Source organism: Acuticoccus sp. MNP-M23 (genome assembly GCF_031195445.1).
Lineage (GTDB): Bacteria > Pseudomonadota > Alphaproteobacteria > Rhizobiales > Amorphaceae > Acuticoccus.
Genome location: NZ_CP133480.1, coordinates 3,016,039 through 3,129,883, shown reverse-complemented (window position 1 = coordinate 3,129,883; position 113,845 = coordinate 3,016,039). Strand labels below are relative to the sequence as shown.

107 protein-coding genes (2 of these 107 running past the window's edge) are annotated in these 113,845 nt (G+C 66.1%); 42 read left to right on the top strand and 65 right to left on the bottom strand.

Annotated elements, in window-relative coordinates:
- Positions 1-578 carry the 5' portion of a ribonuclease HII gene (locus tag RDV64_RS14500; RefSeq protein WP_309195633.1) on the bottom strand. 28 nt of this gene lie to the left of the window's left edge, so only the first 578 of its 606 coding nucleotides appear in the window; the start codon lies at positions 576-578; its stop codon lies beyond the left edge, outside the window.
- Between the two features lie 250 nt (positions 579-828).
- On the opposite strand from RDV64_RS14500, the gene RDV64_RS14495 reads away from it, so the two are divergent.
- Positions 829-1,725, top strand: a complete 897-nt coding sequence (locus tag RDV64_RS14495) for a hypothetical protein (RefSeq protein WP_309195632.1) — start codon at positions 829-831, stop codon at positions 1,723-1,725.
- A 39-nt stretch (positions 1,726-1,764) separates the two neighbouring features.
- On the opposite strand, the gene RDV64_RS14490 is transcribed toward RDV64_RS14495, so the two are convergent.
- From RDV64_RS14490 to RDV64_RS14480, 3 genes are read right to left on the bottom strand one after another with little or no spacing between them, the layout of a single operon-like run.
- Positions 1,765-2,214: a DNA polymerase III subunit chi gene (locus RDV64_RS14490; protein ID WP_309195631.1), complete on the bottom strand. Its 450-nt coding sequence runs from the start codon at positions 2,212-2,214 to the stop codon at positions 1,765-1,767.
- 7 nt (positions 2,215-2,221) lie between these two features.
- Complete coding sequence (locus RDV64_RS14485; RefSeq protein WP_309195630.1) at positions 2,222-2,833, bottom strand: glutathione S-transferase family protein; 612 nt, start codon at positions 2,831-2,833, stop codon at positions 2,222-2,224.
- An 8-nt stretch (positions 2,834-2,841) separates the two neighbouring features.
- Positions 2,842-4,371 (bottom strand): leucyl aminopeptidase, encoded by a 1,530-nt coding sequence (locus RDV64_RS14480; RefSeq protein ID WP_309195629.1) that lies wholly within the window; start codon positions 4,369-4,371, stop codon positions 2,842-2,844.
- On the opposite strand from RDV64_RS14480, the gene lptF reads away from it, so the two are divergent.
- The 5 genes from lptF (at position 4,370) to rsmA (ending at position 11,124) form a co-directional block, all read left to right on the top strand.
- Complete coding sequence (gene lptF / locus RDV64_RS14475; protein WP_309195628.1) at positions 4,370-5,755, top strand: LPS export ABC transporter permease LptF; 1,386 nt, start codon at positions 4,370-4,372, stop codon at positions 5,753-5,755. The genes RDV64_RS14480 and lptF overlap by 2 nt on opposite strands.
- Positions 5,752-6,855 carry an LPS export ABC transporter permease LptG gene (gene lptG, locus RDV64_RS14470; RefSeq protein WP_309195627.1) on the top strand — a complete coding sequence of 368 codons (1,104 nt, stop codon included), beginning with the start codon at positions 5,752-5,754 and terminating at the stop codon, positions 6,853-6,855. Before lptF ends, lptG begins: the two co-directional genes overlap by 4 nt.
- Positions 6,852-9,197 carry an LPS assembly protein LptD gene (locus RDV64_RS14465; protein ID WP_309195626.1) on the top strand — a complete coding sequence of 782 codons (2,346 nt, stop codon included), beginning with the start codon at positions 6,852-6,854 and terminating at the stop codon, positions 9,195-9,197. Before lptG ends, RDV64_RS14465 begins: the two co-directional genes overlap by 4 nt.
- 107 nt (positions 9,198-9,304) lie before the next feature.
- Positions 9,305-10,219: a peptidylprolyl isomerase gene (locus RDV64_RS14460; RefSeq protein ID WP_309195625.1), complete on the top strand. Its 915-nt coding sequence runs from the start codon at positions 9,305-9,307 to the stop codon at positions 10,217-10,219.
- A gap of 8 nt (positions 10,220-10,227) precedes the next feature.
- Positions 10,228-11,124: a 16S rRNA (adenine(1518)-N(6)/adenine(1519)-N(6))-dimethyltransferase RsmA gene (gene rsmA, locus RDV64_RS14455; RefSeq protein ID WP_309195624.1), complete on the top strand. Its 897-nt coding sequence runs from the start codon at positions 10,228-10,230 to the stop codon at positions 11,122-11,124.
- On the opposite strand, the gene gmk is transcribed toward rsmA, so the two are convergent.
- From gmk to fabD, 7 genes are all read right to left on the bottom strand, one after another.
- Positions 11,108-11,740 (bottom strand): guanylate kinase, encoded by a 633-nt coding sequence (gene gmk, locus RDV64_RS14450; RefSeq protein WP_309195623.1) that lies wholly within the window; start codon positions 11,738-11,740, stop codon positions 11,108-11,110. The two genes, rsmA and gmk, sit on opposite strands and share 17 nt — an antisense overlap.
- On the bottom strand, positions 11,737-12,612 hold the full coding sequence (locus RDV64_RS14445; RefSeq protein WP_309195622.1) for a YicC/YloC family endoribonuclease: 876 nt from the start codon (positions 12,610-12,612) through the stop codon (positions 11,737-11,739). Before RDV64_RS14445 ends, gmk begins: the two co-directional genes overlap by 4 nt.
- A 1-nt stretch (position 12,613) precedes the next feature.
- A complete protein-coding gene (mltG, locus tag RDV64_RS14440; protein WP_309195621.1) occupies positions 12,614-13,816 on the bottom strand; it encodes an endolytic transglycosylase MltG in 1,203 nt (400 codons plus the stop codon).
- A gap of 31 nt (positions 13,817-13,847) precedes the next feature.
- Entirely contained in the window at positions 13,848-15,104 is a 1,257-nt protein-coding gene (gene fabF, locus RDV64_RS14435; protein ID WP_309195620.1) for a beta-ketoacyl-ACP synthase II, read from the bottom strand.
- 48 nt (positions 15,105-15,152) lie between these two features.
- Positions 15,153-15,392 (bottom strand): acyl carrier protein, encoded by a 240-nt coding sequence (locus RDV64_RS14430; RefSeq protein ID WP_309195619.1) that lies wholly within the window; start codon positions 15,390-15,392, stop codon positions 15,153-15,155.
- Positions 15,393-15,567: 175 nt separating this feature from the next.
- On the bottom strand, positions 15,568-16,299 hold the full coding sequence (gene fabG / locus RDV64_RS14425) for a 3-oxoacyl-[acyl-carrier-protein] reductase (protein ID WP_309195618.1): 732 nt from the start codon (positions 16,297-16,299) through the stop codon (positions 15,568-15,570).
- Positions 16,300-17,241, bottom strand: coding sequence for an ACP S-malonyltransferase (gene fabD, locus RDV64_RS14420; protein ID WP_309195617.1), 942 nt, complete (start codon positions 17,239-17,241; stop codon positions 16,300-16,302).
- Positions 17,242-17,578: 337 nt separating this feature from the next.
- Here fabD and rpsF point away from each other — a divergent pair, with 337 nt between their 5' ends.
- From rpsF to RDV64_RS14360, 12 genes are all read left to right on the top strand, one after another.
- Complete coding sequence (gene rpsF, locus RDV64_RS14415; protein WP_309195616.1) at positions 17,579-18,046, top strand: 30S ribosomal protein S6; 468 nt, start codon at positions 17,579-17,581, stop codon at positions 18,044-18,046.
- Entirely contained in the window at positions 18,046-18,294 is a 249-nt protein-coding gene (gene rpsR, locus RDV64_RS14410) for a 30S ribosomal protein S18 (RefSeq protein WP_309195615.1), read from the top strand. The genes rpsF and rpsR overlap by 1 nt, the downstream gene beginning before the upstream one ends.
- Before the next feature lie 132 nt (positions 18,295-18,426).
- Positions 18,427-19,029, top strand: coding sequence for a 50S ribosomal protein L9 (gene rplI, locus RDV64_RS14405; RefSeq protein ID WP_309195614.1), 603 nt, complete (start codon positions 18,427-18,429; stop codon positions 19,027-19,029).
- Positions 19,030-19,236: 207 nt separating this feature from the next.
- Entirely contained in the window at positions 19,237-20,445 is a 1,209-nt protein-coding gene (locus tag RDV64_RS14400) for a cyclopropane-fatty-acyl-phospholipid synthase family protein (protein WP_309195613.1), read from the top strand.
- Positions 20,442-21,257 carry a methyltransferase domain-containing protein gene (locus RDV64_RS14395; protein ID WP_309195612.1) on the top strand — a complete coding sequence of 272 codons (816 nt, stop codon included), beginning with the start codon at positions 20,442-20,444 and terminating at the stop codon, positions 21,255-21,257. The genes RDV64_RS14400 and RDV64_RS14395 overlap by 4 nt, the downstream gene beginning before the upstream one ends.
- A gap of 65 nt (positions 21,258-21,322) precedes the next feature.
- Positions 21,323-22,063: an ion transporter gene (locus RDV64_RS14390; protein WP_309195611.1), complete on the top strand. Its 741-nt coding sequence runs from the start codon at positions 21,323-21,325 to the stop codon at positions 22,061-22,063.
- A gap of 125 nt (positions 22,064-22,188) precedes the next feature.
- A complete protein-coding gene (locus RDV64_RS14385) occupies positions 22,189-23,655 on the top strand; it encodes a replicative DNA helicase (protein ID WP_309195610.1) in 1,467 nt (488 codons plus the stop codon).
- Between the two features lie 60 nt (positions 23,656-23,715).
- Complete coding sequence (gene alr / locus RDV64_RS14380) at positions 23,716-24,792, top strand: alanine racemase (RefSeq protein ID WP_309195609.1); 1,077 nt, start codon at positions 23,716-23,718, stop codon at positions 24,790-24,792.
- Positions 24,793-24,817: 25 nt separating this feature from the next.
- Positions 24,818-26,230, top strand: coding sequence for a DNA repair protein RadA (radA, locus tag RDV64_RS14375; RefSeq protein WP_309195608.1), 1,413 nt, complete (start codon positions 24,818-24,820; stop codon positions 26,228-26,230).
- Positions 26,230-26,928 carry a CvpA family protein gene (locus RDV64_RS14370; protein WP_309195607.1) on the top strand — a complete coding sequence of 233 codons (699 nt, stop codon included), beginning with the start codon at positions 26,230-26,232 and terminating at the stop codon, positions 26,926-26,928. The genes radA and RDV64_RS14370 overlap by 1 nt, the downstream gene beginning before the upstream one ends.
- Positions 26,925-28,388 (top strand): amidophosphoribosyltransferase, encoded by a 1,464-nt coding sequence (gene purF, locus RDV64_RS14365; protein ID WP_375143832.1) that lies wholly within the window; start codon positions 26,925-26,927, stop codon positions 28,386-28,388. The genes RDV64_RS14370 and purF overlap by 4 nt, the downstream gene beginning before the upstream one ends.
- Positions 28,385-29,116, top strand: a complete 732-nt coding sequence (locus RDV64_RS14360) for an SDR family NAD(P)-dependent oxidoreductase (protein WP_309195606.1) — start codon at positions 28,385-28,387, stop codon at positions 29,114-29,116. Before purF ends, RDV64_RS14360 begins: the two co-directional genes overlap by 4 nt.
- A 62-nt stretch (positions 29,117-29,178) precedes the next feature.
- Here RDV64_RS14360 and der read toward each other — a convergent pair whose 3' ends face one another.
- From der to RDV64_RS14340, 4 genes are all read right to left on the bottom strand, one after another.
- Positions 29,179-30,537: a ribosome biogenesis GTPase Der gene (der, locus tag RDV64_RS14355; RefSeq protein ID WP_309195605.1), complete on the bottom strand. Its 1,359-nt coding sequence runs from the start codon at positions 30,535-30,537 to the stop codon at positions 29,179-29,181.
- 22 nt (positions 30,538-30,559) lie between these two features.
- A complete protein-coding gene (locus RDV64_RS14350) occupies positions 30,560-31,879 on the bottom strand; it encodes a PQQ-binding-like beta-propeller repeat protein (protein ID WP_309195604.1) in 1,320 nt (439 codons plus the stop codon).
- Positions 31,879-32,574: a tetratricopeptide repeat protein gene (locus RDV64_RS14345; protein WP_309195603.1), complete on the bottom strand. Its 696-nt coding sequence runs from the start codon at positions 32,572-32,574 to the stop codon at positions 31,879-31,881. The genes RDV64_RS14350 and RDV64_RS14345 overlap by 1 nt, the downstream gene beginning before the upstream one ends.
- 72 nt (positions 32,575-32,646) lie before the next feature.
- Entirely contained in the window at positions 32,647-33,234 is a 588-nt protein-coding gene (locus RDV64_RS14340) for an NnrU family protein (protein WP_309195602.1), read from the bottom strand.
- A 132-nt stretch (positions 33,235-33,366) separates the two neighbouring features.
- Here RDV64_RS14340 and RDV64_RS14335 point away from each other — a divergent pair, with 132 nt between their 5' ends.
- Positions 33,367-33,792, top strand: a complete 426-nt coding sequence (locus tag RDV64_RS14335) for a L,D-transpeptidase (RefSeq protein ID WP_309195601.1) — start codon at positions 33,367-33,369, stop codon at positions 33,790-33,792.
- Positions 33,793-33,805: 13 nt separating this feature from the next.
- Here the strand turns inward: RDV64_RS14335 and RDV64_RS14330 are convergent, their stop codons facing one another.
- The 4 genes from RDV64_RS14330 to ureC all read right to left on the bottom strand — a co-directional run bounded on the left by RDV64_RS14330 (position 33,806) and on the right by ureC (position 38,777).
- Positions 33,806-34,549, bottom strand: a complete 744-nt coding sequence (locus RDV64_RS14330) for an SDR family NAD(P)-dependent oxidoreductase (RefSeq protein WP_309195600.1) — start codon at positions 34,547-34,549, stop codon at positions 33,806-33,808.
- A gap of 162 nt (positions 34,550-34,711) precedes the next feature.
- The gene (locus RDV64_RS14325; RefSeq protein WP_309195599.1) at positions 34,712-36,412 is read right to left on the bottom strand and encodes a caspase family protein; all 1,701 of its coding nucleotides are present in this window, start codon (positions 36,410-36,412) and stop codon (positions 34,712-34,714) included.
- 252 nt (positions 36,413-36,664) lie between these two features.
- Complete coding sequence (locus tag RDV64_RS14320) at positions 36,665-37,069, bottom strand: RidA family protein (RefSeq protein WP_309195598.1); 405 nt, start codon at positions 37,067-37,069, stop codon at positions 36,665-36,667.
- A gap of 10 nt (positions 37,070-37,079) precedes the next feature.
- On the bottom strand, positions 37,080-38,777 hold the full coding sequence (ureC, locus tag RDV64_RS14315) for an urease subunit alpha (RefSeq protein WP_309195597.1): 1,698 nt from the start codon (positions 38,775-38,777) through the stop codon (positions 37,080-37,082).
- 127 nt (positions 38,778-38,904) lie between these two features.
- Here ureC and RDV64_RS14310 point away from each other — a divergent pair, with 127 nt between their 5' ends.
- Positions 38,905-39,054 carry a hypothetical protein gene (locus RDV64_RS14310; RefSeq protein WP_309195596.1) on the top strand — a complete coding sequence of 50 codons (150 nt, stop codon included), beginning with the start codon at positions 38,905-38,907 and terminating at the stop codon, positions 39,052-39,054.
- A gap of 351 nt (positions 39,055-39,405) precedes the next feature.
- Here RDV64_RS14310 and RDV64_RS14305 read toward each other — a convergent pair whose 3' ends face one another.
- From RDV64_RS14305 to def, 7 genes are all read right to left on the bottom strand, one after another.
- Complete coding sequence (locus tag RDV64_RS14305; protein ID WP_309195595.1) at positions 39,406-40,227, bottom strand: cyclase family protein; 822 nt, start codon at positions 40,225-40,227, stop codon at positions 39,406-39,408.
- 90 nt (positions 40,228-40,317) lie between these two features.
- Complete coding sequence (locus RDV64_RS14300) at positions 40,318-40,626, bottom strand: urease subunit beta (RefSeq protein WP_309195594.1); 309 nt, start codon at positions 40,624-40,626, stop codon at positions 40,318-40,320.
- A gap of 66 nt (positions 40,627-40,692) precedes the next feature.
- The gene (locus RDV64_RS14295) at positions 40,693-41,223 is read right to left on the bottom strand and encodes an adenine phosphoribosyltransferase (RefSeq protein ID WP_309195593.1); all 531 of its coding nucleotides are present in this window, start codon (positions 41,221-41,223) and stop codon (positions 40,693-40,695) included.
- 7 nt (positions 41,224-41,230) lie between these two features.
- On the bottom strand, positions 41,231-42,106 hold the full coding sequence (locus RDV64_RS14290; protein WP_309195592.1) for an S-methyl-5'-thioadenosine phosphorylase: 876 nt from the start codon (positions 42,104-42,106) through the stop codon (positions 41,231-41,233).
- Complete coding sequence (gene truA, locus RDV64_RS14285) at positions 42,103-42,840, bottom strand: tRNA pseudouridine(38-40) synthase TruA (protein ID WP_309195591.1); 738 nt, start codon at positions 42,838-42,840, stop codon at positions 42,103-42,105. Before truA ends, RDV64_RS14290 begins: the two co-directional genes overlap by 4 nt.
- Positions 42,841-42,843: 3 nt before the next feature.
- Entirely contained in the window at positions 42,844-43,782 is a 939-nt protein-coding gene (gene fmt, locus RDV64_RS14280; RefSeq protein ID WP_309195590.1) for a methionyl-tRNA formyltransferase, read from the bottom strand.
- Positions 43,779-44,291 carry a peptide deformylase gene (gene def / locus RDV64_RS14275; RefSeq protein ID WP_309195589.1) on the bottom strand — a complete coding sequence of 171 codons (513 nt, stop codon included), beginning with the start codon at positions 44,289-44,291 and terminating at the stop codon, positions 43,779-43,781. Before def ends, fmt begins: the two co-directional genes overlap by 4 nt.
- A gap of 99 nt (positions 44,292-44,390) precedes the next feature.
- Between def and RDV64_RS14270 the strand changes: the two genes are divergently transcribed.
- The 3 genes from RDV64_RS14270 (at position 44,391) to RDV64_RS14260 (ending at position 47,865) form a co-directional block, all read left to right on the top strand.
- Entirely contained in the window at positions 44,391-45,332 is a 942-nt protein-coding gene (locus RDV64_RS14270; protein ID WP_309195588.1) for a glyoxylate/hydroxypyruvate reductase A, read from the top strand.
- A 9-nt stretch (positions 45,333-45,341) separates the two neighbouring features.
- On the top strand, positions 45,342-46,757 hold the full coding sequence (gene hydA / locus RDV64_RS14265) for a dihydropyrimidinase (protein ID WP_309195587.1): 1,416 nt from the start codon (positions 45,342-45,344) through the stop codon (positions 46,755-46,757).
- 61 nt (positions 46,758-46,818) lie between these two features.
- Positions 46,819-47,865: a hypothetical protein gene (locus tag RDV64_RS14260; RefSeq protein WP_309195586.1), complete on the top strand. Its 1,047-nt coding sequence runs from the start codon at positions 46,819-46,821 to the stop codon at positions 47,863-47,865.
- A 32-nt stretch (positions 47,866-47,897) separates the two neighbouring features.
- On the opposite strand, the gene RDV64_RS14255 is transcribed toward RDV64_RS14260, so the two are convergent.
- The 7 genes from RDV64_RS14255 to RDV64_RS14225 form a co-directional block, all read right to left on the bottom strand.
- A complete protein-coding gene (locus RDV64_RS14255; RefSeq protein WP_309195585.1) occupies positions 47,898-48,776 on the bottom strand; it encodes a hypothetical protein in 879 nt (292 codons plus the stop codon).
- A gap of 113 nt (positions 48,777-48,889) precedes the next feature.
- Positions 48,890-49,402 (bottom strand): class I SAM-dependent methyltransferase, encoded by a 513-nt coding sequence (locus RDV64_RS14250; RefSeq protein ID WP_309195584.1) that lies wholly within the window; start codon positions 49,400-49,402, stop codon positions 48,890-48,892.
- 9 nt (positions 49,403-49,411) lie between these two features.
- Positions 49,412-49,924, bottom strand: a complete 513-nt coding sequence (locus RDV64_RS14245) for a class I SAM-dependent methyltransferase (RefSeq protein WP_309195583.1) — start codon at positions 49,922-49,924, stop codon at positions 49,412-49,414.
- A 5-nt stretch (positions 49,925-49,929) separates the two neighbouring features.
- Positions 49,930-50,310, bottom strand: a complete 381-nt coding sequence (locus RDV64_RS14240) for a PH domain-containing protein (RefSeq protein ID WP_309195582.1) — start codon at positions 50,308-50,310, stop codon at positions 49,930-49,932.
- A gap of 37 nt (positions 50,311-50,347) precedes the next feature.
- Positions 50,348-50,689 (bottom strand): PH domain-containing protein, encoded by a 342-nt coding sequence (locus tag RDV64_RS14235; protein WP_309195581.1) that lies wholly within the window; start codon positions 50,687-50,689, stop codon positions 50,348-50,350.
- Positions 50,690-50,912: 223 nt separating this feature from the next.
- Positions 50,913-51,176, bottom strand: a complete 264-nt coding sequence (locus tag RDV64_RS14230) for a hypothetical protein (protein ID WP_309195580.1) — start codon at positions 51,174-51,176, stop codon at positions 50,913-50,915.
- Between the two features lie 166 nt (positions 51,177-51,342).
- The gene (locus RDV64_RS14225) at positions 51,343-52,293 is read right to left on the bottom strand and encodes a YihY/virulence factor BrkB family protein (protein WP_309195579.1); all 951 of its coding nucleotides are present in this window, start codon (positions 52,291-52,293) and stop codon (positions 51,343-51,345) included.
- Positions 52,294-52,628: 335 nt separating this feature from the next.
- On the opposite strand from RDV64_RS14225, the gene RDV64_RS14220 reads away from it, so the two are divergent.
- Positions 52,629-53,480 (top strand): sugar phosphate isomerase/epimerase family protein, encoded by an 852-nt coding sequence (locus tag RDV64_RS14220; RefSeq protein WP_309195578.1) that lies wholly within the window; start codon positions 52,629-52,631, stop codon positions 53,478-53,480.
- A gap of 34 nt (positions 53,481-53,514) precedes the next feature.
- Here RDV64_RS14220 and RDV64_RS14215 read toward each other — a convergent pair whose 3' ends face one another.
- The 4 genes from RDV64_RS14215 to RDV64_RS14200 form a co-directional block, all read right to left on the bottom strand.
- A complete protein-coding gene (locus RDV64_RS14215) occupies positions 53,515-55,644 on the bottom strand; it encodes an EAL domain-containing protein (RefSeq protein WP_309195577.1) in 2,130 nt (709 codons plus the stop codon).
- Between the two features lie 148 nt (positions 55,645-55,792).
- Positions 55,793-56,107, bottom strand: a complete 315-nt coding sequence (locus RDV64_RS14210; RefSeq protein ID WP_309195576.1) for a hypothetical protein — start codon at positions 56,105-56,107, stop codon at positions 55,793-55,795.
- A 10-nt stretch (positions 56,108-56,117) separates the two neighbouring features.
- Positions 56,118-56,771: a L,D-transpeptidase gene (locus RDV64_RS14205; protein WP_375143831.1), complete on the bottom strand. Its 654-nt coding sequence runs from the start codon at positions 56,769-56,771 to the stop codon at positions 56,118-56,120.
- Entirely contained in the window at positions 56,768-57,757 is a 990-nt protein-coding gene (locus tag RDV64_RS14200; RefSeq protein ID WP_309195574.1) for a glycine betaine ABC transporter substrate-binding protein, read from the bottom strand. The genes RDV64_RS14205 and RDV64_RS14200 overlap by 4 nt, the downstream gene beginning before the upstream one ends.
- Before the next feature lie 174 nt (positions 57,758-57,931).
- Between RDV64_RS14200 and RDV64_RS14195 the strand changes: the two genes are divergently transcribed.
- The 3 genes from RDV64_RS14195 (at position 57,932) to RDV64_RS14185 (ending at position 62,191) form a co-directional block, all read left to right on the top strand.
- Positions 57,932-59,176, top strand: a complete 1,245-nt coding sequence (locus RDV64_RS14195) for a putative DNA modification/repair radical SAM protein (protein ID WP_309195573.1) — start codon at positions 57,932-57,934, stop codon at positions 59,174-59,176.
- On the top strand, positions 59,173-60,648 hold the full coding sequence (locus RDV64_RS14190; RefSeq protein WP_309195572.1) for a UdgX family uracil-DNA binding protein: 1,476 nt from the start codon (positions 59,173-59,175) through the stop codon (positions 60,646-60,648). Before RDV64_RS14195 ends, RDV64_RS14190 begins: the two co-directional genes overlap by 4 nt.
- A gap of 211 nt (positions 60,649-60,859) precedes the next feature.
- A complete protein-coding gene (locus RDV64_RS14185; RefSeq protein WP_309195571.1) occupies positions 60,860-62,191 on the top strand; it encodes a DUF2865 domain-containing protein in 1,332 nt (443 codons plus the stop codon).
- Between the two features lie 86 nt (positions 62,192-62,277).
- Here RDV64_RS14185 and gltX (RDV64_RS14180) read toward each other — a convergent pair whose 3' ends face one another.
- Together gltX (RDV64_RS14180) and RDV64_RS14175 are read right to left on the bottom strand one after the other, a co-directional pair.
- Complete coding sequence (gene gltX / locus RDV64_RS14180) at positions 62,278-63,642, bottom strand: glutamate--tRNA ligase (RefSeq protein WP_309195570.1); 1,365 nt, start codon at positions 63,640-63,642, stop codon at positions 62,278-62,280.
- On the bottom strand, positions 63,642-65,291 hold the full coding sequence (locus RDV64_RS14175; RefSeq protein WP_309195569.1) for an NAD+ synthase: 1,650 nt from the start codon (positions 65,289-65,291) through the stop codon (positions 63,642-63,644). The genes gltX (RDV64_RS14180) and RDV64_RS14175 overlap by 1 nt, the downstream gene beginning before the upstream one ends.
- 265 nt (positions 65,292-65,556) lie before the next feature.
- Here RDV64_RS14175 and RDV64_RS14170 point away from each other — a divergent pair, with 265 nt between their 5' ends.
- Positions 65,557-65,754 (top strand): hypothetical protein, encoded by a 198-nt coding sequence (locus tag RDV64_RS14170; RefSeq protein ID WP_309195568.1) that lies wholly within the window; start codon positions 65,557-65,559, stop codon positions 65,752-65,754.
- Positions 65,755-65,772: 18 nt separating this feature from the next.
- Here RDV64_RS14170 and RDV64_RS14165 read toward each other — a convergent pair whose 3' ends face one another.
- From RDV64_RS14165 to RDV64_RS14150, 4 genes are all read right to left on the bottom strand, one after another.
- A complete protein-coding gene (locus RDV64_RS14165) occupies positions 65,773-67,149 on the bottom strand; it encodes a class II 3-deoxy-7-phosphoheptulonate synthase (RefSeq protein ID WP_309195567.1) in 1,377 nt (458 codons plus the stop codon).
- Between the two features lie 88 nt (positions 67,150-67,237).
- The gene (locus RDV64_RS14160) at positions 67,238-67,810 is read right to left on the bottom strand and encodes a hypothetical protein (protein WP_309195566.1); all 573 of its coding nucleotides are present in this window, start codon (positions 67,808-67,810) and stop codon (positions 67,238-67,240) included.
- Positions 67,807-69,195: a glutathione-disulfide reductase gene (gor, locus tag RDV64_RS14155; protein ID WP_309195565.1), complete on the bottom strand. Its 1,389-nt coding sequence runs from the start codon at positions 69,193-69,195 to the stop codon at positions 67,807-67,809. Before gor ends, RDV64_RS14160 begins: the two co-directional genes overlap by 4 nt.
- A 39-nt stretch (positions 69,196-69,234) precedes the next feature.
- Complete coding sequence (locus RDV64_RS14150) at positions 69,235-69,765, bottom strand: DUF2059 domain-containing protein (RefSeq protein WP_309195564.1); 531 nt, start codon at positions 69,763-69,765, stop codon at positions 69,235-69,237.
- Positions 69,766-69,908: 143 nt separating this feature from the next.
- Here RDV64_RS14150 and RDV64_RS14145 point away from each other — a divergent pair, with 143 nt between their 5' ends.
- Positions 69,909-70,580, top strand: coding sequence for an HAD-IA family hydrolase (locus RDV64_RS14145; protein WP_309195563.1), 672 nt, complete (start codon positions 69,909-69,911; stop codon positions 70,578-70,580).
- On the opposite strand, the gene RDV64_RS14140 is transcribed toward RDV64_RS14145, so the two are convergent.
- Genes RDV64_RS14140 through RDV64_RS14125 form a run of 4 tightly spaced genes read right to left on the bottom strand, consistent with a single transcriptional unit; the run spans position 70,577 to position 75,178 of the window.
- Positions 70,577-73,201, bottom strand: a complete 2,625-nt coding sequence (locus RDV64_RS14140) for a sensor histidine kinase (RefSeq protein WP_309195562.1) — start codon at positions 73,199-73,201, stop codon at positions 70,577-70,579. The genes RDV64_RS14145 and RDV64_RS14140 overlap by 4 nt on opposite strands.
- Positions 73,201-73,422: a hypothetical protein gene (locus tag RDV64_RS14135; protein WP_309195561.1), complete on the bottom strand. Its 222-nt coding sequence runs from the start codon at positions 73,420-73,422 to the stop codon at positions 73,201-73,203. The genes RDV64_RS14140 and RDV64_RS14135 overlap by 1 nt, the downstream gene beginning before the upstream one ends.
- A complete protein-coding gene (locus tag RDV64_RS14130; protein ID WP_309195560.1) occupies positions 73,419-73,787 on the bottom strand; it encodes a response regulator transcription factor in 369 nt (122 codons plus the stop codon). The genes RDV64_RS14135 and RDV64_RS14130 overlap by 4 nt, the downstream gene beginning before the upstream one ends.
- Positions 73,784-75,178: a short-chain fatty acyl-CoA regulator family protein gene (locus RDV64_RS14125; protein ID WP_309195559.1), complete on the bottom strand. Its 1,395-nt coding sequence runs from the start codon at positions 75,176-75,178 to the stop codon at positions 73,784-73,786. Before RDV64_RS14125 ends, RDV64_RS14130 begins: the two co-directional genes overlap by 4 nt.
- A gap of 199 nt (positions 75,179-75,377) precedes the next feature.
- Here RDV64_RS14125 and RDV64_RS14120 point away from each other — a divergent pair, with 199 nt between their 5' ends.
- From RDV64_RS14120 to RDV64_RS14090, 7 genes are all read left to right on the top strand, one after another.
- Positions 75,378-76,736 carry an ABC transporter substrate-binding protein gene (locus RDV64_RS14120; RefSeq protein WP_309195558.1) on the top strand — a complete coding sequence of 453 codons (1,359 nt, stop codon included), beginning with the start codon at positions 75,378-75,380 and terminating at the stop codon, positions 76,734-76,736.
- A 167-nt stretch (positions 76,737-76,903) separates the two neighbouring features.
- The gene (locus RDV64_RS14115; RefSeq protein WP_309195557.1) at positions 76,904-77,920 is read left to right on the top strand and encodes a branched-chain amino acid ABC transporter permease; all 1,017 of its coding nucleotides are present in this window, start codon (positions 76,904-76,906) and stop codon (positions 77,918-77,920) included.
- 106 nt (positions 77,921-78,026) lie between these two features.
- On the top strand, positions 78,027-79,139 hold the full coding sequence (locus tag RDV64_RS14110; protein ID WP_375143830.1) for a branched-chain amino acid ABC transporter permease: 1,113 nt from the start codon (positions 78,027-78,029) through the stop codon (positions 79,137-79,139).
- 3 nt (positions 79,140-79,142) lie between these two features.
- On the top strand, positions 79,143-79,904 hold the full coding sequence (locus tag RDV64_RS14105; protein ID WP_309195556.1) for an ABC transporter ATP-binding protein: 762 nt from the start codon (positions 79,143-79,145) through the stop codon (positions 79,902-79,904).
- Positions 79,904-80,656, top strand: coding sequence for an ABC transporter ATP-binding protein (locus RDV64_RS14100; protein WP_309195555.1), 753 nt, complete (start codon positions 79,904-79,906; stop codon positions 80,654-80,656). Before RDV64_RS14105 ends, RDV64_RS14100 begins: the two co-directional genes overlap by 1 nt.
- 158 nt (positions 80,657-80,814) lie before the next feature.
- Positions 80,815-81,903 (top strand): hypothetical protein, encoded by a 1,089-nt coding sequence (locus RDV64_RS14095; protein WP_309195554.1) that lies wholly within the window; start codon positions 80,815-80,817, stop codon positions 81,901-81,903.
- A 12-nt stretch (positions 81,904-81,915) separates the two neighbouring features.
- Positions 81,916-82,971 carry a dipeptidase gene (locus RDV64_RS14090; protein WP_309195553.1) on the top strand — a complete coding sequence of 352 codons (1,056 nt, stop codon included), beginning with the start codon at positions 81,916-81,918 and terminating at the stop codon, positions 82,969-82,971.
- Between the two features lie 57 nt (positions 82,972-83,028).
- Here the strand turns inward: RDV64_RS14090 and RDV64_RS14085 are convergent, their stop codons facing one another.
- The 4 genes from RDV64_RS14085 to RDV64_RS14070 all read right to left on the bottom strand — a co-directional run bounded on the left by RDV64_RS14085 (position 83,029) and on the right by RDV64_RS14070 (position 90,168).
- Positions 83,029-83,607 carry an ABC-type transport auxiliary lipoprotein family protein gene (locus RDV64_RS14085; protein ID WP_309195552.1) on the bottom strand — a complete coding sequence of 193 codons (579 nt, stop codon included), beginning with the start codon at positions 83,605-83,607 and terminating at the stop codon, positions 83,029-83,031.
- Between the two features lie 5 nt (positions 83,608-83,612).
- Positions 83,613-88,139: an MlaD family protein gene (locus RDV64_RS14080; protein ID WP_309195551.1), complete on the bottom strand. Its 4,527-nt coding sequence runs from the start codon at positions 88,137-88,139 to the stop codon at positions 83,613-83,615.
- A gap of 68 nt (positions 88,140-88,207) precedes the next feature.
- Positions 88,208-89,026, bottom strand: a complete 819-nt coding sequence (locus RDV64_RS14075; protein WP_309195550.1) for an ABC transporter ATP-binding protein — start codon at positions 89,024-89,026, stop codon at positions 88,208-88,210.
- Positions 89,023-90,168: an ABC transporter permease gene (locus RDV64_RS14070; RefSeq protein WP_309195549.1), complete on the bottom strand. Its 1,146-nt coding sequence runs from the start codon at positions 90,166-90,168 to the stop codon at positions 89,023-89,025. Before RDV64_RS14070 ends, RDV64_RS14075 begins: the two co-directional genes overlap by 4 nt.
- 231 nt (positions 90,169-90,399) lie before the next feature.
- Between RDV64_RS14070 and dgcN the strand changes: the two genes are divergently transcribed.
- The 4 genes from dgcN to RDV64_RS14050 all read left to right on the top strand — a co-directional run bounded on the left by dgcN (position 90,400) and on the right by RDV64_RS14050 (position 96,065).
- Positions 90,400-91,410, top strand: a complete 1,011-nt coding sequence (gene dgcN / locus RDV64_RS14065) for an N-acetyltransferase DgcN (protein ID WP_309195548.1) — start codon at positions 90,400-90,402, stop codon at positions 91,408-91,410.
- On the top strand, positions 91,407-92,384 hold the full coding sequence (dgcA, locus tag RDV64_RS14060; RefSeq protein WP_309195547.1) for an N-acetyl-D-Glu racemase DgcA: 978 nt from the start codon (positions 91,407-91,409) through the stop codon (positions 92,382-92,384). The genes dgcN and dgcA overlap by 4 nt, the downstream gene beginning before the upstream one ends.
- A 64-nt stretch (positions 92,385-92,448) precedes the next feature.
- Positions 92,449-94,536, top strand: a complete 2,088-nt coding sequence (locus RDV64_RS14055) for a 3-hydroxyacyl-CoA dehydrogenase NAD-binding domain-containing protein (RefSeq protein ID WP_309195546.1) — start codon at positions 92,449-92,451, stop codon at positions 94,534-94,536.
- 95 nt (positions 94,537-94,631) lie between these two features.
- Positions 94,632-96,065, top strand: a complete 1,434-nt coding sequence (locus RDV64_RS14050) for a calcium-binding protein (protein WP_309195545.1) — start codon at positions 94,632-94,634, stop codon at positions 96,063-96,065.
- Between the two features lie 13 nt (positions 96,066-96,078).
- Here RDV64_RS14050 and RDV64_RS14045 read toward each other — a convergent pair whose 3' ends face one another.
- The 7 genes from RDV64_RS14045 to gltA all read right to left on the bottom strand — a co-directional run bounded on the left by RDV64_RS14045 (position 96,079) and on the right by gltA (position 102,908).
- Positions 96,079-97,107, bottom strand: coding sequence for a phosphotransferase family protein (locus RDV64_RS14045; protein ID WP_309195544.1), 1,029 nt, complete (start codon positions 97,105-97,107; stop codon positions 96,079-96,081).
- A complete protein-coding gene (locus tag RDV64_RS14040) occupies positions 97,104-97,322 on the bottom strand; it encodes a hypothetical protein (RefSeq protein WP_309195543.1) in 219 nt (72 codons plus the stop codon). The genes RDV64_RS14045 and RDV64_RS14040 overlap by 4 nt, the downstream gene beginning before the upstream one ends.
- Positions 97,322-98,524 carry an acetyl-CoA C-acyltransferase gene (locus RDV64_RS14035; RefSeq protein WP_309195542.1) on the bottom strand — a complete coding sequence of 401 codons (1,203 nt, stop codon included), beginning with the start codon at positions 98,522-98,524 and terminating at the stop codon, positions 97,322-97,324. The genes RDV64_RS14040 and RDV64_RS14035 overlap by 1 nt, the downstream gene beginning before the upstream one ends.
- Positions 98,524-98,973, bottom strand: coding sequence for a MaoC family dehydratase (locus tag RDV64_RS14030; RefSeq protein WP_309195541.1), 450 nt, complete (start codon positions 98,971-98,973; stop codon positions 98,524-98,526). Before RDV64_RS14030 ends, RDV64_RS14035 begins: the two co-directional genes overlap by 1 nt.
- On the bottom strand, positions 98,970-99,785 hold the full coding sequence (locus RDV64_RS14025) for an SDR family oxidoreductase (RefSeq protein ID WP_309195540.1): 816 nt from the start codon (positions 99,783-99,785) through the stop codon (positions 98,970-98,972). Before RDV64_RS14025 ends, RDV64_RS14030 begins: the two co-directional genes overlap by 4 nt.
- Before the next feature lie 3 nt (positions 99,786-99,788).
- Positions 99,789-101,411: a long-chain fatty acid--CoA ligase gene (locus RDV64_RS14020; protein ID WP_309195539.1), complete on the bottom strand. Its 1,623-nt coding sequence runs from the start codon at positions 101,409-101,411 to the stop codon at positions 99,789-99,791.
- A gap of 198 nt (positions 101,412-101,609) precedes the next feature.
- Complete coding sequence (gltA, locus tag RDV64_RS14015) at positions 101,610-102,908, bottom strand: citrate synthase (RefSeq protein WP_375143829.1); 1,299 nt, start codon at positions 102,906-102,908, stop codon at positions 101,610-101,612.
- A 205-nt stretch (positions 102,909-103,113) separates the two neighbouring features.
- Here gltA and RDV64_RS14010 point away from each other — a divergent pair, with 205 nt between their 5' ends.
- A complete protein-coding gene (locus RDV64_RS14010) occupies positions 103,114-104,352 on the top strand; it encodes an MFS transporter (protein ID WP_309195537.1) in 1,239 nt (412 codons plus the stop codon).
- Here the strand turns inward: RDV64_RS14010 and gltX (RDV64_RS14005) are convergent.
- Complete coding sequence (gene gltX, locus RDV64_RS14005; protein WP_309195536.1) at positions 104,340-105,767, bottom strand: glutamate--tRNA ligase; 1,428 nt, start codon at positions 105,765-105,767, stop codon at positions 104,340-104,342. The genes RDV64_RS14010 and gltX (RDV64_RS14005) overlap by 13 nt on opposite strands.
- 97 nt (positions 105,768-105,864) lie before the next feature.
- Here gltX (RDV64_RS14005) and RDV64_RS14000 point away from each other — a divergent pair, with 97 nt between their 5' ends.
- Positions 105,865-107,937 carry a ComEC/Rec2 family competence protein gene (locus RDV64_RS14000; protein WP_309195535.1) on the top strand — a complete coding sequence of 691 codons (2,073 nt, stop codon included), beginning with the start codon at positions 105,865-105,867 and terminating at the stop codon, positions 107,935-107,937.
- Positions 107,938-107,940: 3 nt separating this feature from the next.
- On the opposite strand, the gene lpxB is transcribed toward RDV64_RS14000, so the two are convergent.
- From lpxB to bamA, 6 genes are all read right to left on the bottom strand, one after another.
- Entirely contained in the window at positions 107,941-109,074 is a 1,134-nt protein-coding gene (lpxB, locus tag RDV64_RS13995) for a lipid-A-disaccharide synthase (RefSeq protein ID WP_309195534.1), read from the bottom strand.
- Entirely contained in the window at positions 109,071-109,946 is an 876-nt protein-coding gene (locus RDV64_RS13990; RefSeq protein WP_309195533.1) for a UDP-2,3-diacylglucosamine diphosphatase LpxI domain-containing protein, read from the bottom strand. The genes lpxB and RDV64_RS13990 overlap by 4 nt, the downstream gene beginning before the upstream one ends.
- Positions 109,939-110,772, bottom strand: coding sequence for an acyl-ACP--UDP-N-acetylglucosamine O-acyltransferase (lpxA, locus tag RDV64_RS13985; RefSeq protein ID WP_309195532.1), 834 nt, complete (start codon positions 110,770-110,772; stop codon positions 109,939-109,941). Before lpxA ends, RDV64_RS13990 begins: the two co-directional genes overlap by 8 nt.
- A gap of 2 nt (positions 110,773-110,774) precedes the next feature.
- Positions 110,775-111,227: a 3-hydroxyacyl-ACP dehydratase FabZ gene (gene fabZ / locus RDV64_RS13980; RefSeq protein WP_309195531.1), complete on the bottom strand. Its 453-nt coding sequence runs from the start codon at positions 111,225-111,227 to the stop codon at positions 110,775-110,777.
- A gap of 78 nt (positions 111,228-111,305) precedes the next feature.
- Positions 111,306-112,355 (bottom strand): UDP-3-O-(3-hydroxymyristoyl)glucosamine N-acyltransferase, encoded by a 1,050-nt coding sequence (gene lpxD, locus RDV64_RS13975; RefSeq protein ID WP_309195530.1) that lies wholly within the window; start codon positions 112,353-112,355, stop codon positions 111,306-111,308.
- A 78-nt stretch (positions 112,356-112,433) separates the two neighbouring features.
- Positions 112,434-113,845, bottom strand: the 3' portion of a protein-coding gene (gene bamA / locus RDV64_RS13970; RefSeq protein ID WP_309195529.1) for an outer membrane protein assembly factor BamA. The gene runs 883 nt beyond the window's last position; only the last 1,412 of its 2,295 coding nucleotides appear in the window; the start codon falls outside the window, past its right edge — the gene reads right to left on this strand; the stop codon is at positions 112,434-112,436.

The window sequence follows — 113,845 nt, the reverse complement described above, 5'->3', positions numbered from 1 at the left end:
AGCGCTGCGCGGATGGGCGCAAAACCCCGGCGGTGGTGGATGGAGGGGCCGAGCCGGTCGAGCGCTTCGCGGTGACGCGCCGTGCCGTAGCCCTTGTGCGCCTCGAAGCCGTAGCCGGGACACGCCCTCGCCAGCCGCACCATCAGCCGGTCCCGCGTCACCTTGGCCACGATGGAGGCCGCGGCAATGGAGGCAGACCGCCCGTCGCCGCCCACCAGGGCCCGTGCCTTCACCGGGCAGCCGGGCGGCAGCGCGTTGCCGTCGATGAGGGCAAGGGTCGGCCGGAGCGCCAGCCCGCCAATCGCCAGCGTCATGCCATGAAGCGTGGCGCCGCGGATATTCATCGCTTCGATCCGATCGCAGCCCACAGTGGCAACGGCCACCCAGGAGGACGCCATGATCTCGCCGAACAGAACCTCGCGCCGGTGTGCGCTCAACTTCTTGGAATCGTCGAGCCCATGAATGGGGGATGCGCGGTCGAGGATCACGGCGGCCACCACAACGGGCCCCGCCCACGGCCCGCGCCCCGCCTCATCGACACCGCAGACGATCTGCCGGTAACGCGATGGCCGCTCCATCAGTCTTTCTCCCAGCGCCGCAGCCTGTCCGATTTTACCAGGCCCTGATCGGCCATCTGCCGGCAAATTTGAAGTCGCCAGATGAATTCTCCCCGCAAGTCGCCCCCCGTTCGCGTTCAGGCTGTGCAAAAGGCCGCTAAGGCTTTGCGTTAAACGCCGGACAACTGTCCAATCTCCCGGACGCTGGAATTGATGACTTTTGATTCGTTGCACTTCCGGCCGTGGAAGCCGCTCTCAGATGGGGATGCGCATGCTGAACAGACCGTACGATCGCAACTATCAGGGTGCAGCGCTCATGGGTGAACCCGAAGCATGGGCCCCCTATCCCCACCCGAACGCGCCGCGGGACCCCGGCGCGGAGATCCGCGAGTCGCGCGCTGCACCATGGCGCCAGACCTACGTGGAAGAGCGCCTCAGCGCAGCCGAATATCAGCCTGCCCCGCCACGCCCGGCCTATGCGGCGCCGCGTTATGCGCCGCGTCAGGGCGAGCCTGCCAGCTATGGCGATTTTCACGAGCTTGCCCGCGCCATCGAAGACCGACGCTATCGCAACCGCGCCGTTCAACCCGCATCGCCGGGCCGCGAACGGCCGCCGGAGCAGCCGCGCTATGCCGCGCCCGCTGAACCGGCAGGGTGGCCGGGCCGCGCGCCACGCTATGAGGCCGAGCCGCTGGACGCCCGGCGCGTTCCGGCGCCGGAGCGGCCCCGGCCATATTACGAGGCGCGTGTGCCGGCCGAGACAGGTCGCCCCACTTTGCGGCGCACCGCCACATGGACCGAGGCCGTGCGCGCCGAGCCGGCAGCCGAGGCCCCGCCCCCCCGCGCCGAAACGCCGGCACCCGAACAACGCAGCAAGCAGGACGCGGAAATCATCGCGGCGTTGCAGCTGACCATTCAGGCCCTGGAGGCGCGGATTGCGCGGCTGGAAGCGCGGCCGCTGAGCCGCTTCGAGCGCGCGCGTGAAAAGGCCGAGGCGACCAGCGCCGTTATCGCCGCTGCGCTGCCACCGGAGCCGCAGCCGCAGCTGAGCCGTTCAGAGCGGCTGCGTGAAGCGGCCCGTGCCAAGACACAGGAAGCTCAGGCCGCCCGTGCGCATGCCGAGCCGCACCATCAGCGCGAACCCTCTCCCCGCCGCCTTTGGGCCTGAGCGCCGCTTGAGGGGCAGATCGGCGCGGCAGCTGCCGCGTCAGGCTTTCTTGGTCCAGCCGCCCGCAAGGGTCTGCTGCCAGTAGGTGCAATCGTGGCCCGCGGCCTTCAGCGGCTTCCAGTGCTGGCGCGCACGCGCAATGGCCGCTTCATCGTCCGACGAGAACAGCAAGATCACGCGGGCATAGTCCGCCACCGCCTCCGGCTCGGCGCCGCCCGCCAGAAAGCGCACCGCTGCGCCGTTGGGGTTGGTCCGGCCCGTCGTCAGCCAGACAGGCTGCTGCTCGCCCGAATCCTCGCGCTCACTGGCGTGGGGCAGAAAGCTGTCCTCGCGGAAGACCCAGAGGTGACGGTCCAGCGTTTCAAGGCGCGCAGCGTCCGGCAGTTCGACCACTGCCTTCCAGCCGCGCGCGAGCGTCTTCTCCAGGAGCACGGGGAGAACATCCTCGAGCTCCTGATGCTCAAGGTGATAGAACATCACCTCGGCCATGGCAGGCTCAGCCGGGCATGGTTGCGGCGAAGGACGGGCGCGCGAACAGCGGCTCCGCCCACGCCACCAGCGCCGGGTACTTGCCGCGCCAGTCGACAATCCCGTCAAAGCGGAAGTCGAGATAGCCGAGCGTTGCGCCGAGCGCGATGGCGGCGATGGTGAGCCGGCCCTCGGTGGTCGGCGGCGTCTTGGCGAAGTGGGCAAGGCCGGCGTCGATCTTGTCCAGCTGATCGTCGACCCAGGGCTGCCAGCGCTTTTCTTCGGGGCGGACGGCCAGCTCGTAACGGCAGCCAACCGCGCAGTCGGCCATCCCCTTGGCGAGCATGTAGTCCGACAGGACCTGCCAGTGTTCCGGTGCGTTCTGCGCAAACAGGTGCGTGTCGCCAACGCGGGCGGCAAGATACTGCGCAATCAACCCGGATTCGCCGAGAACGACGCCCTCTTCGGTGACCAGCGCCGGGATCTTCCGCAGCGGGAAGGTCGCCTGATAGTCCTTGTTGGCGGTGGTCGGGGCGACCTTGGTCGCGATGATCTCGATGTCCTCGTGGAGGCCCAGCTCATAGGCAACGAGTTCGACTGTCCGTCCGAAGGGGGACGCGCCTGCGGTGTAAAGTTTCATGCCTGTGCTCACGCTGCGGGGCCGCGGGGGGTCTTGTCGGCGCCGTCTTCGTGGAAGTCGGCGATGAAGCGGTCGAGAAGGCGCACGCCGAAGCCGGAGGCGAACGTGCGGCTGATCTCGTTGGCGGGCGCACCGAAGCCGGTGCCCGCAATGTCGAGGTGGACCCAGAGCGAGTCCTTGGCAAAGCGCTTCAGGAACTGCGCGGCGGTAACGGAGCCGGCCCAGCGCCCGCCGGTGTTCTTCATGTCGGCGAATTTCGAGTCGATCAGCCCGTCATAGTCCTTCGACAGCGGCATCCGCCAGACGAGATCGCCCGTGGCCTTGCCCGCATCGGACAGCTGCGCGGCCACCGTATCGTCGTCGGTGTACATGCCGGCGTTGAAGTGGCCGAGAGCGACGATCACGGCGCCGGTCAGCGTCGCAAGGTCGATGACCACCTTGGGCTCATACGTCTCGATGGTGTGGGTAAGGAGATCGGCCAGCACCAGACGCCCTTCGGCGTCGGTGTTGATGATCTCGATGGTCTGCCCCGACTTCGATTTCACGATGTCGCCCGGCCGCTGGGCCTTGCCGTCCGGCATGTTTTCCACGAGGCCGATCACGCCGACGGCATTGACCCTGGCGTTGCGGGCCGCCAGCGCATGCATGGTGCCGATCACGGCAGCCGCGCCGCCCATGTCGCCCTTCATGTCTTCCATCCCGCCGGCCGGCTTGATGGAGATGCCGCCGGTGTCGAACACGACGCCCTTGCCCACCAGCGCAACGGGCTTCACTTCCGCCGGGCCCTTCATCCATTCCATGATGGCAACGCGGGCGGGCCGCTCCGAGCCCTGCGCCACGCCGAGAAGAGCGCGCATTTCAAGGCGTTCCAGCTCTGCGGGCTCCAGGATCGTCACCGTCACGCCAAGGTCGCGCAGCGCCTCGGCCTTGTCCGCAAACTCCACCGGGCCCAGCACGTTGGGGGGCTCGTTGACCAGCTCGCGCGCCAGGATGACGCCGGCGCCAATGGCCGAAACGCGCTCCCACGCCTTGCCGGCCGCGTCGCTGTCGCCGCCGCTGATGATGATCTTGCGGGCCGCCGGAGCCGGGTCCTCGGCCTTCTTGCTCTTGTAGGTGTCGAAGCTGTAGCTGCGCAGCGTCATGCCGAGCGCAATCTCGGCGGCTTCGGCGGCACCCAGCGCGCCAGCGGGCGTTTCGGCCAGCACCGTCACGTCGCTGTTGGGGCCGGAGGGCAGCGCGCCGATCACCGATCCGCCGAGCTTGGACCAGTCCGCTTCGGTCAGCTTTGCCGGATCGCCGAGGCCGACGACCAGAAGTCCGGTGGCCTCGATGCCACGGGGCATCGCAATCAGCATGGTGCCAAAACGCTTGCCCTTGAACCCTTGCGCTTCTGCCGCGGCCTTCACCAGCCCGTCGGTTGCGGCGTCGACCCGCATGGCGGCGTCACCGAGCGCCAGATCTTCGGCGGCGAACACGACGAGCGTCCCCCCGGCTGGCAGGGTTTCGGGCGCAAATGTGATCACGGGAAGCTGAGGCATGGAGGGTCCTTTCACGGCGTCTTTGGGACGTATCCGCTTTGACGCATGGGGACAACTCCATATCGGTGCGTCCTTCAGGACACGCCGGCAACATCTTGGCAAGGATTTGTTCACCCAAAACCGAAGCGATTCTTCAACCCTGACAGGCGTTGGTGTAGGCCAGTATGAGGGGCGCTGCAGCTTTGTGCAGGGCCTCCCCTGTTGTGGCGAGAGGTCCATGCCGCTGCTAAATTGGTATATGTGTCGGCGGATCTTGACGCTGTTTCCAGCCTGCCTGCTGGTGCTGACGTTGATCATCTGGTCCACCCAAGCCCTTCAGCGGCTCGACCTTGTGACGTCCAAGGGGCAGACGTTCGCCGTCTTCTTCGAGCTGACCATGCTGGCCGTCCCCTATCTCGCCACGCTCCTTGCGCCGATCGCGTTCGTCATCGCCATGGTCGCGGTCTATGACGGGCTCAACCGCGACAGCGAGCTGGTGGTGATGGGCGCGTCCGGCGCCGGCCGCTTCCGCCTTCTGACGCCTGCCCTCTTTGCCGCCGGCGCGTGCGCACTGCTGGTGGCCGTCGGCGTCGTCCATGTGGCGCCCGCAGGCCTTGCCAAAGCCCGCGTCATGCTGACCGACGTTCGCGCCGACGTGGTGACCTCCATCGTCCAGCCCGGCCGCTTCATCGAGATCGAGGACGGGCTTACCGTCCACATCCGCGACCGGCTGGCCGACGGTTCGCTGGAAGGGCTTCTCCTGTCGGACAGCCGCTCTGCCGACGTTTCGCTCACCTACCTTGCGGAGACCGGCCGCGTCGTCGAGGCGGCGGAAAACACCCTTCTGGTGATGACCAACGGCAGCCTCCAGCGCCTTGAGCGGCCGGAAAACGAACTCTCCGTCGTCGCGTTCGACGCCTACGCATTCGACCTGACGGACCTTTCCGGCGGTCCGGTGACCACCGCGCTGCGCCCGTCGGAGCGGACGCTGGTGGAGCTTCTGACGCCCGACCCCGACGACACCTACCGCGCCGAGCGCGAGGCGCGTTTCAAGACCGAACTTCTGGACCGGCTGGCGCAGCCGCTGGCGCCGTTCGTCTACGCCCTCATCGTTTTCCTGTTTGTGGGCGACCCACGGATGCACCGGCAGAGCCGGATGGCGGGGATCATCGCCGCGGGCCTCGGCGTTGCGGCCGTCCGCTCCGCCACATACGGCACGCTGCTCGCCGCAGACGGGTCACCCGCGCTGGCGCCCCTGGTGTTCGTGGTGCTGGCCGCTGCCGCCGCCATTGCCCTCACGCTGATTGCGACCGACCGCACGATCACCCTCCACGAGCGGCTGTGGAATGCTGTTGCGAGCCGCCTTGCGGCGCTGTGGGCGCGGCCTGCGGGAGCGCGGGCATGATGCGCGTTGCCCCCGGCTTCACCCTGTCGCGCTATCTGGCGCTCATCTTCCTGCGCTGGATCGTCGGCTTCTTTCTGCTCGGCAGCGCGATCATCTTTCTGGCCGATGCGGTGGAGCTCATCCGCCGCTCGGTCGACCGGGAAAGCTTTTCGGCCGCCGACGCGGTGCTCGCCTCCTTCTACAAGACCCCCTCCCTCACCGAGGAGTTCCTGCCCTTTGCCGTCCTGTTCGGCGCCATTGCCGCCTTTCTGGCGCTCAACAGGCGGCTGGAGCTTGCGGTGATGCGCGCGGCCGGCGTTTCTGTGTGGCAGTTCATCATGCCGGGCCTGGTTGTGGTCATGCTGCTTGGCGTGGCCGCCACCACCCTTTACAACCCGCTCTCCGCTGCAGCGCGCGAGCGCTCCGAGGTCCTGAGTGCCCGCGTTCTGGGCAAGGAGACACGAATGCTGACTGGTGGCACCCGCTCGGTCTGGTTCCGCCAGGAAGGCCCCTCCGGCGGCTCCATCATGCACGCCTCGGCCGCCAGCTCGGATGGCCTCACCCTTTACCGTGTGGAAGTTCACCTGTTCGACCTTGAAAACCGCTTCGCCGGCCGCATCGAGGCCGACACCGCAACGCTCGGAAACGGTGAGTGGACACTGTACCGCGTCACCCAATACGACCGGAACGGGGCGCGCTCCGACCTCACCTCCGCACGGGTGGAAACCAAACTCACCCCAGTGGAAGTGCGCGAGGCGGTTGCACGGCCCGACGCCATTTCGTTCTGGCAGCTCCCCAACGCGGTAGAGCTTGCCCGGCGCGCGGGCCTGCCCACCCATCGCTTTGCGCTTCAGCAGCAGGTGTTGCTGGCACGGCCGCTCCTGTTGGCGGCGATGGTTCTGATTGCGGCCTCGGTCTCGCTCCGCCTTGTCCGCCTTGGCGGCATGGCCCGCGCGGTGACGGGCGGCGTCATTGCCGGCTTCGTTCTTTATATTGCCTCTGCCGTCGCATCCGACCTTGGCGAGGCGGGTGCCGTGGGCCCCGTCTACGCCGCGTGGCTGCCCGGCCTTGCCGCTGCGCTGATTGGCGCCACGACCCTCCTTTATACGGAGGACGGATGATGCGCGGCCCCCTGTCCAGACTGCTCCTCGCCTCCGTCGCGACCATCGGCCTTGCGTCCGCCCTGCCGGTCGTCGCACACGCCCAGCTCATCCCGCAGATCGGCGAAGGGGACACCGACGCCAAGCTGCTGCTCGAAGCCGACTCGCTCCACTACGACACCCGGACAGGCAGCGCGGCGGCCGTCGGCGCCGTGTTCATCGCCTACCAGGGCTACCAGCTCTTCGCGAGCGAGGTGACCTATGACCGGAGCACCAACACGCTGGTGGCGCGCCGTGGCGTTCGTCTGGAGGAGCCCGGCGGCAACGTCGTCATCGCCCGTGAAGTCGAGCTTTCGGACGATTTCCGCGACGGTTTCCTGACCGGACTGCGCGCAGACACGATCTACCGCACCCGCCTTGCCGCCAACCGTGCCGAGCGGACCGGCGGCGACGTGACCGTGTTCGAGGAAGCCGGCTACACCGCGTGCTACTCGTGCCGCCGCCGCCCGGATGCGCCCCCCACCTGGGCCATCAAGGCGCGCCGCATCATCGCCGACGAGAAAGAAAGAAGCCTCCGTTTCGAGGATCCGTCGTTCGAGTTCTTCGGCGCCAATATCGGCCCGCTGCCGAGCTTCAGCATTCCGGACCCGTCCGTCCGCCGCAAATCGGGCTTCCTGATGCCGACGGCGGTCTACAACAACCGGCTCGGCATGGGCGTGCGCAGCTCCTACTTCCAGACGTGGGGTCCCTCGCGGGATGTTACCTACGGCCTCACCGGGCTGACCCGGCAAGGCGCGCTGGGCGATATCACCTACCGGCAGGCCACTTCCACCGGCGCCTTCCAGATTTCGGCCGCCGGGATCTACCAGCTTTCGCCGGACGCGTTCGACGGCACCAGCGGCGATCGCGACTTCCGCGGCTCGCTGACCACCGTCGGCAACTTCTACATCAACCCCCGCTGGCAGTATGGCTGGGAATCGACGATCACCACCGACCGACGCTTCCTGAACGATTACGACCTCACCACCAGCGACAATCTGACCGAACCGACCACGCTTTACCTCAAGGGTCTCGGCAAGCGGAACTCGTTCGAGGCAAGGCTGTGGGCCTTCCGCATCCTGCAGGACGACTATGTGTCGACCCGCGTTCTCAACCCGCCGCCCCCCTTCTCGGGCGTCGGGCAGCGGCTTCAGGGCAAGCAGGCCTACGTCCACCCGGCCATCGACTATGAGGGCGTCTATGACGGTGCGGTGCTGGGCGGCGAACTGTCCTATGGCTTCAACACCACGTCGCTGAGCCGGCAGGAAACCGATGCGTTCGGCGCCTTCAGCAACGGCGTGCTGGTCCCCCGCTTCCGCGGCGTGGAGGGCACGTTTGCGCGCCAGAGCGCGGAAGTCGCGTGGCGCAAGCAGATCATCGCCCCGCTCGGCCAGGTCATCACCCCGTTCGCCGGCGCGCGGGCGGACCTGTTCTACCTCAACAACCGCGACCCCAACGTATCCCAGCTGGCGGATGATGAATTCCGGCTGCGGGCAATGCCCTGGGTCGGCGTGAACTACCGATACCCCTGGCTGATCTCGGCCGGCTGGGGCACGCAGACCATCGAGCCGGTGGCCGAATTGATCGCCAGCCCCAACGAGGGCAGCATCGGCCAGCTTCAGAACGATGATGCGCAAAGCCTGGTGTTTGACGACACCACCCTGTTCGGCCCCAGCAAGTTCTCCGGCTACGACCGTGTCGAGGGCGGCGTGCGCGCCAATGTGGGCCTGCGCTACACCCTGCAGACCTATGCGGGCGGCTTCCTGTCCGCCACCGTTGGCCAGTCCTATCACCTTGCCGGCCGCAACTCCTTTGCAGTGCCCGACATTCTGGACTCCACCGGCGAGTCCGGCCTCAACACCGACACGTCCGATTTCGTGGCCGACCTGACGCTCAACACCGCCCGTGGCTTCACCCTGTCCGCCAATGCGCGGTTCGACGACGAGACCCTGTCGGTGGAACGCGCCGAACTTGCGGCGGCCGGACAGGCCGGGCCCCTGTCGACGCGGGTGGTCTACGCCTTCCTCAACCGCCAGCCGGACCTTGGCTATATCGACCCGCGCGAGGAGATCCACAGCTCCGCATCGCTGCGCGTGTTCGACCGGGTCCGCCTGTTCGGGATGGTCCGCTACGACATGCAGGACAACGACATCATCCGCAACGGCGCCGGCGTTGCCTATGACGACGACGCCCTTTCAGTGTCCCTCGCCTATTCCGAAGACCGCGGCGGTCTTGCCACCGAGCCCGTGGACCGAACGGTGTTTCTGCGGCTCGGATTGCGCACCATCGGCAATACCTCCGTGTCACCGGGACTTGATAACTGACCGCCGACAACGCTACAGCCAAGGGGCTCGCTGCGTTCTAGACTGACGCAGCGGACGTTGTTCTTTTGGTTCCAAAGCTGGTTATGGCTTTAAACAAGGCGGTCATCATGGCGCGTATCAGCCTCGTTCTCGCTATCCTTTTCGCGATGCTGGCGACGGCGGCAATGCCTGCTGCCGCGCAAACGCGGATTGTTGCCGTGGTCAACGGCAGCCCCATCACCAACTACGCGGTGGCCCAGCGGCAAAAGCTCCTCCGCCTCACCGGCCAGCCCGGCGGCAGCAAGGCCGCCCTCGATGAGCTGATCAACGAAGCGATCCAGAACGACGCCGTCGAGAAGGCCCGTCTGAAGGTGACTGACGCTGATGTGAACGCCGCCATCGCCAACATCGCCAAGAACGCGAAAATCTCCAGCGCCCAGCTCAACGCCGCGTTCAAGCAGTCCGGCGTGTCCATGTCGACGCTGCAGGACCGCATCCGTGCCCAGGTGGGTTTCAGCCGTCTCGTCCGCGCCCGCTTCAAGGCACTGGCCACGGTGACCGAGCAGGACCTCGTCGCCGCGCTGCTGAAGGACGACACCAAGGAAAAATCCATCGACAGCAACCGCTATGACCTGACCCAGATCACGATCGCATTGCCGGATGATCCGTCCGACCAGCGGATCCGCCAGGCGACCGCCAGAGCCAACGATCTGCGCAAGCGCTTCACGTCGTGCCGCGAAGGCGTCAGCATGGCGAAAAAGACCCGCAACGTGGTCGTGCGGGACTTCGGCGCACGGATGGATGTGGACTTTCCGCCCGCAGTGCAGGAGCTTCTGGCAGCCACCCCGGTGGGCAAGCTGACCGAACCTTTCCCGCAGCCGCGCGGGATGGTGATGCTTGCGGTGTGCGACAAGAAGGTCGTCAAATCCACCAATGCCGCCATGAAAAAGCTGGAGCCGGACATGACGGCGGCCCGCGGCGATGCCTTCTCCAAACAATACCTGCGCCAGCTCCGGCGCGATGCCGTGATCGAAATCCGCTAGGCCGGTCGGTGTCCGACCCTTCGCTGGCCGCGCTGCGTGCGCGGATCGACGCCTTGCCGCCGCTGCGCGAGGTGCTGGCGGCAACCGGCTTCACCGCCAAGAAGTCGCTCGGCCAGCATTTCATTCTGGACCGCAACCTTACGGACAAGATTGCAGCATCCGCGCGGGCGCCCGGCGCCGACCCGGATGCACCGCTGTCGGGCCAGACGGTTGTGGAGATCGGCCCCGGGCCGGGCGGTCTCACCCGCTCGCTGGTGCGCGCCGGTGCCAGCGTCATTGCCGTGGAAAAGGACAGGCGCGCCGCTGAGGCCCTCGCCCCGCTGGTCGAGGCTGCCGGCGGGAAGCTTACCCTTGTCATCGGCGACGCGCTGGGCGTGGACTGGACGGCTCTTGCACCGCAGGGCGCTGCCATCTGCGCGAACCTACCCTACAATGTGGCAACGCCGCTGATTGCGGGCTGGCTGACAGGCCCGTGGCCGGCGTGGTGGTCGTCGGCCACCGTCATGGTCCAGCGCGAGGTGGCGGACCGGATCGTTGCGGACACCGGCGCTGATGCCTACGGCCGCCTTGCCGTGCTCACGGGCGCCCGCGCGTTCGCAACGTCACTCTTCGATGTTTCTCCCGCGTCCTTCGTGCCGCCGCCAAAGGTCTGGTCCAGCGTGGTGCGGTTCGACCCGAAACCGGATGCCGGGGATGTACCGGTGAAGGTTCTGGAAAAGGTGACTGCGGCGGCCTTCGGCCAGCGGCGCAAGATGCTGCGCTCCAGCCTGAAGAGCCTGGGCGATGCGCATACGCTGCTGGAGACGGCCGGCATTCCGGCCAACGAGCGCGCAGAGCGGGTTTCGGTGGCGGACTTCGTGTCGCTCGCCAGGCTCGTCCAGGCCCGCGCTACAGAGCGTTGCTGATGTCCGAGACGAACCCGTCAAGCTCGGTCAGGCGGCGGCGGCGCAGGCGCTCGGCCGCCAGGACCGCCGTCACACCGGCCAGCGCCGTCCCCAGATCCTCGTTGACCACCACATAATCGTAATCGCTGTAGTGGGTCAGCTCCTCGCGCGCATTGTCGAGGCGGCGGCGGATGGTCGCCTCGTCATCCTCGGCCCGGCGCACGAGGCGGCTTTGCAGCTCGGCACCCGATGGCGGCAAGATGAAGATGGAGACCAGATCATCAGCCATCGCGGCGCGCATCTGGTCGGCGCCCTGCCAGTCGATGTCGAACAACACGTCCCGGCCCTCGGACAGCGCCTGCTCCACCGGATCGCGCGGTGTGGCGTACTTGTTGCCGTGCACCTCGGCCCATTCCAGAAGCTCGCCCCGCTCGCGCATCCGCTCGAATTCGGCGTCTGACACGAAATCGTAGTGGATGCCCTGCACTTCGCTGGGGCGGCGCTTGCGGGTGGTGACGGACACCGACAGCGAAAGGCCGTGGTCCTGATCCAGAAGGAGGCGCGACAGGGTGCTTTTGCCCGCACCGGAGGGTGAGGACAGCACCACAAGGACGCCGCGTCGGTTGATTGCAGTCATTCGAGGTTCTGCACCTGCTCACGCAACTGCTCCACCACCGCTTTCAGCTCCAGGCCGAGCGCGGTGATGGCATGATGCGGCGCCTTTGCGCAGATTGTGTTGGTTTCGCGGTTGAGTTCCTGGGACAGGAAATCGAGCTTGCGGCCGACGGCACCGCCTTCGGCCAGCAATGCCCGCGCCGCCGCAATGTGGGCGGCAAGGCGGTCCAGCTCCTCGCGAACGTCGGCGCGGGTGGCAAGGAGCGCGGCCTCCTGATGCAGCCGCTCATCGGAAAGCGCCCTGGCGCCGGACAGCATCTCCGCAATCTGCCGTTCGATGCGCGCGCGGATGGCCGGCAGCGCCCGCTCGGGATGCGCGTCGATCGCCTCGCGCAGCCGGTCCATTGCCCTCAGCTGGTCTTCCAGCACGGGGCGAATGCGCGCCCCCTCCTCCAGCCGGTCCGCCTCCAGCGCGGCGAGAACCTGGCGCGCCTCGTCCATCATGTCCGGCACGGCGACCGTCTCGTCGCCCTCGGCCGCCTCGATCACTCCGCGCAGGGCGAGGAGCCCGTCCGCACGGGGCGCGGCCACAGAGCCACTTTCCGCAAGCGCCGCAATGGCGTCCACGTAGGTCATTAACTGTGTGTGGTTGACGCTGAAGCGGGTCTCCACCTCGGCGCGCTTCACGCTGACGGTCAGGTTGACGGACCCCCGCCGGAAGGTTGCGGCCACGGCTTTGCGCAGTTCCGCTTCCTGCCGCTCGAAGCCCTGTGGCACACGCAGGCGCACATCCAGCGCACGGTTGTTGACCGAGCGCGCGTCAATCTGGAAGGCAAGACCGTCGATCTCGCCCTCCCGGCTCGCAAACCCCGTCATGGACTGGATGGCGGCCACGTTACTGCGTGGTCGCGGCGTTGGCGGATGCGCGGTTGCGCTCGATCTCGCGCCACTTTGCCACGTTCGCCAGATGCTCTTCGTAGGTGACGGCGAAAACATGGCCGCCGGTCCCGTCAGCGACGAAGAAGACATCGTCCGTCTGGAGCGGATTGGCTGTCGCCATCATCGCTTCGCGGCCCGGATTGGTGATCGGACCGGGGGGGAGCGCTGCAATCTGGTAGGTGTTGTAGGAGTTGGGGCGGTTGAGGTCGGTCTTTGTCAGCGTCCGCCCTTCATCCCACGCTTCGCCGCCATAAAGGCCGTAAAGAATTGTCGGGTCGGACTGGAGGCGCATGCGCCGGTTGAGGCGATTGACGAAGACGCCGGCCACATGGTCGCGTTCGTCCGGCTGCCCGGTTTCCTTCTCCACAATGGATGCCAGCGTCACCAGCTCTTCCGGCGACGTGAGCGGCAGATCGGGATCGCGGTTTTCCCAGGCCTCGCGCAGCACCCGGTCATGCGCATCGCGCATCATTTCCAGAACCCGGTCGCGGCTCATGCCGCGTGTGATGGCAAAGGTTTCGGGCAGGAGGCTGCCCTCCGGCGGGATCGAACGGATGGTCCCCGTCAGCCTGTCGTCGGCATTGAGGCGCTTGACCACCTGCGCGGAGGTGAGGCCCTCCGCAATGGTGATCTGGTGCTGCACCACTTCGCCGGACACGATCTTGGCCAGAACCTCGGCCATGGACGAGCGCGCCGAAATTTCATACTCGCCGGCTTTCATGTTCTTGGTGGCGCCGCTGGTGTAGGCGGCCGCCAGGAACACGTACTGGTTGGAGATGATCTCCTGCGCTTCCAGCCCGGCGGCAATGGACTGCACCGAAGCGCCGCGCGGGATGTTGAGCTGCACGTCTTCGGCCAGCGGGCCGGAGGCGACGTACATGTCCCGGCCGATGACCACGCCGGCGATGCCCGCAATCAGCGTGATCACGATGAAGAACAGGACGAAGTTGAGAAGAAACACCACCGGGTGGCGCGCCTTCTCGGAGCGATGGCGGGAGGTCTGCATTTTCATGGAAGCCTTGGCCTTGGCGCGCGCATCCGTCGGGGTGACCAGCGGCTCGGGCCGCCGGCGCGGGGATGCCGCCGCGTCGCCATCCCCGGCCACGGGCGTGTTGCCGGGAAACGGGGGGGTGGTGCTACCGCGACGGCGTTGCCGCATGTGCGATCCTCTGGACTAGACGCGCCTCGGATCAAACGCGCCGGAAAACGAGCGATGCATTGGTGCCGCCGAACCCGAACGAGTTGGACAGAACCGTATTGATCGGCTTCTGCTTTGCCTCGTGCGGCACGAGGTCGATATCGGTCTCGACGGACGGATCGTCCAGATTGATCGTCGGCGGTGCGACATTGTCGCGGATGGCGAGAAGCGAGAAGATCGCCTCGACCGCGCCGGCAGCCCCCAGAAGGTGCCCGGTGGCCGACTTGGTGGAGCTCATGGTGAGCCCCTTGCCGTTGCCGTTCATGATCCGATGGACGGCATTCAGCTCGATCTCGTCTCCCAGCGGCGTGGACGTGCCGTGGGCGTTTACGTAATCGATGTCCGATGGATCGACGCCGGCCCGCTTCAGCGCCGCCGACATGCAGCGGAAGGCGCCGTTGCCGTCGCTGGACGGCGCAGTGATGTGGTAGGCATCGCCCGAAAGACCGTAGCCGATGATCTCGCCATAGATGGTCGCGCCACGGGCCTTGGCGTGCTCGTACTCTTCGAGCACCACAATGCCGGCGCCCTCGCCGATGACGAACCCGTCGCGGTCGCGGTCATAAGGCCGCGACGCCTTTTCGGGCGTGTCGTTGAAGTGGGTGGACAGCGCGCGGCAGGACGCAAAGCCCGCCAGCGCCAGCCGCCCGACCGAGGCTTCCGCACCGCCGGCGATCATCACGTCGGCATCATCCAGCATGATCAGCCGGGCCGCGTCGCCAATGGCGTGCGAACCGGTGGAGCAAGCCGTCACCACCGAGGTGTTGGGACCGCGGAAGCCGTGCCGGATGGAAACGAGGCCGGACGCCATGTTGATGAGCGCGCCGGGGATGAAGAAAGGCGAGACGCGGCGCGGCCCCCTCTCTTCAAGAGCCTTCGCCGAACGCTCGATGGAAATGAGACCACCGATCCCGGATCCGATCAGAACACCGGTCCGGTCCAGTTCTTGCTCCGCCGTGGGCTTCCAGCCGGCATCGGCTATCGCCTCATCGGCAGCGGCGGCGGCAAACACGATGAATTCATCGAATTTCCGCTGGTCCTTGGGATCCATCGTGGCATCGGGGTCGAACGGGTTGTCCTCGTTCCCCCGTGGCACCTGGCAGGCGATCCGCGAAGGCAGGTCGTCCACTTTGCAGCGGTCGACCGCCTTCGCGCCCGAATGGCCTTTCAGGATCGCACGCCACGACGCGTCCGCCCCGCTACCCAGCGGATTGACTGTCCCGAGACCGGTCACAACGACGCGACGCACCATTAAACTCCGTACAGAAAGGTCAGATCTTTGCGAAACGCTTCAGTCTTACGACGTGGCGTTCTTGTCGAGGAACTTGATCGCGTCGCCGACGGTCAGAATGGTTTCTGCCGCGTCGTCGGGGATCTCCACGCCGAATTCTTCTTCGAACGCCATCACCAACTCGACGGTGTCAAGCGAATCAGCGCCGAGGTCGTCGATAAAGGACGCCTGCTCGGTCACTTTGTCCTGCTCGACGCCGAGGTGCTCGACAACGATCTTCTTAACGCGTTCTGCGGTATCACTCATGGGAACATCCTTAAGGCTTGCCGCCTTGGTTAGGCCGCGGACGCGTGGAGGTCCACGTGGCCGGTCGCGGCGAATGGGAGTTAGCGGGCTCGGCCGCGCCGGTAAGCCCTCGTCGAAAGGCCGGTATCACAACACTTTGTCGTTTGGAAAGTTCTGTTCACCGGTTGCTGCACTTCTAAAAGCCCATCGCCATGCCGCCGTTGACGTGGAGCGTCTGCCCCGTCACGTAGCGCGCCTCAAGGCTGGACAGGTAGACCACAGCGTTTGCAATGTCTTCCGGGGTGCCGATGGAGCCTTCCGGAATGGCCGTCAGGATGCCGGCACGCTGATCTTCGGACAAGACATCGGTCATCGACGTGGCGATGTATCCGGGCGCCACCACGTTGGCGGTGATGCCACGGCTCGCCACTTCGCGCGCAATGGACTTGGTGAGGCCCACAAGCCCCGCCTTGGCCGCCGCATAGTTGGCCTGCCCGGCATTGCCGGAAAAGCCGACCACCGACCCCACATTGACGATCCGGCCCCAGCGCCGCTTCATCATCCCGCGCATCACCGCCTTGGACAGGCGGAACGCGGCGGTGAGATTGATTTCGAGCACCTGGTCGAAATCCTCGTCCTTCATCCGCATCATCAGCCCGTCACGGGTGACGCCGGCGCAGTTGACCAGAATGTCCACCGGGCCTGCCGCCTCGGCGTCCTTGGCCAGTGCATCCACGGCCGCGCGGTCGGCAAGGTTCGCCGCCAGCGGTGTGGCGCCGATGGCCTCCGCAGCCTTCGTGGCGCGCTCCATGGTCGAGCCGGTCACGATCACGTTGGCGCCCTGCCCCTTGAGGCTGGCGGCAATGGCGCCGCCGATGCCGCCGGTGGCGCCTGTGACGAGCGCGGTCTTGCCGGAAAGGTCGAACATTTATGCGGCTCTCTCTGCAGCGAAGCTGGCAACGTCTTCTGGAGTGTTGATGGCGGTGGCACCGAGCGACTTGTCGATCCGGCGCACGAGGCCCGACAGCACCTTGCCGGCACCGATTTCCACAAGTTCGGTCACGCCGGCCTCAGCCATGGCGACAACGCTTTCGCGCCAGCGCACCCGCCCCGTGACCTGGGCAACCAGGCTTTCGCGAATCGCGGCCGGATCGGTGAGCTGTGTCACTGAAATGTTGGCAAGGAGCGGCACCTGCGGCGCCTTCAGATCGGCGCTTGCCAGTGCCTCGGCCATCTTTTCGGCAGCAGGCCCCATCAGCGAACAGTGGAACGGCGCGCTGACCGGCAACAGGATGGCCCGCTTGGCACCGCGGCCGCGCGCGAGCTCGATGGCGCGCTCCACAGCGGCCCGGCTCCCGGAAATCACCACCTGTCCCGGCGCATTGTCGTTGGCGACCTCGCAGACATCGCCGTCAGCCGCGAGCGCGGCGACCTCTACAGCGGCCTCAAGGTCCAGCCCCAGGAGCGCGGCCATGGCCCCCTCGCCGGCCGGGACCGCTGCCTGCATTGCCGTGCCCCGCAGGCGCAGCAGCTTGGCCGCATCGCCGAGAGACAGCGCGCCAGCGGCGGCAAGCGCGGAATATTCGCCGAGTGAGTGGCCGGCTACCAGCGCGGCGTCGGCCATCTTGACGCCTTCGCTTTCCAGCGCCCGCATGGCCGCAAGGCTGACGGCCATCAGCGCCGGCTGCGCATTGGCGGTCAGCTGCAGCGTCTCTTCCGGCCCTTCGAAGATCAGCGAAGACAGCGATTCGCCCAGGGCGGCATCGACTTCGGCAAACACGGCACGGGAAACCGGATAGGCATCGTGCAAGGCACGGCCCATACCAACGGTCTGACTGCCTTGTCCGGGGAAGGTAAACGCGATTGTCATGGCTCTCGGCGTCGGTCGGCGTGCACAGTATAGGTGTGGACGGGAAACGGCAAAGACCACCGCTGCATCAGGCCCGTCAAGTCCGTTGCCTGCGAAAGTGACCGAGCTCACCAGTTTCCGCTTGATTTTGAGGCATTCAGCCGCCTATGTGCACCTCTTCCACGTTGGCCAGGGGCTGAACGGTGGCGTGCGCGTGCCTGCTGGCAGGCGCCCGAGGCATTCGATTGCCGCCCACCGGTGTCCCTGCTCGCGAAGGTCGGACGCCTCTTGGGGCTTCGACGAGGCTTTGCGCCGACGGGAAGAGCGCCACGGTGGCGCGCCACAGAAAGAGGTGGGCATGGCCCTATACGAATGTGTTTTCCTGATCCGGCAGGACGTGTCGAGCACGGCTGTCGATGAGCTGATCGAGCAGTACACGACAGTGCTGACCGAAAATGGCGGCTCGGTCGGCAAGGTCGAGAACTGGGGTCTCAAGACCCTTGCATACCGCATCAACAAGAACCGCAAGGCGCACTTTGCGCTGATGGACATCGATGCCCCGGCTCCTGCCGTTCAGGAGATGGAGCGCCAGATGCGCCTCAACGAAGACGTGCTGCGCACGCTGACCGTGAAGGTCGACGAGCACGAAGACGGCCCGTCCGTCATGAAGCAGAAGCGCGACCGCGACGACCGCCGCCGGCGGGAACGGGGCGAGCGTGACGGCGACGGCCCCCGCGGTGATCGTGGTGACCGGCCCGAGCGTTCCGACCGCCCCGACCGCGGCGATGGCCCGCGTCCTGAACGCCGCGAAAGGGAGTTCTCCTAATGGTTGATATTGCTCAGCTGCCGACCCGTCGCCCGTTCTTCCGCCGCCGGAAGACGTGCCCCTTTTCGGGCCCGAACGCGCCGGCGATCGACTACAAGGACGTCAAGCTCCTGCAGCGCTACATCTCCGAGCGCGGCAAGATCGTCCCGTCGCGCATCACCGCCGTCTCGGCGAAGAAGCAGCGCGAACTCTCCAAGGCCATCAAGCGTGCGCGCTTCCTCGGCCTCATCCCCTACGTCATCAAATAAGACGGCGCCGGCCGGGCCTCACCGCCCGGCCGCCATCTGGGGCAGCCGCCCCTAACCGCCGCACGGCGGGACAGATCATCTGGGGCACGGCCCCTAACCGCCGCTGGCGGGACAGATAAAGAGACAGATCCAATGCAAGTCATTCTACTCGAGCGCGTTCCCAAGCTCGGCGAAATGGGCGAAGTCGTCAGCGTTCGCGACGGTTTCGGCCGCAACTTCCTTCTGCCGCAGGGCAAGGCGCTTCGCTCCAACCGCGAAAATCGCGCCCAGTTCGAAGCCCAGAAGGTCGAGCTTGAAGAGCGCAACGCCGAGCGCCGTCAGATGGCCGAGGCCCTCTCCAAGCGCGTCTCCGGCAAGACCTTCGTCGCCATCCGCCAGGCAGGCCAGACCGGCCAGCTCTACGGTTCGGTGTCCACCCGCGACATTGCCGAAGTGCTTTCCGCCGACGGTTTCCGCGTCGAGCGCCGCCAGGTCGACATGAAGGGCCCGATCAAGACCATCGGCCTGCACGAAATCATGCTCGTCCTCCACCCCGAAGTGGTCGTGCCCGTGATCATCAACGTCGCGCGCACCAAGGACGAAGCCGAGCGCCAGTTCGCCGGTGAGGACGTTCTCGCCCCCGAAGTCTACGGCGACGATGACGACGATGATGACGACGACGATTACAACGATGCCCGCGAGAGCGACGACGAAGCCGCTGTCGCGCCGGGTCAGGGCGAACAGCCCGACGTCTGACAGCGTTGCGCCGCCCGGCGCACCGAGCAGCCTCTGACAAGAGCCGGCGCCCGCCAGGGCGCCGGCTTTTTGCTGTTCTGCAACGCCATTGCGCAAACGCCCCTCGCTTTCACCACTTGACAGCCTGCTGCGAAAATTTTGATTTTTGATGCAGGCACAGCGCGGTGAACCATGGCGACACTATTCACAAAGTTCCTGGATCGACTCGTGAAGCATGGCAACATGGTGATCGAATATGCGGACGGCACGTCCCGCAGCTTCGGCGACGGCGACGGTCCGCGATATGTCCTGGTCTTCAACGATCCCGCCGTCGGCCGCGATATGCTGCTCCATCCCGAGCTGCGCTTCGGCGAACTCTACATGGAAGGCCGGTGGTGGCTGCGGGAAGGCTCGCTGGCTGGCCTCCTCACCATGCTGTTTCAGAACATGGATACCGGCACCGTCCCGCTCTGGCGACAGATGCTGCATCAGGGCATGCGCCGCATCCGCCAGCGCAATCACGCACGGGCGGCGCGCCGCAACGTCCACCATCATTACGATGTCGGCAACGACATATACGCGCTGTTCCTCGACGAGGACTGGCAATATTCCTGCGGCTATTTTCCGAACCCCGAAACCACACTGGAAGAAGCCCAGGTCGCCAAGAAGCGGCACATTGCAGCCAAGATGCTGCTGGAGGACGACCAGCGCGTGCTCGACATCGGCTGCGGCTGGGGTGGCATGGGCCTTTATCTGGCAAAGCATACCGGGGTGAACGTCACGGGTGTCACCCTGTCCGATGAGCAGCTCGCCCGCGCAAGGCGGCGTGCCAGAGACACCGCGGGCGTGGAATTCCGCCTGCAGGACTACCGCGACGTCACGGAGAGCTTTGACCGGATCGTCTCGGTTGGCATGTTCGAGCATGTGGGGGTTGGCTATTTCCGCCAGTATTTCGAGACGGTGAAACGGCTTCTCACCGATGACGGGGTGATGATGCTCCACTCCATCGGCCGCACCGGCCCGCCGGGTTACACCGCGCCCTTCATCGACAAGCACATCTTTCCGGGCGGCTACATCCCGTCCCTGTCGGAGGTGCTTCCGATCATCGAGAGCGTTGGCCTGTACGTCACCGATATCGAGATCTGGCGCCTGCATTATGCCGAAACGCTGAAGGCATGGGGCGAGCGATTTGCTGCCAATCGCAGCAAGGTCATTGCACTGAAAGACGAGCGCTTCTACCGCATGTGGGACTTCTACCTTGCGGCATCCGAAGCCTCGTTCCGCTCAGGAGACATGATGGTATTCCAGATCCAGCTGGCCAAGCAGCAATCCACCGTGCCGCTGACCCGCGACTACATCGCCGAGGCCGAGCACGGGCTGGCCGCCCGCGATGGCCGGCAGCTCATGGGCCCCGCGCTGGTTGCGCAACGAAGGTGAACAGCACCGACACGTTCGACGCCGACGCGCTGGGCGACCTTTATGCCCGCGCCCGCGCCCACGAAGATGCCGGCGACCGCGAAAATGCGGCCGCCCTCTTCCGCGACTGCCTTGCGATGGACCCCGAGGACCATTGCGGCGTGGCCATGCGCCTTGCCGCCTTCGGCCTGGCGGCACCGAAGCGGGCGCCCGCTGCCTACGTGGCCACCCTTTTCGGCCAGCATGCCGAGACATTCGACGATGTGCTCGTCGGCCGCCTTGGCTACGACGTCCCCCGCCTGGCCCGTACCATGGTGGACGCCCACGCCAGCGGCCCCTTCCGCATGCTCGACCTTGGCTGCGGCACCGGCCTTGCCGGCCTCGCCTTTGCCGAGATCGCTCCCGACATCACCGGCGTGGACCTTGCCGAGGAAATGCTCGGCCTTTGCGACGAGCGCGAGGTCTACAACGATCTATACGTCGCCGATGCGGTCGATTTCATGGCCGAGTGGGACGAAGCGCCGTTCGATCTCATCGTCGCAACCGATGTGTGGCCGTATCTCGGCGACCTTGTGCCGTTCTGCACCGCAGCCGCCGGCGCCAACGCGCTTGTGGAGGGTGGGTTGCTGATTGCCTCTTCGGAGCGCTCCGAGGCGGACTGGCAAGTCACCACCACCCAGCGCTTTGCCCATGCGCCCGCATATCTGGCGGCAACCCTTGAAAGCGCCGGCTTCAGCCTTGTCGCATCCAGCCCCATTACCGTGCGTTATGAAGAAGGCGTGCCGGTTGCTGGCGATCTCGTCCTTGCGCAGCTGACCGGAGCAGCGCGCTGAGGGCCGCGCCCGAAATCAGTCCAAGGCGGCGCCGAATCCAGGCGATCCTCGATGGCGAAGACGCCGTGTTCGGCCGCCGGGTGGCGTTCGCGATCCAGGCGCTGATCCTGATCTCGGTCATCTCGGTCGCCATCGAGACGCTGCCCGACCTGCCGGACGGGCTGCGGACATTCCTGCTTTACGAAGAGCTGTTCGTGGTGGCGGTGTTTGGCACCGAGTATGCGCTGCGGGTCTACGCAGCGCCCCGGCGGCTGGCCTACATCTTCAGCTTTTACGGGGTGATCGACGCGCTCGCCATTGCGCCGACGATCCTGTTTGCGGGGCTCGACCTGCGGGCGATGCGCGCCGTGCGCGCGCTGCGCATTCTCAGCCTTCTGAAAATGATGCGCTACGTCCACGCCTTCAACCGGCTGGCGCGCTCCATCCGCTCAGTGGCGCCGGAACTGGCCGTGTTCGCCTTCATGGCGGGGATCATGCTCTACATGTGCGCCACCGTGGTCTACCTGTTCGAGCACACGGCGCAGCCCGAAGCCTTCGCCTCCATCCCGCATGCCCTGTGGTGGGCAGTGGTCACGTTCACCACGGTCGGCTACGGCGATGTCTACCCCATCACCGCCGGCGGGCGGATCTTCACGGGCGTCATCCTCATTCTGGCGCTGGGTGTTGTTGCCGTCCCCACTGGGCTGATTGCCACCGCCCTCACCGCAGACCGCGAGCGGGAACTTGAGGAACGGGAGCAAGCGCGCAACCACCCGAGCGGAGAGGCCGGCGCTTCGGGCGATAGCGAAAGTGTGAAAAATTCTTGAGAAATTTATCAACAGCCTGACACACGACGAAGCAAGGATCGTGTGAACAACTCGGCGCACTTTTTGCGTTCACTATTTGTCTAGAGCGATGCGCCTATCAAGGAGTCCAACTCCTGCGAGGCTCCATGAATCAACCGCTCGATCACAACGCGCTCCAGATGATCCGCACGGCGCCGCAGAACCAGGAAATCGAACAGCAGCTTCTCGGCGCCATCCTGGTCAACAACGAGGCGTTCTACCGCGTCAGCGATTTTCTGAAGGTGGAGCACTTCTTCGTGGAGCCGCACCGGCGGATCTACGAGACGGCGGAAAAGCTGATCCGCGCCGGCAAGGTCGCCACCCCCCTCACGGTAAAGACCTTTTTTGCCGCCGACGAGCAGATGGCCGACCTCTCGGTCACCCAGTATCTCGCCCGGCTCGCCGCCAACGCCACCACCATCATCAATGCCGAGGATTACGGGCGCACGCTGTTCGACCTGGCGCTTCGGCGCGCGCTGATCTCCATCGGCGAGGACATGGTCAACGAATCGTTCGATGCACCGCCCGAGCTGACCCCGCGCAACCAGATCGAAGGCGTCGAGCGGCGCCTCTACGAACTGGCGGAAACCGGCCGGTTCGACCAGGGCTTCATCGGCTTCAACGACGCGCTGCGCGCGGCCGTCGACATGGCCGCCGCCGCACATGATCGCGCAGGCGGCCTCTCCGGCATCGCAACCGGCCTGTCCGACCTCGACCGGCTGATGGGCGGAATGCAGCGCTCCGACCTTGTGATCCTCGCCGGCCGCCCCGCCATGGGCAAGACGTCGCTCGTCACCAACATCGGCTACGCCATCGCCAAGAATTATCGCCCGGCGCGGGACAACAACGGCCGGCCGGTGGATGGCGGCATTGTCGGCTTCTTCAGCCTCGAAATGTCGGCAGAGCAGCTCGCCACCCGTATTCTGGCAGAGCAGGCGGGGATTTCGTCCAGCCACATCCGACGCGGCTCGATCAGCGAGAGCCAGTTCCACGACTTGGTGGAAGCTGCAAAGATGATGCAGACGGTCCCGTTCTACATCGACCAGACCGGCGGCATCACCATCGGCCAGCTTGCCGCCCGCGCCCGCCGGCTGAAGCGCCAGAAGGGGCTCGACGTTCTGATCGTCGACTATCTCCAGCTCCTGTCCGGCTCGGGCAAGCGTTCGTCCGACAGCCGCGTCAACGAAGTCACCGAGATCACCACCGGACTCAAGGCGCTCGCCAAGGAGCTGGAGGTGCCGGTCATCGCGCTCTCCCAGCTCTCCCGTCAGGTGGAGCAGCGCGACGACAAGCGGCCGCAGCTCTCCGACCTTCGCGAATCCGGCTCCATCGAGCAGGACGCCGATGTGGTGATGTTCGTCTACCGCGAGGAATATTACCTCCAGTCGCGCAAGCCGGCGGAAGGCACGCCGGAATTCTTCGAATGGGAGGCCAAGATGGAAGCGGTCCACGGCGTTGCCGAAGTGATTGTCACCAAGCAGCGCCACGGGCCGACGGGCACCGTGAAACTCCAGTTCGAGGCGGAGGTGACGCGCTTCTCCGACCTGGCTCTGGACGAATCCATCCCCAACTGATTGCGGTGCCGGCCTCTCCGCCCCATTGCCTCCGCCGCTCCCGCGCACGACGTAGGGGCCATGGCTGAACGCGATCCCCTCTCCGCTTCGACCGCAGGCGCACGGCTCACCGTCGACCCGGCGGCCGTGGTGCGGAACTGGCAGCACCTTGCCGCCATGACAGGCGGCCGCTGCGGCGCGGTGGTGAAGGCCAACGCCTACGGCCACGGCGCCGAGACTGTTTGCCCCGCGCTTGCAAAGGCCGGTTGCGACACGTTCTTCGTGGCGCTGGAGGCCGAAGGGGTCGACCTGCGCGCCGCAGTGCCGGGCGCCACCATCTACGTGCTCAACGGCATCTTCGGCACGCCGGACAGTGCGCGCCGGCACCAGCTGCGCCCGTTCATCTCATCCTTGGATGCCCTCGCCGAATGGCCGGACGACCTCCCCTTCGCGCTCAACATCGACACCGGCATGAACCGGCTCGGCGTTTCGGTCAGCCAAGCCCTTGCGCGCGCCGCCACCGCGCCCGCCCCGGCCCTGATTGCCAGCCACTTTGCCTGTGCCGACACGCCGGACCACACGCTGAACGATGCGCAGTCCGCCGCCTTCGCCACCGTGCGCCGTGCTTTTCCGGCGGTGCCTGCATCCCTTTCCAACTCCGCAGCGCTCCTGACGCGGTCTGATGCCCACTACGATCTCGCCCGCCCCGGCATTGCCCTTTATGGCGGCGCCCCTGTGGACGGCATTGCGCCGCTGGAGCCCACCGTGCGGCTGGAGGCGCGGATCATTCAGGTCCGCACCGCAGAGGCTGGCGAAACCGTTGGCTATGGCGCTGCCCAGACGCTGAAACAGCGCGCCGAGATTGCCATTGTCTCGCTCGGCTATGCGGACGGCTTCCTGCGCGCCGCAGGGGGAAGTGACGTGGCGGCCGGGGCCCCGGCGGCGTTTGGCGGTGCCCCCACCCGCCTCATCGGCCGCGTGTCGATGGACCTCATTGCCGTGGACGTTACCGGGCTTGGGGCAAGGCGCGGCGATTTCATCGAGCTCCTTGGCCCGGACGTGCCGCTGGAGACCGTGGCACGCCACGCCGGGACCATCGGCTACGAGCTTCTCACCGGCCTCTCGCGCCGCGCCGAACGCGTCCACGGTCCGCTATGAGCCTCCAACGCCGGGAAGATTATTGATGGCCAAGCGCCAGAGCCATTTCGTCTGCCAGGAATGCGGGGCCGTCCACTCGCGCTGGCAGGGCAAGTGCGAGGGTTGCGGCAGCTGGAACACGCTGGTGGAGGAAGCCTCCGCCGAAGACATCATGACGAAGGCCACCGGCAAGGCCTCCCGCACCAAGGGCAAGCGCCTGTCGCTCTCCCGGCTCGACGAGCCGATCGACGAAGCGCCGCGTATCCTTTCCGGCATCGGCGAGTTCGACCGCGTCACCGGCGGCGGCCTTGTGCCGGGCTCCGCCGTGCTGATCGGCGGCGACCCCGGCATCGGCAAGTCCACGCTTCTTCTGCAAACCGCCGCCGCCCTGTCCCGCGCCGGGCACCATGTGGTCTACGTCACCGGCGAGGAGGCGACGGCGCAGGTGCAGCTGCGCGCCCGCCGCCTTGGCGCCGACACTGCGCCCGTGTCGCTGGCGGCGGAAACCAGCGTCGAGACCATTCTCGAAACGCTTGCCGCCGGCCCTGCCCCCGCGCTGGTCGTGATCGATTCCATCCAGACGCTGCACACCTCCATTGCGGAGGCGGCGCCGGGCACGGTCACGCAGGTGCGGGCCTCCGCGCAGGCGCTGATCCGCTATGCAAAACTGTCGGGGGCGGTGGTCATTCTCGTCGGCCACGTCACCAAGGACGGGCAGCTGGCCGGTCCGCGCGTGGTGGAGCACATGGTCGACGCGGTGCTGACATTCGACGGCGACCCCTCCCACGCCTTCCGGCTCCTGCGCGGCGTGAAGAACCGTTTCGGCCCCACCGACGAGCTGGGTGTGTTCGAGATGACCGGCGGCGGGCTTGCCGAAGTGGTCAACCCGTCCGAGCTTTTTCTGGGCGAGCGGGATGTTTCCTCCCCCGGCGCTGCGGTCTTTGCCGGCATGGAGGGCACCCGGCCGCTCCTGGTGGAAGTGCAGGCGCTGGTCGCTCCCTCGCGCCTCGGCACGCCGCGCCGCGCGGTGATCGGCTGGGATTCGGCACGTCTTTCCATGGTGCTGGCGGTGCTGGAAGCACGCTGCGGACTTGTACTGTCCAGCCACGATATCTACCTCGCAGTGGCAGGCGGCATGCGCATTGCCGAGCCTGCGGCAGACCTTGCGGTGGCCGCAGCGCTCATCTCTTCGCGCGCGGGTGTCGCGTTGCCGGGCGATCTCGTCTATTTCGGCGAGATCAGCCTGTCGGGGCGGGTGCGTGCGGTGCCGCACTCCACCGGCCGGCTGAAAGAGGCGGCCAAGCTCGGCTTCACCGGCGCCATCGTTCCCCCGCAAGCGGGTGCGGAAGGCGGTGGGGCACGCGTCAGCGAGGTTGCATTACTGGCCGATTTGGTCCACCGCATCGCACCAAACGGGTTCACTGACGAACGGTCAAAGCCCCCCTCTGGAGACGATTGATGAATATCGCGATCCTGGACGGCGTCGTCATCGCTGTCGTGCTGATTTCGGCGATCCTTGCCATGTTCCGCGGCTTTGTCCGCGAAGTGCTTTCCATCGCGGCCTGGGTCGCGGCGGCAGTGCTCGCCTACCTGTTCTACGAACAGCTGGTCCCCTACGTCAGCGAATACATCGAGAAGACCGAGATCGCGATCGGCGTGTCCGCTGCGGCCATCTTCCTGGTGTCGCTCATCATTGTCAGCCTGATCACCATGAAGATCTCCGACTTCGTGATGGACTCGCCTGTCGGCGCCATCGACCGGCTGCTCGGCTTCCTGTTCGGTGCCGCACGCGGCGTCCTTCTGGTGGTTGTCGCGGTGATCTTCTTCAATTGGCTGGTGGATGCCGAAAACCGCCCGGCCTGGGTCACCACCGCCGCCACCTACCCTGAGCTTTCCAACCTTGGCGATCGTCTTCTGGCTGCCATCCCCGACGATCCCGAATCGGCCATCCGCGGCGCCTTTGAAGGTGCCGGCGAAGCCATGCAGGATACCGGCGAAGCGCTCGAAGATGCCGCAGAGCCGGCAGACACCACGCTGACCCCGCAGAACCGCAATGGCCTTGACCAGCTGATCGACGGCTCGACGGACGATTCCACGGTCATTGCCCCCACCCCGGCAGAGCCTGTGGATACGCCCACAGTTGGAGGCCAGAACTGAGCACCACGCGGCTCTACGACATTCGCGAGGACGACCGCTTTCACGATGAATGCGGCGTCTTCGGGGTCCATCGCAACGGCGGCGCTGCGGCGCTGACCGCGCTGGGGCTCCACGCCCTTCAGCACCGCGGACAGGAGGCGGCCGGTATCGTCTCCTGCAACGGCGGCACATTCCACGCCGAGCGCCACATGGGGCTCGTCAGCGACAACTTCACCAGTGCCGACGTGATCCAGCGCCTCAAGGGCGATTGTGCCATCGGCCACAACCGCTACTCCACCACCGGCGAGCCGGCGCTCCACAACGTGCAGCCCCTGTTTGCTGAAACCGCGGTTGGCGGCTTTGCCGTGGCCCACAACGGCAACATCACCAACGCGCGAAAACTCCGCTCCTCGCTCCGCGAAACCGGCTCCATCTTCCAGTCCACCTCGGACACCGAAGTTCTCCTGCACCTTCTCGCCACATCGCCCAAGTCGTCGATGATCGAGCGGTTCGTGGATGCGGTCCGGCAGATCGAAGGCGCCTTCGCGCTGGTGGCACTGACCCGCTCCATGCTGATCGGCTGCCGCGATGCGCTCGGGATCCGCCCGCTGGTGATCGGCGATTTCGAGGGATCGTTCATCCTCACCTCGGAAACCTGCGCCCTCGACATCATCGGCGCCCGCTATGTGCGCGATGTCGAACCCGGCGAAATGGTCATCATCACCGAAAGCGGCATCGAATCGCTGCGTCCGTTCCCGGACACCGCCTCCCGCTTCTGCCTGTTCGAATATGTCTACTTCGCCCGGCCGGACTCCGCCGTCGGCGGGCTCGACGTCTACGACGTGCGCAAGGCCATCGGCGCGGAGCTGGCGCGCGAGGCCCCTGCCCCCGCCGACGTGGTGATCCCGGTGCCTGATTCGGGCACCCCCGCCGCCATCGGTTACGCCGAAGGGTCGGCGCTGCCCTTCGACCTCGGGATCATCCGCAACCACTATGTGGGCCGGACCTTCATCGAACCGACGGACCAGATCCGCCACATGGGCGTGAAGCTGAAGCACAATGCCAACCGCGCCGTCATTGCCGGCAAGCGCGTGGTGCTTGTGGACGACAGCATCGTGCGGGGCACCACCTCGCTCAAGATCGTGCAGATGGTGCGCGAGGCGGGCGCCACCGAAGTCCACATGCGCATCGCGTCGCCGCCGACGCGGGACTCCTGCTTCTACGGCGTGAACACGCCCGAAAAGTCCAAGCTCATCGCCTCGCGCATGGACCTCGATGCCCTCTCCCGCTACATCCGCGTCGACAGCCTGGCGTTCATCTCCATCGACGGGCTCTACCGCGCCGCCGGGGAGCAGAGCCGGGACCCCGCGAAGCCGCAATATTGCGATGCGTGCTTCACCGGCGAATACCCCACCACGCTGACGGACCGCGCGGCGGTAAAGCCCGCACCGCAGCTGTCCTTCCTGGAACCCAGCCATTGAGCCTCAATGACATCAGCCCGCTGAGCGACGCAGAACGCGCCGCCCTCGCCGGCCGTCTGGCGGTGGTGACTGGGGCCAGCCGGGGGATCGGCTATGCCGTGGCGTCTCTCCTGGGTGCATGCGGCGCGCAGGTGGTCGCCGTGGCGCGCACGGTGAAGGGGCTTGAAGAGCTGGACGACGAGATCCGCGCGGCGGGCGGTCCGGCGGCAACACTGGTGCCGCTCAACCTCACCGACGGACCGGGCGTCGACCAGCTCGGTGCTTCCATCTTCGAGCGATGGGGCAAGCTCGATATTCTGGTGGGCAACGCCGGGGTGCTGGGGCCCATCTCGCCGCTGGGCCATGTCAAGGCGAAGGACTGGGCCTCCGCGATGGATGTGAACGTCTCGGCCAACTGGCGGCTCATCCGGACGCTGGACCCGGTGCTGCGCCGCTCGGACGCCGCCCGCGTGCTCTTCATGACCGCAGGCGATGCCAGCACCCTGCGCCCCTACCATGGCCCCTACGCGGTCTCCAAGGTCGCGCTGGAAGCTTTGGCGCGGACTTACGCGCTGGAGACCGAGCAGACCACCATCAAAATCGGCCTTCACGATCCCGGTGCGGTACGCACCCAGCTCCGCGCCAAGGCCGTGCCGGGGGAGGACGCATCCACCCTGCCCATGCCGGCAGACATTGCGCCAGCCATCGCGCGCCTGTGCCTGCCCACATCGGCCCCCCGGCTGACCTGAGCCGCGACGCCGCTCGAAGGGCCACACCAAAAAGCCGGGCGCATCAGCGTCCGGCTTTTTGTTTATTCCGAGTAGGGGTTATCGCCCTTGCGCAGCAGCAGCCGGATCGGGATGCCCGGCAGATCGAATTTTTCCCGAAGGCTGTTCACCAGATAGCGCTGGTAGGCCGAGGGCAGATCGTCCGGCCGGGAACAGAAGGCGACGAACGTCGGCGGCCGGGCCTTGGCCTGCGTGACGTAGCGGATCTTGATCCGGCGGCCACCGACGGCAGGCGGCGTGTGCCGCTCCAGCGCGCCTTCCAGCCAGCGGTTGAGGCGACCTGTGGAAATGCGCGCCGACCATTTCTCGACAGTCTCCAGCACGGTGGCGAGCAGCTTGTCGATCCCGCGGCCGGACAACGCCGACACCGGCACCACACGCATGCCCGCTGCCTGCGGCAGCAGCCGGGTAATTTCCTCGCGTGCGATGCGGATGTGGGTGTCGGTGTCTTCCACCAGATCCCACTTGTTCATCGCCACCACCACCGCACGGCCTTCGCGGACCGCAAGGTCGATGATCTGCACGTCCTGCTTGTCGAATGGCTGCATGGCGTCGACCACCACCACCACCGCTTCGGCAAACTTCAGAGACCGGATGGTATCGGACGTGGAGGCGCGCTCCAGCGTATCGGTCACCTTGGAGCGGCGCCGCAGCCCTGCGGTGTCCACCAGCTTGAACTTGCGATTGTGGGAGGAGAACTCCACCGAGATCGAATCGCGGGTCAGGCCCGCTTCCGGTCCCGTCAGCATCCGCTCCTCGCCGATCACGCGGTTGAGCAGCGTCGACTTGCCGACGTTCGGGCGCCCGATGAAGGCGAGCGAGATGGGACGCGAGGGGTCGAACGCGGCCTCCTCGTCCTCGTCGGTCTCCACCGCGGGGCTTTGCGCCTTCACGGTCTCGAAGGCATCGGACAGCGCGTCGCGCAGATCGGACAGGCCGTCGCCGTGCTCTGCGGAGAACGCAACAGGGTCGCCAAGGCCGAGGCTGTAGGCGTCGAGGCTCATGAGGCTGGCGCCCCGCCCCTCCGCCTTGTTGGCGATCAGCACCACGGGCTTGCCGCGGCGGCGCACATCCGCCGCAAGCGTCTCGTCCAGCGGGGTCACCCCGGCGCGCGCATCAACCACAAAGAGGTAGATGTCCGCATCGTCCAGCGCACGGCTCATCTGCGCCCACATCCGGCCTTCGAGGGTGCCGATGTCGGCGCCCTCGAAACCGGCGGTGTCGGTGACGGTAAAGGTCAGGTCATGCAGGCGCGCATCCGCCTCGCGCCGGTCGCGCGTTACGCCGGGCGTATCGTCGACGATGGCGAGGCGCTTGCCGGCAAGCCTGTTGAACAGCGTGGACTTGCCAACATTGGCGCGTCCCGCAATCGCGACTTTCATGTCTACTCCTGGCGGCGCTTGCCTAGCGCAGCGCCGTGATCTCGCCGGTGTCGGAGACGATAATCATCTGCCCGTTTGCCACGATGGGTGCAGTATACGCCGAAGAACCGATGGTGCGATCAGAAACGAGCGCGCCGGTTGCAGGGTTGATCTGCGCCAGGCGACCATCGTTGGAAACCGCCCAGAGGCCGCCGCCTGCAAGGACGGGACCGGCGTAGGTGGTGTCTTTCTTCTTCTTCGGCTTGGGAAGCTGCGTCATCCACAGCGTTTCGCCGCTGGAGCGGTCGAGCGCAACCATCCGGTCTGCCAGATCCACCATGAACACCGCGTCTCCCGACACCACGGGGGTGAAAGCCGAACCGATGTTGCGCTCCCACTTCTTCGTGCCGTCCGACAGCGACACCGCGATGGTCCGGCCTGCAACGCCGGTGGCATACACCACACCGCCTTCAATCACCGGGCTGCCCGACACGTCGGTCATGCCGGAGACGGCGAGCGTGCGCATGGAGCGGGTGACGAATTCCTGCCAGACCGGCTCACCGGACGAGACGGAGAACGCCATCACTTCGCCGGACGAATAGGGGATGACCACCTTGTCGCCGGAGACTGCCGGGGATGATGCGGCAACCAGACCCTGCTGCTCGGGAATCCCGTCGTAGGAGAAGTCTTCTGCGCCATCATCCTGATTGATGGCGAAAACCTGGTTTTTCTGGCTGACGACGAACACCTTGCCCGCGCCTGCCGTCGGCGCGCTGCGCGCCGGCGTGTCCAGCTCGCGCCGCCAGATGATCTCGCCATTTTGCGCCGAAAGCGCTGCGGCCTCGCCGTACCCGGTGGCCACGAACACGCGGCCTCCCGATACCGTCACGCCGCCACCTGGCGCCGGTTCGCTCTCCTTGGACGGGCGGAGCGACTGGCGCCACACGCGCCCACCGGAGGATGCGGAGAGTGCCGTCACCATGCCGTCGGGCGAATAGACATAAACCCGGTCGCCGGCCACCACGGGGCGGGCCGAAATCCGCGTCTGCGCGCGCACCATGGCCATGCCCGACAGGCTGGAGCTGCCGACCTGCGCCTTCCACACGCGCGCCCCGCCGCCGTTGAAGGCGAGATGGCCGGGTGCGTTCTGCGCATTGCCGCCGGGCTGCGGCCAATCGGAATTGGCCACGGCCGGCGAGACCGAAGCCGACCGGTTCGCCGCCACAACGGGGGCATTGGTGGAAAAGACGCTCGTCCGCTCGCCCAGAAGATGCTCGTCCTTGGAGCCGAACGGGTTGAGGTCAGAGACCGCGCCGCAACCGCCAAGCAGAGACAACGCGACAATGGCTGGGATCGTGCGCATCAATTGGCCTCCTCGGCCGTTGTGCCGGCGGCGTCCGCTTCCGGCGCCGTCTGAGTGATCAGCGCAAGCATGAACCGGGCACGGGCGCGAACACCCGGCGGCGTGCCCACCTCTTCGGTGACGGCCGTGAACCAGCGCCTCGCGCCGGAAAGGTCATCCGCGGCGTAGGCCGCAAGGCCCATCAGTTCCTGCGCAGAGGCGTAGAACGGGTTGCCGGCATCCTCGGCAAGGCCGCTGACGACGTCCACCGCGGCCTGTGCGTCGCCGGCATCCAGCAGCACCTGGCCCTGCCGGATGCGCGCCAGATCGCGGTAGACGGCAGGCGCTTCGCCATCGTCTGCGATGGTGTTCAGCAAGTCGGCCGCGCGGACGCTCTCGCCGGCATCGGCCAGAATGGTGGCGGCACGAAACTCGGCCAGAATGCCGTAGCCGCCCGGCGCATCGGCCGCGAAGGCGAGCAGCGTGTCGGCCGACCCTGCCGTGCTGACGCCCTCAACCTCGTTGAGGACCGTGAGGTATGTGTCGCCCGCCGTCCGGTCGCGGTTGGTTTCCCACGCCTCATAGCCGCGCCACCCGGCGGTGATGATGACGATGAGGAGCGCAGCACCCAGCACAAAGATGCCGTACCGGTCCCACAGAGTTTTCAGACGCTCCCGCCGGAGATCGTCTTCAACTTCCTTAAAGATATCGCTCATTGACCCACCGGCTACTCGTTCAACATCCGTCGCGCAAAGGACCGACCCACGCCTTCAAGCGCAGGCAGACCGTTACATCGCGATCGGCGAAACGCCTATTAGCCATAAATGGACCTTCCACACAAACAATGCGTAAACGATAAGTCCGATCGCAGCGGCGGCAATATCTGCCGAAACGCGTGGTGTGAAGTCCACCGGTGCCTTGAGGCCCGCCCGCTCGCGCTTCTTGACCGAGATCCGGTCGACCACCGCCCACGCCAGAAAGGCGCCGAACAAGAGGACCGACGCGGCATCGCCGTTGGCCAGAAGGTGCGCCGTGGCCCACAGCTTCACCGCAACCAGCATGGGGTGCTTCAGCGCCTTGCGGATGTAGCCGTTGAGGTAGGCGGCCGGCAGCGCGATGAACGCCAGCGCCATCAACAGCAATGAAATGTGCGCGAGAAAGGCCGGCGGATTGTAGAGGATCGGCGATCCGTCGACATATTTCCACGCCTTGTAACCCTCTGCGATGGCAATCAAACCAACCAGCGAGCCGATGCTGTAGACCACCTTGTAGCCGATCTCGCCCATCACGCGCGTCAGCCCGGCGCGGACCGGCTCCACAATCTGCATCGAGTGAAGGCCGAGAAAGATGACGAGGCCGAGTATCATCAACAGCATTGGCGTCTCCTGAAAGGTCGGGCAACGCGCGCAAGTGCGACAGCGTTGCTGTAGCGAATCGTGAACCTTCTCGCGATAGTCATCAGGCAAAGATCAAATGGCGCTGATGACCGCCGCTGAGGAGGCCTTAACATGACCCGCATTTTCTTTGCGATTATAATGATTCTGGCTGGGCTTGGGACCAGCGCCGCTGCGGCAAAGACGCTCGTGGCGGAAATCGATCTGTCGTCCCAGCAGCTCACCGTGGTCTACAAGGGCGAGGCGCTGGCGCGGTGGAAGGTGTCCACGGGCCGGGCAGGCTTCCGCACCCCGCCGGGCACGTTCCGCCCCCAGCGCATGTACCGTGAATATTTCTCGCGGCAGTATGACGGCGCGCCAATGCCCAATTCGGTGTTCTACGATGCCGGCTACGCAATCCACGGCAGCTACGAGACCAGCAGCCTCGGCCGCCCCGCCTCACACGGCTGCATCCGCCTCTCCCCGGCCAATGCGGAGAAATTCTTCGACCTCGTTGTCACGGTCGGCGCGGAGAACACCGCAATCCGCGTCCTCCCGTAACGGACGCTTCTCATCAGTAGGTGGCTCGGCCGCCGGACAGGTCGAACACACCGGCGGTGGTGAAGGAATTTTCCGCGCTGGCGAGCCAGACGATCATGTTCGCGGCCTCTTCGACTTCGAGGAAACGGCCCCGCGGGATCTTCGACAGCATGTAGTCGATGAATTCCTGCTTCATCTGGTCGAAGATGCGGGTGCGGGCGGCCGCCGGTGTCACGCAATTGACCGATATGTTCTGTGCGGCAAGCTCCTTGCCGAGGCTTTTGGTGAAGCCGATCACCCCCGCCTTGGACGCCGAATAGGCCGAGGCGTTGGGGTTGCCTTCCTTGCCGGCGATGGACGCGATGTTGACGATCCGCCCGTAATCGCGCTCGCGCATGCCGGCCACCACAACCTTGTTCACATGGAAGGTGCCCAGAAGGTTAATGGCGCAGATCCGGTGAAATTCGTCGACCGGATAGTCCGCCACGGTGGCGTTCATTCCCGCGACACCGGCCGAATTGACCAGAATGTCGACGCCGCCGAGCGCCTCGACCGTTTCGGCATGGGCCGCTTCCACGCCGGCGAAGTCCGCAATGTCGACCTTTACGGGATGTGCAACGTCGAGGGAGGCGGCTTTTTCCTTCGCAAGGTCGAGGTCCACGTCCCAGATCGCGACCTTTGCGCCGCCTGCGGCGAGCCTGTCGGCCACGGCGCCGCCAATCCCCTGCGCCCCGCCGGTGACGACGGCCACACGGCCGGTAAAGTCATAATTGTTCATGGTGGCGATCCCGAAACCCTTGGCGTTTTCTCCCTGTTAGCACGGGAACGCCAGGCCGTGTCACCGTCAGTCTTGCAATCTGTGTGGCTGGCTGGCCGGTGAAACAACGAAGAACGCCGGCGCTATGCGCCGACGTTCCTGTCGCTTGCAATCTGTTTGATGCTAGCGGCCGTAGCCACCGATGATGAGGCTCCCCACCACCCCGCCGACGATTGCTGCCGCGGCCGGGTTGTGCCGGCGGGGCCGCCTGTAGCGCGGCGCCGGCTCGACGTACTCCACAATGCGCCGCTCGCGGACCGGTGCGGGGCGTGCCGTCACCCGCGGGCGAGTGGCCGATTTGCGCTTTGTGGCCTTGCGCTTTGCGGTCTTCCGCTTGGCAGTCTTGCGCGGCGCTGCCTTGCGCTTCTTCTTGACCGAGCGGGTTTCCGCCGCCTTGCTCCGCGCACGGGCCTTGGCGCGGGCTTTCGCCCGGCGGGCGCGGGCCTTGGCCTGCTGGTTGAGATAATCCGCGTAGGCGCCTTCGGTGGTCTCGTGCAACGATGCAACCTGCGCCTTCGTGAGATAGCCGGTCGATGCAGCGCCAAGGGTTTCCTGGAATACGGCGATACCGGCGCGGGTGCGGGGGCCGAACAGACCATCGGCACCGCCAACATTGGCCTCGGCCAGATTGAGCCGCACCTGAATTTCCCGGCGTGCGGAGCGGCTCAGCCCCAGGGTTTCCTCGGTGGCCTCGTTGCCGATCTCGATCCCCTCTTCGCGTGTGCCGCCTACCTGTGCGGCTGCCGCAGGGGCGGCGTCATCGCCGGCAAGGCTGCCACCCGGCGTGGTCAGCGACGCAACCTCGATGGCCGCCGCAACACCCTCGCCGCCCAGCGCTTCGATCTCCTTGCGGGCAACCCCGGCAAAAACGCCCTTCGGGAAGGCGCGGAGATAGGCCTCGTAGGATGCGGCGCGGCCCGTCTCCTGCGCAAACTGGAAGAGCGATTTCTCGACCTCGATCATGCCGGCCGGCGCCGCCGCCTCAGCCACCGGGGCCACAGGCACCACCGGCACCACAGGCTCGCCGAGGGTCAGCGTCGGCACCGGCTTCAGCACCACGGGTCCGGTGAGCGAGGCGTTGAGCCAGGGCCGCTGCCGCTCGTCGGTGGTTTTCAGGACTTCTCCGGTGACGCGCGACATCACTTCGGTGATGTCCTTGCCCTCGGTCTCGATGTTGTTGAGGAGTGCCCTTGCAAACGGCGAGTGCTCGTCTGCACCGTCGTAGGCGACCTCGCCGGGGCTGGTGGCAAAGGCAATGGCGAGCCCCTTGCCGGCGTTCTTCACATCCATCACCGTCAGCCCGCGGCTCAGCGCCGAGCGGGTCGACTGGCCAAGCGAGCGGGACAGCGTGCCGGCCAGCGGGTTGTCCCGGCAGGCATCCAGAAACACCAGGCTGACACCATTGCCGTAGCGCATCTGCTTGATGACGAAGTCCGTCGACACCGCCTCGAAATCGAGGGCGGTTGCGTCAGCGAACTTCGCGTCCACCGGCACCAGAAAATTGCGGTTGTCAAACGCCACACCATGACCGGCGTAGAAGAACGCCGTGAGGTCTGCGGTGCGGGCCGTGCGCGAAAAGCGCCGGATGGTCGCCTCCAGCTCGTCCTTGCCCAGGTCGTAGCCCGTCACCGTCTCGAAGCCCAGCCGCTCGAAGGCAGCGGCCATGGCCTTGGCATCGGTGACGGGATTGGCGAGCGCCGGAGCATTGCGATAGGCCGCGTTGCCCACCACCAGCGCGACTTTCTTTTCAAACGCGGCTTCTGCCGCAACAGGCGCCACTGCCACCAGCGACAGCGCCAACATCGACAATATTCGCTTGAGCATTTTTCTCATCCACTAAATAACAGCGGCCTGTAGCCGCCAATAAAATAAAGTGGACCGCGCAAGCGATACTGCTTGAAGCATCTAAAATATAGTGTACCTGCTGAGTTTGCGCGGCCCGTTCACTGTCTCGATACAGTGTCAGGTCGTCACCAGGCAGGCATTCTGCAAGGGACCGGACGCGCGCAATGGGTGATCGTCATCACAGTTCGTCAGATTTCGCGCATGGCGACCGGAGAGGCCGGTCGCTGAGGCTTATGACGAGACGACCGCGGTCGCCTCGATCTCGATCATGAAGTCAGGCAGCGCCAGGGTGGAGACGCCGATCCATGTGTTGGGCGCCGGGGTCACGTCCCCCCAGAAGCCGGCCATCTCGGCGCCGACGGTGCCAAGCTTGTCCGGCGTGTGATCCACAACGTAGGTGCGGATGCGCACCACATCCGCAGGCCCTGCCCCCGCCGCCTCCAGCACAGCCTTGAGGTTCTTCACGATCTGCCGCGTCTGGGCGGCAAGGTCGCCGGCGCCGACGAGATTGTGGTCCTTGTCCCACGCCACCTGCCCCGCGCAGTGGATCGTGCGCCCCTCCCCACTCACCGCAGCGTGGGAAAAGCCGTACTGGACTGAATCGTAAAGGCTCGGCGGGTTGAGGCGTTCGGCCATCTTGCGGCTCCTAGTAGAGGAAATAGCGCTGGGCGAGCGGGAGTTCGGCCGCCGGCTCGCAGGTGAGGTGCTCGCCGTCGGCGGTGACGCGGTAGGTCTCGGGATCGACCTCGATGTCCGGCAGCGCGTCGTTTAGCTTCATGTCCGCCTTGCCGATGCCGCGGCAGCCCTCCACCGGCACCGTCTCCTTCATGGTGCCATAGTCGTTGTCCGATGCCGCACGGGAGACGAACGTGACCGAAGAGGACGTCATCGAGGCACCGAATGCACCGAACATCGGCCGCATGTAGACCGGCTGCGGCGTGGGAATCGACGCGTTGGGATCGCCCATCTGCGCCATGGCGATGGTGCCGCCGATCAGCACCATGTCCGGCTTCACGCCAAAGAAGGCCGGCGACCACAGGACGAGATCGGCCCGCTTGCCTTCCTCAATGGAGCCGACATGGCCGGAAATCCCGTGCGCAATCGCCGGGTTGATCGTCACCTTGGCGATGTAGCGGCGGGCACGAAAATTGTCGTTCTCGCCGGTTTCCTGCGCGAGGCGGCCACGCTGGACCTTCATCTTGTGCGCGGTCTGGAAGGTGCGCGTCAGCACCTCGCCGACCCGGCCCATGGCCTGGCTGTCGGACGCGATGATGGAGAAGGCGCCCATGTCGTGCAGGATGTCCTCGGCCGCGATGGTCTCCTTGCGGATGCGGCTTTCGGCGAACGCGATGTCTTCGGGGATCGACTTCGACAAATGATGGCAGACCATCAGCATGTCGAGGTGTTCCTCGATGGTGTTCACCGTGTAGGGCCGCGTCGGGTTGGTGGACGACGGGATGACATTGGGGAGCCCCGCCACCTTGATGATGTCCGGCGCATGGCCGCCGCCCGCCCCCTCGGTGTGGAAGGCGTGGATGGTGCGGCCCTTGAAGGCGGCGATGGTGTCCTCGACGAAGCCGCTCTCGTTCAGCGTATCGGTGTGGATCATCACCTGAACGTCGGTCTCGTCGGCGACCGTGAGGCAGGTGTCGATGGCGGCGGGGGTGGTGCCCCAGTCTTCGTGGAGCTTCAGCGCCATGGCGCCGCCGTTCACCTGCTCACGGAGGGCTGCGGGGAGCGAGGCGTTGCCCTTGCCGGCAAAGCCGAGGTTCATGGGGAAGGCGTCGGCCGCCTGGATCATCCGCGCGATGTGCCAGGGGCCGGGGGTGCACGTGGTGGCGTTGGTGCCCGTGGCAGGCCCGGTGCCGCCGCCCAGCATGGTGGTGACGCCGGAGGCCAGCGCCTCGTCGATCTGCTGCGGGCAGATGAAGTGGATGTGGCTGTCGATGACGCCGGCGGTGAGGATCTTCCCCTCCCCCGCAATCGCCTCGGTGCCGGGGCCGACGATGATGTCGACGCCGGGTTGGGTGTCCGGGTTGCCGGCCTTGCCGATCTTGACGATCCTGCCGTCCTTCAGGCCGACGTCGGCCTTCACCACGCCCCACCAGTCGAGGATCAGCGCATTGGTGATGACGGTGTCCACCGCGCCCTGCTCGCGGGTCGCCTGGCTCTGGCCCATGCCGTCGCGGATCACCTTGCCGCCGCCGAACTTCACCTCCTCGCCGTAGGTGGTGTGGTCCTTCTCCACCTCGATGAAGAGCTCGGTGTCGCCGAGGCGGACCTTGTCGCCCACCGTGGGTCCGAACATGGCCGCATAGTCGGCGCGAGAGAGGCGGGCGGGCATGGCGGGTGTCTCCGGGGCTTGCTGTCAACGCCATAGTGGCGGGATCGCGGGCGGCTCGCAATCGTCCGCAGCCTCGCAATTGCCATGCCACCCCGGTCAGCCTCCGAAAGCAAAACGGGCAAGCCAAATGGCTCAGACGTTCAGCACCGACCAGACCAGCTTTTCCGGCACCAGCGCAGCGGGCACCATCATTCCGGACCTCGGCGGCGGCAACGACCTCTTCCGCGCCACCGTCAATCAGTCGATCGAAACACCCGGCGACGGGGACATTTTCTGATCCGGCGCGCATGGCACAAGGTGCGGCGTGTCAACCGCAAGACAAGTCCGGCCTTCGTCCGAACCACTGGAAATCCGGCGTAAGCGGTTCAACGTAAAACAAGTTTTGCGGTTTGTGCTCTGCGTCACAGTTTGTTTAATCCTCAGCGGGGTCCGCTTGAATATTACCAGCACGCAACAAATCTCTGGTTGGTGCAGAGGGGAGCAAACATTTTAATTTACGCCTCAGGCACTGAATACAACTCGCAGGAATTTGACTGAGTAAACGCGTACATTTCTGGATATTACGAGTGCATATTGTGAACCGGGCAGAGTTTTCTGCCCGGTTCATTTTATTCTGCGCCGGGCGGACTCAGACCAGCGCGAAGACGCGGCTCGGGCCGCCGGTTCCGCCGCGGTTCTTGGGGGCACCCACAATCATCGTGGCCCCTGCCGCCGGCAAGGCGCCGAGGTTGGCAACGCACTCCAGCCCCCACCGGCCGGACGGCAACCAGGAATAATGCGTCGCGAAATCGGGCGACTTGCCGTAGTCGAGCGACAGCGTGTCGACTGCTATGCCGATGCAGCCGGTGTCCTTCAGCATGTCCGCCGCCTCCACGTGGAAGCCCGGAAAGTGCATCGTTCCGGTATCGTCGGCATTGCGGAATCCGTCGGTCGCCGCCTTCTCGCCCCAGCCCGAATACATCGCCGCAATGAAGCGCTCCGGCAGGTCGCCGTTGGCTTCGATCCATGCCGCAATATCGTCCGGCGTCACCTGCGCGTCGGCGTTTTCGGCGGCCTTCGCGGCAATGTCGATCTTCGCGATGGGCGCCATCAGGTCGCCGACCGGGATCTCGTCCACCGATGCGCCATCGCTGGAGAAGTGCAGCGGAGCGTCCATGTGGGTGCCGGTGTGCTCGTCGATGGACAGCTTGAAGAGGTTGTAGCCGTTGTCGGCGAAATTGAACTGCTGGGTCTTGGCAAAGCCCGGCATGCCGCCAAACGTCGGAAAGTCCTCTGACAGCGTATGCGTGAGGTCGGCGAGAGTGCCGCCAGCGGTTTGCGCACTGGCCGGGCGCGGCGCAATCAGCCCGCCGGTCGCCGCCACTGCAACGGCTGCCGTGCTGCCGCGAAGAAGATTTCGGCGCGACAGCATCGTGTTGCGCACACTATCGATAACGCATTGACCGCACATGGCAATTCTCCGGTTCCAGCCGAACTCGAAACGGGTTCTGGCGTTCCACGCACGGCAAATTCCGTGCCGAAAGCGAAACCGGCGGGAGGGTCAGCCGAGCGGGCCGGCAACCTTGCCGTTGAAACCGTGGACGATGCGCGCACCCGATAGCGGCACCAGCTTTACCGTGCGCTCCTGCCCCGGCTCGAAGCGCGTGGCCGAGCCGGACGCAATGTCGAGCCGCAGGCCGCGGGCCGCCTCACGGTCGAACCGCAGCGCGCTGTTGGTTTCGTAGAAATGATAATGGGAGCCCACCTGGATCGGCCGGTCGCCGGTGTTGGCAACGGCAAGCTCGGTCACGGTGGCGCCCGCATTCAGCTCGATCTCGCCGTCAGCGCAAACGATTTCGCCAGGGATCATGGGGCTCTCCGGTCAATGGGCCTGATCGAACGCTCGCCCTGCGGCGCCGGGTTGTCAACCGCGCCCTCAATCACCCTCGAAATCCATGGCAGTGAACACCTTGATGCCGCGCTCGCGCAGCTTGGCCGCGCCTCCAAGGTCCGGCAGGTCGATGGCGAAGGCGGCATGGGCCACCGCGCCGCCCGCCCGCTCGATCAGCTTGACCCCCGCAACCGCTGTGCCGCCGGTGGCGATGAGGTCGTCCACCAGCAGGACCTTCGCACCGTGGTCCAGCGCGTCGACGTGGATCTCAACTTCGTCCACCCCGTATTCCAGCGAATATTCCTGGCGGTATACCTTGGCCGGCAGCTTGCCCTTCTTGCGGATGGGCACGAACCCCTTGCCCAGCGCCATGGCCATCGCCCCGCCCAGGATGAAGCCGCGCGCGTCGATCCCGGCCACAAGGTCGATGTCTTCATCTCGGTAGGGCGCCGTCATCATATCGACGATACCGCGCAGGCCCTCAGGGTCGGCAAACAGCGTCGTCACGTCGCGAAAGATGATGCCGGGCTTGGGGTAGTCGGGGATCGCGCGGACGAATTTTCGAAGGTCTTGCATCAGGCTCTTAGCGTTGGAGGACGCGGCCGGCGACAGCGTCGAGGCGGGCAAGGAGGGCCGGATCGCGCGCGTCCGGCTGGGTGATGATGGCGTGTTCCAGCGCGGTATCCGCGCCGCCGGGACATTCTTCGCGCGTTGCAGGCATGGCGCGGGCAATCTCGGCAACCAGCGCGCGGGCGTGGTCCACGTTGGCGTGCATGGTCTTGATGATGGCGGAGATATCCACCTCGCCATGATCGGCGTGCCACGAATCAAAGTCCGTCACCATGGCCACCGTGGCGTAGGCGATCTCCGCCTCGCGGGCGAGCTTGGCTTCCGGCATGTTGGTCATGCCGATCACCGCCGCGCCCCAGCTGCGGTACAGGTTGGACTCCGCGAGGGAGGAAAATTGCGGCCCCTCCATCGCAATATAGGTGCCGCCGCGGTGGTATCTTGCGCCCGTCGCCCGTGCCGCGGCTTCCACCCGGTCGCCAAGCTGGGGGCTCACCGGATGGGCCATCGAGACATGCGCCACGCAGCCGTTGCCGAAAAAGGTCTTCGCCCGCGCAAAAGTGCGGTCGATGAACTGGTCGACGATCACGAATGTGCCGGGGTCGAGGTCTTCGCGCAGCGAGCCGACGGCGGACAGCGAGACGAGATCGGTCACGCCGCAGCGCTTCATCACGTCGATGTTGGCGCGGTAGTTGATGCCGGTGGGGTCGATCCGGTGGCCACGGCCGTGCCGGGGCATGAACACCACCCGGGTTTCGCCGATGGTGCCGATCAGCACATGGTCGGACGGCGCGCCCCAGGGGCTCGGCACCTCCTGCCACTCGCCGGTGAGGCCGGGCAGGTCGTAAAGGCCGGAGCCGCCGATGATGCCGAGGGTCACGTCGATGGTCATGCGTAGTCCACTTTCATCAAGATGAGGCCCTGCGCGGGGGCGACGGGGCCGCATGCGGGGCGGGCGCGTGCAGCAAGCGCGGTCGCCACATCTTCGGGCGCCCAGCGGCCAGCGCCAACCTCCACCAGCGTCCCCACCATGGACCGAACCTGATTGTGGAGGAAAGACCGGGCCGACGCTTCCACCTCGATGCGCTCTTTGTCCCGCCGCACCACCAGCCGGTCCAGCGTGCGCATGGGGCTGTTGGCCTGGCACTGGGTGGCGCGGAAGGTGGTGAAGTCGTGATGGCCGAGAAGGTGCTGTGCCCCTTCGTTCATCAACGCAACGTCAATCGGCGCGGCAATCTGCCAGGCCTGTTTTTCCAGCGCCAGCGGCGCCCGGCGGTTGATGATCGCGTAGCGGTAGTGGCGGCCGGTGGCGCTGTGGCGGGCATCGAATGTTTCGTCCACCCGCTCCGATTCAAGCACCGCGATGGGCGCCGGGCGCACCAGCGCGTTCAGTGCGTTGCGCACCGTGGCGGCAGGCCATTCCTTCTCGAAATCCGCGTGGGCGACCTGGCCCATGGCATGGACGCCGGTGTCGGTCCGCCCCGCCCCCATCACGCGGGTGGGAACGCCGCAGAATTTCCGCGCCGCCGCCTCCAGCGTTTCCTGCACGGTGACGGCGTTGGTCTGCCGCTGCCAGCCCGAATAGGGCGCGCCGTCGTACTCGATGACCAGCTTGTAGCGCGGCACGGCTCAGGCGGCGGGCTTGGGCAAAAAGCTGTCGCCCGGCCCGACACGGGCACCGCGCAAAAAGTCGCCTGCGCCAACGGCGCCCTTGCCCGCCCGCTGCACGCGCAGGAGCTTTACCGCACCCGTGCCGCAGGCGACGTGAAGCGCATCGTCCAGAATTTCGCCTGGGGCGCCCGCACCGTCCGCCACGTCCGCCAAAAGCACCTTCAGCCGCTCGGCCTTGCCGCCGATCTCGATGCTGGCATGAGCGCCCGGCCAGGGGCTGAGGCCGTTGATGTGCGCACGCACCGCTTCGGCAGGCTGCGAAAAGTCGATCCCGGCCTCGGCTTTGTCGATCTTGCGGGCATACTCGACGCCCTCGTCCGGCTGCGCGGTAAGCCCCAGCGCGCCGCGCTCAAGACCGCCCAGCGCCCGGACCATCAGGTCGGCGCCCAGACGCGACAGGCGCGTGGTCAGCTCGCCCGCAGTGTCCGTGGGGCCAATGGGGATGCGCTCCTCCATGGCGACGGGTCCGGTGTCGAGCCCCGCCTCCATCTTCATGACGCCGACGCCGGTTTCCGCATCGCCCGCCATGATCGCCCGCGCGATGGGCGCTGCCCCACGCCAGCGCGGCAGGAGCGAGGCGTGCAGGTTGAAGGCGCCAAGCTCTGCCGCATCCAGCACCGCCTGCGGCAGGATCAGCCCGTAGGCGACCACCACCAGAACGTCCGCGCCATAGGCCGCAATCTCGTCTGCCCGGTCCTTCAGCGAGACGGGATGGTGAACGTCCAGACCCAGCGCGTCGGCGGCTTCGTGGACCGCGCTCGGCCGGTCGCCCATGCCGCGGCCGGCAGGACGCGGCGGCTGGGTATAGACGGCGGCAATGTCGTGCCCCTGCCCGGCAATTTCCATCAGCGTCGGCACCGCAAAGTCGGGCGTGCCCATGAAGACGATGCGCATCATGACAAGCGCGCCGCCTTGGCGAACTTCTTGGTGATCCGCTCGCGCTTCAGCCGCGACAGGTGGTCGATGAAGAGGACACCGTTGAGGTGGTCGATCTCGTGCTGGATGCATACGGCAAGAAGACCATCGGCCTCGATGGTCTGCGCCGTGCCATCCTTGTCCAGGTAGACAACCCGGATCGAGGCGGGCCGCGTGACCTCTTCCACATATTCAGGGATCGAGAGGCAGCCTTCCTCGTAAACCTTGGTGTCCTCGGAGGACCATTCGATCTCCGGGTTGATCAGCACCATCGGTTCGGGCTCGGCGTCCTCTTCGGTTGCCACATCGCACACGACGATCCGCTCCAGAACGCCGATCTGCGGCGCTGCGAGCCCGATGCCGGGGGCGTCGTACATCGTTTCGAGCATATCGTCCGCCAGCGCGCGCACCCGCGCATCAACGGATTGAACGGGGGCCGCAACCTTGCGCAAAACCGGGTCGGGCAGAATGAGAATGTCGAGCTTGGCCATGATCGGAGCTGATATGGGGCAGATCGTGGCCGGTCAACATTGTCAACGGCGCGAAGGGTGCCCTACGCTGCACTTCCGTCACATCAAGCCGGGTTCCCCATGACAGCGCTCCTCACCACCGCCAACTGGGACAGCGACGCCTGGATGCACCAGTTGCGCACCGCGGCCCCCGATCGCCGCTTCGTTCTCGAAGGTGTCGACGCGTACGATCCTGCCGAAATTCGCTACGCGCTCACGTGGAAACCGCCGCAGGGCCTCCTGTCCAGCCTCCCGAACCTCGAAGTGATCTTCAACCTTGGTGCCGGCGTCGACGCGGTGCTGTCCGATCCGGACCTGCCGGATCTGCCGCTGGTGCGCCTTGTCGATGAGAACCTTGCCAGCCGGATGACCGAATGGGTCACGCTTCAGGTGCTTGCGCACCACCGGGGCACCCTCACCTATCTGGCCCAGCAAAAAGCCCACCGGTGGCACGAAGAGCCGCAACCGCTCGCCAGCGAGGTGCGCGTCGGTTTCCTCGGTTACGGCGTTCTTGCCCAGCACGCCGCCCGTGTGATCGGAGCGCTCGGCTTTGCAACCCACGCCTGGTCGCGCACCGGCAAGGACGCTGACATCAAGCTCCATGTGGGCGCCGACGCCCTGCCGGAGTTCCTCGCCAACACCGACATTCTGGTCGTCCTCCTCCCGCTCACCGATGCCACGCGGAAAATCATCAACGCGGACCTGATGGCAGGGCTTGCGCAGGATGGCGCTCTCGGAGGCCCCGTGGTCATCAATGCCGGACGCGGCGGACTGCAGGACGAAGACGACATCGTCGCCGCCCTCAACACCAACGTCCTAAAGGGTGCCAGCCTCGACGTGTTCCAGACAGAGCCACTGCCGGCGGACAGCCCGCTGTGGACCGCGCCCAACCTCATCATCACACCGCACAACTCCGCCGTGAGCGACCCGCGCGCCGTTTCGCGCTATGTGGCGCGACAGATGCAGGCTTTCGAGGCGGGCGAACCGCTTCAAAACGTCGTTGACCGCAGCCGCGGCTACTAGGGACCAAACATGTTCGATATCATCGTCGCCAATGGCACCATCTCGACCGCTGCCGACACCTACGTTGCCGACATCGGCATCAAGGACGGCATCATCACCGCCATCGGCCGGAACCTTGAGGGCGCAGACCGGGTGATCGACGCCACCGGCAAGGACGTGTTGCCCGGCGGCATCGACAGCCACGTCCATATTGCGCAGCCGTCGGGCGACGGCATCGTGATGGCGGACGATTTTGCCTCCGGCACGCTGTCCGCGCTCCATGGCGGCAACACCACCATTCTCCCCTTCTGCATGCAGGAAAAGGGCGGCAGCCTGCGCGCGGCGCTGACCGACTATCACGCCAAGGCGGAGGGCGAGTGCTACACCGACGTGTCGTTCCACCTCATCATCTCGGACCCCTCGCCGCAGCTTCTGGGGCAGGAACTGCCGGCGGCGGTGGCGGACGGCTACACCTCGTTCAAGGTGTTCATGACCTACGAGGGTCTGCGCCTCAACGATGCCGAAATTCTCGCCACCATGGACGTTGCGCGCGAGACCGGCGCGCTGATGATGGTCCACTGCGAGAACGAGGACGCGATCCGCTTCCTGTGCGACAAGTTCGCCAGCGAGAACCGGCTCGCCCCCCTCTCCCACGCGCTCACCCGCCCCGTGGTGGCCGAGCGGGAAGCCACCCACCGCGCGCTGTCGCTGGCTGAAGTGGTGGATGTGCCGGTGGTGATCGTCCACGTCTCCAACGGGGCGGCGATGGAAGAGATCGAACGAGCCCGTTCGCGCGGCCGCAACGTGATCGGCGAGACCTGCACGCAGTACATCACGCTGACCGCATCCGACCTCGACGGGATGGACTGGGAGGGTGCCAAGTTCGTCTGCTCCCCGCCGCCGCGGGACGAGACGGAGCAGAAGAAGATCTGGAGCGGGCTGGAGCGCGGCGTCTTCAACCTCTTCTCGTCCGACCACTGCCCGTTCCGCTACGAGGACGACCGCGGCAAGCTGAACCCCAAGGGCCGCGAGGATTTCCGCCACATCCCCAATGGCATTCCGGGCGTGGAATGCCGCCTGCCGATCCTCTTTACCGAAGGCGTTCTCGCCGGACGCATCTCCATCAACGACTTTGTGGCGATGACCGCCACCAACCACGCGAAAACCTACGGCCTCTATCCGAAAAAGGGCACCATCGCTGTCGGTTCGGACGCTGACCTTGCGATCTGGGACCGCGCGGCCGGCCGCACCATCGCCCACGCCGGTCTGCACGACGGGTCGGACTATTCGCCCTATGAAGGCCGGACGGTGGACGCATGGCCGACGACAATTCTTCTGCGCGGCAAATTGATGGTGGAGGATGGCGCGCTGGTTGGCACCAAGGGCGCCGGCGCCTATCTCCCGCGCGAGCTCTCCGCCCTCGCCAAGAAGGCGCAGGCCGCGTAAGAGGGCGCCATCAGTCCGGGCGTGCTGGTCGGCACGCCCCAGTTTTTCCGCGGAGGTTGCCATGCGTGTGCCGTTGACGCTTGCCGCGCTCGTTCTCACCGCCGGGGCGGCGGGAGCCCAGAGCTATCAGACCTCGCTGCCGGTCAGCCCGGCCGAGCGGCGGGCCATCGAGGCCCGCATCAGCACCATTCTGGACTATGCGCGCGCCAACGAGATTAGCCGTTTCAGCTTGCCGAGCGGACGCACGGTGGCCGTGCGCCCCTACGAGATGGTGCGCCGGCAGGGCGGAACCCCGTGCCGCGGTTATCGGGTCGACCTTTCGGGCACCAATGGCAGCACGGCGGTCGACGGCTTCCGCTGCAAGCGCGGCGCGGGGCAGGCCTGGGAAATCACGGAGCCCGAGCTGGTGCTGGAGCGCACCGGACCTGCCTCCGCGCAAGTGGTGATCGAGGGTCGCCAGCCGGACGAGCCGATCTATCCGTCCGACGATCGCTACTTCATCGAAGAGCCGTTCGCACCTGAAGCGCCTGCGGACAGTGGCGGGCCGATCATCGCAAGCGGGCCGGCGCCGGTCCCCCGCCCCGCCCCGCGCAACGATGTGGCGGACGCAGACACCGCAGACGCCGAAGCGCCGACCGAAGTCGCCGCCCTTGAACCATCGGGCCCGGCTCCCGCCGCGCCGGAGCCGCTGCCGCCCGAACCCGCAGAGCCGGCCCCGGCTGAAGTGTCAGCCGAACCTGACCCCGTGACGGCGCCGGAACCGCTCCCGTCGACCACCCCCGCGCAGCCGCCACAGGTGGCGAGCGTGGAGGCACCGGCCGCTCGAATCGTGGGCGAAGAAGAGGTCCGCACGGACACGCAGCGCTGGTCCGATAACGACAACATCGTGGGTGCCCTGCGCGACCTCGAATACATTGCCAGCGATGAGGACGACGACGAAGAGACCGTCTCCGCCGCCATCGACGAGTTTGCCACGGACGAGCGGTTCGCCCTGCCGATTTCGCCCGATGCGCTGCAGGAGCGGCTCGACGCCGCCATCGACCGCAGCGAGATGCTGCCGGTGTGCGGCTCGGGCGAGCCGGACACGTTCTGTCTGGAAAACGAGTAGGCGAACCCCCGCGGCAACCGTTGCCGCGGGCGTCAGGGCTCTACGGAGCGCGCCACGGCCCGGTGGGTGCCGCGCGGCACCTTCAGCGCCGCATCGGCGCCTGACGGGACGCGAACCGGCCGCCCGCCGCTGAGCGCATAGACCTCACCATCGATGCGCATCCGGAACGGGCCGTCGGCATCGACCTGAAATGCCTGATCGGCCGTCGGGAGCGAGACCCACCCATCGTCCACGCCAGCGCTCAGCTCGACGGCGCTGCCGCCGCCCGCCGGTGTCACGCCCACCTTGTCGCCAACCCACCATGCACCGGCCGCAACCGCGCCGATGAGGATCAGCGCCACCAGCAGCGTGCCAGCCAGGCTGCGGCTGCGCGCCCGCCGCCGCTGCGGTGAACGCACAAGCGCCTTGCCGGGCTTCGCCTCCCGCGCGGCAGGGGCCACCACCTGGCCATCCTCGCGCACCGGGCGCACTGCCAGTGCACTTCCCGTCCCCGCCGCAGCAGCGCGCGCTTCCTCGCGCGGCCGCACGTTGAGCATCGCGTCGTCAGGCGCCTTGCCGGCCGGCTCGTGGATCTCGACCCGCGGCTCGCTGCCCCGTGCAGCGCCGGGCGATATGTCGAGCGTATCGGCGTCAGGCTCGTGCCCTGCGTCCTTTTCGGGGGCGGCATCGAACGTGACGGGCTCATCGTCGCCGGCAGAATCACTCTCGGCTTCGGCGTTTTCCGCTGCCGGCTCGGGTTCCGGAACGATGTGCTCGGGCGTGCGTCCGCCCGTCGCCTCACGCAGCGCTTCGGTAAAATCGAGGTCGCCGGGGGTCAGAATATCGTCGGGACCGGACGGCGCCTTGGGCGCGCCGGGCGTGCCTGCCGGAAAGTCGACGCCGCAGACCGGGCAGCGGTAGGCCCCGGCCACAACCGGCTCGCCGCAGGCGCGGCAACGGAAAAAGGCTCTGGAGGCCAACGGTCATCCCCTCATGGTCACGGTGCTGTGCCATGCGCGGCGAATGCCACGCGGCCCTTCCCGCGTCAAACTGATGGCACATCCTGCGGTGGCACAAGTTGCACAAGATGGTAGCGCCCCGGCTTCACGCCAGCGGGCAAGGGCAAACTCACGCTGCGTTTGAACGGAAGCAGAAAACTTGTGATCACCACCGCATCCGGCCGTGCCACGGCCTCGATGGCGGGCGCCAGCCAGGCTGCAATGGCGGCGTGCTGAGACGGGTCGCCTGCACCCAGATCGTTGTGGACGAGAGCGGCACGGGCCCCAAGCCGTGGCAGCGCAAACGGCAATGTGTCCCGGATATCGCCGGATACCATGCACTCGGCCGCGGGCAGAACGCCGACGGCGGAGTGAAAATACTCGTCGAACGCAAAGACCTTGCGGTCCGGAAACAGTGCCGCCAGATGGTCGAACGTGCGCCCGTTGCCGATCCCGAGTTCGACAATCGGCCCTTCCAGCGACGCAACGTGTGCCGCCGCCGCCTCAATCAGCGTGCGCTGCGCCGCAAGACGCCGCAGGAAACTGTCGAGACGGCTCATGTCGTCCGGTCAGCGACGCTTCTGGTAGAGCCAGTAGCGGCCAAGCTCGGCATCGGCAGAGCGGGGCAGCGCGTCAAAGTCCGGCAGGTCGAGCGCAATGCCGGTGGCAACATAGCCGCCGGGTGCGGTGCGCTCGGCAATCAGCGGAGCCAGCCAGTGGGCCTTGGCAAGATCTGCCGTCGGATCGCCGGTGCCAAGGTCGGAATGGACGAGCGCTGCGGGGCGTTTCACGCGCGGACCGCAGAAGGCCAGCGTATCGCGGATTTCGCCGATCACCATGTGGTCGCCATCGGGGATCGACGCCGGATGCGCCGTCACCGACCGGTCGAACACGAAGATTTCGCGCTCCGGCAGGATTTCGCGCAGATGGTCAAAGGTCCGACCGTTGCCGAGGCCCAGCTCCAGCACCGGGCCTTCGATGTCGGCGATCTTCGTTGCCACGTCTTCCAGAAAGGACTTCTGCGCCGTCATCCGGGCAATGAAGACATCAAGCCGGCTCTGGCGTCGTTCAGGTTCGCTCATGGTGCTCAAGATCGCAGTGCGCTGCGCAGACGTTCGGGGTCCGGCATGCCCTTCTGCAACAGCTCGGGATTATCACCGGCGGTGTAGATCTTCAAAATACCGCAGTTGAAGATCCGGTCCACGAAGGTCTGGTCGATCTCCACCGTGCGGATGGATTTCAGCTCGATCTCGAGCCGTTCCTTGGCGAACACGCCGCGCGAGAGGAGAACGCGCTCGTCGCCGACGGTCACGAGGGTGCAGCGCGTCCTGATCCACCAGAACACAAGCCAGACGATGCCGACGAGAACGGGGATCAGAATCACCGCGAGAATGAAGCGGCCAGGCTCATCGGCGAACATGCGCGGATGTTCCTGGTAGCGCGGCTTGACGGTGGGGGCGTCGTTCATCGGGGCAGCTTTCATTTTCTGGCGGGCAAAGTGACGGCTAGTCGCGAGCCTGGCGCATGGCGGTGCGCAAGCGCACCGGGTCCGGCAGGCCACCCTGCACGATGTCCGGGTTATCGCCAGCCGTGTACACTTTCAGGATCCCGCAGTTGAAGATCCGGTCAACAAACGTCTGATCGACCCGCACGGTTCGGATCGAGGTCATCTCCACCTCGATATTTTCCTTGCTGAAAATGCCGCGGCGCACGGTCACGCGCTCATCGTCCACGGTGACAACGGTGGAGCGGTTGGTGATGAACCACCACGCCAGCCAGACGATGCCGACGACGAAGGGAATGAGCAGACAGGCCAGGATGAATTTGCCCGGCTCGTCGGCGAACATGGTCGGATGTTCTTTGTACAGGGGGGTCATGGCAGGCCTTTGCGGTTCGCCCGGAGATTGGCGCGCGGTCGCATCGGTGCGCCGCGCCTTGCCCGCATATACGGCGCCGCAGCCGCCGCTGCCACCCTGGCGTGCCGTTCAGCGTGCAATTGAGCGGCGCAGGACCGCACAAATCCACGGTCGAAACCCCGTGTGCGCCAAGTCTTTCGGCTGACGGACGCCGTTAATGAAACCGTTCGAGATTGACGAGGCGGACTTCACCGGGGGTAATCAGCTTCTGGTAAATCACGTTGACCGAATGCAACGGGCCTTCGATGTCCGTCTTCCAGAAATCGAGGAAGCGCCGCAACGTCGGAAATTCGGGCGCCTGATCGTACTCCTGCCAGACAAAGCTTTGGAGAAGCGATGGATGGTCCGGGAGGTGATAGAGGATCTCAGCCGTCGTGAGGCTGAAGCCCATGAGTTGCTTCTGAAGTCCGCTCGCCATAGGCCTGTCTCCATGCCTTCAACTCGTGACAACGCAAGTGTGCCACAGCTGATGCAGGTTGCAAGCCACACGCAGCGTTTTCCCAGCGGGGACAACAGCTTAGAGTTAGGTCGCGTGGCAGCACTCGGTTCCCATGAGTGCTGCCAGCACGCTTTGGATCGTGCGGTCAGGCCGCGTCCGGCAGCCGGTCGGCCTTGTGGGCGCCGCGCTCGCCCATGGGCTTGTAGGGCCCCGTGGTCGTGTCGGTTGCCACCTGATGCTCGATCTCGGCGTTCAGTTCGGCGCCCAGCAGCACCACCACCAGCGACACGTAAAGCCACATCATGAAACCGACCACTGCGCCCAGCGAACCATAGGTGGCGTTGTAGTCGGCAAATCGCGAGAGGTAGAATGCGAACGCCGCCGAGACGCCCAGCCACAGAAGCGCGGTCAGCGTGGTGCCCCAGCCGAGCCAGCGCCACCGCGGCGGCCGGCGGGACGGGCCGTATTTGTAAAGAACGCTGAGGCCCACGACCACAAACAGAAGGAGAAGCGGCCAGCGGAGCAGGAGAACCAGGGTCTCCGTCCCCTTGGAAAAGGGAAGCGCATCCACAAGCACCGGAACGCCGCCGATGACGAGGAACAGCACCGCGACCGCCACGATGCTCATCAGCGTAAACGAAAGGCTGAGCAGCGTGCGGCTGAAGAAGCCCCGCTTTTCCTCTTCGCCGTAGGCAATGTTCATGGCCGTGAACAGCGTCCGCATCCCCGCATTGGCGCTCCAGAGCGACACCAGGAGGCTGATGGCAAAGCCGACCCCGAGCGTTGCGGCAGGCTGCGCGACGAGGCGGGTAAGCTCGCCCTCGATCAACTCCAGACCGGAGGCCGGAACCACACCGCGCATCTCTTCGACCTGCTTTGCAATGTCGCTGGTGTCGAAGAAGAGGCCGTAAAGCGCAACGAAAGAGGCGAGTGCCGGAAACACCGCCAGGAGGAGAAAGAAGGTGGATCCGCCCGCAATCAGTGTGAGGTTGTCCTCGCCGATCTGCGTGTAGGTGCGTTTGAGGATCGCCTTCCAGCCCCCCAGGGGGATCTGCGTGATCCGCTCCGCGTACCGGCCAGTGCCGTCATCGTCCATTTGATTTGTCCGCAACATATTCGCCTCCGTCGCTTCTCTAATCGGCGACCTGCGAACGAAGTTCCTCGCGCTGGCCCACGATGTGCAGCAGAACAACCCGTTGCCCGCGGGTTTTCGAGGAACGCTCGGTGCGATATTATCTTTGACAAGATGCGTAAGTCTTGATTTCTGACGTGCGGTGCCGAGCCGCGACCCCAACGAATGGATTTTCAGTGCCGCCTGTGAACACGCTCTGTCAATCCAGTGGGCTGGCCGCCTTGTGCCACTGGCCCTGTCGTCCACACGCGCAGCCCCTCCGCACCGCCCCGCTCCAAATCGCCCAATAGGCTCGTTCGATGCTCCGCTTTGCTTACAATACCATCGGCTGCTCAAACCATGCGCTTCCCGATGCGCTGGAGATGATCTCCGAAGCCGGCTACCAGGGCGTGATCGTTACGCTCGACGTGCACCACATGAACCCGTTGTCCGAGGACTTCGAGGCGACCGCGGAAGCGCTGAAGAAAAGCCTGGCTGTCAACGACCTCGCCGTCTCCTTCGACACCGGCGGCCGCTTTCTGCTCGATCCGCGTGACCGGATGGAGCCAACCCTTCTCACCCCTTCCGCCGAAAGCCGTGCGCGTCGGCTCGACTTGCTGAAGCGCGCCATCCGGATCTGCGAGATCTGCGAGGGCGAGGCGGTGATCTTCACCACCGGTCGCCCCAAGCGCGGGGTGGACCAGGCCGATGCCGCCAACTGGCTGCTCGACGGGCTGGCCCAGCTGTGTGACGCCGCTGGCGAAAAGAACGTGACGCTGGCCCTGGAGCCCGAGCCCGGCCACATGGTCGGCAAGCTGGACGACTTCAAGGTCGTGCGCGACACCGTCAAGCAGATGACCGAGGCTCCGCCGCTCAGGCTCGCGCTCGACGTCGGCCACGTTGTCGCGTCCGGTGACCGTGCGCCCCATCAGGCGGTCAAGGAATTTTCGGCCGTTCTGGGAGGCGTTGCGGTCTCCGGCATGCGCGATGGCGTTCACGCGCATCTGCCGCTCGGCGAGGGCGAAGTTTCGATCCCCGATGTCTTGTCGCGGCTGCGCGACGTTGATTATGGCGGCCTCATTGCGGTGAAGCTCCCCCAGGAGAGCTACCGCGCCGACACGCTCATCCCCAGCTCCATCGACTGGCTGCTGGAAAACGTCCCCAGCGACTGATCGGGTCGCTCCCCGCCATCGCCTCCGCGTTGCCCTAGGCCACGTGGAGGGCGTTGGCGCCGGTCCGCGCCAGAGCGCGGACAAGCGCCTCGAAGGCAAGCGGGCGGGCATAGTAGAAGCCCTGGACACTGTGGCCGCCCGCCGCGGCAATGGCATCGGCCTGCGCCTTGGTTTCCACGCCCTCGATCACGGCCCGCAGGCCCAGCGATTTTGCGATCGCAATGATCGCCTCGATCAGCTTGGCCTTCTGGCGGTCCCGCTCCACCCCTTCCACAAAGCGCCGATCCACCTTCAGCTCCGTGATCGGCAGGTTTGTGAGGTGCACAAGGCTCGCGTAGCCCGCACCAAAATCATCCAGCGCAAACGCGAGGCCCCTGGTGGTGGCCTCCGCCATCAAGGCAGTCAGCCGGCCCTCAGGGTCGTTCGCCAACGCCTTTTCCGCCACTTCCAGCACCACGGGACCAGCGTCCGGCATGCTCTCGCGGCGCTGGTAGAGCCGGTTCAGAATGTCAGACTTCAAAAGCTGGCTGGCCGAGACATTCACGCTGAGCGAGAGTTTGTCGGTTCGCTGGCGGTTGATGCGCGCCATATCGTCCAGCGCCCTGTCAATGATGCAGCGGCTGATCTGGCTGCCCACCTGATCGTCCGCCATGGCTTCGGCGAATGTATCGGGGCCGCGCTCGCCATCTCGGTCGACCCAGCGGGCGAGCGCTTCGACACCCGTCACCACGCCGCGCTCCATGTCGAACTGGGGCTGGTAGTACGGCACGATATGGCCGAGGGCCAGAGCATCGCGCGCGTCGTCCAGCAACTTGCCGCGGAGAGCCGCTGCGTGGCGAAACGCGTTCTCGAACAGGCATATCCGCCCGCCCTCCACCGCCTTCGCGCGGTAAAGTGCAAGGTCGGCTGCGGCGGAAAGGGACGTCTCGTTGTCACCATGGTCCGGCGCGATGGCAGCCCCGACGCTGAGCGCAATCGTCATCCGGGTGCTCTGATATTCGAACGGGAGTTCCACGGCATTGCCAAGGCGGGCCAGCACCGAATTCAAAGCGGCCCGGTCCTGCACATCATCGAGCAGAATGGCGAACTCGTCGCCGCCGATCCGTGCGACCGTGTCGTAGACGCGCACGTTTGCGCGAAGGCCCTGCCCCACCTGCTGCAGGAGCGCGTCGCCCGCCGCATGGCCGTGCGTGTCGTTGATCACCTTGAACTTGTCCACATCGACGAAGAGCAGACAGACGATCCGGCCGGAGCGCACGCGGCGCTCCAGCGCCTTGGCGAGACGGTCACTGAAGAGCGCGCGGTTGGGCAGCTCGGTCAAAGGGTCGTGGTTGGCGATCCACCACAGCCGCTCCGTCGCCTGATGCTGCTCCGTCACGTCCTGCAGGACACCCGCCAGCCTGGGGCTGCCGTCCGGCCCTGCCTGGAGCTGCACGCCGAACTGCACCGCCCGCTTGGTCCCTTCCCCGGTGACGATGGGGAAGGCGACCGTGTGCGTGTCGCCATCCTTCATGGCGCGAATGGCAGCGCGCAGCACGTGCCGGCGGCTGTCCCCGCCGAGAAAGGCGAGCGCATCGTCCAGGCTGAGGCTGTTGCGCTGCGGAATTTCGAGTATCCGCTGGATCTGATCGGAAATCCGCACTTCCCGCGCGGCAAGATCCAGATCCCACAGGCCGATCCGGGCGGCCCGTTCCAGCTGGTTGAACATCTCGACGTAGCGCTTCAGATCATCGCGGTAGCGGCGCATCAGCGTCACTTCGGCAAGGCGGCGCTCGGCCATCGCGACGAAATTGCGGACGAGCTCACGGTCGAGGGTGAGCCCTGCAGGGAAGATGAGGCAGTGGTAGGTCGTGCGCGCCAACCGCAGGCGCACCGCAAGCACTCTGCCGAAAGGTGCGTCCGCGTCGATCGGCACCGACGCCACGTGCTCCGATCCGCCCTCCGCTTCAATTTCGGTGACGGGGACGGCGCGGGCAAGGTTGAGCACCGCGGGGTCGATGCCCTCCGCCCGGTCGCATCGCGCGCGGACCGGACGGCCCAGAATGTCGGCGTCGACGATGACGATGGCGTTGGCCGCGAGAAATTCTCTCGCACTTTGCGCAAGCGCGTCGAACTGCGGCTGCGGGTTCGACCCCACAAGAGCATCGTTCAGGGACTTGAGCATTGGCGCCTTGGCAAGTGTCAGCGCCGGACGTTAGCGGAGGAAGCCCACATGAGGCTTGCGACCCGCCATGGGACCCCAAAAACGCAAAAGCGCCGCGAACCCCTGGTCCGCGGCGCTGGAAGCATTGTCACAAAGGAGAGGTCTGGCGTTACACCTGAACCAGAGAGACGATCGTGCCGCTTTCCTCGACCACGCAGGTGGCTGTGCCGGGGCCGGTGGTCAGCTCGACCTGATAGCGCGCTGCCTCGATCTGGGCCGAGCTGGTCGCAAACACCGACGTCTGCTCGAATCCGAACCGATTGGCCGCTTCCGAGGCGCAAAGCAGCTGGAGGTCCGCAGGTGCGGTCACGATTGTGGCGCGCACGGTCTGCGTGTTCGGCGTTTCGCTGCCGCCGCCGCAGCTGGCAACCATCAAACCGGCTGCCATCACGCCGGCCAGCCGCAGTCCAATCGTCAAATTCATTGCTTTCTCCTCACACGCCCCGGTAGAGAGCGGCGCCCTGCATCAGAACAATAACTTTCGCGCCGACCTGTACCCGCGAATAAAGGTCGATCACATCCTCATTGTTCATCCGGATGCAGCCGGAGGAAATATCAAGTCCGATGGACCAGGGTTCGGTTGTGCCATGAATTCGGTAGATTGTGTCCTGATTGCCCTCAAAAAGGTACATTGCACGCGCGCCGAGAGGATTATCCGGCCCGCCGGGCATGCCGCCGGCGTATTTGGCGGCCTTTGGGTCGCGCGCAACCATTTCGGCCGGCGGCGTCCACGTGGGCCACTCAACCTTGCGGCCGACATTGACGATCCCGGCCCAGCCGAAGCCCTCACGGCCGACACCGATCCCGTAGCGGATGGCCTTGAAGCCGGGCATCACGAAGTAGAGGAAGTGCCGGTTGCCGTCGATCACGATGGTGCCGGGCTTTTCAGCGGTGCGAAAATCGACGACCTGCCGCTTGAAATCCTCCGGAACGCCGCCCTTCATCTGGTAATAGCGCATGGCAAGCTTGGGATCGTACTTCATCCAGGTCTTGCTGCGGGGGTTGAAGATCTCCGTTGCAGCCGAAGCGGCGGTGACGGTCATCCCAAGGGCAAGAACTACCGCGAAAATCTTGCGTAGCATCGTCATTTGATCCACTCCTCGATGCGTGCGCTGTTGTCTTTGATCCACTTTGCCGCGATCTCTTCGGGGCTGCGTCCTTCGACATGCACGGCGTAACTCATTGCCTCGGCATCCTGTGGCGTGATCTCCATCTTCTCGAGGAAGGCGACCACAGCAGGATTGTCGTCGGCAAGCGCTGTAGCGTAACCGATATGATAGTGAGACGGTTCCCAGGCCGTTGGCGCAGACGAGTTGTCCAGCCACGCCACATCCTGCTCCGGTGCGGAAATCGTCCATGCCGCAGGGTCGTAGGCCGGTTCTTCGAGGGTCACGATATCGTGAAGCGCGAAGAGATAATGGGGCTCGTAGCAGTAGAACACGATGGGCGAGCCGACCGCGACAGCGGCATCCACCGACGCAAACGCCTGATCTTCCGGCATGGTCAGGAGCATCATCGTGTCGTCATAGCCGTATGAGCGGGCCCGTACGCGCTCGATCCGGGTGGACGCCCACGTATTGGCGCCGATCCAGACTTCGCCCTTGCCGTCGGCATCGGTATCGAAGTTCGCGGCCATTTCGGGCTTCTTGAGGTCGGCCACAGCCTTGAGACCGGTCGCCTCGGCGGTTTCGCGCGTGGTGCAGATGTGCTGCGACGCCTTGACGCCAATTGCACTCAACCGCAGGCTTTTCTTCTGGTTGACGTATTCGTCGACGATTGCCGCCGAGTTGGGCAGCCAGACCTCGGGATGAATATCGACTTCGCCGCGATCGATGGCGCCGATCAGCTGCACGGTGCCGATGGGGCGCAGCTTGGCATCCACATCCAGACGGTCATTGAGAACATCCGCGATGATGTGAGCCGTCACCTGCGCGGACGGCCAGTCCGGCTTGCCGACGACCACGGTCGACGCAAGTGCCGCCCCACTCAGCGCCGCTGACATTAGCGTGAAAGTCAAACAACGTATTAACACGATAAACGTCCCCTTTGCGCCAAGATCAAACGCAAGTTGCATGCACCGCGAACAATTGCAAAGTCGTTCACGTGGCCCTGTTGCAAGCCACAAGAGGCCAAATGGTGTGGCCAGACGACGGACTGCGACACAATAGCTCCGTGCCACACCTCCCCTCGCCGTCCAGCCGTGCTACATGTTCCGAACAAATGATGAACGGCGGAGCTTGGTGTACCCTTGGCGAAAACACGCACTCTCCAGGAAAAGCTCGGCATTCTGGCGGATGCTGCGAAATATGATGCGTCCTGCTCCTCGTCCGGCACCCAGAAGCGCAACGCCCGCACCTCCGGCGGCATCGGTTCCACCGAAGGCAACGGCATCTGTCACGCCTATGCGCCAGATGGCCGCTGCATCTCGCTTCTGAAAATCCTGCTCACCAACGCCTGCATCTTCGACTGTTCCTACTGCGTGAACCGCGTGTCCAGCGCCGTGGAACGGGAAGCCTTCACCCCGGAGGAAGTGGCCGATCTCACCATAGGCTTCTACAAGCGCAACTACATCGAGGGATTGTTTCTTTCATCCGGGATCATCCGATCCTCCGACCACACCATGGAACAACTGGTGCGCGTCGCGAAGCTTCTGCGGCTCGACCATGGCTTCAAGGGTTACATCCACCTGAAGACCATTCCGGACGCCTCCCCCGAGCTGATCGACGAAGCCGCCCTTTACGCCGACCGTCTGTCCATCAACATCGAATTGCCGACGGTCAAAAGCCTCAAGTCGTTTGCGCCGGAAAAGGATGCGGGGACCATCAAATCCGCCATGGCGGCGCTGCGCACGGGCATCGAGGCGGCCGCCGAGCCGACGCGGCAAACCGGCCGGCGCAAGCGCTTTGCCCCTGCTGGCCAGTCGACGCAGATGATTGTCGGCGCCGATGGCTCCCACGACGTGGCGATCCTCACCGCCAGCCGCTCGCTCTACACCTCTTACCGGCTGAAGCGTGTCTATTATTCCGCCTTCAGCCCCATTCCGGATTCTTCCAGCGCGTTGCCGCTTTCCGCACCGCCGCTGGCGCGCGAACACCGGCTTTATCAGGCGGACTGGCTCACCCGCTTTTATGGTTTTGAGGTGGGCGATATTGCCGCCGCCGCGCCGGACGGGATGCTGGATCTGGAGGTGGACCCGAAGCTCGCCTGGGCCCTCGTCCACCGCGGCAGCTTCCCGGTGGACGTCAACCGCGCCCCGCGTGAAATGCTTCTGCGGGTGCCGGGCCTTGGCGTGAAGGCGGTGAATGCGATCCTGCGCACCCGCCCCTACCGGAGCCTGCGCGCCGAGGATCTTGCCAGGCTCTCGTCCACCGCACGCAAGGCGATGCCCTTCATTGCGCTGGAAGGGTGGCACCCCTCGCGCCTGACCGATGCCATCGACCTGCGCCAGCGCTTCCTGAAACCGGCCCGCCAGCTGGATCTGTTTGCGGCGTGACCCCCGCCGGCCCCATCCACGTACCGCTGGATCATCCGGCGGATTTCGACGGCTGGCGGGCGGCTGCGCGGCAGCTGGTGGCCGCCGGCATCGCGCCGCGAGATGTCGTGTGGGGCGACGCGCCGGCGGGCCTCTTCGGCGCCGAGCGCTCCATCGCCCATCTGCCCGCCGCTGCGCCCGAACGTCTGCCGCGTGCCAGCGAGGCGTTCGTCAGCTTGGCAGCGCTCGTGGTCTGCCACCGCAAGCCTGAGCGATTTGCGCTGCTTCACACGCTGCTGACGCGCCTGCAGACCGAGCGCAGCCTCATGCGGGTCGCCAGCGATCCGGACGTGGCCGCCGCAGAAACCATGGCGAAAAACGTTCGCCGCTGTGCCCACAAGATGAAAGCCTTCGTGCGGTTTCGCGAGGCGGCCGATCCGGACGGGACGGCGCGCTACGTTGCGTGGTTCGAGCCAGAGCACCACACGCTCGACAGGACGGCGGGGTTCTTCGTCCGCCGCTTTCCCGAAATGCGCTGGTCGATCCTGACACCGCACCGCAGCGCCCACTGGGACACCAGGGCGCTTGCGCTGGGCGACGGCGCCACCCGAGACATTGCGCCCGACGGCGATGTCAACGAAGAGCTCTGGCGCACATACTACCGCTCGATCTTCAACCCGGCACGGCTGAAGGTGAAGACCATGCAGTCCGAGATGCCCAAGCGCTACTGGAAAAACCTGCCGGAGGCATCCCTCATCGCCCCGCTGATCCATGACGCGGCGCGGCGCACCGACGGCATGCTCGCCGCGCCCGCCCGCAGCCCGGCACGGTCCACCCGCATCGCCAGAGAGCGGGAGGCGGCCGCCCGCGATCTTGCAGAGGACGGTTTCACGACGCTTGAGGCGCTTACGGCCGCCGCGCGCCAGTGCACCAGATGCGCCCTCCACGAACACGCGACACAATACGTGCCCGGCGCCGGCGAAATCGGCGCGCCATTGATGTTTGTCGGTGAGCAACCGGGCGATCAGGAAGATCTTGCCGGAAGACCTTTCGTAGGTCCTGCCGGTCAATTATTTAACAAGGCTCTGGCCGCGGCAGGTATAGACCGCAGTTCAACTTTTGTTACAAACGCGGTTAAGCATTTCAAGTTCGAACCACGCGGAAAGCGCAGGCTTCACAAATCCCCCAATGCCGGCGAGGTGGCGCACTGCCGCTTCTGGCTCGACCATGAAAGGCGCCTCGTCAAGCCGCGCCTCACGGTGGCGCTGGGCGCGAGTGCAGCACGCAGCCTTTCCGGCCGCAGCGTTACAATCGGCAAGGAACGTGGGGCGCCGACGCTGTGGGCCGACGGCTCGCATGGTCTTGTGACGGTGCACCCATCCTACATTTTGCGTTTGCCGGACGAGGCGGATCAGGCGTCCGAATATGCCCGTTTTGTCGGCGATCTGATGCAGGCGAAAGCCTTCGTGGACGTTGTGGCCGTGACGCACTAGCGCGGCGCCACCAGCTCCGCGAGAGTGCGACCGCGTTAACACAGACCGCTCAAAACAGCGGTCACAGCATTGATGCTCACCCATCCGATGCGTAGCTGTACCTTGAAACCTCTGGACGCGGCGCCGCGAGGAATATGTAATGCGTGCGATACTGGCTGTTATCTTTGTGCTGATGTTTACGGCAGGCGCTGCGGCGCAGTCGTGCGGAGCATTGCGTGCCCAACTGGCCAGCGCAAAGTCGGGGCAGCCGGACAGGGCCGCCATTGCGGCACTGACCCGTCAACAGAGATCCAACGGATGTGGCGGCACGCGCTTCGGTGCGAACAAGCCTGCCTGCTCGCGGATCGACGCGCGGCTGCGCGCGGCACGCCGCGGTACGGTCAACCGCGGTCAGGTGGCGACCATCATGCGCAAGATCCGCCAAAATTGCGGGACGCGTCAGGCAAGGCGTGAGACCCGTTCGGAAAACACCGGCGTTCGCCGCTCTGCCAAGAGCGGACGCAACATCTTCAGCTCGATTTTCGGCCGGCGCGACGAGCCGGAGGTGGTGATCCAGAAGAAGCGCAGCAGCAGCAAGGCCCGCAAGGTCGAGCGCGTGAATCTCGACGTGAAGCGCAGCCCGCGCACCACAAAGAACGCGCCCAAGCGCTCCCTCGCCACCGGCGGTTCCGGGCGGCGCAAGGGGAGCTCGCGCGAAGGCAGCTCCCGCACCATGTGCGTGCGCCTTTGCGACGGGTTCTACTTCCCCATCAACAGCCGTTCCCACAGCGACAACTACTATGACGAAATGGCCATGTGCGTCGGCCGTTGTCCGGGGTCCGACGTGTCGCTCTACGTCCATTACAGTGGTGAGCCGGTGGAGCGGATGCGCTCGGCGATGACCGGCGAAGCATACGTCAACCTTCCGACCGCGTTCGACTACCGCAAGACCCTCTCGCCGTCCTGCGGATGCTCCAACGGCACCCGGATTGCCCGCGGGAATATCGGCCTCCCCGGCACTGCGGTGGCGAGCGCCGCTGCGGCAAGCCCCGCCGCCGAAAGCCCGACGATGACCGACGCCACAAAGGACCAGACCCGCTGGGACCGGTACCGCGCCATCTACGACGAAACCGGCAAGCCGCTGGCCATCTCCCGCACGGCATACGGCGCCAAGGAAGCCCGCAGCCGCAGGATCACGGGCAACGACCGCGCTGACGTCCGCGTCGGCAGCGGCCCGGTGACCGCAACGCCGGACGCCGAACAGCCAAGCGTCGCGTTTGATCCTGACGACAACACCGCACGCCCTGTTGGCCCGCAGTCCTTCTCCAACACCGTCGCCGACTTTGCCGCCCGCAAGACGGTAAAACGCGAGGTCCGGAGCGACAGTGTCATCACCACAATCACGGTGACACCGCTGCGCCGGAATGAGGCAGACGGCACCGCTCCTTCGGCAAGCCCTGCCCCCCGTGCGCAGCAAGACGAACCCGGCCTGGCCGAAGCCGATGAAAGCGTCCTTCCCCCCGGCACCGCTGCCAAGGCGCTTCCTGCCGAAACCGATGGCTGAATAAAAAAAGGCGCCCTCCGGGGCGCCTTTTTTATTGGATGGCGAGGCGCCGGACGCGGGAATTCCTCCCGCCCCTGCGGCGACCCTCAGTTCAAGGCGGCCGAGAGGCGGTCCAGCGCGCGCTGGCGGCCGAGAAGGTGCAGCCATGGCCCCAGCTCAGGCCCGCTTGCGGTGCCGGTCAGGGCGCGGCGCAGCGGCATGAAAAGCGCCTTGCCCTTGGCGCCGGTCTCGGCCCGCACGGCTTTCGTCCATGCGCCAAAGGTTGCGTCGTCCCACGGCTCTGCCGGGAGCGCTTCTGCGGCTGCTGCAACCACCGCGCGATCCTCGGCGGACAGCGGATCGGCACCCGCCATCACCGTGTCCGGGGCCTGCGCAAGCCGCTCGGCCCATCCGCCCAGCTCGTGACGGAAGGTGAGATTGCCCTGCACCGTTTCCCAGAAGGCCGCAGCCTCCGGCCCGGCCAGACCCTGCTCGGCAAGTTCGCGCTCGATCGCAGCCACCGGCAGCGCATGGACGATGGCCGCATTCAGCCGTTCCAGCTCGGCGGGGTCGAACATTGCCGGGCCGCGCGACATATCGCCGAGGCTGACAGTCGAGGCTAGCGCGGCAAGGTCGGCCGCTGGCGCCACCGGATGAGAGGTGCCGGTGAGCGCCCCCAGCGAGGCCACCGCCATCGGCTCGAACCCGGCAGCCGCCAGCGCACGGATCGACAGCGGATTGTCCCGCTTGGACAGCGGCTCGCCATCGGTTCGGGTCAACAGATTGTGGTGGGCAAATGCCGGCACGGGCGCCCCCAGCGCCTCAAACAGCGCAATCTGCACACCCGTGTTGGTCACATGGTCCTCGCCGCGCACCACAAGCGTCACGCCAAGGTCGGCATCGTCCACCACCGATGTGAGCGTATAAAGGTAGCTGCCGTCCTCGCGGATCAGCACCGGATCGGAGAGCGCGCCAAGGTTCACCGTCAGCGATTCGCGGCACCGGTCGGCGAACGTGCGCGGTCCGTCCGGCAGCTTGAAGCGCCAATGCGGGCGGCGCCCTTCAGCCTCCAGCGCGGCCTTCTCATCAGTGCCGAGCGCCAGCGCCGCACGGTCGTAGATTGGCGGCAGGCCCCGCGCGCGCTGGCGCACCCGCTTGCGCTCCAGCTCTTCCGGCGTCTCGAAACACGGATAAAGAAGCCCCGCGTCCCGCAGCCGGTCGGCCGCCGCGTCGTAAAGCCCAAGCCGGTCGGACTGCCGCACCACAAGGTCAGGCATGATGCCGAGCCACGCCATGTCGGCGGTGATCTGATCGGCGTAGCGCTGTTCGGACCGGCCGGTGTCCGTGTCGTCGAACCGGAGAATGAAACGGCCCCCCTTCCCGGCTTCGAACCAGTTGTAGAGCGCAGTGCGCACATTGCCGATGTGCAGCTTGCCCGTGGGCGATGGTGCGAAGCGAACGGTGTCGGCCATCATGCGTCCCGGTAGCGGTTGGTGATCGGATAGCGCCGGTCCCGGCCGAAATTCTTCGCCGAGATCTTTACGCCGGGGGCCGCCTGCCGGCGTTTATATTCGGCAATGTGCAAGAGGTGGTCGACGCGGCGCACCACCGCCTCCTCGTGCCCCTCCGCCACGATTTCGGCGATACCCGCCTCGTCCTCGATGAGACGGCGCAGGATCGCGTCCAGCGTCTCGTAAGGGGGCAGCGAATCGTCATCGCGCTGGTTCTCGCGCAGCTCGGCGGTGGGGGGCTTGTCGATGATCCGCTCCGGGATCACCACGCCGTCCGGTCCGAGCGCCCCCGCGGGTTTGGCGCCATTGCGCCAGCGGCAGAGGCGGAACACTTCGGTCTTGTAAAGGTCCTTGATCGGGTTGAAGCCGCCATTCATGTCGCCATAGAGCGTGGCGTAGCCGACGGACACCTCGGACTTGTTGCCGGTGGTCACCACCATGGCCCCGAACTTGTTGGACACCGCCATCAGCGTCGCCCCGCGGATGCGGCTCTGGATGTTTTCTTCGGTGAGGTCGGGTTCGCGGCCCTCGAAGGCTGGTGCAAGCTGCTCGCTCATCCCCTCCACCGCCGGGGAAATCGCCACGGTGTCGTAGCGCACGCCGAGCCGCTCGGCGACGTCCGCCGCATCCGACAAGCTGTCCGAAGACGTGTAGCGGTAAGGCATCATGATGCAGTGAACCTTCTCCGGCCCGAGCGCGTCCACCGCCAGGGCAGCGCAGATGGCCGAATCGATGCCGCCCGAAAGGCCGAGCACCACACCTGGAAAACCGTTCTTGCCCACATAGTCCCGCAGGCCGAGCATGCAGGCCGCCCACTCCGCCTCATCCAGCGGCGGAAGCGGTGCCAGACGGCCGCGAACGGGCGCAAAGCCCTCAGAACCACGCTCGAAAACCACCGTTTCCGCATCTTCGACGAAAGCGGGAAGCTGCATCTCCAGCGTGCGGGCGGCAGACAAGACGAAGGACGCCCCGTCGAACACCAGCTCGTCCTGCCCGCCCATCTGATTGATGTAGACCAGCGGCAGCTCGCTCTCGACCACCCGCGCCACGGCAACCTGCATTCGCCGGTCCTGCTTGGTGCGCGTGTAGGGCGAGCCGTTGGGCACCACCAGAATTTCGGCGCCGGTTTCGGCAAGGCACTCGCAAACGTCGTCTTCCCAGATGTCTTCGCAGATGGGAAAGCCGATGCGCACGCCGTCGATGTCGACCGGGCCGGGCATGGCGCCGGCGTCGAACACACGCTTCTCGTCGAACACGTCGTAATTGGGCAGGTGCACCTTGTGGCGCACGGCAGTCACCTTGCCGCCCTTGAGGATCGCGTAGGCGTTGGTGCGCATGCCGTCCGCCTGCCACGGCGTCCCGATGGCAATGGCCGGCCCGTCGGCACATTCGGCCGCCAGCGCGTGGACTGCATCCATGGCTGCGGCCACGAAGGTGCGCTTGAGGATCAGGTCTTCAGGCGGATAGCCGGTGATGAACAGCTCGGAGAATGCGACCAGATCGACGGCGCCGGCCGCCTTGACCGCCTTCGCCGCCTTGGCGCGGTTGCCCGCAATGTCGCCCATGACGGGGTTGAGCTGCTGGATGGAGATGGTGAAGCGGTTGCGCATGGAGCCTTCAACGTGCCGGATCGGAAGCGGCCTGTGCGAGCGCACGGCGGCGCCCCTGTCTAGCAGGACTATCCGAAAGGCTAAACTCTATACCCGACAAAGCCGCCGAACCTGACCGTTCGGACGCGAACGATCTGGCCCTTGGCGCCGTTTATTTCCCGAGTGGCAAGCAGGACGAACCACCCCGGACAACACCGGATGCTTGCGCAGGATCTTCACCCGACCTGGTGGCTGTAGCCCGGGTCATGCAAGAGGCAGACAACAGATGGCAAACACCTTCAACACCACCCCGGTCGCCACCCCCGCATCCGCCGACGACCGCCCGAACGCGGTGCAGTTCAGCCTCGCTCGCGTTCTTTGCCTTGTGGACTCTGCCGTGGCGGTTCGTTGCAGCAACCGCCCCGCGGAACGCTTTGCCGCACTTCCCGCCAACGACGACAGCAAGGTCGGCCGCAGCGCCTAGGCTGCGGCCTCCCGTTCGCTACGCGGCGACCTGTGCGCCGCGATCCCGCTTTTCCGCCTGCAGGTTCTCGGCGATCAGGAAAGCAAGCTCGATGGCCTGCTCCGCATTGAGGCGCGGGTCACACTGGGTGTGATAGCGGTCCGACAGGGTGTCGGCCGTCACCGGGCGGGCGCCGCCGGTGCACTCGGTCACGTTCTTGCCGGTCATCTCGATGTGGATGCCGCCGGCATGGGTGCCCTCGGAGCGATGCACCGCGAAGAACGACTGCACTTCTTTCAAAATGCGGTCGAACGGACGCGTCTTGTAGCCGGACACCGACACCGTGTTGCCGTGCATCGGGTCACACGACCACACAACGTTGCGCCCTTCCCGCTCCACCGCGCGAATGAGACCCGGCAGGTGGTCGATCACCTTGTCCGCGCCGAAGCGGCAGATCAGCGTCATCCGGCCCGCCTCGTTGGACGGGTTGAGAATGTCGAGAAGCTCGATCAGGCCGTCTGCCGTCAGCGACGGGCCGCATTTGAGGCCGATCGGGTTCTTGATGCCGCGCGCCCATTCCACGTGCGCATGGTCGGGCTGACGGGTGCGGTCGCCGATCCAGACCATGTGGCCGGAGGTGGAATAATGATCGCCCGTCGTGGAATCGACGCGGGTGAACGCCTCCTCGTAGCCCAGAAGCAGCGCTTCATGGCTGGTGAAAAGGTCGGTCGAGCGGAGCTGCGGCGTGGTCGACGGGTCGATGCCGCACGCGCGCATGAAGCCAAGCGTTTCGGAGATCCGATCTGCCAAGTTTCGGTATCGATGGCCCTGCGGGCTGTCTTCCACAAAGCCCAGCATCCACTGGTGCACGTTGTCGAGGTTGGCATAGCCGCCCTGGGCGAACGCGCGCAGAAGGTTCTGCGTCGCCGCCGACTGGCGGAACGCCATTTCCATCCGGCGCGGATCGGGGATCCGGCCTTCTTCGGTGAACGCCATGTCGTTGATGATGTCGCCCTTGTAGGACGGCAGCGCAACGTCGCCCACCGTCTCCATGGGGGACGACCGGGGCTTGGCGAACTGGCCTGCAATCCGGCCGACCTTGGTCACCGGCGAAGCGGCGGCATAGGTCAAGACGGCGGCCATCTGGAGGAAGACGCGGAAAAAGTCGCGGATACCATCGGGGTGGTGTTCGGCAAAGGCCTCGGCGCAGTCGCCGCCCTGGAGCAGAAAACCGTTGCCGGCGCCAACCCGCGCCAGTTCCGCCTTCAGCGCTCTTGCCTCACCTGCAAAAACGAGGGGCGGATAGGTCGCCAGGGTGGCTTCCATGGCTTTCAGCGCATCCTGGTCGGGATACTCTGGCAGTTGCTGTGCCGGTTTCTGACGCCAGCTCGAAGGACTCCATGCCGATTTGGTCATCGCGTTCTATCCAAGTCTCGACCGCACCTTTGCGCGGTCAAAGTGATCTTTGAGAAAATCCGGCTTGCCGCGCGATCACGCACGCAGATTAAACGGATCGTTTCTCTTGGGCGCGGACCGGCGTTGCGTCAACACTTTGGAGCAATTGATTGATGCGCTTTTCTTCAGCGCTGCCGAGTTGTTGTGCACGGGCATAACGCGGATCCGCCCGGTCGTTGACGATCGGAACGTGCCAGCCGTCCGTCGTCGCCATGAAGCGCTCGGCGCCGTCGTCACCGAATTCGCGCAGGAAGCCCTGCACCGTCGCGTCCACATAGGACAGGAGGATCGGGTGATCGTCGTCGCCATAATCGTCCACCTCCGCCTTGGCGCGGAAGATGATGATGTCCGGATCGTCCTTGAGGCGCAGCAGGTCATAATTGTGCTCGCGGGCGGTGATGGTCGGCATCAGCCCGTCCTCGAAGGTGACGACGAGACCGTCGATCTCCGCGCCCGGCGCCTCCACCACCGAGAGCGAACACGCGCCGGTAACGCCGAGCCCCGGCGAGCGCTTGCGCCATGCGCGCCGCCAGCCTTTCACCGTGCACCGCTCCGCGTGAACGTAAGGCGGAAGCGTGCCGCGGTTGACCAGCGAGCCGTAACCGAAAACCTTGAACGTCACGCGGCTTGGCGCCGCAGGGTGCGGCTCGGCGTGCGCATCGTCACCAGTTCCTCGGCCGCGGTGGGGTGGACCGCCATGGTCGCATCGAAATCGGCCTTGGTTGCGCGCATCTTGAGCGCGATGCCGAGCACCTGCGCCAGTTCGCCCGCGCCATGGCCCAGAACGTGGACGCCGAGCACAAGGTCGGTCTCTGCATCCACCAGCACCTTCATCAGCATCTTCTCCTGCCGGCCGGACAGGGTGTAGAGCATCGGCCGGAAGCTGGCGGAGTAGACGTCCACGCAGTCGAACGCCTCGGCCGCCTCCTGCTCAGTGAAGCCGACAGTGCCGATTTCGGGCTGGGAGAACACGGCGGTCGGGATCAGCGTGTGGTCCACATGTGTCGGCTTGCCGCCGAAGACCGCGTCGGCAAAGGCATGGCCTTCGCGGATTGCGACGGGGGTGAGGTTTACCCGGTTCGTCACATCGCCCACAGCATAGATGGACGCCACGTTGGTGCGGCTCTCGCTGTCCACCTTGATGGCACCGCGCAGACCGAGCGCCACACCGGCCTTTTCAAGGCCAAGCCCGTCGGTGGCAGGTTCGCGGCCGGTGGCGAACAGGATCTGGTCCACGGTGAGCGTGCCGCCGCTCTTCAGCGATGCGCTCAGCCCGTCCGGTCCCTTCCGGATGCCGGTGAAAATGTCGTTGAAGACGAATTTGACGCCGCGGGCCTCCATCGCTTCGCGCAGCGCGGTGCGAACCTCGTCGTCAAAGCCGCGCAGGATCTCGTCGCCGCGGTAGACGAGGGTCGTCTCCGACCCCAGGCCATTGAAGATGCCCGCAAACTCGACGGCAATGTAGCCGCCGCCGGCAATGGCAATCCGCTTCGGCTGGTCCTTCAGGTAGAACACCTCGTTGGAGGTGATGATGTGCTCGATGCCCGGCAGCGCCATGTCGAGCCACGGGGTGCCGCCGGTCGCGATCAGGATGACGCGCGCGGTCACCGTGCGGTTCTCCATGGCAAGGTGCACTTCATGCGGCCCCGCTACGGTTGCGCGGCTCATCACGATTTCCACGCCCGCATTGTTGAGGTTGCGGATGTAGATGCCATTCAGCCGGTCGATCTCAGCGTCCTTGCTGGCGATCAGCTTGTGCCAGTCGAACGTTGCTTCGGGGCGCGACCAGCCGAAGCCGGCCGCATCCTCGAACGCCTCGGAGAATTGCGAGGCATACACCATCAGCTTTTTCGGCACGCAGCCCCGGATGACGCAGGTGCCGCCGACGCGGTGCTCCTCGGCAATGGCCACCCTTGCGCCGTAGCCGGCGGCAATGCGGGCGGCGCGCACCCCGCCCGACCCCGCACCGATCACAAACAGGTCGTAGTCGTAACGGGGGTCACTCATCGAAAACGCTCCGGACGGTGGTGCTGCGCTCAGGCAGGATTAAAGGGCATGGCCCTGTTCGCGCAGGCGCTTGCGGGTTTCGGCCACCATGTCGGCGGCAATGCCCTGCTCCCACTCGTTGGAGGCGCCGACGGACAGCATCCCCACCACGGGGAAGGTCTCGATGTATTTCTTGCCCAGCGGTCCTTCAAAGAAGACAGCCAGCGCGTTCAGCTCTTCCTCGGAGAAGCGGCGGGCCCAGATGAGCTCCAGTGTCTTCGACAGCTGCACGCGGCGGGGCACCATCTCGATGGCAACCTCGGTGGTGGTGTCCTCGATCTCGCGGGTCAGCGCCGGATTGGTGCGGGTGAAGATGTTGCGCGTCTGTGCGGCAACGCCCGGAAGGATTTCGTCGAAATTGATGTCGCCTTTGACCGCGGCGATCACGCGGCTGGCAGCTTTGAGGTGGGAGGGGGTGAAATCCTCGTCGGCCGGCGTGGCGGCGGGTGCGGCAGGCGCAGCGTTCTGCGCGGCAGCGGGGACCGACGCAAGCGCGACGGCGAGGATGGCGGCGAGGGCAGAAATACGCATCGGACGGGATCCCTGTCGCGTTGGAAGTTGATCTTGTCCAAGGCTTCAAGCAAGTCGGCGTCGACATGGCAAGAGCTGGCGGCCGGATCGCCTCTCCGCTATGGCTTCGCCTCCCCCAGTGTCCCAGCCGAAGAACCCGCCCCATGCCTCGTCTTGCCGTTTTCGACCTCGACGGAACCCTCATCGACACCGCGCCCGACCTTGTCGACACGACCAACGTGGTCCTGGAGGCGCGCGGGCTTGCCGCGGTGCCGGCCGAAATCATCGTCGATCACATTGGCGTGGGTGCGCGGGTGATGGTCGCCTCTGCGATGGCGGAACACGGGATCACGGTCGACGATGCCACCATGGACAAGATCCACGCCGAGTATCTGGCGCATTACGCCACACGCCTTGCCCGCCTCAGCCGCGCCTTCCCGGAAATTCTGGCGGCCTTGCCGAAGCTGAAGGCGGACGGCGTCACGCTTGCCGTCTGCACCAACAAGCGGGAGGACATGGCACGTCAGCTCCTCGGCGAACTCGGGCTGATGGACGAATTCGTCGTCCTTACGGGCGGCGACACGTTTGCCTTCTCCAAGCCCGATGCGCGGCACCTTCTGGAAACCATTGCCCTTGCCGGCGGCGATCCCGCAAACACCGTTTTCGTTGGCGACAGCCGGATCGACTTCGAGACCGCGCAGAACGCGAAAATCCCGATGGTCGGCCTCTCCTACGGCTATTCCGACGTGCCGATGGCCGAGCTTGGCCCGGATGCCCTGTGCAAGCCCGGCGAGGACATTGCCGCTGCGATCCTCGGCTTGTTTCCCGCCGCCTAGGCGCTGACAACGGCGGCGGCGAGCGGAAGGCGCACGGCAAACACCGAGCCGTCCGCCCCGGTGCGCTCCAGAACCAGCGTGCCGCCCAGCGCCGCCACAATCTCGTGCGCAATGGCAAGGCCGAGACCCGCACCCGACGGGTTGTTCTCGGACCCCGTGCCGCTGAATTTGGTGAACAGGCGCGGGCGCACGTCCACGCCGACGCCGGGGCCATGGTCGATCACCCGCAGCACTGCGGTCGCGCCCTCCGCCACGCCGCTGAGCGCAATCTTGTCCGACGTGCCATGGAACTTCACCGCGTTGGAGACGAGGTTTTCCAGAACCTGCGTCAACCGGTCCGCATCCGCGCGCACCCACAGGGGAACGGCTGCATCCAGTTCGATGGTGACGCCCTGCCGCGCGGCAAAACCTTCCATGGCCGCCGCTGCCTGTTGCAGGTGACGCGTTGCATCGAGCGTCTCGAACTTTATCGGCGCGCGGCCTGCCTCCAGGCGCGACAGGTCCAGAATGTCGTCCAGAAGCCGCGTCAGGCGCTCGGATTCGGAGGCGATGATGGCGAGAAAACGGTCTGCCCGCGCCTCGTCGAGCCCACCGTCGCGCAAGAGGTCGGCAAACGCGCGCACGGCTGTCAGCGGCGTGCGCATTTCGTGGCTGACGCGGCTCAGGAAATCGTCCTTGTCGGCAAGGAGTTCGGTGAGCGCCACATTGGCGGCGCGCAGCTCCTCCGCCGTGCGCTCCAGCTCCACCGAGCGGACGCCGAGGTCACGCGCGATGCGGATGGCGTCCTGGGTTTCGCCCAATAGCGACAGGGCGGCATCCACCGTGAGCGGCTCGCCGGTGGCCACCCGCGTGACCAGCGTGTGAGCCGACGCCGCGCCGACCGCAAACGCGATTTCCCGTTCCACCCGCGCCACGAAGGCACTGTCGACGGCATCGTCACCACCGCCGCCGAACATCTTGTGCGCTTCGGCCGGGCCGAGAATGCGCTGGGTGAGGTGGAGAAGATCCCGCCGGTTGGCGGAGCGGCGGAGCATCGGCTCCGGCCCGCCGCGCGACAGCGCGTCGACGAACAGCGTGGCCTGCAAACGCTCCATGGCCGAGCCGCTGGTGGCCAGCGAGACGGTCACATAAAGGAGCGTGTTGAGGCTGAGCGAGACCACCACGCCGAACACCAGCGGGTCCACCGCCCCTGCCCCCGCCACCATGTCTCCCGGCAAAAGAACGGTGCGCAGCATTGCCAGAAGCCCGGTGCCAGCGCCGAAACTCGGCACAAGCAGCGTGGCAAGCCAGGCGAGCGCCCCCACCGTCAGCCCGCTGACAGCGCCGGCCCGTGTCGCGTCGCGCCAGAAAAGGCCGCCGATGAGCGCCGGCGCGAACTGGGCCACACCCGCAAAGGCAATGAGGCCGATGGAGGCAAGGCCCACGCCGCCAGCTGCCGTGCGCGAATAGACATAGCCAAGGCCGAGCACCCCGGCGATGGCGATGCGCCGCGTCATCAGCACCGACGCCGACAGGCTCGTCGCGCCGCTGTCGCCCTTGCGCAGAAGCAGCGGCGCGACGAGGTGGTTGGAGATCATCACGGCCAGCGCAAGAGAGGCGACAATCACCATGGAGGTGGCCGCCGACAACCCGCCGATGAAGGCAAACAGCGCAAGCCCGTGCGCCCCTTCCGCAAGCGGCAGGGTGAGAACGAAAAGGTCCGGCTCGGTGCCCGCGGGCAACCGCGTCAGCCCGGCAACGGCGATGGGAAGCACGGCAATGGCGGTCAGAAACAGGTAGAGCGGGAAGAGCCAGCTTGCGAGCGCGATGTGCTTCTCGTCGCGGTTTTCGAGGACCCCCACCTGAAACTGGCGCGGCAGGCACACCATGGCAGCCGCCGACAAGGTGGTGAGGATCAGCCAGCGCACCCCCCCGTCCGCCGGCAGCGCCCCAACCTCCGCCAGCGCATTGTGCCAGTTGGAGAATGTCGCGCCCGCCACCGGCTCGGCGTCGATCATCGTGACCGCGAACACCGCAACCGCAAGGAGCGCGGTGAGCTTCACGATGCTCTCGAACGCGATGGCCGCGACAATGCCGGGCTGGCTCTCGTCTGCATTGAGGCGCCGGGCCCCGAAGATGACAACGAAGAATGCCATGGCGGCGGCGACCCAGAACGCAGTGTCCGCCGCACTCTCCCCCACCAGCACGGCAAAAGAGCGGCTGACCGCCAGAAGCTGCAGCGCGATGTACGGGGTGACGGAGGCAATGGCGATGGCTGTGACGAGGACCGCCACCGTCCGGCTCTTGCCGTAGCGGGCGGAGACGAAGTCCGCGATGGAGGTGATGCGCTGGGTTTTGGCAACGCGCACCATCTTGCGCAGGAGAAGCCACCACGCCATCAACAGCAGCGTTGGCCCGGTGTAGATGGTGACGAATTCGAGGCCGCCGCGGACCGCCGTGCCCACCGCGCCATAAAACGTCCACGATGTGCAGTAGACCGCCAGCGACAGCGTGTAGGTGACGCCGGAAAACAGCGCTCGCGAGCGTCCTGCCGCCGCCAGCCGGTCCACCACAAACGCAATCACGAACAGAAGCGCGACGTAGCCCCCGCCGATGAGGAGGACGAGCCCGGACGACAGCATCAGCGCCGCGCCCGCCCATGCGCGGTGAGCGCAATCAGAACGATGCCGACCAGCCAGACCGAAAAGACGTAGATCACCAGCGCCGGAATGCCGAACAGCGACCAGTCCCGGTCCGCCACGGCAAGGACGGGCGGCAGGAAGAACAGCGGACCTGCGGCCGACAGCGCCGCGCGGGCGCCCGGCCGCGGCGGCCTGCGCGCTGGCGGGGGCTCTGGGTTCATGCCGGCTGGATCAGCGCCCGGATCGTGTCCATCAGCGCGCGGTTGGAAAATGGCTTGGTCACGAACGCATCAACGCCGATGGCGGTCATCCGCGCCTTGTCGGCCGGTTGTCCCTTCGCAGTCAGGACGCAGATCTTGGGCACGGGATCGACCGCTCTGGCCGCTTGCGCCACCTCGAAGCCGGATGCGCCGGGGAGCATGATGTCGAGAATGAGGATGTCGTACTGTGCAAGGAGCGGCATTGCCGCGGCGCCGTTGCTGATCACCTTGGTCTCGATCCCTTCCCGCTCGCACAGGAAGGCAAGTGCCTCGGCGATGGCGGGCTCGTCCTCCACAATCAGGGCGCGGATGGCTCCGGCTCTCACAGGATTGCGCCGCCGTGGGCACGCTGCGCGCAGGACACCCGCGAACACGAGCGGCACTCATACCCCGCCGCGGTCACGACACTCTCGACCCCCGGCGGAAACGGATCCCCGTAGACGATGTCGCCAAGATAATCGGCCGGGGCGCCGAGCATCACCGAGAAGCGGGCGGCCGGCTGGGCGTGGTGCTGACGCGTCTTGTCCACGGCGCGGGCGATGAGAAGGAAGCGCTCGCCCTCCATGTCGGCAAGCTGGGTCAGCGTGCGGCCGCTCTCGCCGAAGGCACCGAACGCGCACCACAGCGGGCACGCGCCGAACAGCGGCAGACGCAGCGCCCGGCTCGACAGACGCTTTGATATGGTCCCCGCCGGATCGACCCGCAGGAAGGCGAACGGAATGCCCTCCTGCCCCGGTCGCCGAAGGGACGCCAGCCGGTGCGCCGCCTGCTCGAAACTGACGCCGAACCGGTCGCACAGAATGTCCACATCGTATCGGTTGCGGGTGGCGGCGTCGTGAAACGCATCGTAGGGCATGATCAATGCGCCCGCTGCGTAGCGCACCAGCGCGCCGCGCGCCCGCGCCACGGCCCCCTCGGTCCGGAACGCGCGCAGATCCAGCTCCGCGTCGATCACGCTGCCAAGTTCGCGCTCCACCAGCGAGGAGGCGGTGCGGAAACGGCTGGTGGGCGGCTCGGCGGCCGGCCGCGCCAACCCCGCCACAGCGTCTTCGAGGACCGGAAAATAATAATCCCGGTCCTGCAGATAACCGTCCACCTCGCGAACGTCGGCGCCTGCGGCATCCTCGCCCGCGCCTTCCTGAAGCGCTGCAATCATCTGCCGCGCCACGGTGGTCAGCCGTTCGCTTTCGCCCACCACGGTGCGGGTGAAGCGGGCGCGGGTCTCGCCGCCGGTGTCCACCAGGTCGGCGAGAATTTCGGCAGCGGAGCGGATCGAGGTGATCCGGCTCAGAATATCGTGTGCAAACGAGATCGACTGCGGATCGCGCCAGAACCGGTCCGCAATCCGGTCCGAATGAGCTTCGGCGGACAGGACGCGCTCGTTGAGCTGGAGGATGATGCGCGCCCAGTCCGGCGAGAACGCCACCAGCGAGGAAGCGTTCGGTTCCGCCGGTTCGCCGAGTGTGCGGGACACTTCGTCAAGGTCAGCGGCCAGGCGGTCGTCGCTGAGGGCGGTGAACGTCTCGGTGGTGACGCCCAGCTCTTCGGCGATCTGGCGCAGGAGCTTGCCGCCGATCTGCCGCTTGTCGCTCTCGATGAGGCTCAGATAGGCGGGCGAGACGCCCACGGCGTCCGCAAGCGCCCGCTGGGTCAACCCACGCGTGCGGCGCTGCGTCTTGATCCGATCGCCCATCGGGACGCGCTGAAATGAGCCCAAACCCGTGTCTCCCCCGGCGCCGGTTCAATGTCCGGCGCATCGTTATGGTCTTTACAAACTATACAGCACCCGCAAGCGCAACTTTACAAGAGTGTAACAACTGGCATGCTTCGCCTTGTTCCGACCATAACGCCTCATTTACACCGCAGTAGATGAGCGGAGTCGGCAAATGAACTCCGCGCCACTTGGGAGGATCGATATGGATCGCATTATACGTCCATCACGCCGCGGATTTTTGAAGACGACCGCACTCGCGGGTGCTGCGCTGACGACGCCAAGCTTTTTCGTCCGCAACGCCTGGGCGCAGGACGCAAATTTCTGCAACGCCCCCACCGGCGACACCGTGACGCTTGGTTTCAACGTGCCGCAGACCGGCCCCTACGCCGAAGAAGGCAAGGACGAGCTGCGCGCCTACCAGCTTGCCGTGAAGCACCTCAACGGCGAGGGCGACGGCGGCATGCTCACCACCATGCAGCCCACCACGCTCAAGGGTGACGGCATCCTTGGCAAGAAGGTCGCCTACGTCACCGGCGACACGCAGACCAAGTCAGACGCGGCCCGCGCCTCCGCCAAGCGGATGATCGAGAAGGACGGCGCCATCATCATCACCGGCGGCTCGTCCTCCGGCGTTGCGGTGGCCGTGCAGTCGCTCTGCCAGGAGATGGGCGTCGTCTTCATGGCGGGCCTCACCCACTCAAACGACACCACCGGCAAGGACAAGCGGCGCTACGGCTTCCGCCACTTCTTCAACGCCTACCAGTCCGGCCAGGCGCTGGGTTCGGTCGTCGCCGAAGCCTACGGCAAGGAGCGCCGCGCCTACCACTTGACCGCCGACTACACCTGGGGCTGGACGCAGGAAGAATCGATCAAGAACGCCACCGAAGCCCAGGGCTGGGACACGGTGCAGGCGGTTCGCACCCCGCTCGGTGCCGGCGACTTCTCGCAGTACCTCACGCCGGTTCTCAACTCGGGCGCCGACGTCCTGATCCTGAACCACTACGGCGGCGACATGGTCAACTCGCTGACCCAGGCCGTCCAGTTCGGCATGCGCGACAAGCAGGTCAACGGCAAGCAGTTCGAGATCGTCGTGCCGCTGTTCTCAGAGCTGATGGCGCAGGGCGCAGGCTCCGCCGTCGCCGGCATCTTCGGCACCGCCAACTTCTCGTGGATGTCCGACAACCCCGGTGCGCAGGCGTTCGCCAAGTCGTTCGGCCAGGAATATGGCCGCCCGCCCTCGCAGGCCGCCCACACCTGCTACGTGCAGACGCTGCTTTATGCCGATGCCGTGAACCGCGCCGGGACGTTCTACCCCGTTGAGGTCATCAAGGCGCTGGAGGGCTTCGAGTTCGACGGCATGGGCAACGGTCCGACGCTTTACCGCGCCGCCGACCACCAGTGCATGAAGGAATGCTACGTCGTTCAGGGCAACCCGAACGCCACGTCCGACTTCGACCTTCTGCCGATCTACAAGACCGTGGGCCGCGATCAGACGGACTACGATCCCTCGATCTTCGGCGGCGAGCTTGGCCCCTACGAAGTTGCCGGCTGCGCGGCCTGATCCATCGCAACGGCGCCGCGGCATCCCGCGGCGCCACGCCGGGCGCCCCCGCACATTGCCGGCGCCCGCTTCGGCCGGTCTGGCCGGCCACCTAGACAAGTGTCGTTTCAAGCACCGCGGCCTCCTCCGCCGCGGTGCTTGACCATGTGCGATCGGAGAGAGGTTCGATGGACGGTTTAATCCTGCAGGTCTTGAACGGGCTCGACAAAGGCGGTGCGTACGCGCTGATCGCCCTCGGGCTGACGCTCACCTTCGGCACGCTGGGTGTGGTCAACTTCGCCCACGGCGCGCTCTTCATGCTGGGTGCGTTCTGCGCGGTCACGCTTCAGGCAGCGCTGACGATTTCCACCCGCGTGCGCGACGAATCCATCACCTTCTTCGAGGCTTACAAGGAAATTCCCTACCTCGTCACATGGTTCGGCGACACCGGCGCCACCATCATCGACTGGGTGGTGCCGCTCTCGGTCCTCGTGACAATCCCCTTCATGCTCCTTGTGGGTGTCATTTTCGAGCGCGGGCTGATCCGCTTCTTCTACAAGCGTTCCCACGCCGAACAGATCCTCGTCACCTTCGGCATCGCCATTGTCGCGCAGGAACTCATCAAGGCCTTCTTCGGCGCCAACCCGATTCCGGTCCAGGCGCCCGAAATCGTGCAGGGTTCGGCCGACATCGGCGCATGGTTCGGCCTTTCGGGGAACCTCTCCTACCCGTGGTGGCGCCTCGTCTATCTAGCATCGGCCGCCATCATCATCGGCGCGGTGTTCGCGTTCCTCAACCTCACCACCTACGGCATGGTTGTCCGCGCCGGCATGGCCGACCGCGAGACGGTGCAGCTTCTCGGCATCAACATTCAGCGCCGCTTCACCATCGTGTTCGGCATCGCGGCCGTCGCGGCGGGTGTCGCAGGCGCGCTCTACACACCCATATTGCCGCCCAACTACCATATCGGGATGGACTTTCTGGTCCTGTCCTTCGTGGTGGTTGTCGTCGGCGGCATGGGCTCGCTGCCGGGGGCGGTCGCGGCCGGCTTCCTTCTCGGCATTCTTCAGTCGTTCGCCTCGCTCAACGAGGTGAAGGACATCCTTCCGGGCATCGACCAGATCATCATCTACCTTGTTGCGGTGGTCGTCCTGCTCGCCCGGCCCCGAGGCCTGCTCGGCCGCAAAGGCGTGATGGAGGCCTGATCCCATGGACACCACACCGGGCAAACCGATGACCGAAGACGCCAGCTCCGCCCACCACCGCGACAGCACGGAGCGGACCTCCGCCCTGCCGCCCCGCGGCCCGGAAATGGAGCCGCTCTGGCCCAAAGGCCGCGACCTTGTGATGACGGTGCTGTTCGCTGCCGCCGTCATGACCATGCCGATCTGGCTTCAGCCCTTCGGGGCGGCCTATCCGGACCTGATGCAGCGCTTCGCGATCTACGGGATCTTCGCGATCGGCTTCAACATCCTGTTCGGCCTCACCGGCTACCTCTCGTTCGGCCACGCAGCCTTTCTTGGCGTCGGCTCCTACGCGGCGGTGTGGTCGTTCAAGCTGTTCTCGCTCAACATCCTGCCGGCGCTTGCCTTGGCGGTGATGATGTCGGGCATCCTGGCGCTTGCCATCGGGTACGTATCGCTGCGCCGGTCCGGCATCTACTTCTCGATCCTGACGCTGGCGTTTGCGCAGATGTGCTACAACCTCGCCTATTCGGTTCTGACGCCGATCACCAACGGCGAGACCGGCCTGCGCGTCCTGCGTGACGACCCGCGCATCATCGACGCCGCCATCTACGGCACCAGCGAAGTGGCTGTGCCGCGGGCCGACTTCTTCGGCATCACCATGACCGGCATGTCAGGCTTCTACACCTGCGCGGTGTTTCTGATCATCGCCTTCATCGTTGCCCTGCGCATCAGCCGCTCACCGTTCGGAATGATGCTGCGCGGCATCAAGTCCAACCAGGTGCGGATGAACTATGTGGGCTTCAACACCCGCCCCTACACGCTGATCGCATTTGTGATTTCGGGCATGTTCGCCGGGCTTGCGGGCGGTCTCCTCGCCGTCATCGACCCGCTGGCCGGCGCCGAACGCATGCAGTGGACGGCGTCGGGCGAAGTGGTCCTGATGACCATTCTCGGCGGTGCGGGCACCTTGATCGGCCCGGTCCTCGGTGCCGTCATCATCAAATATTTCGAAAACATCTTCTCCGCGCTCGGCGACTCCACATTGATGAACATGTTCTCGTTCGTGCCGGAGGGGGCGCGGGACACTGTCGTCGCCATCGTCTCACCTTTCGTGGGCGATGGGTGGCACCTGACGCTGGGCATCATGTTCGTGCTGGTGGTGTGCTTCCTGCCGGGGGGGCTGATCGAGGGCTTCCGCCGCATCGGCCGGATGTTCCGCGCCAAGAAGGAGGGCTGAGCGATGGTCGCCAACCGCGTGCTCCACGTTGCCGACGTGCAGAAATCGTTCGCCGGGCTGAAAGCGCTCACCGACATCGACCTGGAGATCGAAGAGGGCAAGACCCACGCGATCATCGGGCCGAACGGCGCCGGCAAGTCCACCCTCCTTAACGTGTGTGTCGGGCGCCTTGCGCCCGACAGGGGAGCCGTCGTGTTCGACGGGGACGTGATCACGGGCAAGACGCCCTACCAGATCAACCAGCTGGGCATTGCGCGCGTGTTCCAGACGCCGGAGATCTTCGCCGACCTCACGGTCCTGCAGAACGTGATGACGCCCGCCTTCTCCAAGCGGGACGGGGCGCTGCGGATGAACATCTTCTCCAGCCTCGACTCCGACAAGGACATCCGCGCAGCCGCCGAGGAAACCCTTCTCGACCTCGACCTTGCCGACAAGCGCAGCGCGGACGCAAGCTCGCTCTCCCGCGGTGACAAGCGGCGCCTCGAGCTTGCCATGTGCCTCGTTCAAAAGCCGAAGCTCCTGCTCTTGGACGAGCCGACCGCCGGCATGAGCCGCCTCGACACCAACCGCACCATTGACCTTCTGAAACGGATCAAGGCGCGCGGGATGACCAAGGTGATCATCGAGCACGACATGCACGTGGTGTTCTCGCTGGCAGACAAGGTGTCGGTTCTGGCGCAGGGCAAGATCATCGCCGAGGGCACGCCGGACGAGGTCCGCGCCAATCCCAAGGTGCAGGAAGCCTATCTCGGAGGAGCGCACTGATGGACGCTGCAGTCAAAAATGCCCCGCGGGAGCCGCAGTCGGCCGCAGATGGCTACTTCAGCTGCGAAAACATCCACGCCTACTATGGCGAAAGCTACATTGTGCAGGGTGTGTCGTTCACCGTGCGCGAGGGCGAGGTGCTGGCGCTCCTCGGCCGCAACGGCGCGGGGAAGACCTCGACGCTGCGCACCATCGCACGCACCGATTCGCCGCAATTGAAGCAGGGCACCATCCGCCTCGCCGGACAGGACCTGACGAAGATGCGCGCCTTTGAAGCCGCCGCGGCCGGTGTGCAGCTCGTGCCCGAAGACCGGCGCATCATTGCGGGGCTGACGGTTGAGGAAAACCTGAAGCTTGCCCAGATCGCCGAGCCGCGCGGCTGGGAGATCGAACGCGTCTACGATCATTTCCCCCGCCTTGCGGAGCGGCGCAAGCAGGAAGCCATCACCATGTCGGGCGGCGAACAGCAGATGCTGGCCGTGGCCCGCGCGCTCTGCCGCGAAATCAAGCTTCTGCTGCTGGACGAGCCCTACGAAGGGCTCGCGCCTGTCATCGTGCAGGAGATCGAAGGCATCGTGCGCGAGGTGAAGGAAATGGGCATCACCACCATCATGGTGGAGCAGAATGCCATTGCCGCACTCCATCTGGCCGACCGCGCCATCATCATGGACATGGGCGAAATCGTGTACACCGGCACCGCAGAAGAGGTGCTGGGCGACAAGAAGTTGCGCGAAGACTACCTTGCCGTCTGACTGTCCCGAAGGCGTTCCGAGCCTTGCCGGAGCGTTTTTTCAAGACAGTTGTGTGTCGCTAGACCGCTCCGTACCGTTTTCTTTGGCGTTTGGCCGTGCGACTGTGCGCTCTTGATCGTCGCAGGCTTTTCCTGTGACCCACAGGAGTAGCCGGCGCGATGCGTCTTCAAACCAATACCGCCGTTTCCGACGGTCAGTCCGCGTCGCATACCGAAGGCCAGCTGGTCGCCGAAGGTGTGTACGGGGCTGAGGCCATTGAAGCCGCCTGCCGCTGGGTCTGCCCCACGGAAGACCTGCGCCGCGATCTGGTGCGCGCCATGCTGCGCGACTTCGTGGTCGGCTGCGAGGTGCGCGCGACGCTCCCGGCAGGCCCGCGCCTCTTCGCATCCAACCATCAGGTGGCAAGCGACGTGGGGTATTTCGCCGCACTGATGTCCGGCCTCAGCCGTCAGCTGTGCGACATCGTGACGTGGGATGCCCACTACGACCTCGATTCCAGCCAGATCAACCGCGCGCTCTACACCTATCCGGACGGGCCGGAGCGCACCGTGGCGACCACCTTGCGCCAGCGCATGGTGAACCAGCAGGAGCCGCGCGACATGGTGGGCGTTGCCCGCGCCATCGGCCGGCGGCTCAGCGAGGAAGACCACTCGTTCGCCTGCGTCTGCGTCCACGGCGAGACCGACCGGCACGAGGGCCAGGAGATGCGCGGCATCGGCGCCCCGTTCCTCGATCTTGCGCTCGAAAATGACATCCCGATTACCCCTGCCCGCTTCAACTGGGGCCTGCCGGACGAGAACGAGGGCCGGCTGATGTGGTCCAAGAACCTCGCGCCGCTCTATTTCGTCACCGGCGCTGCCATCGAGCCGTCGGATCTTTCGGGTCTCTCGCGGGTGGCGCAGCGCAATATGGTGGCCGAGGCGATCAACGCGCTGGCCGTGCCCCGGCCCGAAAGCCACTTCGATGACGCGCGCACAAGGGAAGACCGGGTGCGGTGGCTCGCCACCAACGCCGGCATGGGTCTCACCAAGGCGATCCTGTGCGACGGCCTCTTCACGACCCCGCCCGAAATGCTGACCGACGAGGGCCGCAAGTTCCTTCATCTGGCGAGCATTCCCGGCGCCGGCGATGCGGAACGGGCGGGGGGCTTCTTTTACCGGCTGTGCCGCTGGCTGTCGGACGGTTTCGGCTCCTCGCGCATTCCGACGCTCACCAAAGTCTATCCCCACCTTCAGTCCGTCGCCTGATCTTTCCGGGTCATGACCGCAGCGCCCGTCACGCCACCGATCTTCGACGGTCACAACGACCAGCTTTCAAAGCTGCTGCACGACGGTGACCGGCGGGCCTTTGCCGACAATCCGGGCGCTGCAATCGACGTGGCACGGGCGAACACGGGCGGGTTCGCGGGCGGTCTGTTCGCCATATGGATCCCCTCGGCGCAGGCAACCGGGATCGACTTTGGCGCCATGGCCGCGGCAAGTTTCGACGTCCCCTTGCCCGATGAAGTGCCCCGCACCACAGCCCTGCCCGTGGCGATGGCGCAGATTGCGATCCTCCTCGACCTGGAGCGCCAGGGGCACCTTCGCATCTGCCGCACGGCCGCGGAGATCCGCAGCACCATGGCCAACAATGTGATGGCCGCCGTCCTCCACATGGAGGGCGCAGAGGCCATCGACGAACAGCTCGATACGCTCGACGTGTTTCATGCGGCCGGCTTGCGCTCGCTGGGGCCGGTCTGGTCGCGGCCCAACCGGTTCGGCCACGGGGTGCCCTTCCGCTTTCCCGGATCGCCTGACACCGGACCGGGTCTCACCCCCGCCGGCGTCCGCCTTGTGGAGCACTGCAATGCGCGCCGGATCATGGTGGACCTGTCCCACATCACCGAAGCCGGGTTCTGGGATGTCGCGCGCATCAGCAAGGCACCGCTGGTCGCAAGCCACTCCAACGCCCACGCGCTGTGCACCACAACACGCAACCTGACGGACCGGCAGCTCAGTGCCATTGCCGAGACCGGCGGGCTCGTCGGCATCAACTTTGCCGCGGCCTTCCTGCGCGAGGACGGGCGGATGAGCGCCGACGTGCCGTTGTCGCGCGTGCTCGAACATGCCGATTATCTGATCGAGCGGCTGGGCGAAGACGGGGTCGGCTTCGGCTCGGACTATGATGGTGCGGTGGTGCCGGCCGAAATTTCCGGCGTGGAGCGGTTGCCCCGCCTGCGTCAGGCGATGGCCGACCGGGGCTACGGCCCGGCGCTGATCGCCAAGCTTTGCCATGAGAACTGGGTGGGCGTTCTGGAGCGCACCTGGGGCGCCTGACCTCGCCGCCAACGGCCGCGCCAGCCTTGCCGGCGCCGCCTCAGTGGTTTTCCGCGGTCAGATGGTGGCGAGCGTCCAGGCCACCACATCGGCCGCCAGTGCCTGCGATGCGCGGTTGAGGCCGTCGGCGGCACTCCCCGCGCTGTCGCCGGACATCGGCACCACGGTCACGAAGATCCGGTCGGCAACGACGCGGCCGTTGCTGTCGTTGAGGATCTTGGCGGTGAGCTCCACCCGCGCCACGTCCACCCCGAAGGTTTCCGCCTGAAACGCACGGACTTCCGTCACCACCTGATAATTGATCAGGAGGCTCTGCCCCGGCAGGCCGACGGCCTTCACGCGCCCGGTGTTCTGGAACGTGTCGAGCAGGACGCGCTGGATGACCTTGGGTGCGGAATCTTCCAGCGCCACCGCAGGATAGTAGGAGAGCGTCGATGCGGTCGGCTTGACCGGGATCCGCGACGAGGACAGCGATTCCAGCGCCCGCGGTTCCGGCACCAAAAGCTGCGCCGTGGTGCCCCTGGATGAGGGCACCGATTCCAGCGCGTTGATCGTGTAGATCGCTTCGATGTTGCTTCCGCCGCCGCTACAACCCGCGAGCGCCGCAATTAAGAAAATCGAAAGGATTCGGGTCAACGCGATCATCGACGTTGCGGCTTGTATTGGGGACCATCGGACCCACCGAAGATCACGCGGCTCGGATTACGATCAAAACTCGACACTGCTGTCTCAATTGCTGACAAAGTACTACGTCCTTGGTTGAGCAATGCGCGCAGATCGTCAAGTCCACCCTGGCTGAAGCGGGACAAGCCACCTGCGATTCCGTCGGCGCGTGACGCAAATGATGCAGCAACCTCGCTGACGTTGGTTGCCGCGCCCGACACGTTCGTCACCAGCCCCTGCACCGGACCATCCAGCAGATTGCCGGCGCGGCTGACGATCCCGCTGATCTGGCTGGATGCCGCTTCAAGGTTGGCGCCGACCCGCTTGGCCTGGTCAAGGACCTGCTGGAGCGTGCCATCGCTGCCGCCCAGAGTGCCCAGCCCCGAAGCGAGGCCCTTGGCAGCGCCTGACACGTTGTCGATGGCAGCGCCGATCTCGCCGGCCCGTGAGCCGATGGCGGCGGCCACGCGGTCGGCGTTCTCCACCACGCTGTTGATCGCCTTGGTGTTGAGTGCAGCCACCGTGGCGCGGACCGCGTCCAGCGCGTTGCTGGCCTTGGAGATCACACCATCAATCTGCGGCCCGGCCGTGCCGAGGTTCTCAGCAAAGGTGCCCGCGCTGTCGATTGCGGCATTGATGGTCGCAATCTTGGCGGAGATGGCGCTCGTCACGCTTTCCACCTGGCGGGCGGCACTGCCCGCAGTCGCCAGCACGCTCTGGATGTCGCCGCGGGCAGCCTCCAGCGTGCCGGAGACACCGCGCACGTTGTCGATGATTGCGGTGATCGCCTCGGGGTCGATGGCGGACAGCGCCGCGCCGGCGTTGTCCAGCCCCGGCTTGAGGTTGGCCGTCAGCGACGGCAGCTCGGCGGCAAAGCTGCGGGCATCGGCCAGTGCCGCTTCCGCGCTGGTGAGACCGCGGGAGATGCCGTCCAGCTCGCCGCGCAGGCGGGCCGCAATCACGGCGGCATCGGCAGCCGCAACATCGGCGGAGGTGATGATACGCTCGATCTTCGGAGCCTGCGAGGCCAGCGTCGATGTGAGCTGCCGCACGTCCGTCACCATTGCCTCCACCTGGGTCGCGTCGATCGAGGACAGCACGGTGGCTATGTTCTCGATCCCCGGCTCAAGCTTCGTCGCCAGACCCGGCAGGGAGCCTGCGAAGGCCTGCGCCGAGCTGGCCGCCGACGTGATGCTGTCGATCGCCGCGGCAATCTGCGGCGCTTTCGGTGTCACGCTGGCGAGGATGCTGCTCGCATCGCGGGCCGCCGTCTGCGCGTCGGTGAGGATCGCGGTGATCCGGCTCGCCTCCCCTGCCAGCGTTTCGGCAAAGGTGGAGACGCTGGTGACGATCCCCTCCACGGCCGCAGGGTCGATGGACGACAGCACGGCCGACACATTCTCGATGCCGGGCTGGAGCTTGTCGGTCAGGCCCGGCAGCGACGCTGCAAAGGTGCTCGCCGAATTGGCGGCCGACGTGATGCTGTCGATCGCCGCGGCAATCTGCGGGGTTTTTGGCGAAACGCCGGCGAGGATGGTGCTCGCGTCGCGGGCCGCCGTCTGCGCGTCGGTGAGGATCGCGGTGATCCGGGTGCTTTCCCCCGCCAGCGTTTCGGCAAAGGTCCTGACGCTGGTGACGATCCCGTCCACGGCCGCAGGGTCGATGGACGATAGCACGGCCGACAAATTCTCGATGCCGGGCTGCAGCTTGTCGGTCAGGCCCGGCAGCGACGCTGCAAAGGTGCTCGCCGAATTGGCGGCTGACGTGATGCTGTCGATCGCCGCGGCAATCTCCGGGGTTTTTGGCGAAACGCCGGCGAGGATGGTGCTCGCGTCGCGGGCCGCCGTCTGCGCGTCGGTGAGGATCGCGGTGATCCGGCTCGTCTCCCCGGCCAGCGTTTCGGCAAACGTGGAGACGCTGGTGACGATCCCGTCCACCGCCTCAGGATCGATGGACGACAGCACGGCCGACACATTGTCGATGCCGGGCTGCAGCGAATCGGTGATGCCCGGCAGCGACGCGGCGAAGGTGCTTGCCGAATCAACCGTCTTCTCGGTGCCGTCGAGAATGGCGCCGATCTGCGGCATCCGCTGCGAAATGGCGCTGGCGACCGCCTCGATCCGCGTGGCAGCGCCCGATGCGCTGGTAAGCAGCGTCGAGATCGCCTCGCGCTGGCTGGCAAGCGCCGCGGCAAAGGATGCCGCATCCCGCTGGATGGCCTCGATCTGCGCAGGGTCGATGGCATCCATCGCCGCGCCAACCTTGCGAACGCCCGGCTCCACCGAAGCGACGAGCCCCGGCAGGCTGGCGGATGCCTCGCGCACATTGCGGGCGGAGGTGGTGGCATCGTCGATCATGGCGCGCAGCTTCGGCGCCTCTTCGGCAAGGGCGGTGGAGACGGTCCGCGCTGCTTCGGCGGTGGCGCGCACATCGCCGATGATGGCGGTGATTGCAGGTTCCTGCTGCGACAGGCCGGTGATGATCACCTGCGCGCGGGTGACGATATCGTCCACCCGAGCCGGGGTGACCACGGCGGCGGCCGCTGCCAGCTGTTGCAGCGCGGGCGCGGCATCGGCGGCAATGGTTTCGGCCTGACGCATGGCGGCTGCCGCACTGGCGGACGCCGCCTGTGCATTCTGGATGGTGCTGCCAATGGCACTTGCCTGCCCGGCCACCGTTTCGGCGACGGTGTTGACGCGTGCAATCAGCGTTTCGAGCGGCTGACGCTGGCCGGCCAGACCTTCGGCAAACGAAGACGCGTTGCGCACCAGCGCATCCACCGCGGCAGCGTCGACGGACGCCAGCACCGCGGACACGTTCTCGATGCCCGGCTGCAGCGTATCGGCCATCGCGGGGAGCTTTTCGGCAAAGGCGCGGGCCGACTGGGTGGCGCCAGAGGCATCGCTGATGATGCCGCGGATCTGCGGCAGATCTTCGGCAATGCCGGTGGCGAGGGTGTCGATGCTGCCGGCAGCCCCGCTCACCCGTGCAATCAGCGGCCCCACGTTGGGCGCTTCGGCGGAGAGTGCACCGGAGATGGTCCGCGCATCGCGCAGCGTGGCATTGAGCGCGGCGGTGTCGACGCTGGCGAGGATCGTCCCGGCCTGGTTCACCCGGTCGGAAAGGGACCGGACCAGTGCGGGGAACTCGGTGGTGCTTTCACGCAGGTTGGAGAGAATGACACGGCCATCGGTGAGCGAGGCGGTGATATCCTCGTCGCGCGACTGGATCAGCGCCGTGATCTTCTCGACGCCGGCTGCTGCCTCGGTTGCCGACGAGATGAAGCTGGAGATGGCAGGCATCTGTGCGGAGAAGCCGCTGGCAACCCGCTCGACGCCGGAGACGATCCCCTCCACGCGCGCAGGCGTCACCGCCGAAAGCGCCGTGCCGAACTGCTCGATGGCCGGGGCCGCGGCCTGGACCGCGTTGCGGGCATCGCCGATCAGGCCGCCGACGCCGTCAAGCGCGGTGCCGATCTCGCCTTCCCGCGCGGCCACGGTGCTGGCAACGGTCCGCACGTCTGCGGAAATGGCGGCGGCGTTCTCAAGCGTGGTGCCCAGCGCGTCGGCCTTCTCGGCGATGGCGCCGGTGGCGGTGCGCACGTTGGCGACAATCGCGCCGATGGCATCCTGATCGAGCGAGTTCATGACGCCGGACACGGACTGAACCGCGTCGCCCAGCGTGCCAGCCGTAGCGTCCAGCCTCGTGATCAAGCCGTTGACGTTGCCAACCACGGTGCGCGCTTCGGTCCCGATCTCGGGCAGCGCGCCGGAAAAGCTCTCCACGTTGGTCACGATGGTCTCGACGCGGGTCGGCTCGATGGCGCCGATCAGCGAGCTTGCCCTGTCGACCATCTGGGTGACCTTGGGGGCGGCTTCGGCAATCTGCCGGCCGGCGGATGCAATGTCGGTGATGAGGCCGGAAACCTGGGGCGCTGCCGCGTTCAGCGTCGACGTCATCGTGTTGACGTTCTCGACCACCTGGTCGAGCTGGCCGCGGTTCTGGGCGAGGAAGCTGTTCACTTCGCCCAGCGTGCTGTTGACCTGCCGCAGCACATTCTGCGCCGAATCCAGAACGTTGGTGAATGCGGACGTCTCGGCACGAATGGTCGGAATCTTCTCCGCGTCCGCCGTGATCAGGCTTTTGGACTTCTCCGACCCGCCGGTCAGCGAGATGTAGGCGATGCCCGTCAGCCCCTGAAAGCCGAGCTTTGCGACCGTGTCTTCCTTGATCGGCGTCGTGGGATTGACGCGGATGATCGCAATCACGTCGTCGCCGCCGCCGTCGGTGAAGCTGAGGTTGACCACTTCGCCCACCCGGATGCCGTTGAACAGCACTGCCCCGCCTGCCGACAGGCCGGTGGTGGGCTCGGGGAAGATGATGCGCACGCTCTGGGTCGCACCGGATTTTCCGGCACTGTAGAGCCAGTACAGCGAACCCATGATTGCGGCGAACACCACAACCACGAACACTCCGATGGCGACATAGTTGGCACGGGTTTCCATCGTACTGACCTAGCTTCCTTGCGGCATGCCGAGGCGCCGCTTGAACAGATACAAAGGGAGCAAGGGCCTCACGCCCCCGGAATGAAGCGCCGGCCGCGCTCCCCCCTGAAATATTCCTGCACCCACGGGTGATCGTAGTCCACGAGTTCGCTCACGGGCCCGGTCACAACGACGCGCTTCTCGGCAAGCACCGCCACGCGGTCGCACACGGTGTGGAGACTGTCGAGATCGTGGGTCACCATGTAGACGGTAAGCCCCAGAGTATCGCGGAGCTGTGCAAGCAGCGCGTCGAACTGTGCAGCGCCGATCGGGTCGAGACCAGAGGTCGGCTCGTCCACGAACAGAAGTTCGGGGTCGATGGAGAGAGCCCGCGCAAGGCCCGCCCGCTTGACCATGCCGCCCGAAAGTTCGGACGGGAACTTGTCGGCCGCCGTGCGAGGCAGGCCGACAATGTCGAGTTTGAAGAGGGCGAGTTCATCCATGAGCGTCTGGCTCATGTTGTGATACTCGCGCATGGGCACCTGGATGTTCTCGCGCACGGTGAGCGAGGAGAACAGCGCGCCCATCTGGAACAGCACGCCGCAGCGCCGGTCGACCAGCTGCCGCGCTGCGTCGTCGATCTCGTCAACGTCCTGGCCAAACATGCGGATGGTGCCGGCCCGCTTGGGAACGAGGCCCAAAATTGTGCGCATCAGCACCGACTTGCCGGTGCCCGACCCGCCGACAAAGCCGAGAATCTCGCCGCGCCGCACGTCAAGGTCGAGCCCCTTGAAGACGAGGAAGTCGCCGAACCCCACCGTGGCGTCGCGCACCTCGATGATGTTGTCGGGCGCCGCTCCCTTCGCGGCATCGTTGCCGATGACGGTATGATCGTGCGCCACACTCATATGCCGATGGCCCCGAAGAAGACTGCAAAGACCCCGTCCACCACAATGACGAGGAAGATCGACTTCACCACCGCGCTGGTGGTGTGGCGGCCGAGGCTTTCGGCGCTGCCGCCCACCTTCAGCCCCTCGCTGCAAGCGACGAGGCCGATGATCAGCGCCATGAACGGCGCCTTGGCGATGCCGATATAGAACTCGACCGGCGTCACCGCCTCGTTGAGCCGCTGGATGAAGAGGTCGGGCGTGATGCCGAGATAGGCCCATGAAATCAATGCAGCGCCCGTCAGCGCCGCAATGTCGGACAGGAAGGTCAGGAGCGGCAGGGCGATGATCAGCGCCATCATCCGCGGCACCACCAGCACTTCCACAGGGTCAAGGCCGATGACGTGGAGCGCGTCCACTTCTTCCTGCATCCGCATGGAGCCGATTTCCGCGGTAAACGCAGATCCCGACCGGCCTGCAACCAGAATTGCCGCCAAAATCACGCCCATCTCGCGCAGGATCAGCACGCCCGACAGGTCGACCACGAAAAGATCCGCCCCGAAGGAGCGCAGATACAGCCCGCCCTGCTGCGCGATGATGAGGCCGATCAGGAAGCTCATGAGCATCACGATCGGGACCGCCCCGCGGCAGGTCTGGTCGAAGTTGGCGAGGATGGATGTGATGCGCAGGTGACGAAAATGCGTACACGCCGTGACGAGGCGGAGGCCGAACACCCCCAGCATCGACAGCATCGCAATCATGTCCTGCTTTGCCGAAACCACGGATTGCCCGATGGACGCCAGCGCACGGACGACAGCATAGGGCCGCCGGGGGCGCAACACCGGATCACCGGCACGCGCCTCGATCTCCTTCAGGAGATAGGCGAGCTGATCGTCCACATTGTTCAGCGTCACACGGCGGCCGGCAAATTCCAGCCGGGCGCGCAGGCGGTGGATCAGCCAGGCGCCTGCGGAATCGATTTCGGAAACCCCGGCAAGGTCGAACGACACGGCCGCGGCCTCGCCGACCTGATTGTCGCGTGGCAGATGCTCGGCAATCTCGGCCGTGTTGATGGTCCACGCGCCGGCAAACGACAATCGCACGCCATCGCCGCGCCGCTCGGCGTCGACGGTGGGCATCGCTGCAGGGACGCGTGCATCCATAGAAGTCTCAGCTATTTCCGAAGTTCGGGCCCCGTCGGCAAAGGGCCTGTTGCCGGTCTCTCGTTGTGCAGCGCAACCGCGCGGTTCTGGCGGATACGCCCCGCGTCGGTTATGCCTTTTGTCTATACGCGTTCGTTGGCTCTTGTCGGCTCAAGTTTAAAAAACTGGCAGACACTTCCGAACAGCGCGTGAACAGTGCTGCAAAAACCTCACAGCGTGGACAGCTCGCCCATGGAAATTTCCCGCCCCTACCTCCTCTTTCTGGGTGATGTGCCCGATGCACTGGCCGCCAAGACCGGGCTTGGCATCGTCGACTGGCGGCGCGACTGGTGCGTTGGCCAATGGCGCCTGCCCGGCTGCAAGGCCGACGCGAAGCTGCCCGAGATGAATGCTGCCGAAGGGGCAGACGCCGGTGCAAAGACCATGATTGTCGGCGTCGTCAATGCCGGCGGCAAGCTGCCCGAGCACTGGATCTCCTCCATCGAGGACGCGCTCGCCGCCGGCATGGACGTTGCCGCAGGCCTCCACCAGCGGCTCGCCGACATTCCGCGCATTGCGGAAGCTGCCAAAAAGCACGGCCGAAAGCTCCTGGACGTGCGCCGCAGCACCGAAAATTTCGAGACCGGCAAGGGCACCAAGCGGCCGGGCCTGCGCCTCCTCACGGTGGGCACGGACTGTTCGGTCGGCAAGAAATACACCGCGCTGGCGCTGGAAGCCGGGATGCAGGCCGCAGGGCTCGACGCACGCTTCTGCGCCACGGGGCAGACCGGCGTGTTCATCTCCGGCCGGGGCGCTGCCATCGACGCCGTGGTCGCCGATTTCATCTCCGGCGCCGCCGAATGGCTCTCCCCCGCCACCGAGCCCGCAACTTGGCAGCTGGTGGAGGGCCAGGGCTCGTTGTTCCACCCCTCTTTCGCGGGGGTCTCCTTGGGGCTCCTCCATGGCGCACAGCCCGATGCGTTCGTCGTCTGCCACGAGCCGACGCGCACCAACATGCGGGGCGTTGCCCATCCGCTGCCCACCATTGCCGAGGTGATCGAAGCCACCATCGCCATGGGCAAGCTCACCAACCCCGCCATCCGCCCGGTGGGGATTGCGATCAACACCGCGGCGCTGGCCGAAACCGACGCGCTCGAAACACTGGAAGCAGCCGCCGCAAAGCACGACCTTCCCGCAACCGACCCGGTCCGCTTCGGCGTGGACCCGATCGTGAAGCGCATCATGACGGAGTTCCCTTCTTGAGACAGCTTACCGTTCGAGCCGAGACCTTCCCGATCCGCGGTTCGTTCCGCATCTCGCGGGAATCGCGGACCGAGGCAAAGGTCGTCGTCGCGGAAATCACCCACGGCGAGCTGCGCGGCCGCGGCGAGTGCGTGCCCTACCCCCGCTACCGGGAAAGCGTCGAGGGTGTCGTCGCCGACATCGAGGCGCAGGCGGATGCCATCGGCAACGGCATGTCTTCCGCAGAACTTCAGAGCGTGATGCCCGCCGGCGCTGCGCGGTGCGCGCTCGACTGCGCCCTCCTCGACTTCGAGTCCAAGCTGTCCGGCCAGTCCGTTGCGGACCGCTTCGGCATTCAGCTGGCGCCGGTGACCACCGCCTACACCATCTCGCTGGGCGAGCCGGATGCGATGGCCGAGGCGGCGGCGGCGTGCGGCCACAAATTCCTGAAGATCAAGCTCGGCCTCAGCCTTGGTGACGATGACCGCATCCGCGCGGTGCGCAACGCGGTGCCCGATGCGCTTCTGGTGGTGGACGCCAACGAGGGCTGGGGGGATTCTAACCTCCTGCGCAACATGTCGGCCTGCGCTGCTGCCGGCGTTGCGCTGGTGGAGCAGCCGCTGCCAGCGGTGCGTGACGGGGTGCTCGCCACCCTTTCGCACCCGGTGCCGATCTGCGCCGACGAGAGCGCCCACACCGCCGAGGGCATCGCCAAGCTGAAAGGCCGCTACGACGCGGTCAACGTGAAGCTCAACAAGGCCGGCGGCCTCACCGAGGCGCTGAAGATGGTGGAGACCGCGCGCGCGGCCGACCTCAAGGTGATGCTCGGCTGCATGCTGGGCACGTCGCTCGCCATGGCGCCCGCCGTGCTTGCCGCCCAGAACGTGGACTTCGTGGATCTCGACGGGCCGCTTCTCCTGGAGCGCGACCGTGACGAGGCGCTACATTACGAGGGTGCCCTGCTCCATCCGCCCGCCCGCGACCTCTGGGGCTGACGCATCACACCCAAAGCACGGCCACCGGCGGCCGTACCCGATAACAGGAACGAGAGACGTCGCCATGAGCGAGACCCCCGTCACCACCGAACGCGTCGGCCGGATCGGCCTCGTCGCCATCGACAATCCGCCCGTCAACGCCGCCTCCCACGCCGTCCGCGCAGGCATTGCGTCGGCCATCGACGCTCTGGCGGCTGACGACGGGGTCGACGCCATCGCGCTTTACGGCGTCGGCCGCACCTTCATCGCCGGGGCGGACATTCGCGAATTCGGCAAGCCGCCGCAGTCGCCGGGCCTCACGCAGGTGTGCAGCCACATCGAGGCGTGCGCCAAGCCGGTGGTGGCGCTGATCCACGGCACCACGCTGGGCGGCGGCCTTGAAATTGCCCTCGGCTGCCATGCGCGCGTAGCGCTGCCGGGGACGCAGGTCGGCTTTCCGGAGGTCACGCTCGGCCTCATTCCGGGCGCAGGCGGCACCCAGCGCGCCCCGCGCCTCACCGGCATCAAGGCAGCGCTCGACCTCATCACCAGCGGCAAGCGCATCGACGCCGACGCAGCGCTGACGCTTGGCCTCATCGACCGGTTGGGCGAAGGGCCGCCCCGCGAGGCTGCCATCAAGGCCGGAGAGGACATTGTGTCCGGCGCACTTCCCCATCGCCGCACAGGAGAGCTTGGCGTTGCCCCCGACGAAGCGGCGCTGGATGCCAAGACCGCAGAAATCGCCCGAAAACAGCCGAACCTGTTTGCGCCGGTCAGATGCGTGGAGGCCGTGGCAGCGTCCGCCCGCCTTCCCATCGCCGACGGGATCGCACTGGAGCGCACGCTGTTTGAAGCGTGCCTTGAAAGCCCGCAGCGCGCCGGTCTCGTCCATGCCTTCTTCGCCGAGCGCGCAGTCGCGAAGATCCCGGAGGCATCGGCGACACCGCGCCCCGTGGAGCGTATCGGCGTCATTGGTGGCGGCACGATGGGCTCCGGCATTGCCACGGCCTTCCTGCTGGCCGGCTACAGCGTGACCATGGTCGAGCGCGATGCCGACGGTCTGGCGCGCGGGCAGGCGACTGTCGAAAAGAACCTCGCCGGCGCGGTGAAGCGCGGCAAGCTCAGCGAAGCCCGGCTTGCCGACATCAACGCCGGTGCCTTCTCCGGCGCCACCACGGTCGATGCGCTGGCGGAGGCGGACCTCATCATCGAGGCCGCATTCGAGGACATGGCCGTCAAGCAGGACCTTTTCAGCCAGCTGGACAAGGCTGCCAAAAAAGGCGCGATCCTCGCCACCAACACCTCATACCTCGACGTGGATGCCATCGCGGCAATCACGTCCCGCCCCGCCGACGTGATCGGCCTGCATTTCTTCTCGCCCGCCCACGTCATGCGCCTTCTTGAGGTTGTGGTGGCGGACAAGACCGCGGCCGACGTGGTCGCCACAGGCTTTGCCGTTGCGAGAAAACTCGGCAAGGTGGCCGTGCGCGCTGGGGTCTGCGAGGGCTTCATCGGCAACCGCATCCTCTCCCACTACCGCAAGGCCGCCGAATATCTGGTGATGGACGGTGCCTCCCCCGCAGAGGTGGACCGCGCGCTGGAAGATTTCGGCTTTGCCATGGGGCCGCACGCAGTGTTCGACCTTGCCGGCCTCGACATTGCGTGGGCCGCCCGCAAGCGCCTTGCCGCCACCCGGCCGGCCGAGGAGCGTTATGCCGCCTATGCCGACAAGCTGTGCGAGGCCGGCCAGTTCGGCCGCAAGACAGGCCGCGGCTTCTACCTTTACGGCGAGGACGTGGACGGCCGCCCGCAAAACCCCGAGGCGCTCGCCTTCATCGAGGCAGAACGGGAAAAGGCCGGCATCACGCCGCGCACCTTCTCCGCCGAGGAAATCGTCCAGCGCTACCTCACCGCAATGATTGCCGAGGCGGCGCGCGTGGTGGAGGACGGCACGGCGCTCCGCCCCATCGACGTGGATGCAGTGCTGCTGTTCGGCTACGGCTTCCCCCGCTTCAGGGGCGGGCCGCTGTTTCTGGCAGACACCATCGGCGCTGCCCGGCTGGTTCGCCGGATGGAGGACTACGCGCAGGAGGACCCGTTCTACTGGCAGGTTCCGCCGCTTCTGCGCACCCTCGCCGAGGAGGACCGGACTTTCGCGAGCCTTAACGGCTAAGCCCGCAGCACCCACAAAATTCACTTTGTACTTGCATATCGGCACTCCCATACCTTAAGGCTGTTTAAACAACCTTAAGGGGAGTGTTAACTGCAATGCTGACGTTCACCGGCACCAACCTGCCCGAGCTCATCACCGGCGAAGATGGCGACGACACGCTGGACGGCGGCGGCGGCGAAGACACCATCATGGGCTACATCGGCAACGATGTGGTCTATGGCAACAGCGGTGACGATATCCTCTACGGAAACGACGGCAACGACCTGATCGACGGCGGAAACCGGATGGATTCCATCGTTGGCGGGTTCGGCCTCGACACGTTGACCGGCGGCCTCGGCCGGGACACGATCTATGGCGATATCGCGAACGGAACGCTGGGCGATGACGACGTCATCATGGGCGGCGCCGCGGTGGACAGCATTCTTGGCGGCGGTGGAGACGACACGATCTGCGGTGAGGATGGTATCGATCTCCTGTTCGGCGACGATGGCGACGATTCAATCTGTGGCGGTACCGGCAGCGACATCATCCAGGGCGATGACGGCGACGACCTGCTGTTCGGCGAGGATGGCAACGACGCCATCAGCGGCGGCGGCGGCTTCAACCTGATCGACTGCGGCCTCGGCGCCGACCGCGTGTTTGGCGGCGGCTTCGATGACACGGTCTACGGCCGGGACGGCAAGGACGATGTGCGCGGCTATGGCGGCGACGATCTCATCATCCTCGGCGCCCACAATGACAAGGCCGATGGCGGGACCGGCGACGACAGCATCGAGGGCGGCTCGGGTCTCGACCAGATCCACGGTGGCAACGGCAACGACACGCTGATCGCCGGCGACGGTCCGGATCTCTGCTTCGGTGACAATGGTGACGACAGCATAGTTGGCGGCGTCGGCGCCGATACGCTGTTCGGCCTTACCGACGACGACACCCTCATCGGCGGCCGCAGTTCGGACATTCTGAACGGCAATTCGGGCAACGATTCCCTGTCTGGCGATCAGGCCGCCGACTCGCTGCGCGGCGAATGGGGCAACGATACCCTGGACGGCGGCAGGGGCAACGACACCCTGCGCGGGGATGCCAACGCAGACCTCCTCATCGGCGGCGCCGGCCACGACCTCATGTTTGGCGGCACCGACAACGATACCCTCGACGGCGGCCGGCACAACGACACCCTCGACGGCGAGAGCGGCGACGATCTTCTCCTCGGCGGAGCCAATACGGATGTCCTGAATGGCGGTCTGGGCAACGACACGCTGGAGGGCGGCACCGGTCGCGACGATCTCCTCACCGGCGGCACTGGCGCGGACCATTTCGTGTTCGGCCTGTCCCATGGCGCGTTTGACCGGATCACCGATTTCGAGCGTGGTATCGACAAGATCGACCTCACCGGGATCGGCACCGACTTTGCCGCGCTTCGCATCGTCACCGACGGGGCAGAGAGCGCAAAGCTCGTCACCGGCGAGGGCAACATCATTGTCGCAGGCGTTGGCACCGACGAACTCGCCGCATCCGATTTTCTGTTCTGAGCAAGTCTGACGTTCAACCCGCCCCGGCAGCGTCCGCGCCGCCTTCGGCATAAAGCGGCACGGCCTTGCCCAGTTCGGCGGCGCGCTCGGGGTTTGAGGCGTTGCCTTCCAGCCCGCGTTTCTTCACGCCCTGCAAAATCGCCGCCATGCGGAAGAAGCAGAAGGCCAGATGGAAGCCGAGGTCGGGCATGGTTTCAATACCGGCATCGGCGCAGTACGCGGCAACGAAATCCGCGTCGGATACAAGCCCCCCTGCCGCCCGGTCGACCCCCGCAAGGCCCCGGCCCTGCCGGCCCGGCGGCAGGCGCCACTGCATCAACAGCGCGGCAAGGTCAGCAAAGGGGTGGCCGATGGTGGACAGCTCCCAGTCGAGCACCGCCACGCAGTTCGTGCCGCCTGGCGCAAAGAGCAGGTTGTCGAGCCGGTAGTCGCCGTGGACGAGGCTGATGCGGCCATCATCCGGCGGCATATGCGCGGGCAGCCAGTGGATCAGCGCTTCCATGGCATCAATGGTCTCGGTTTCGCTGGCCCGGTATTGGCGGGTCCACCGCTCGATCTGGCGGGCATAATAATTGCCGGGCCGGCCATAGTCTCCAAGGCCGGCAGCGTCGATGTCGACCTTGTGGATTGCGGCGAGCACCCGCGCCATTTCCAGCCCGATGGCACCGCGTGCCTGCGGCGACAGTCCGGGCAGGCGCGGGTCGTCATGCGTCACACCGTCCACATGCGCCATCACGTAGAACGCCGTGCCGATGACCGCTTCGTCCTCGCAAAGCGCAATCATCCGCGGCACCGGCACCCCGCGCCCCGCCAGCGCCTGCTGAACCCGGAACTCGCGCTCCACCGCATGGGCGGACTTCAACAACGGCCCCGGCGGCTTGCGGCGAAGAACAAGCCGGCGCCCCCCGGCATCGATGCGGAAGGTGGGGTTGGACTGCCCGTCGGCAAATTTCTCCGCCGTCAGCGGACCGCCAAGGTCCGGCATCACGGTCCGCAGCCAGCGCGCGACCGCGTCCAGATCGAGCGCTTGCCCAGCACTCATGACGGGCCGTCTGCGGCAAGACGTCGGGCCATCACGGCAATCAGCCCATCGGCGCCCCTGGCCAAGGCCTTGCGGACGGGCCCCTTCCAGCGCTCGCCGATCTCGATGTCGCGCATCAGCCGCGTGTTGGTCCGGTGGACGATCTGGTTCACCGCGAATGGCGCCGCCACTGCCGCAATGCGCAGGTTCCAAAGCGGGGCCTGCAACCCCTCCATCACAGCACCTCGAAGAGCCCGGCGGCTCCCATGCCCCCGCCAACGCACATGGTAACCACAACCCATCGCACACCGCGCCGCCTCCCCTCCAAAAGCGCATGACCCACCATCCTCGCCCCCGACATGCCATAGGGATGGCCGACCGCAATGGCCCCGCCGCTGACATTGAGCCGCTCGTCGGGGATGCCGAGCTGGTCGCGGCAGGCCAGCACCTGCACTGCAAACGCCTCGTTCAGTTCCCAGAGCCCCACATCGGCGACCGAAAGGCCGTGCTGCGCCAGAAGCCGGGGGACAGCGTGGACCGGCCCCAGCCCCATGGTCTCCGGCGCGCAACCGGCAACCGCCATGCCTGCAAACCGGCCGAGCGGCGCAAGCCCCCGCCGGGCCGCCTCCCCCGCTTCCATCAGCACCGATGCGGCCGCGCCGTCGGAAAGCTGGCTGGCGTTGCCGGCGGTGATGAAATGACCGGTTTTGATGGTCATGCCGCCGGAAAACACCGGCTTCAGCGCGGCAAGGCCCTCAAGGGTGGTCTGCGGCCGGTTGCCCTCGTCCGCGTCCAGCGTGATTTCGCGGGCGGACACCTCCCCCGTGGCACGATCCGTCACCTGCATGGTGGTGGTGAGTGGCACGATCTCGGCATCGAAACGGCCGGCCGCCTGCGCATCCGCCGTGCGCTGCTGGGACCAGAGCGCGTAAGCATCCTGTGCCTGACGGGAGATGCCGGTGCGTTCGGCCACCACTTCGGCGGTTTCCAGCATCGACAGGTAGAAGGCCGGGCAGTGCGCCGTCACCACCGGGTCGCGGTCGCGAAAGGTGTTGCGATGGGCGTTCTGGGTCAGGCTGATGGATTCCAGCCCACCGCCCACGGCAATTGCCATCCCGTCGTGCACGATCTGCCGGGCTGCGATGGCAATGGCCATGAGGCCGGACGCGCACTGCCGGTCCACCGACATGCCGGCCACCGTGTCCGGCAATCCTGCGGCAATCGCCACCTGACGGCCGACATTGTAGCTGGTCGACCCCTCCTGGATGGCCGCGCCGATGATGCAGTCCTCAACCTCGGCAGGGTCCACACCGGCGCGGCGCACAGCGTGGGCAACGGCGTGCCCCCCCAGCGTCTGCGCCTGCGTGTCGTTGAAGGCGCCGCGAAAGGCCTTGCCGATCGGCGTGCGCGCCGTTGCAACAATCAATGCTTCGCGCATCAGCGTGGCTCCGGTTCGGTCGTCATGAGGCGGATCTGCCAGCGCGCCACAAGGGCGGGGCGCGCGGCGCCCTCAAGCTCCATGGTCACATCGAGGGCAAGGGTCACGTGGCCGGCCCCCGGCATCCGCTCGGCCAGCACGAACACGCCGCGCAGCCGCGATCCGGCAGGCACCGGCGATACGAAGCGCACCCGATCGAAGCCGTAATTGATGCTGAAATCGTCACCGTCGCCGAAGCCGAGCGCATCATACGCCATGGCCGAGAGCATCCCGAGGGTAAGAAAACCATGGGCGATCTGCCCGCCGAAGGGAGATTGCGCCGCGCGTTCGGCGTCCAGATGAATCCACTGCCGGTCCTCGGTCACCTCGGCAAAGGCTTCGATGCGGGCTCTATCCATGGCGAACCAGCGCGAAACGTGCCGGTCGCCCACCGCAAGGCCGGCAATCATGCGCCCGCTGCCCTGAAGATCGGCGGCCCGGTTTCCACGTTGATGCCGCCGGATACCGGCAGGATGGCGCCGGTCACGTAGCTGCCGCCGCGGCCGCAAAGGTAAAGCAGTGCCGCCGCAATATCGTCAGGCGCGCCAACGCGGCCCAGCGGCACCTGCGCGCCCACCTTGGCGCGGGTGGCTTCGTCGCCGGTGGCAAACGCCGTCATCTTCGATACGAACGGGCCCGGTGCCAGCGCGTTGACGGTGATGTGCCGCGCAGCAAGCTCCTTGGCGAGGATGCGTGTGAGATGATGGACGGCGGCCTTGGAGGCGGCATAGCTGTAGGCGCCATCGCCCAGCGCTGTTTCGCCCATCACCGAGCCGATGTTGACGACACGCGCCGGGTCCGCAGCGCTCGCCGCGTTTTCGAGCGCCGGCAAAAGCGCCTGCGTCAGCGAAAAAAGCCCCGCAACGTTGAGGCTCATAACCTTGTCCCAGGCCTCGTGCGGGAAGGCGCCGAGCGGCGCCCCCCAGCTTCGCCCCGCATTGTTGACCAGAATGTCGAGCGCAGGGGCGCGCGCCTGCACCTCGGCTGAAAGCGCGGCAACGCCGTCTGCGGTGGAAACATCGCCGGCAAAGCCTTCCGCCGTGCCCGGCCCTTCGGCAGAGAGCTCTGCCGCAGCTTCGGCGCACGCCTCACCGTTGCGGCTTGCGATGAGCACCCGCGCACCGCCATGAACAAGGCCGGCGGCGGCCATGGCGCCAACCCCGGTTGCCCCGCCTGTGACCAGCGCGGTCTTTCCCGTCACGTCGAACAAAGCTAACACCATCGCCTACACCGTTTCCACGCCGGGCAGCACATGACCCGCAAATTGCTGCCGGAGCGTACGCTTGGAGACCTTGCCCGTTGCCGTCAGCGGCAAAGCCTCCACAAAGACCACATCGTCCGGCAACTGCCACCTGGCAAAATGCGGGGCCAGCCAGTCCAGAATGTCACTCGCGGACGGCTCGTCCGCGACGGGCACGACAATCAGAAGCGGCCGCTCGTCCCACCTTGGGTGCGGCACCGCAACGACCGCGCAGACCTTGATGGCGGGATGAGACATGGCCGCGTTTTCAAGGTCGATGGACGAAATCCACTCCCCGCCGGACTTGATCATGTCCTTGGTGCGGTCGGAGATGGCGAGGAAGCCCTCGGGGTCGATGGAGGCCAGATCGCCGGTGGGGAACCAGCCCTCTGCGTCCAGCTGGCAGGTGCCGGGCTCGGCCCGGTAGTAGTCACGCACCACCGCGTTGCCGCGGGTGTAGAGCGCGCCCACGGCAGTCCCGTCGTGCGGCAGGCGGTTGCCGGCTTCGTCGACAATCTTCAGCTCCACGCCGAACAGGCGGCGGCCCTGCTTGGCCTTGCGGACAAGCTGCGCCTCGCGCTCCGCATCGGTGCGCGGCGGGCGCTGGTTGCTCTGGGTGCCCACGGGGCTCATCTCGGTCATGCCCCAGGCGTGGCAGACGTTGACGCCGAGCGCCTCGAACCGCGCCGTCATGGCAGGGGGCGCTGCTGATCCGCCGACGGTGATATCGCCCAGCCTTGCCGGTATCCGTCCCTGCCGCTCAATCTCGGCCAGAAGTCCAAGCCAGATGGTGGGAACGCCCCAGGCCGAATAGACCCCCTCGCGATCCATCAGGCGAAAGAGGCTTGCCCCGTCGAGCGCCGCGCCCGGCATCACCAGCGACGCGCCGGTGAGCGGCGCCGCGTAAGGCAGCCCCCATGCGTTGACGTGGAAGAGCGGCACCGCCGGCAGCACCTTGCGCCCTTCGCGCAGCGCATCGCGCATGGCATTGGAGACGCTGAGCGCATGGAGGACAGTGGAGCGGTGGGTGTAGAGCGCGCCCTTGGGCCTGCCCGTCGTGCCTGAGGTGTAGCAGAGCCCGGCAGCAGTGTTTTCGGGCAGCAGCGGCCAGTCGAACGCATCCGGCCGGCCGGTCAGAAGGTCTTCGAACGCCTCCGCCTCGCCGGGACAGTCGGCAGCGGCGCACAGCGCGACGATGGGAGCTTGGCTGCTCGCTTTCTCCAGTATGTCACGCGCCAGCGGCACCAGCGCAGGGTCCGCAAACACCGCCCTGTCCTCGGCGTGGCTGACGATGTACGCGATCTCGTCCGGCGCAAGGCGCGGGTTGATGGTGTGGCAGACCGCTCCGATGCCGGAGATCGCGTAATAAAGCTCGAAGTGCCGCGCACTGTTGAAGGCGAGCGTTGCAACCCGGTCGCCCTCGCCGATCCCCATCGCCTTCAGCCCGTGAGCCAGCCTTGCGACCCGGCCGAACACCGCATCGTAGCGGATCCGGTCCGGCGTGCCGTCCGCATTTGCCGAAACGATCTCGGCATTACCGAACGTGTCCGCGCCGTACGCCAGAATGTCGATGATCCTGAGCGGGCGATCCATCATCAGCCCAAGCATGGCGTTTTCTCCCGGCACTTTTCGGCCATTGGGAGAGAGCGTAGGCACCGGCAAAATGATCGCAACTCTTTTTACCGCGCCTGCCGAACCCGTCCCCCCGCTGACGGCAAGGGGGCGGACACGCAAAAGGCCGCCACCCCTTGCAGGGCGACGGCCATTTTCTGGTGCAGATGGCCGGCCCGCAAGGGCCGGACCGCCTCAGCTGGTGCGCTGGGCGATGGGCGTGTAGTCGCGATTTTTAGCGCCGGTGTAGAGCTGGCGCGGGCGGCCGATCTTCTGGCCGGGGTCCTCGACCATTTCCTTCCACTGCGCGATCCAGCCGACGGTGCGGGCGAGCGCGAAGAGGACGGTGAACATGTCGGTCGGGAAGCCGAGCGCGCGCAGGGTGATGCCTGAATAGAAGTCGATGTTGGGGTAGAGCTTCTTTTCGATGAAATACTCGTCCGACAGCGCGATCCGCTCCAGCTCCATCGCAACTTCCAGCAGCGGATCGTCCTTCATGCCAAGCTCGGCCAGCACTTCGTGGCAGGTCTTCTGCATGATTTTCGCGCGCGGGTCGTAGTTCTTGTAGACCCGGTGGCCGAAGCCCATCAGGCGGAACGGGTCGTTCTTGTCCTTGGCGCGCTCGACGTATTCGGGGATCTTGTCCACGGTGCCGATCTCTTCCAGCATCTTGAGCGCCGCCTCGTTGGCGCCGCCGTGGGCCGGGCCCCAGAGGCAGGCAATGCCGGCCGCAATGCAGGCGAACGGGTTGGCGCCCGAGGAACCGGCAAGCCGCACGGTGGAGGTGGAAGCGTTCTGCTCGTGGTCGGCGTGGAGGATGAAGATCCGGTCCATTGCGCGGGCGAGAACGGGGTTCGCCTCATAGTCCTCGCACGGTACCGAGAAGCACATGCGCAGGAAGTTGGCCGAGAAGTCGAGGTCGTTGCGCGGGTACACGAACGGCTGGCCGATCGAGTATTTGTAGGCCCATGCCGCGATGGTCGGCATCTTGGCGATCATGCGGACGGACGCGATCATCCGCTGGTTGGGATCATGAATGTCGGTGGAGTCGTGATAGAACGCAGACAGCGCGCCAACGCAGCCGACCATAACGGCCATCGGGTGCGCGTCGCGGCGGAAGCCGGCGTAGAAGCGGTTCATCTGCTCATGGATCATCGTGTGGTAGGTCACACGGCTGACGAAGTCCTGCTTCTGCTGGAACGTCGGCAGTTCGCCGTAAAGCAGGAGATAGCAGGTTTCGAGGAAATCGCCCTGTTCGGCCAGCTGCTCGATGGGATATCCGCGGTACAGGAGAACGCCCTTGTCACCGTCGATGTAGGTGATCTTGGATTCGCAGGAGGCGGTGGAGGTGAACCCCGGATCGAACGTGAACATCCCGGTGTCCTTGTAGAAGGACCCGATATTGATAACGCTCGGGCCTTCCGACCCATGCATGACGTCGTAGTCGACCGTATCGGCTCCGATGGCAAATTGCGCTTTGAGGTCGTTGGTCATCATCGGCTCCGTTCAGGTCTGATGGCAATTCTGCTTGTGAGGGCGACACCCTTCGGGCGCCGCCCAGCGTCCCGCACTCATGCCGCATTCAGAATGTTCGACCATGCGCTTACTGGATGGGGCAACCCCCTTCAAGCCTCTGCGGCATGGTGGCCATGCGCCGATGACAGTTTCGCGGCAGCTCCGGCGCCTGTAGGCTGCTGAAATGGCAATAAATTTCTACCGCAAAAATGCGTGGTGGCTCAGCACCGGGCTTCTCCTCAACTTCGCATCGTCCTTCGGCCAGACCTATTTCATCGCCCTGTCGGCCGGCGGAATCAGGGCCGAATTCGGCCTCTCGAATGGCGAGTGGGGCGGGATCTACACGGTCGCGACCATCATGTCGGCCGCAACATTGATCCTCATTGGCCGCTTTGCCGACACGGTTGCCCTCGTCCGCCTCGCCGTCATCGTTTTCGTGATCTACGCCCTTGCCGCCCTTTTGATGATGAACGCCAATTCCATCATCATGCTGGGCCTTGCCATCTATGGCCTGCGCTTTTGCGGCCAGGGCATGATGGGGTTGTTGTCGATGACGGCAATGGCCCGCTGGTTCGCCGCCAACAGGGCGCGGGCGGTTGCGATCACCGTCCTCGGCTTTCCGCTCGGCGAAGCGCTGTTTCCCTTCGTGGCCGTGCAGATCCAGTCCGTCGGCGACTGGCGCACGGTGTGGGGGTTTGCGGCGGCTTTCGTCGGGTTTGTGGTGCTGCCGGTGGCATTCATCCTGTTGCGGCAGGGGCGCACGCCACAAAACGAGGGCGGGGGTGACAGCGCCGTTGGCATGGGCGGGCGGCACTGGACCCGCGGAGAGGTTCTGCGCCACTGGGCATTCTATGCGCTGTTGCCGGGGGTTCTTGCCGCCCCGTTCATCGGCACCTGCGCTATGTTCCATCAGGTTCACATCGCCGCCGTCCACAACTTCGACCTTCGGGTGATGGCCCTCGCCTTCCCCGTCTATGCCGCAATTTCCGTCGTCAGCTCGCTGACGGCCGGCTCGGTGATCGACCGGATCGGGCCGACGCGGGTGCTGCCGTTCATGGTGCTGCCGCTCGGCGTCGGCGTTGCCGCGCTCGCCCTCCCCGGCGGGGTGTGGATCTGGTTCATCGTCCTCATCGGCATTGCCATGAGCCAGGGCATTGCCGTCACCATGATGGGCGCACTGTGGCCGACGCTCTACGGCACGCGCTCCATCGGCAGCGTGAAGGCGATCCTCAGCGCCTCGATGGTCGCCGCCACCGCCATCGGCCCCGGCATCACCGGCTACATCATCGACGCTGGCGTCAATTTCCCGCAGCAGGCGCTGTTCATGAGCGCCTACTGCCTTGCGATGTCGTTGCTGTTTGCCGTGGTCGCCCCGCGGCTGCGCGCGGAGCTGCCGGCACGGGTCGCCGCTCAGGCCGCCTGATCGGCAATCCGGGCGAGCGCCTCGTCACGGCCCAGCGCGGCCAGCACATCGAAAATGCCGGGCGAGGTGGTGGTGCCCGTCAGCGCCGCCCGCAGCGGCTGCGCCACTTTGCCAAGCTTGGCGCCGGCCTCCTCGGCGTAGGCGCGCACGGCAGCGTCGGTGCTCTCCACCGTCCACTCGGGGAGCGCGGCGAAGCGTGGATGGAGCGCCGCCAGATGCGCCTTGCCCTCGTCCGACAACAGCTTTTCTGCCTTTGCGTCCAACGCCAGCGGGCGCGGCGCAAACAGGAAGCGGGCGTTGTCCAGCAGCTCCACAAGCGTCTTGGCGCGCTCCGCAAGGCCGGGAATCAGCATTCTCAGCGGTTCCTCGGCGCCCGCGGCCAGGGCCGCGCGCACGGCGGCGGGATCCTCCTGCGCATCGATCACCGGGTCCAGCGCCTCGCGCAGTCGCTCGGGCGTTGCGGCCCGCATGTACTGACCGTTCATGTTTTCGAGCTTCACGAAGTCGAACCGCGCCGGTGAGCGGCCGACCGCATCAAGGCCGAACAACTCGATCATCTGTTCGGTGGTGAAGAACTCGTCATCGCCATGCGACCAGCCGAGGCGGACGAGATAGTTGCGCAGGGCCTCGGGCAGATACCCCATCGCGCGGTAGGCATCGACGCCGAGCGCACCGTGGCGCTTGGACAGCTTTGCCCCGTCCGGTCCGTGGATCAGCGGAATGTGCGACATTGCCGGCACGTCCCATCCGAGGGCCTTGAAGATCAGCGTCTGCCGCGCCGCGTTGGTGAGGTGGTCGTCACCGCGGATGATGTGGGTGACGCCCATGTCGTGGTCGTCCACCACAACGGCCAGCATGTAGGTCGGCGAACCGTCCGAGCGAAGGATCACGAGGTCATCAAGGTCCTTGTTGGCGAAGCGGACAGTGCCCTGCACGCCATCCTCGATCACCGTTTCGCCCTCGATCGGCGCTTTCAGCCGGACCACCGGATCGACGCCCTCGGGTGCCTCGGAGGGGTCGCGGTCCCGCCAGCGGCCGTCATAGCGCGGCGGGCGGCCTTCGGCGGCGGCGCGCTCGCGCATTTCGGTCAGCTCGGCGGCGGAGGTGTAGCAGCGGTAGGCGTTGCCGGAGGCGAGCAGCGTTTCCGCAACCTCCCGGTGCCGGTCCGCGCGAGCGGACTGGAACAGCGGCGCGTCATCTCCTTCGATGCCAAGCCACCTCAGACCGTCCAGAATGGCGTCGATGGCTTCGGGCGTGGAGCGGGCGCGGTCGGTGTCCTCGATCCGCAACGCCATCGCGCCGCCGTGGTGACGGGCATAAAGCCAGTTGAAGAGCGCAGTGCGCGCCCCGCCAATGTGCAGGAAGCCGGTGGGCGACGGTGCGAACCGCGTTACGACCTTGGGTTTAGTTTCCATGTGATACACGCTAGTGTTGGGACGCGGCAAACCCATCGTCTAGCCGAGCGCCGGCCCACCCGTCGACCCGGCGGGCGCGAAAAAGGAGGACTTGCCCGTGTCTCTGGTGGTTTCCGCGCAAGGGCAGTGGGCGCCGGGCCGCGCGCTGCGCGCCGCAATAGCCCGCGAGATCGACCACGGGCGTTTCCCGCTCCTGCTGCCCGCGCTTGCCATTGTCGGCATATGGCTTTGCGTGGCGGGGCACCTCCCTATGGCCCCCGTGCCGCTGGGGGCTTGCGCGCTCACCCTGTTCGGTGTGCGGCTGGCCGCGGGCCGCCTGCCGCTGACGGCGCCCCTTGCCCCGCTGGCGCTGGCGCTGGCGGCCATTGCGGCGGGGGCAACATCGCTCGCCGTGCAGAACAGCCGTGTGGGCACACCCATGCTCATGCGCACAACCAGCGCCAACCTCACCGGCATCATCCGCGCGGTGGACCGGATGGAAAAGCGCCAGCGGATCGTTCTGGCCCTCACCGGCGCCGATCTTCGCGCGCCGTGGCCGAAAGCGGTGCGCCTTGTGGTGCGCGGCGCCGACCCCCTTGCCGTCGGCATGACGGTCTCGGCCGGGGCACGGCTTTTCCCCTTGCGCGGTCCGGCAATGCCGGGCGGCTACGATCCCGCACGGCGGCTCTACTTCGACGGGATCGGCGCAACCGGCTTCACCTACGGCAAGCCGACCCTTCTCGCCCCGCCCGAAGACGGCCTCTTCAACCGCATCGCTGCCGTGCGGGACACCATCGCCTCGCGGATCATGGCGGCCGACGTGCCGGGCGCTGCCTTTGCGGTGGCGCTTCTGGTGGGTGAACGCGGCTTCATGACCGATGACAATGTGGAGGCACTTCGCGCATCCGGCCTCGGGCACGTTCTTGCCATTTCGGGCCTGCACATGGCGCTGGTGGCCGGGTCCGTGTTTGCCGCCGTGCGCCTCGGGCTGGCGCTTGTGCCGGGGCTGGCGCTGCGCTTTCCCATCCGCAAGTGGGCGGCGGTGGCGGGACTTCTGGCGGCCACCATCTATCTGGCGCTCTCCGGCGGCGCGGTGCCCACCGTGCGCGCCTACATCATGCTCCTTCTGGCGCTCCTTGCCGTCATCGCGGACAGGCCGGCGCTCACCATGCGCGCCGTCGCCATTGCCGCGACCCTCCTCATTGCCGTGGACCCCATCAGCGCCCTTGAGCCGGGCTTCCAGATGTCATTCACCGCCGTGGTGGCGCTGGTGGGCGCCTACGAGTGGTGGCGCTCACGCGGGAGGCGGCGGAGCCGCGTCTGGTCGCAGCCGGTGCTGGCGTTCATGCTGGGGCTGGCCGCCACATCGCTCATCGCCGGCCTTGCAACACTGCCGGCGGGTGTCTTCCATTTTCACCGGATGGCGCCGCTGGGGCTGGTGGCCAACCTTGCAGCAATGCCGCTCCTCAGCCTCATCGCCATGCCCGCGGGCGTCGTCACGCTGGTTGCCATGCCGCTGGGGCTGGAGCACCTGCCCCTTGTGGTGATGGGCCACACGCTGGACGCGATCGCCATGATTGCGCAGACCGTGGCACGCTGGAGCGGTGATCGCGGCGCCGTGGGCGCCCTCCCCGCACCCGCCGCGGTGCTGATGATCGGCGGCCTTCTGTGGCTTGCCGTGCTCACCGCACCGTGGCGCCTCCTGGGCACCGCGGCCATTGCCGCCGGGCTGATGGTGGCAGCAGCAGGCCAGCCCGCAACGCTTTTCGTGGCCGACGACGGGCGCAGCATTGCCGTGCGCGGCGACGGCGGCACCATGGCGCTCGGCCCGAAGACCAGCAGCTTTGCCGGCGAAATGATGCTGCGCGCCAACGCAGACTCCCGCTCGCCCAAAGCCGCCGTCGATGCGCTTTGCGACGGCACGGGCTGCACGCTCCGTTTTGCCGGCGGCCTGGTGGCCGTGCCCCGGTCGCCGCTGGCCGCGATGGAGGATTGCCGCCGCGCCGCCGTGGTCGTCTCGCGCGACCGGCTCACCCACTGCCCGGCCGCCCTGGTGATCGACCGTCGCCGTCTGGCGCGCGAGGGTTCGCTCGCCGCCTGGAAGACTGGCGCGGGGTGGACAGTGCGCGCCGAACGACCGGGCGGGCCGACCCTCCCCTGGCACGTCCCCTCCGAGGTGCAGCGCAACTGAAGGTCAGCCGCTGCGGGCCGCAAGAAAGTCGAGGATGGCGCGCGCCGCATTCTCTCCGGGTGAGCCGTCCACCGCCATCGCGCCATGGAAGGCATCGAAGGTGGCTTGCTGGGCCATGCGGGCCGCCTCGTCCGCAAGGAGCGGCCGCAGTGCGGCGGCCAGCGCCTCCGGCGTGCCTTCGTCGTCCAGAAATGCCGGGATCTCGTTGCGGCCGATCACGATGTTGGTCAGCACCATGGACGGCGCCTTGACGATGGGCAGCACCGGATGGAGCGCCTTGATGAGGCGGCCGATCCCGTCGAGCCGATAGGCAACGACCATAGGCACCCGCGCGGCTGCAAGCTCCAGCGTCACCGTCCCGGATGCCGCCAGCGCCGCCCGTGCCGCGCCAAAGGTCTCGGCCTTGGCGTTTGGGCCGGAGACAATCCGCGGTGCCACCGGCCAGTCCGCGGCAAGCGCCTCGATCTGCGCACGCCGATGCGGCACCGCCAGCACCTGGATCTCGCGCTCCCCGGCCGCCGCCGCAGCCGCTTGGCCGAACACCGGCATCAGCCGCTCGATTTCCCCGCGCCGGCTTCCCGGCAGCACCAGCAGCGCCTCGCCGGACGGCGGCGCGGGCCGCTGCATCGCTTCGAACAGCGGATGGCCCACATAAACGCAGGCCGGCCCGCCGAGCTTCGCGTGCACCGCCGGCTCGAACGGAAACAGCGCCAGCACGAGATCCACGTAAGCGCGCATGGCCCGCGCGCGGCCCGGCCGCCAGGCCCACACGGTGGGGCTCACAAAATCGACAATGGGAAGGTGCGGCAGGGCGCGGCGCACGCGCCTTGCAACCCGGTGGGTGAACTCAGGTGCATCCACAATGACGAGAACGTCCGGCGGATCGGCAATCACCGCGTCGGCCGCCTCTCGAATGCGCGCCAGAAGGTGCGGCAGGCGCTTGACGATGGCATCGAAGCCGTTGACCTCGATGGCCTCCATCGCGAACACCGGGGCAAGCCCCTCGCCCAGCATCGTGTCACCGCCAACGCCGCGCCAACGGATGCCGCGCGCCCGGTTCATCGCAGCCATCAGCGCGCCGGCAAGGTGATCGCCCGACACTTCGCCGGCAAAGATCGCAACCTTCAGCGGTTTCAAGCGGGTGCCCCGGCGGTACCATCCAGCGCAATCACGAACGCGCCTTTCCGGTCGGCAAGCTGCAGCATGGCGTCGCGTTCGGCCAGAATGGTGCGGCCCGCCTCGATGGCGATGCCGCCGAAGCCGGCGTCCAGCACACGGGTCAGCGTTCCGGCGCCCACCACCGGCACATCGGCGCGCATGTCCTGCCCCCGCTTGGCCCGCTTGACGAGAACGCCCGCGCCCTTCTTTGCGCGGAACCGCCGGGCGGCCCGAAGGTCCGTGCAACGCTCGACCATGGCGTCGGTGCCCTCCGCCCCCTCCACGGCAATGACGCGCCCGTCTGCCACCATCACCGCCTGCCCCACGTCAAACACGGCCGTGGCGTCCAGATAGGCAGCGCCAAGCGCAATGTCGGCATGATGGGCGGCGCTCGGCGCATGGCGCCCCAGAACGCCCGCCGGGGCCAGAAGCTCCGGAACGGCATCCGCCACAGCCACAATGCGGAACCCCTCCGCTTCGAACAGGGCAAGCACATTGCGCACGATGGTGTCGTCGCCGCCGACCACCGCGCGCACGATTTTCGGCACCAGCTTCAATGTCTCGAAATCGCCGAGGATCCGGCTGTAGTCCGGCCGCTTGCGGATGGCGCCCAGGAACAGAAGATCCATGGTGTTGCGGGCGATCATCATCTTGCGCAGGCGCCCGATCTCGCCATAGCCGAGGCGGTGGCTTTCGATGCCGTCCGGCGCCTCGTCCGCCTCACCGTCGATGGCAAAGACCACGACGGGGCGGCGGGGGGCAACCGCGCGAGCCGCCTCCCAGGGCAATGCCCCCGCGCCGGCAATGATCGCGAGCGGTGTCGTGACCTCTGCGGCGCGCGGGTCAGACACCGGCTTCGAGGAGATCCGTTTCGGCAGCCCCGCCATGGTCCTTCGGCAAGGGCTGAAGCAATGGCCGGTTGCGCCCCGCCTCGATGAAATCGAGGATCGTGCGCACCAGCGGGTCGTCGCCCATCTCGGCGTCAAGCCGGGCAACCCGCTCGCGGAACAGCGCATCGCCCACAAACAGCATGCCGTATGCAGCAAGCAGCGTGCGGATGGATTCGCGCGAAAAACCGCGCCGCTTCAGCCCGACGAGATTGAGGCTGTCGAGCCGGCCGCGGTGGCCGATGACATAGGCAAAGGGCACAACGTCCTTGGTGACGCCGGAGAGGCCGCTGATGAACGCGTAGGCCCCGATCCGCACCCGCTGGACAATCGCCGCACCGCCGCCGATCAGCACATAGTCGCCCAGATGGCAGTGGCCGGCCAGAAGCACGTTGTTGGACAGGATCACGTGATTGCCGACGACACAGTCGTGGCCCACGTGGACGCCGACCATCAGGTAGCAGTCGTCACCCACAACGGTTTTCGTCTTGCCGCGTGCGGTGCCGGCATGGACCGTCACATGCTCGCGCAGAATGTTGCGGGCGCCGATTTCGACGCTGACGTCTTCGCCGGCGTAGCTGAGGTCCTGCGGCGGACCGCCGACGATAACGCCGGCGTGCAGCACGGTCTCGGCGCCGATGGTGGTGTTGCCGCAAACGACCACGTTCGGACCGAGGACGACGCCATCGGCCAGAACCACGCCTGCTTCCACAACCGCGTTGGGTCCGATGGTGACGCCTTCACCGAGCGTTGCGCCCGGTGCCACGAAGGCCGTTGGGTGAATGGGCAAGATCAGTCGCGCACGATCATGGCGCTGACGTCGGCCTGCGCGACGGTCTGCCCATCGACGACGGCTTCACCGTGGAAGCGCCACACGTTGCCGCGCTGGCGCTCCTTGGTCATGCGGTAGTGCACCACATCGCCGGGAACCACAGGCTTGCGGAACTTCGCCTTGTCGATGGTCATGAAGTAGACAAGCGAGGGCGAGGTGCTCTCTTCCTGGCTGATGACGCACAGGACACCGGCCGTCTGCGCCATGCCTTCGATCAGCAGGACGCCCGGCATCACCGGTTCCGCGGGAAAGTGCCCCTGGAACTGCGGCTCGTTGATGGACACGTTCTTGACGCCGATGCCGAAATTGTCGCTGTCGATCTCGATGACCCGGTCGATCATCAGGAACGGGTAGCGATGCGGCAGATACCGCAAGATATCCCGAATGGTCGCCGATTCAATCGTTCTACTCATCCCGGCGAGCCCGTCCCCTCCGTCCATCTCAACCAACTTCGTTTTCTGTTGCTCGTTTCACCAGTCTAGGACTGGACGTCAGCTTTTTGAAGCGCTCCCGCCGCGGATCAACCGTGCAATCGCCATTCGCTCGGCAACAAAGCGGCGCGCGTCGGACGCTGGAGCCCCTGCATACTGCGCTCCGGCAGGAATGTCTTCACCCACCGCCGATTTACCCGCAACGGAACAGCCATCCCCGAGCGAGATACCGTCGCGCAGGCCCACATGCCCGCCGAGGGTCACATGGTCGCCCATGGTGACGGAACCGGATACGCCCGTGCAGCCGGCGATGACACAATGCACCCCCATCACCACATTGTGGCCGATCTGGACCTGATTATCCACCTTCGAGCCCTTGCCGATCACCGTGTCGCGGTGGGAGCCCCGGTCGATGGTGACGTTGGCGCCCAGCTCCACATCGTCCTGGATCACCACGGCGCGGACCTGCGGGATCTTCACGTAGCCGTTCGGCGTGCGCGCGAGGCCGAACCCGTCCTGCCCGATGCGGCAGCCGGGGTGGATGATCACACGGTCACCGATATGGGCGCACTGGATGGTGGAATTGGCGCCGATCGACGTGTTGCGGCCGATGGTGCAGCCCGGACCGATGACCACGTTGGCGCCGATCACACTGCCGCGACCGATCTCGACGCCGCGCGACACCACCGCAAACGGCTCGACGATGACGTTGGCTTCCAGAAGGTCCGGATCTTCGATGATCGCCGTCGGCGCAACCTCCCCGCCGGAACGGGCGGTGAGCGGGCGCGGGCGCATGGCCGAGGAATGGAACAGCCCGGCCGCCAGACCGAAGGCGTTCGCGGGGTATGGCGTGATCAGCGCCACGGCGTTCTCGCCAAGTTCGCCGGCAAAGCGGGCATCGCAGAAAACGGCGCCGGCTTTGCTCTCTCGGGCCGCCTTGCGCATTTTCCCATCGCGCAAAAACGAGATGTGCTCAGGGCCCGCTTCGTCCAGGCCCTTGAGGTCGGACATGATCCGGTCGCGCGCCGCAGGGTCGACCTTGGCGCCGACGGCGTCTGCGATGGTGCCGAGGGTCTGTGGCTCTGCGGGGGGGAAGAAGCCGCTCGTCATGCAAATCTTGCCGTTCGTTAAAATGAAAAAGGACGCGCCCGGTGGGGCGCGTCCCTGTTTAGCCCATTGTGGGCTGGATCAGAACTGCGTGCCGCCGGAGAGACGGAAGACCTGCGTCCGGTCCACCTCCTGCTCGAGGAAGGGCACTGCAAAGTCGGCACGGATCGGGCCGAAAGGCGAGTTCCAGAGGATGCCGACACCGCCCGATGCGCGCAGGTCGAAATCGTTGGAGACCACGGTGGCCGAGCCGCCGTTGCGCCGCACGATGTCCGGATCGACGCCCCAGAGCGAACCGGCATCCGCGAACACCGCACCGTTGAGGCCGATTTCAGGCGGCAGGAACGGGATCGGGAAGGTCGCTTCGGCCGTGGCTGCCACGTAGTAGCGACCGCCGAGTGCTTCACCGGTGACACGATCACGCGGACCGACACCGGCACTCTCGAAGCCGCGCAGGTTGGCGCCACCCAGGAAGAACTGGTCCTGAACCTGGAGGTTGTTGTCGAACGACTGCATCGCACCGCCGGAGACGGAGAGCAGGCCAACCACGCCGAATGCCGGCAGGACTTCCTGGTAGTAACGGGCCTTCGCTTCGGTCCGGTAGAACTTCGCGTCGCCGCCGAGACCGGCAACTTCGTTGGTCCAGTTGGCGTAGATGCCTTCGCGGGGCTGAAGCTGGTTGTCCAGCGTGTTGTAGACCAGCGAGTTGCCGATCATCGAGGTCAGACGCGAGCCCTGGCTGTCGCAGACGGCGAGAGAAAGGGTCGGGTTGCGGCGGTTACAGCCGTTGTCGACGTCCACGTCACGGTTGAAGATCTTGTAGAAGAACTGCGTGGAGAAGTCCTCGGTGAGCGGCACCGTCAGGCGCAGCGTGCCGCCGGTGGTCACCGTGTCGTAGGGCTGGCTGTCGGTGGAGTCGTAGCGCAGGTGGTAGATGTCGAACCCGCCGGCGAGACGGCGACCGAACAGGAACGGCTCGGTGAAGGAGAACTCCGCCGTCTGGCTCTGGGTGCCACCGCCGATCGATGCCTTAACGTACTGGCCGCGACCCAGGAAGTTCGCTTCCTCGACCGTCACGTCGCCGACAATGCCGGACTGCGTGGAGTAGCCGACACCGAAGGTCACCTTGCCGGTGGATTTCTCTTCCACGAGCACGGTCACGATAACGCGGTCGGGCGAAGACCCCTGCGACGTGGTGATCTGGACGGTCTCGAAGAAGCCGAGGCTGTTGAGCCGGCGCTCGGCGCGGTCGAGCAGGATGCGGTTGAACGCATCGCCCTCGGACAGGTCGAACTCGCGGCGGATCACGTAGTCACGCGTTGTGGTGTTGCCCAGAATGTCGATGCGCTCGATGTAGGCCTGCACGCCCTGGTCGACCCGGTACACCACGTCGATGGTGCCGGCTTCGAAGTTGCGCTCGCCCGCCGGGACCACTTCGGCGAAAGGATAGCCGTCACGGTTGGCTTCAAGGGTCAGCGTTTCGAGGGATTCCT

Bases quoted from the DNA above. Each gene is read 5' to 3' on its own strand.
- RDV64_RS14325 (WP_309195599.1), bottom strand. From the start codon at position 36,412: ATGCTCAAGCGAATATTGTCGATGTTGGCGCTGTCGCTGGTGGCAGTG.
- alr (WP_309195609.1), top strand. From the start codon at position 23,716: ATGGCTGAACGCGATCCCCTCTCCGCTTCGACCGCAGGCGCACGGCTC.
- rplI (WP_309195614.1), top strand. From the start codon at position 18,427: ATGCAAGTCATTCTACTCGAGCGCGTTCCCAAGCTCGGCGAAATGGGC.
- RDV64_RS14140 (WP_309195562.1), bottom strand. From the start codon at position 73,201: ATGCTGTCGTCCGGGCTCGTCCTCCTCATCGGCGGGGGCTACGTCGCG.
- fabG (WP_309195618.1), bottom strand. From the start codon at position 16,299: ATGTTCGACCTTTCCGGCAAGACCGCGCTCGTCACAGGCGCCACCGGC.
- RDV64_RS14490 (WP_309195631.1), bottom strand. From the start codon at position 2,214: ATGGCCGAGGTGATGTTCTATCACCTTGAGCATCAGGAGCTCGAGGAT.
- RDV64_RS14305 (WP_309195595.1), bottom strand. From the start codon at position 40,227: ATGTGCGGTCAATGCGTTATCGATAGTGTGCGCAACACGATGCTGTCG.
- RDV64_RS14165 (WP_309195567.1), bottom strand. From the start codon at position 67,149: ATGACCAAATCGGCATGGAGTCCTTCGAGCTGGCGTCAGAAACCGGCA.
- RDV64_RS14350 (WP_309195604.1), bottom strand. From the start codon at position 31,879: ATGCGCACGATCCCAGCCATTGTCGCGTTGTCTCTGCTTGGCGGTTGC.
- gltA (WP_375143829.1), bottom strand. From the start codon at position 102,908: ATGACCAACGACCTCAAAGCGCAATTTGCCATCGGAGCCGATACGGTC.
- RDV64_RS14045 (WP_309195544.1), bottom strand. From the start codon at position 97,107: ATGAGTGCTGGGCAAGCGCTCGATCTGGACGCGGTCGCGCGCTGGCTG.
- def (WP_309195589.1), bottom strand. From the start codon at position 44,291: ATGGCCAAGCTCGACATTCTCATTCTGCCCGACCCGGTTTTGCGCAAG.
- gmk (WP_309195623.1), bottom strand. From the start codon at position 11,740: ATGACTGCAATCAACCGACGCGGCGTCCTTGTGGTGCTGTCCTCACCC.
- RDV64_RS14230 (WP_309195580.1), bottom strand. From the start codon at position 51,176: ATGGCGAGCGGACTTCAGAAGCAACTCATGGGCTTCAGCCTCACGACG.
- gor (WP_309195565.1), bottom strand. From the start codon at position 69,195: ATGAGTGACCCCCGTTACGACTACGACCTGTTTGTGATCGGTGCGGGG.
- fabZ (WP_309195531.1), bottom strand. From the start codon at position 111,227: ATGAGTAGAACGATTGAATCGGCGACCATTCGGGATATCTTGCGGTAT.
- ureC (WP_309195597.1), bottom strand. From the start codon at position 38,777: ATGCCCGCCCGCCTCTCTCGCGCCGACTATGCGGCCATGTTCGGACCC.
- fabD (WP_309195617.1), bottom strand. From the start codon at position 17,241: ATGACAATCGCGTTTACCTTCCCCGGACAAGGCAGTCAGACCGTTGGT.
- RDV64_RS14250 (WP_309195584.1), bottom strand. From the start codon at position 49,402: ATGAGCCGTCTCGACAGTTTCCTGCGGCGTCTTGCGGCGCAGCGCACG.
- rpsR (WP_309195615.1), top strand. From the start codon at position 18,046: ATGGTTGATATTGCTCAGCTGCCGACCCGTCGCCCGTTCTTCCGCCGC.
- RDV64_RS14310 (WP_309195596.1), top strand. From the start codon at position 38,905: ATGGCTCAGACGTTCAGCACCGACCAGACCAGCTTTTCCGGCACCAGC.
- RDV64_RS14235 (WP_309195581.1), bottom strand. From the start codon at position 50,689: ATGTTCGCCGACGAGCCGGGCAAATTCATCCTGGCCTGTCTGCTCATT.
- lptF (WP_309195628.1), top strand. From the start codon at position 4,370: ATGGAGGGTCCTTTCACGGCGTCTTTGGGACGTATCCGCTTTGACGCA.
- RDV64_RS14295 (WP_309195593.1), bottom strand. From the start codon at position 41,223: ATGCAAGACCTTCGAAAATTCGTCCGCGCGATCCCCGACTACCCCAAG.
- RDV64_RS14175 (WP_309195569.1), bottom strand. From the start codon at position 65,291: ATGCGCAACCGCTTCACCATCTCCATCCAGCAGCTCAACCCCGTCATG.
- RDV64_RS14245 (WP_309195583.1), bottom strand. From the start codon at position 49,924: ATGAGCGAACCTGAACGACGCCAGAGCCGGCTTGATGTCTTCATTGCC.
- RDV64_RS14430 (WP_309195619.1), bottom strand. From the start codon at position 15,392: ATGAGTGATACCGCAGAACGCGTTAAGAAGATCGTTGTCGAGCACCTC.
- RDV64_RS14205 (WP_375143831.1), bottom strand. From the start codon at position 56,771: ATGACGATGCTACGCAAGATTTTCGCGGTAGTTCTTGCCCTTGGGATG.
- RDV64_RS14100 (WP_309195555.1), top strand. From the start codon at position 79,904: ATGGACGCTGCAGTCAAAAATGCCCCGCGGGAGCCGCAGTCGGCCGCA.
- der (WP_309195605.1), bottom strand. From the start codon at position 30,537: ATGAAAGTCGCGATTGCGGGACGCGCCAATGTTGGCAAGTCCACGCTG.
- RDV64_RS14340 (WP_309195602.1), bottom strand. From the start codon at position 33,234: ATGCTGTTGATGATACTCGGCCTCGTCATCTTTCTCGGCCTTCACTCG.
- RDV64_RS14035 (WP_309195542.1), bottom strand. From the start codon at position 98,524: ATGCGCGAAGCATTGATTGTTGCAACGGCGCGCACGCCGATCGGCAAG.
- rpsF (WP_309195616.1), top strand. From the start codon at position 17,579: ATGGCCCTATACGAATGTGTTTTCCTGATCCGGCAGGACGTGTCGAGC.
- mltG (WP_309195621.1), bottom strand. From the start codon at position 13,816: ATGCGGCAACGCCGTCGCGGTAGCACCACCCCCCCGTTTCCCGGCAAC.
- RDV64_RS14225 (WP_309195579.1), bottom strand. From the start codon at position 52,293: ATGGACGATGACGGCACTGGCCGGTACGCGGAGCGGATCACGCAGATC.
- RDV64_RS14150 (WP_309195564.1), bottom strand. From the start codon at position 69,765: ATGCGTATTTCTGCCCTCGCCGCCATCCTCGCCGTCGCGCTTGCGTCG.
- gltX (WP_309195570.1), bottom strand. From the start codon at position 63,642: ATGGCCGACACCGTTCGCTTCGCACCATCGCCCACGGGCAAGCTGCAC.
- RDV64_RS14120 (WP_309195558.1), top strand. From the start codon at position 75,378: ATGGATCGCATTATACGTCCATCACGCCGCGGATTTTTGAAGACGACC.
- RDV64_RS14210 (WP_309195576.1), bottom strand. From the start codon at position 56,107: ATGAATTTGACGATTGGACTGCGGCTGGCCGGCGTGATGGCAGCCGGT.
- RDV64_RS14025 (WP_309195540.1), bottom strand. From the start codon at position 99,785: ATGGTGTTAGCTTTGTTCGACGTGACGGGAAAGACCGCGCTGGTCACA.
- RDV64_RS14095 (WP_309195554.1), top strand. From the start codon at position 80,815: ATGCGTCTTCAAACCAATACCGCCGTTTCCGACGGTCAGTCCGCGTCG.
- RDV64_RS14290 (WP_309195592.1), bottom strand. From the start codon at position 42,106: ATGACCATCGACGTGACCCTCGGCATCATCGGCGGCTCCGGCCTTTAC.
- RDV64_RS14040 (WP_309195543.1), bottom strand. From the start codon at position 97,322: ATGGAGGGGTTGCAGGCCCCGCTTTGGAACCTGCGCATTGCGGCAGTG.
- RDV64_RS14460 (WP_309195625.1), top strand. From the start codon at position 9,305: ATGGCGCGTATCAGCCTCGTTCTCGCTATCCTTTTCGCGATGCTGGCG.
- RDV64_RS14345 (WP_309195603.1), bottom strand. From the start codon at position 32,574: ATGAGCGATATCTTTAAGGAAGTTGAAGACGATCTCCGGCGGGAGCGT.
- gltX (WP_309195536.1), bottom strand. From the start codon at position 105,767: ATGGAAACTAAACCCAAGGTCGTAACGCGGTTCGCACCGTCGCCCACC.
- RDV64_RS14075 (WP_309195550.1), bottom strand. From the start codon at position 89,026: ATGAGTGTGGCGCACGATCATACCGTCATCGGCAACGATGCCGCGAAG.
- dgcN (WP_309195548.1), top strand. From the start codon at position 90,400: ATGGAAATTTCCCGCCCCTACCTCCTCTTTCTGGGTGATGTGCCCGAT.
- RDV64_RS14465 (WP_309195626.1), top strand. From the start codon at position 6,852: ATGATGCGCGGCCCCCTGTCCAGACTGCTCCTCGCCTCCGTCGCGACC.
- RDV64_RS14070 (WP_309195549.1), bottom strand. From the start codon at position 90,168: ATGGATGCACGCGTCCCTGCAGCGATGCCCACCGTCGACGCCGAGCGG.
- RDV64_RS14080 (WP_309195551.1), bottom strand. From the start codon at position 88,139: ATGGAAACCCGTGCCAACTATGTCGCCATCGGAGTGTTCGTGGTTGTG.
- radA (WP_309195608.1), top strand. From the start codon at position 24,818: ATGGCCAAGCGCCAGAGCCATTTCGTCTGCCAGGAATGCGGGGCCGTC.
- RDV64_RS14105 (WP_309195556.1), top strand. From the start codon at position 79,143: ATGGTCGCCAACCGCGTGCTCCACGTTGCCGACGTGCAGAAATCGTTC.
- RDV64_RS14010 (WP_309195537.1), top strand. From the start codon at position 103,114: ATGGCAATAAATTTCTACCGCAAAAATGCGTGGTGGCTCAGCACCGGG.
- RDV64_RS14030 (WP_309195541.1), bottom strand. From the start codon at position 98,973: ATGATTGCCGGCCTTGCGGTGGGCGACCGGCACGTTTCGCGCTGGTTC.
- lpxD (WP_309195530.1), bottom strand. From the start codon at position 112,355: ATGACGAGCGGCTTCTTCCCCCCCGCAGAGCCACAGACCCTCGGCACC.
- RDV64_RS14260 (WP_309195586.1), top strand. From the start codon at position 46,819: ATGCGTGTGCCGTTGACGCTTGCCGCGCTCGTTCTCACCGCCGGGGCG.
- RDV64_RS14300 (WP_309195594.1), bottom strand. From the start codon at position 40,626: ATGATCCCTGGCGAAATCGTTTGCGCTGACGGCGAGATCGAGCTGAAT.
- RDV64_RS14110 (WP_375143830.1), top strand. From the start codon at position 78,027: ATGGAGCCGCTCTGGCCCAAAGGCCGCGACCTTGTGATGACGGTGCTG.
- RDV64_RS14115 (WP_309195557.1), top strand. From the start codon at position 76,904: ATGGACGGTTTAATCCTGCAGGTCTTGAACGGGCTCGACAAAGGCGGT.
- RDV64_RS14370 (WP_309195607.1), top strand. From the start codon at position 26,230: ATGAATATCGCGATCCTGGACGGCGTCGTCATCGCTGTCGTGCTGATT.
- RDV64_RS14485 (WP_309195630.1), bottom strand. From the start codon at position 2,833: ATGAAACTTTACACCGCAGGCGCGTCCCCCTTCGGACGGACAGTCGAA.
- RDV64_RS14055 (WP_309195546.1), top strand. From the start codon at position 92,449: ATGAGCGAGACCCCCGTCACCACCGAACGCGTCGGCCGGATCGGCCTC.
- RDV64_RS14135 (WP_309195561.1), bottom strand. From the start codon at position 73,422: ATGAACCCAGAGCCCCCGCCAGCGCGCAGGCCGCCGCGGCCGGGCGCC.
- RDV64_RS14385 (WP_309195610.1), top strand. From the start codon at position 22,189: ATGAATCAACCGCTCGATCACAACGCGCTCCAGATGATCCGCACGGCG.
- RDV64_RS14335 (WP_309195601.1), top strand. From the start codon at position 33,367: ATGACCCGCATTTTCTTTGCGATTATAATGATTCTGGCTGGGCTTGGG.
- hydA (WP_309195587.1), top strand. From the start codon at position 45,342: ATGTTCGATATCATCGTCGCCAATGGCACCATCTCGACCGCTGCCGAC.
- RDV64_RS14240 (WP_309195582.1), bottom strand. From the start codon at position 50,310: ATGAACGACGCCCCCACCGTCAAGCCGCGCTACCAGGAACATCCGCGC.
- RDV64_RS14220 (WP_309195578.1), top strand. From the start codon at position 52,629: ATGCTCCGCTTTGCTTACAATACCATCGGCTGCTCAAACCATGCGCTT.
- RDV64_RS14270 (WP_309195588.1), top strand. From the start codon at position 44,391: ATGACAGCGCTCCTCACCACCGCCAACTGGGACAGCGACGCCTGGATG.
- RDV64_RS14320 (WP_309195598.1), bottom strand. From the start codon at position 37,069: ATGGCCGAACGCCTCAACCCGCCGAGCCTTTACGATTCAGTCCAGTAC.
- lptG (WP_309195627.1), top strand. From the start codon at position 5,752: ATGATGCGCGTTGCCCCCGGCTTCACCCTGTCGCGCTATCTGGCGCTC.
- fmt (WP_309195590.1), bottom strand. From the start codon at position 43,782: ATGATGCGCATCGTCTTCATGGGCACGCCCGACTTTGCGGTGCCGACG.
- RDV64_RS14050 (WP_309195545.1), top strand. From the start codon at position 94,632: ATGCTGACGTTCACCGGCACCAACCTGCCCGAGCTCATCACCGGCGAA.
- RDV64_RS14145 (WP_309195563.1), top strand. From the start codon at position 69,909: ATGCCTCGTCTTGCCGTTTTCGACCTCGACGGAACCCTCATCGACACC.
- RDV64_RS14480 (WP_309195629.1), bottom strand. From the start codon at position 4,371: ATGCCTCAGCTTCCCGTGATCACATTTGCGCCCGAAACCCTGCCAGCC.
- RDV64_RS14330 (WP_309195600.1), bottom strand. From the start codon at position 34,549: ATGAACAATTATGACTTTACCGGCCGTGTGGCCGTCGTCACCGGCGGG.
- RDV64_RS14495 (WP_309195632.1), top strand. From the start codon at position 829: ATGCTGAACAGACCGTACGATCGCAACTATCAGGGTGCAGCGCTCATG.
- RDV64_RS14020 (WP_309195539.1), bottom strand. From the start codon at position 101,411: ATGCTTGGGCTGATGATGGATCGCCCGCTCAGGATCATCGACATTCTG.
- RDV64_RS14170 (WP_309195568.1), top strand. From the start codon at position 65,557: ATGGCAAACACCTTCAACACCACCCCGGTCGCCACCCCCGCATCCGCC.
- RDV64_RS14200 (WP_309195574.1), bottom strand. From the start codon at position 57,757: ATGCAACTTGCGTTTGATCTTGGCGCAAAGGGGACGTTTATCGTGTTA.
- RDV64_RS14090 (WP_309195553.1), top strand. From the start codon at position 81,916: ATGACCGCAGCGCCCGTCACGCCACCGATCTTCGACGGTCACAACGAC.
- RDV64_RS14215 (WP_309195577.1), bottom strand. From the start codon at position 55,644: ATGCTCAAGTCCCTGAACGATGCTCTTGTGGGGTCGAACCCGCAGCCG.